Origin of the sequence: Erwinia sp. MMLR14_017 (assembly GCF_033657285.1) — a bacterium.
Lineage (GTDB): Bacteria > Pseudomonadota > Gammaproteobacteria > Enterobacterales > Enterobacteriaceae > Erwinia.
The window spans coordinates 345,557-458,632 of the sequence record NZ_JAWVWP010000003.1 but is presented as its reverse complement, the minus strand read 5'-3'; the positions used below and the strand labels follow the sequence as shown (position 1 = coordinate 458,632).

The 113,076-nt window shown below is 54.4% G+C and carries 93 protein-coding genes, 5 tRNA genes, 1 rRNA gene, 1 pseudogene and 1 other annotated feature (1 of these 101 running past the window's edge); of the genes and pseudogenes, 32 read left to right on the top strand and 68 right to left on the bottom strand.

The window, feature by feature from the left end:
• The 4 genes from SD961_RS07570 to rluD form a co-directional block, all read right to left on the bottom strand.
• Positions 1–95 (bottom strand): 16S ribosomal RNA (locus SD961_RS07570); the annotation flags it as partial.
• Between the two features lie 475 nt (positions 96–570).
• Positions 571–3,144 carry an ATP-dependent chaperone ClpB gene (gene clpB, locus SD961_RS07565; protein WP_318789760.1) on the bottom strand — a complete coding sequence of 858 codons (2,574 nt, stop codon included), beginning with the start codon at positions 3,142–3,144 and terminating at the stop codon, positions 571–573.
• 125 nt (positions 3,145–3,269) lie between these two features.
• Positions 3,270–3,998 carry a purine nucleoside phosphorylase YfiH gene (yfiH, locus tag SD961_RS07560; RefSeq protein ID WP_318789759.1) on the bottom strand — a complete coding sequence of 243 codons (729 nt, stop codon included), beginning with the start codon at positions 3,996–3,998 and terminating at the stop codon, positions 3,270–3,272.
• A complete protein-coding gene (rluD, locus tag SD961_RS07555; protein ID WP_318789758.1) occupies positions 3,998–4,975 on the bottom strand; it encodes a 23S rRNA pseudouridine(1911/1915/1917) synthase RluD in 978 nt (325 codons plus the stop codon). The genes yfiH and rluD overlap by 1 nt, the downstream gene beginning before the upstream one ends.
• Positions 4,976–5,105: 130 nt before the next feature.
• Between rluD and bamD the strand changes: the two genes are divergently transcribed.
• The 5 genes from bamD (at position 5,106) to SD961_RS07530 (ending at position 9,754) form a co-directional block, all read left to right on the top strand.
• Positions 5,106–5,837 carry an outer membrane protein assembly factor BamD gene (bamD, locus tag SD961_RS07550; protein ID WP_306211151.1) on the top strand — a complete coding sequence of 244 codons (732 nt, stop codon included), beginning with the start codon at positions 5,106–5,108 and terminating at the stop codon, positions 5,835–5,837.
• Between the two features lie 268 nt (positions 5,838–6,105).
• Positions 6,106–6,450, top strand: a complete 345-nt coding sequence (gene raiA, locus SD961_RS07545; RefSeq protein ID WP_318789757.1) for a ribosome-associated translation inhibitor RaiA — start codon at positions 6,106–6,108, stop codon at positions 6,448–6,450.
• 98 nt (positions 6,451–6,548) lie between these two features.
• Positions 6,549–6,673, top strand: a sequence feature (Phe leader region).
• Between the two features lie 24 nt (positions 6,674–6,697).
• Positions 6,698–7,858, top strand: coding sequence for a bifunctional chorismate mutase/prephenate dehydratase (gene pheA / locus SD961_RS07540; protein ID WP_318789756.1), 1,161 nt, complete (start codon positions 6,698–6,700; stop codon positions 7,856–7,858).
• Between the two features lie 127 nt (positions 7,859–7,985).
• A complete protein-coding gene (locus tag SD961_RS07535; RefSeq protein WP_318789755.1) occupies positions 7,986–9,038 on the top strand; it encodes an ABC transporter substrate-binding protein in 1,053 nt (350 codons plus the stop codon).
• Positions 9,038–9,754 carry a substrate-binding domain-containing protein gene (locus tag SD961_RS07530; protein ID WP_318789754.1) on the top strand — a complete coding sequence of 239 codons (717 nt, stop codon included), beginning with the start codon at positions 9,038–9,040 and terminating at the stop codon, positions 9,752–9,754. The genes SD961_RS07535 and SD961_RS07530 overlap by 1 nt, the downstream gene beginning before the upstream one ends.
• A gap of 30 nt (positions 9,755–9,784) precedes the next feature.
• Here SD961_RS07530 and tyrA read toward each other — a convergent pair whose 3' ends face one another.
• Both tyrA and SD961_RS07520 read right to left on the bottom strand, forming a co-directional pair.
• A complete protein-coding gene (tyrA, locus tag SD961_RS07525) occupies positions 9,785–10,906 on the bottom strand; it encodes a bifunctional chorismate mutase/prephenate dehydrogenase (RefSeq protein ID WP_318789753.1) in 1,122 nt (373 codons plus the stop codon).
• Between the two features lie 11 nt (positions 10,907–10,917).
• Positions 10,918–11,988: a 3-deoxy-7-phosphoheptulonate synthase gene (locus tag SD961_RS07520; RefSeq protein ID WP_318789752.1), complete on the bottom strand. Its 1,071-nt coding sequence runs from the start codon at positions 11,986–11,988 to the stop codon at positions 10,918–10,920.
• Positions 11,989–12,367: 379 nt separating this feature from the next.
• Between SD961_RS07520 and SD961_RS07515 the strand changes: the two genes are divergently transcribed.
• Entirely contained in the window at positions 12,368–12,913 is a 546-nt protein-coding gene (locus tag SD961_RS07515) for a GNAT family N-acetyltransferase (RefSeq protein WP_318789751.1), read from the top strand.
• A gap of 18 nt (positions 12,914–12,931) precedes the next feature.
• The gene (locus SD961_RS07510; RefSeq protein WP_318789750.1) at positions 12,932–13,624 is read left to right on the top strand and encodes a CTP synthase; all 693 of its coding nucleotides are present in this window, start codon (positions 12,932–12,934) and stop codon (positions 13,622–13,624) included.
• 75 nt (positions 13,625–13,699) lie between these two features.
• Here the strand turns inward: SD961_RS07510 and rplS are convergent, their stop codons facing one another.
• From rplS to ffh, 5 genes are all read right to left on the bottom strand, one after another.
• Positions 13,700–14,062 carry a 50S ribosomal protein L19 gene (gene rplS / locus SD961_RS07505; RefSeq protein ID WP_024965502.1) on the bottom strand — a complete coding sequence of 121 codons (363 nt, stop codon included), beginning with the start codon at positions 14,060–14,062 and terminating at the stop codon, positions 13,700–13,702.
• A gap of 32 nt (positions 14,063–14,094) precedes the next feature.
• On the bottom strand, positions 14,095–14,877 hold the full coding sequence (trmD, locus tag SD961_RS07500) for a tRNA (guanosine(37)-N1)-methyltransferase TrmD (protein WP_318789782.1): 783 nt from the start codon (positions 14,875–14,877) through the stop codon (positions 14,095–14,097).
• Positions 14,878–14,906: 29 nt separating this feature from the next.
• Positions 14,907–15,455: a ribosome maturation factor RimM gene (gene rimM, locus SD961_RS07495; protein ID WP_318789749.1), complete on the bottom strand. Its 549-nt coding sequence runs from the start codon at positions 15,453–15,455 to the stop codon at positions 14,907–14,909.
• Positions 15,456–15,473: 18 nt separating this feature from the next.
• Entirely contained in the window at positions 15,474–15,722 is a 249-nt protein-coding gene (gene rpsP, locus SD961_RS07490; RefSeq protein WP_124234201.1) for a 30S ribosomal protein S16, read from the bottom strand.
• A 136-nt stretch (positions 15,723–15,858) separates the two neighbouring features.
• Positions 15,859–17,220 (bottom strand): signal recognition particle protein, encoded by a 1,362-nt coding sequence (ffh, locus tag SD961_RS07485; RefSeq protein ID WP_318789748.1) that lies wholly within the window; start codon positions 17,218–17,220, stop codon positions 15,859–15,861.
• Between the two features lie 164 nt (positions 17,221–17,384).
• On the opposite strand from ffh, the gene SD961_RS07480 reads away from it, so the two are divergent.
• Together SD961_RS07480 and SD961_RS07475 are read left to right on the top strand one after the other, a co-directional pair.
• Positions 17,385–18,176, top strand: coding sequence for an inner membrane protein YpjD (locus tag SD961_RS07480; RefSeq protein ID WP_306211124.1), 792 nt, complete (start codon positions 17,385–17,387; stop codon positions 18,174–18,176).
• A gap of 25 nt (positions 18,177–18,201) precedes the next feature.
• A complete protein-coding gene (locus SD961_RS07475) occupies positions 18,202–19,488 on the top strand; it encodes an HlyC/CorC family transporter (RefSeq protein WP_318789747.1) in 1,287 nt (428 codons plus the stop codon).
• An 88-nt stretch (positions 19,489–19,576) separates the two neighbouring features.
• Here the strand turns inward: SD961_RS07475 and luxS are convergent, their stop codons facing one another.
• From luxS to mltB, 16 genes are all read right to left on the bottom strand, one after another.
• On the bottom strand, positions 19,577–20,092 hold the full coding sequence (luxS, locus tag SD961_RS07470) for an S-ribosylhomocysteine lyase (RefSeq protein WP_318789746.1): 516 nt from the start codon (positions 20,090–20,092) through the stop codon (positions 19,577–19,579).
• A 152-nt stretch (positions 20,093–20,244) separates the two neighbouring features.
• Positions 20,245–21,846 carry a glutamate--cysteine ligase gene (gshA, locus tag SD961_RS07465; RefSeq protein WP_318789745.1) on the bottom strand — a complete coding sequence of 534 codons (1,602 nt, stop codon included), beginning with the start codon at positions 21,844–21,846 and terminating at the stop codon, positions 20,245–20,247.
• A gap of 31 nt (positions 21,847–21,877) precedes the next feature.
• Entirely contained in the window at positions 21,878–22,306 is a 429-nt protein-coding gene (locus tag SD961_RS07460; protein WP_318789744.1) for a YqaA family protein, read from the bottom strand.
• The gene (gene yqaB / locus SD961_RS07455) at positions 22,303–22,869 is read right to left on the bottom strand and encodes a fructose-1-phosphate/6-phosphogluconate phosphatase (protein WP_318789743.1); all 567 of its coding nucleotides are present in this window, start codon (positions 22,867–22,869) and stop codon (positions 22,303–22,305) included. Before yqaB ends, SD961_RS07460 begins: the two co-directional genes overlap by 4 nt.
• A 546-nt stretch (positions 22,870–23,415) precedes the next feature.
• Positions 23,416–23,492: transfer RNA gene (locus SD961_RS07450), tRNA-Arg, on the bottom strand.
• A gap of 355 nt (positions 23,493–23,847) precedes the next feature.
• Positions 23,848–23,924, bottom strand: a tRNA-Arg gene (locus SD961_RS07445).
• A gap of 227 nt (positions 23,925–24,151) precedes the next feature.
• Positions 24,152–24,228 (bottom strand) — tRNA-Arg (locus SD961_RS07440).
• Positions 24,229–24,578: 350 nt separating this feature from the next.
• Positions 24,579–24,655: transfer RNA gene (locus tag SD961_RS07435), tRNA-Arg, on the bottom strand.
• 3 nt (positions 24,656–24,658) lie between these two features.
• Positions 24,659–24,751 (bottom strand) — tRNA-Ser (locus tag SD961_RS07430).
• Positions 24,752–25,066: 315 nt separating this feature from the next.
• Positions 25,067–25,252 (bottom strand): carbon storage regulator CsrA, encoded by a 186-nt coding sequence (gene csrA / locus SD961_RS07425; RefSeq protein ID WP_004155916.1) that lies wholly within the window; start codon positions 25,250–25,252, stop codon positions 25,067–25,069.
• Between the two features lie 246 nt (positions 25,253–25,498).
• On the bottom strand, positions 25,499–28,126 hold the full coding sequence (gene alaS, locus SD961_RS07420) for an alanine--tRNA ligase (protein WP_318789742.1): 2,628 nt from the start codon (positions 28,124–28,126) through the stop codon (positions 25,499–25,501).
• A gap of 138 nt (positions 28,127–28,264) precedes the next feature.
• Complete coding sequence (locus SD961_RS07415; protein ID WP_318789741.1) at positions 28,265–28,780, bottom strand: regulatory protein RecX; 516 nt, start codon at positions 28,778–28,780, stop codon at positions 28,265–28,267.
• Positions 28,781–28,921: 141 nt separating this feature from the next.
• Positions 28,922–29,989, bottom strand: coding sequence for a recombinase RecA (recA, locus tag SD961_RS07410; protein WP_318789740.1), 1,068 nt, complete (start codon positions 29,987–29,989; stop codon positions 28,922–28,924).
• 97 nt (positions 29,990–30,086) lie between these two features.
• Entirely contained in the window at positions 30,087–30,581 is a 495-nt protein-coding gene (gene pncC, locus SD961_RS07405; protein WP_318789739.1) for a nicotinamide-nucleotide amidase, read from the bottom strand.
• Between the two features lie 101 nt (positions 30,582–30,682).
• Complete coding sequence (gene tam / locus SD961_RS07400; protein ID WP_318789738.1) at positions 30,683–31,456, bottom strand: trans-aconitate 2-methyltransferase; 774 nt, start codon at positions 31,454–31,456, stop codon at positions 30,683–30,685.
• A gap of 111 nt (positions 31,457–31,567) precedes the next feature.
• The gene (gene mltB, locus SD961_RS07395; RefSeq protein ID WP_318789737.1) at positions 31,568–32,638 is read right to left on the bottom strand and encodes a lytic murein transglycosylase B; all 1,071 of its coding nucleotides are present in this window, start codon (positions 32,636–32,638) and stop codon (positions 31,568–31,570) included.
• 208 nt (positions 32,639–32,846) lie between these two features.
• On the opposite strand from mltB, the gene SD961_RS07390 reads away from it, so the two are divergent.
• Positions 32,847–33,437 carry a DJ-1/PfpI family protein gene (locus tag SD961_RS07390; protein WP_318789781.1) on the top strand — a complete coding sequence of 197 codons (591 nt, stop codon included), beginning with the start codon at positions 32,847–32,849 and terminating at the stop codon, positions 33,435–33,437.
• A 55-nt stretch (positions 33,438–33,492) separates the two neighbouring features.
• On the opposite strand, the gene narI is transcribed toward SD961_RS07390, so the two are convergent.
• The 5 genes from narI to SD961_RS07365 form a co-directional block, all read right to left on the bottom strand.
• Complete coding sequence (gene narI / locus SD961_RS07385; RefSeq protein ID WP_318789736.1) at positions 33,493–34,173, bottom strand: respiratory nitrate reductase subunit gamma; 681 nt, start codon at positions 34,171–34,173, stop codon at positions 33,493–33,495.
• Positions 34,174–34,175: 2 nt separating this feature from the next.
• Positions 34,176–34,898 carry a nitrate reductase molybdenum cofactor assembly chaperone gene (gene narJ / locus SD961_RS07380; protein ID WP_318789735.1) on the bottom strand — a complete coding sequence of 241 codons (723 nt, stop codon included), beginning with the start codon at positions 34,896–34,898 and terminating at the stop codon, positions 34,176–34,178.
• Entirely contained in the window at positions 34,895–36,439 is a 1,545-nt protein-coding gene (gene narH / locus SD961_RS07375) for a nitrate reductase subunit beta (RefSeq protein WP_318789733.1), read from the bottom strand. The genes narJ and narH overlap by 4 nt, the downstream gene beginning before the upstream one ends.
• Positions 36,436–40,197: a nitrate reductase subunit alpha gene (locus tag SD961_RS07370; RefSeq protein WP_318789732.1), complete on the bottom strand. Its 3,762-nt coding sequence runs from the start codon at positions 40,195–40,197 to the stop codon at positions 36,436–36,438. The genes narH and SD961_RS07370 overlap by 4 nt, the downstream gene beginning before the upstream one ends.
• A gap of 285 nt (positions 40,198–40,482) precedes the next feature.
• Positions 40,483–41,874 carry a NarK family nitrate/nitrite MFS transporter gene (locus SD961_RS07365; RefSeq protein ID WP_318789731.1) on the bottom strand — a complete coding sequence of 464 codons (1,392 nt, stop codon included), beginning with the start codon at positions 41,872–41,874 and terminating at the stop codon, positions 40,483–40,485.
• A 327-nt stretch (positions 41,875–42,201) separates the two neighbouring features.
• Between SD961_RS07365 and narL the strand changes: the two genes are divergently transcribed.
• The 7 genes from narL (at position 42,202) to SD961_RS07330 (ending at position 51,947) form a co-directional block, all read left to right on the top strand.
• Positions 42,202–42,849: a two-component system response regulator NarL gene (gene narL, locus SD961_RS07360; protein WP_318789730.1), complete on the top strand. Its 648-nt coding sequence runs from the start codon at positions 42,202–42,204 to the stop codon at positions 42,847–42,849.
• A gap of 477 nt (positions 42,850–43,326) precedes the next feature.
• On the top strand, positions 43,327–45,978 hold the full coding sequence (locus SD961_RS07355) for a cation-transporting P-type ATPase (RefSeq protein ID WP_412916663.1): 2,652 nt from the start codon (positions 43,327–43,329) through the stop codon (positions 45,976–45,978).
• Between the two features lie 54 nt (positions 45,979–46,032).
• Entirely contained in the window at positions 46,033–47,109 is a 1,077-nt protein-coding gene (locus SD961_RS07350) for an efflux RND transporter periplasmic adaptor subunit (protein ID WP_318789729.1), read from the top strand.
• A gap of 13 nt (positions 47,110–47,122) precedes the next feature.
• Positions 47,123–50,218, top strand: a complete 3,096-nt coding sequence (locus tag SD961_RS07345; protein WP_318789728.1) for an efflux RND transporter permease subunit — start codon at positions 47,123–47,125, stop codon at positions 50,216–50,218.
• A 453-nt stretch (positions 50,219–50,671) separates the two neighbouring features.
• Positions 50,672–51,154 (top strand): Hcp family type VI secretion system effector, encoded by a 483-nt coding sequence (locus SD961_RS07340; RefSeq protein WP_318789727.1) that lies wholly within the window; start codon positions 50,672–50,674, stop codon positions 51,152–51,154.
• Between the two features lie 11 nt (positions 51,155–51,165).
• Positions 51,166–51,615 (top strand): STM2901 family protein, encoded by a 450-nt coding sequence (locus SD961_RS07335; RefSeq protein ID WP_318789726.1) that lies wholly within the window; start codon positions 51,166–51,168, stop codon positions 51,613–51,615.
• Positions 51,600–51,947, top strand: coding sequence for a DUF1493 family protein (locus SD961_RS07330; protein WP_318789725.1), 348 nt, complete (start codon positions 51,600–51,602; stop codon positions 51,945–51,947). Before SD961_RS07335 ends, SD961_RS07330 begins: the two co-directional genes overlap by 16 nt.
• Before the next feature lie 28 nt (positions 51,948–51,975).
• Here the strand turns inward: SD961_RS07330 and SD961_RS07325 are convergent.
• Positions 51,976–52,778 (bottom strand): annotated as a pseudogene (locus SD961_RS07325) (tyrosine-type recombinase/integrase); the annotation flags it as partial.
• A 233-nt stretch (positions 52,779–53,011) separates the two neighbouring features.
• Between SD961_RS07325 and mutS the strand changes: the two are divergent.
• The 5 genes from mutS to SD961_RS07300 all read left to right on the top strand — a co-directional run bounded on the left by mutS (position 53,012) and on the right by SD961_RS07300 (position 60,964).
• Positions 53,012–55,573, top strand: coding sequence for a DNA mismatch repair protein MutS (gene mutS / locus SD961_RS07320; protein ID WP_318789724.1), 2,562 nt, complete (start codon positions 53,012–53,014; stop codon positions 55,571–55,573).
• Positions 55,574–56,012: 439 nt separating this feature from the next.
• Positions 56,013–57,455, top strand: coding sequence for an amidase (locus SD961_RS07315; RefSeq protein WP_318789723.1), 1,443 nt, complete (start codon positions 56,013–56,015; stop codon positions 57,453–57,455).
• 48 nt (positions 57,456–57,503) lie between these two features.
• A complete protein-coding gene (locus tag SD961_RS07310; protein ID WP_412916662.1) occupies positions 57,504–58,787 on the top strand; it encodes a purine-cytosine permease family protein in 1,284 nt (427 codons plus the stop codon).
• Complete coding sequence (locus SD961_RS07305; RefSeq protein WP_412916658.1) at positions 58,784–59,479, top strand: cysteine hydrolase family protein; 696 nt, start codon at positions 58,784–58,786, stop codon at positions 59,477–59,479. The genes SD961_RS07310 and SD961_RS07305 overlap by 4 nt, the downstream gene beginning before the upstream one ends.
• 168 nt (positions 59,480–59,647) lie before the next feature.
• Positions 59,648–60,964 (top strand): hypothetical protein, encoded by a 1,317-nt coding sequence (locus tag SD961_RS07300; RefSeq protein WP_318789721.1) that lies wholly within the window; start codon positions 59,648–59,650, stop codon positions 60,962–60,964.
• Positions 60,965–61,039: 75 nt separating this feature from the next.
• Here the strand turns inward: SD961_RS07300 and rpoS are convergent, their stop codons facing one another.
• The 13 genes from rpoS to cysG all read right to left on the bottom strand — a co-directional run bounded on the left by rpoS (position 61,040) and on the right by cysG (position 72,428).
• Positions 61,040–62,032 carry an RNA polymerase sigma factor RpoS gene (rpoS, locus tag SD961_RS07295; protein WP_306210976.1) on the bottom strand — a complete coding sequence of 331 codons (993 nt, stop codon included), beginning with the start codon at positions 62,030–62,032 and terminating at the stop codon, positions 61,040–61,042.
• A 50-nt stretch (positions 62,033–62,082) separates the two neighbouring features.
• A complete protein-coding gene (gene nlpD / locus SD961_RS07290; protein WP_318789720.1) occupies positions 62,083–63,231 on the bottom strand; it encodes a murein hydrolase activator NlpD in 1,149 nt (382 codons plus the stop codon).
• A 142-nt stretch (positions 63,232–63,373) separates the two neighbouring features.
• The gene (locus SD961_RS07285) at positions 63,374–64,000 is read right to left on the bottom strand and encodes a protein-L-isoaspartate(D-aspartate) O-methyltransferase (protein ID WP_306210972.1); all 627 of its coding nucleotides are present in this window, start codon (positions 63,998–64,000) and stop codon (positions 63,374–63,376) included.
• Positions 63,994–64,755 (bottom strand): 5'/3'-nucleotidase SurE, encoded by a 762-nt coding sequence (surE, locus tag SD961_RS07280; RefSeq protein WP_318789719.1) that lies wholly within the window; start codon positions 64,753–64,755, stop codon positions 63,994–63,996. The genes SD961_RS07285 and surE overlap by 7 nt, the downstream gene beginning before the upstream one ends.
• The gene (gene truD / locus SD961_RS07275) at positions 64,736–65,782 is read right to left on the bottom strand and encodes a tRNA pseudouridine(13) synthase TruD (protein ID WP_318789718.1); all 1,047 of its coding nucleotides are present in this window, start codon (positions 65,780–65,782) and stop codon (positions 64,736–64,738) included. The genes surE and truD overlap by 20 nt, the downstream gene beginning before the upstream one ends.
• Positions 65,782–66,261 (bottom strand): 2-C-methyl-D-erythritol 2,4-cyclodiphosphate synthase, encoded by a 480-nt coding sequence (gene ispF / locus SD961_RS07270; RefSeq protein WP_318789778.1) that lies wholly within the window; start codon positions 66,259–66,261, stop codon positions 65,782–65,784. Before ispF ends, truD begins: the two co-directional genes overlap by 1 nt.
• On the bottom strand, positions 66,261–66,977 hold the full coding sequence (ispD, locus tag SD961_RS07265) for a 2-C-methyl-D-erythritol 4-phosphate cytidylyltransferase (protein ID WP_318789717.1): 717 nt from the start codon (positions 66,975–66,977) through the stop codon (positions 66,261–66,263). Before ispD ends, ispF begins: the two co-directional genes overlap by 1 nt.
• Before the next feature lie 3 nt (positions 66,978–66,980).
• Positions 66,981–67,301, bottom strand: a complete 321-nt coding sequence (gene ftsB / locus SD961_RS07260) for a cell division protein FtsB (RefSeq protein WP_318789716.1) — start codon at positions 67,299–67,301, stop codon at positions 66,981–66,983.
• Positions 67,302–67,504: 203 nt separating this feature from the next.
• Positions 67,505–67,825 carry a DUF3561 family protein gene (locus SD961_RS07255; RefSeq protein ID WP_318789715.1) on the bottom strand — a complete coding sequence of 107 codons (321 nt, stop codon included), beginning with the start codon at positions 67,823–67,825 and terminating at the stop codon, positions 67,505–67,507.
• Between the two features lie 224 nt (positions 67,826–68,049).
• Entirely contained in the window at positions 68,050–68,658 is a 609-nt protein-coding gene (gene cysC / locus SD961_RS07250) for an adenylyl-sulfate kinase (protein WP_318789714.1), read from the bottom strand.
• The gene (cysN, locus tag SD961_RS07245; RefSeq protein WP_318789713.1) at positions 68,658–70,085 is read right to left on the bottom strand and encodes a sulfate adenylyltransferase subunit CysN; all 1,428 of its coding nucleotides are present in this window, start codon (positions 70,083–70,085) and stop codon (positions 68,658–68,660) included. The genes cysC and cysN overlap by 1 nt, the downstream gene beginning before the upstream one ends.
• 9 nt (positions 70,086–70,094) lie before the next feature.
• Positions 70,095–71,003, bottom strand: coding sequence for a sulfate adenylyltransferase subunit CysD (gene cysD / locus SD961_RS07240; protein ID WP_306210956.1), 909 nt, complete (start codon positions 71,001–71,003; stop codon positions 70,095–70,097).
• Positions 71,004–71,012: 9 nt separating this feature from the next.
• Positions 71,013–72,428, bottom strand: coding sequence for a siroheme synthase CysG (gene cysG, locus SD961_RS07235; RefSeq protein ID WP_318789777.1), 1,416 nt, complete (start codon positions 72,426–72,428; stop codon positions 71,013–71,015).
• Positions 72,429–72,683: 255 nt separating this feature from the next.
• Between cysG and SD961_RS07230 the strand changes: the two genes are divergently transcribed.
• Positions 72,684–73,700 carry an aminopeptidase gene (locus SD961_RS07230; protein ID WP_318789712.1) on the top strand — a complete coding sequence of 339 codons (1,017 nt, stop codon included), beginning with the start codon at positions 72,684–72,686 and terminating at the stop codon, positions 73,698–73,700.
• A gap of 13 nt (positions 73,701–73,713) precedes the next feature.
• Positions 73,714–73,998, top strand: a complete 285-nt coding sequence (locus SD961_RS07225; RefSeq protein ID WP_318789711.1) for a YciI family protein — start codon at positions 73,714–73,716, stop codon at positions 73,996–73,998.
• Positions 73,999–75,035: 1,037 nt separating this feature from the next.
• Here the strand turns inward: SD961_RS07225 and SD961_RS07220 are convergent.
• Genes SD961_RS07220 through cysJ form a run of 3 tightly spaced genes read right to left on the bottom strand, consistent with a single transcriptional unit; the run spans position 75,036 to position 79,300 of the window.
• Complete coding sequence (locus tag SD961_RS07220; protein WP_318789710.1) at positions 75,036–75,767, bottom strand: phosphoadenylyl-sulfate reductase; 732 nt, start codon at positions 75,765–75,767, stop codon at positions 75,036–75,038.
• A 12-nt stretch (positions 75,768–75,779) separates the two neighbouring features.
• Positions 75,780–77,495, bottom strand: a complete 1,716-nt coding sequence (cysI, locus tag SD961_RS07215; RefSeq protein ID WP_318789709.1) for an assimilatory sulfite reductase (NADPH) hemoprotein subunit — start codon at positions 77,493–77,495, stop codon at positions 75,780–75,782.
• Entirely contained in the window at positions 77,495–79,300 is a 1,806-nt protein-coding gene (gene cysJ, locus SD961_RS07210; protein ID WP_318789708.1) for an NADPH-dependent assimilatory sulfite reductase flavoprotein subunit, read from the bottom strand. Before cysJ ends, cysI begins: the two co-directional genes overlap by 1 nt.
• 302 nt (positions 79,301–79,602) lie before the next feature.
• On the opposite strand from cysJ, the gene queD reads away from it, so the two are divergent.
• Positions 79,603–79,962 carry a 6-carboxytetrahydropterin synthase QueD gene (queD, locus tag SD961_RS07205; RefSeq protein WP_318789707.1) on the top strand — a complete coding sequence of 120 codons (360 nt, stop codon included), beginning with the start codon at positions 79,603–79,605 and terminating at the stop codon, positions 79,960–79,962.
• A 137-nt stretch (positions 79,963–80,099) separates the two neighbouring features.
• Here the strand turns inward: queD and queE are convergent, their stop codons facing one another.
• Positions 80,100–80,771, bottom strand: a complete 672-nt coding sequence (queE, locus tag SD961_RS07200) for a 7-carboxy-7-deazaguanine synthase QueE (protein WP_318789706.1) — start codon at positions 80,769–80,771, stop codon at positions 80,100–80,102.
• 136 nt (positions 80,772–80,907) lie between these two features.
• Between queE and SD961_RS07195 the strand changes: the two genes are divergently transcribed.
• Complete coding sequence (locus SD961_RS07195; protein ID WP_318789705.1) at positions 80,908–82,005, top strand: thaumatin family protein; 1,098 nt, start codon at positions 80,908–80,910, stop codon at positions 82,003–82,005.
• 104 nt (positions 82,006–82,109) lie between these two features.
• Here SD961_RS07195 and SD961_RS07190 read toward each other — a convergent pair whose 3' ends face one another.
• The gene (locus SD961_RS07190; RefSeq protein WP_318789704.1) at positions 82,110–83,996 is read right to left on the bottom strand and encodes an acyltransferase family protein; all 1,887 of its coding nucleotides are present in this window, start codon (positions 83,994–83,996) and stop codon (positions 82,110–82,112) included.
• A gap of 351 nt (positions 83,997–84,347) precedes the next feature.
• On the opposite strand from SD961_RS07190, the gene SD961_RS07185 reads away from it, so the two are divergent.
• Positions 84,348–85,688, top strand: a complete 1,341-nt coding sequence (locus SD961_RS07185) for an amidohydrolase family protein (RefSeq protein ID WP_318789776.1) — start codon at positions 84,348–84,350, stop codon at positions 85,686–85,688.
• 82 nt (positions 85,689–85,770) lie between these two features.
• Here SD961_RS07185 and eno read toward each other — a convergent pair whose 3' ends face one another.
• The 5 genes from eno to rlmD form a co-directional block, all read right to left on the bottom strand.
• On the bottom strand, positions 85,771–87,066 hold the full coding sequence (gene eno, locus SD961_RS07180; RefSeq protein WP_306210934.1) for a phosphopyruvate hydratase: 1,296 nt from the start codon (positions 87,064–87,066) through the stop codon (positions 85,771–85,773).
• Between the two features lie 78 nt (positions 87,067–87,144).
• The gene (pyrG, locus tag SD961_RS07175) at positions 87,145–88,782 is read right to left on the bottom strand and encodes a glutamine hydrolyzing CTP synthase (RefSeq protein ID WP_318789703.1); all 1,638 of its coding nucleotides are present in this window, start codon (positions 88,780–88,782) and stop codon (positions 87,145–87,147) included.
• Positions 88,783–88,973: 191 nt separating this feature from the next.
• On the bottom strand, positions 88,974–89,756 hold the full coding sequence (mazG, locus tag SD961_RS07170; protein WP_318789702.1) for a nucleoside triphosphate pyrophosphohydrolase: 783 nt from the start codon (positions 89,754–89,756) through the stop codon (positions 88,974–88,976).
• Positions 89,757–90,044: 288 nt separating this feature from the next.
• Complete coding sequence (gene relA / locus SD961_RS07165; protein ID WP_318789701.1) at positions 90,045–92,270, bottom strand: GTP diphosphokinase; 2,226 nt, start codon at positions 92,268–92,270, stop codon at positions 90,045–90,047.
• A gap of 13 nt (positions 92,271–92,283) precedes the next feature.
• Positions 92,284–93,618: a 23S rRNA (uracil(1939)-C(5))-methyltransferase RlmD gene (rlmD, locus tag SD961_RS07160; RefSeq protein ID WP_318789700.1), complete on the bottom strand. Its 1,335-nt coding sequence runs from the start codon at positions 93,616–93,618 to the stop codon at positions 92,284–92,286.
• Between the two features lie 126 nt (positions 93,619–93,744).
• On the opposite strand from rlmD, the gene barA reads away from it, so the two are divergent.
• Positions 93,745–96,471: a two-component sensor histidine kinase BarA gene (barA, locus tag SD961_RS07155; RefSeq protein ID WP_318789699.1), complete on the top strand. Its 2,727-nt coding sequence runs from the start codon at positions 93,745–93,747 to the stop codon at positions 96,469–96,471.
• A 195-nt stretch (positions 96,472–96,666) separates the two neighbouring features.
• Here the strand turns inward: barA and SD961_RS07150 are convergent, their stop codons facing one another.
• From SD961_RS07150 to SD961_RS07125, 6 genes are all read right to left on the bottom strand, one after another.
• On the bottom strand, positions 96,667–97,812 hold the full coding sequence (locus tag SD961_RS07150; RefSeq protein ID WP_318789698.1) for a glycerate kinase: 1,146 nt from the start codon (positions 97,810–97,812) through the stop codon (positions 96,667–96,669).
• A gap of 76 nt (positions 97,813–97,888) precedes the next feature.
• Positions 97,889–98,773 carry a 2-hydroxy-3-oxopropionate reductase gene (gene garR, locus SD961_RS07145; RefSeq protein WP_318789697.1) on the bottom strand — a complete coding sequence of 295 codons (885 nt, stop codon included), beginning with the start codon at positions 98,771–98,773 and terminating at the stop codon, positions 97,889–97,891.
• A gap of 22 nt (positions 98,774–98,795) precedes the next feature.
• Entirely contained in the window at positions 98,796–99,566 is a 771-nt protein-coding gene (garL, locus tag SD961_RS07140) for a 2-dehydro-3-deoxyglucarate aldolase (protein ID WP_318789696.1), read from the bottom strand.
• A gap of 21 nt (positions 99,567–99,587) precedes the next feature.
• The gene (gene gudD, locus SD961_RS07135) at positions 99,588–100,928 is read right to left on the bottom strand and encodes a glucarate dehydratase (protein WP_318789695.1); all 1,341 of its coding nucleotides are present in this window, start codon (positions 100,926–100,928) and stop codon (positions 99,588–99,590) included.
• Between the two features lie 25 nt (positions 100,929–100,953).
• Positions 100,954–102,291 carry an enolase C-terminal domain-like protein gene (locus SD961_RS07130; RefSeq protein ID WP_318789694.1) on the bottom strand — a complete coding sequence of 446 codons (1,338 nt, stop codon included), beginning with the start codon at positions 102,289–102,291 and terminating at the stop codon, positions 100,954–100,956.
• Between the two features lie 9 nt (positions 102,292–102,300).
• Positions 102,301–103,644: an MFS transporter gene (locus tag SD961_RS07125; RefSeq protein ID WP_318789693.1), complete on the bottom strand. Its 1,344-nt coding sequence runs from the start codon at positions 103,642–103,644 to the stop codon at positions 102,301–102,303.
• Between the two features lie 523 nt (positions 103,645–104,167).
• Between SD961_RS07125 and garD the strand changes: the two genes are divergently transcribed.
• A complete protein-coding gene (gene garD / locus SD961_RS07120; protein WP_318789692.1) occupies positions 104,168–105,727 on the top strand; it encodes a galactarate dehydratase in 1,560 nt (519 codons plus the stop codon).
• A gap of 63 nt (positions 105,728–105,790) precedes the next feature.
• Here the strand turns inward: garD and SD961_RS07115 are convergent, their stop codons facing one another.
• From SD961_RS07115 to syd, 4 genes are all read right to left on the bottom strand, one after another.
• Positions 105,791–106,240: a flavodoxin gene (locus SD961_RS07115; RefSeq protein WP_318789691.1), complete on the bottom strand. Its 450-nt coding sequence runs from the start codon at positions 106,238–106,240 to the stop codon at positions 105,791–105,793.
• A gap of 24 nt (positions 106,241–106,264) precedes the next feature.
• The gene (gene truC / locus SD961_RS07110) at positions 106,265–107,041 is read right to left on the bottom strand and encodes a tRNA pseudouridine(65) synthase TruC (protein WP_318789690.1); all 777 of its coding nucleotides are present in this window, start codon (positions 107,039–107,041) and stop codon (positions 106,265–106,267) included.
• Positions 107,041–107,367: a YqcC family protein gene (locus tag SD961_RS07105; protein WP_318789689.1), complete on the bottom strand. Its 327-nt coding sequence runs from the start codon at positions 107,365–107,367 to the stop codon at positions 107,041–107,043. Before SD961_RS07105 ends, truC begins: the two co-directional genes overlap by 1 nt.
• Before the next feature lie 573 nt (positions 107,368–107,940).
• The gene (syd, locus tag SD961_RS07100) at positions 107,941–108,489 is read right to left on the bottom strand and encodes a SecY-interacting protein (RefSeq protein WP_318789688.1); all 549 of its coding nucleotides are present in this window, start codon (positions 108,487–108,489) and stop codon (positions 107,941–107,943) included.
• An 85-nt stretch (positions 108,490–108,574) separates the two neighbouring features.
• Between syd and queF the strand changes: the two genes are divergently transcribed.
• The 3 genes from queF (at position 108,575) to xni (ending at position 111,783) form a co-directional block, all read left to right on the top strand.
• Positions 108,575–109,420 (top strand): NADPH-dependent 7-cyano-7-deazaguanine reductase QueF, encoded by an 846-nt coding sequence (gene queF / locus SD961_RS07095; protein WP_318789687.1) that lies wholly within the window; start codon positions 108,575–108,577, stop codon positions 109,418–109,420.
• A 186-nt stretch (positions 109,421–109,606) separates the two neighbouring features.
• A complete protein-coding gene (gene ppnN, locus SD961_RS07090) occupies positions 109,607–110,971 on the top strand; it encodes a nucleotide 5'-monophosphate nucleosidase PpnN (RefSeq protein ID WP_318789686.1) in 1,365 nt (454 codons plus the stop codon).
• Between the two features lie 47 nt (positions 110,972–111,018).
• Positions 111,019–111,783: a flap endonuclease Xni gene (gene xni / locus SD961_RS07085; RefSeq protein ID WP_318789685.1), complete on the top strand. Its 765-nt coding sequence runs from the start codon at positions 111,019–111,021 to the stop codon at positions 111,781–111,783.
• Positions 111,784–111,904: 121 nt separating this feature from the next.
• Here the strand turns inward: xni and rlmM are convergent, their stop codons facing one another.
• Both rlmM and SD961_RS07075 read right to left on the bottom strand, forming a co-directional pair.
• The gene (gene rlmM, locus SD961_RS07080; RefSeq protein ID WP_318789684.1) at positions 111,905–113,005 is read right to left on the bottom strand and encodes a 23S rRNA (cytidine(2498)-2'-O)-methyltransferase RlmM; all 1,101 of its coding nucleotides are present in this window, start codon (positions 113,003–113,005) and stop codon (positions 111,905–111,907) included.
• Positions 112,998–113,076, bottom strand: the final stretch of a protein-coding gene (locus SD961_RS07075) for a DUF423 domain-containing protein (protein ID WP_306210890.1). It continues 317 nt past the right edge of the window; the window shows 79 of its 396 coding nt (coding positions 318–396); its start codon lies off the right edge, out of view — the gene reads right to left on this strand; it ends in the stop codon at positions 112,998–113,000. The genes rlmM and SD961_RS07075 overlap by 8 nt, the downstream gene beginning before the upstream one ends.

Genomic DNA, 113,076 nt, shown 5'->3' with positions numbered 1-113,076 from the left:
CCCGAAGAGCAAGCTCTTCTGTGCTACCGTCCGACTTGCATGTGTTAGGCCTGCCGCCAGCGTTCAATCTGAGCCATGATCAAACTCTTCAATTAAAAGTTCGATTTGCTGAAACAGGTTCAGCGGTGCTCAAGTGTAAAACACTCATAATGAATTTCATTATGTGTTCACTCTTAAGGCTTGATATTTTTTTGCGCCTTGCGGCGCTGATATCAATCCTGCGAGTGCCCACACAGATTGTCTGATAAATTGTTAAAGAGCGTTGCGGTAAGCGCCCTGAGGCGTTACTGCGAGGTGGCGTATATTACGCTTTCCTCCTTCAGAGTCAACCTCTGTTTCAGAAGTTTTTCTCCGGCGATTCAGCGAGCTGAACCTCTCAACCCGGCGGCCGGTAAGCCGTTGTTCCGTGTCAGTGGAGGCGCATTATAGGGAGTTTCTGGCAGACCGCAAGCCCTGAATGCAAAAAAATATTCAAGCGCTCATCTTTTAATCAAAAACGGTTAAAACAGCCATTTTCAGCCTGGTTAATAAACAAAAATGGGCCCGAAGGCCCATTTTTTAATGGCATAATTATTGTGTTGCCACAATAACGCCATCCTTAACATCCATTTCAACTGGTTTTCCGGGAACCAGAGCACCAGAAAGTATCTGCTGCGCCAGCGGGTTTTCAATCTGCTGCTGAATAGCACGCTTCAGCGGCCGTGCACCGTAAACCGGGTCATAACCGTTTTCACCCAGCAATTGCAGCGCACTCTCAGAGATAGTCAGTTCAAATCCACGGTCAGCCAGTCGATCATAAAGACGTTGCAGCTGAATCTTCGCTATAGAAGCGATATGTTTCTCACCTAATGGATGGAAGACCACCAGCTCATCAATACGGTTGATGAACTCCGGACGGAAGTGCTGGCCTACTACGGTCATCACTACCTCTTTCATTTCCGGATAGCTGAGTGCACCGAAACGCTCCTGAATCAAATCGGACCCCAGGTTAGAGGTCATGATCACCACGCTGTTACGGAAGTCGACCGTTCTGCCCTGCCCATCGGTCAGGCGGCCATCGTCCAGCACCTGCAACAGAATGTTGAACACATCCGGATGCGCTTTTTCAACTTCATCCAGCAGGATGACGGAATAAGGACGACGACGAACCGCCTCAGTCAGGTAACCGCCCTCTTCATATCCGACGTAACCAGGAGGTGCCCCAACCAGACGGGAGACAGAGTGCTTCTCCATAAATTCTGACATATCGAGGCGCACCATCGCATCATCACTGTCGAACATAAAGTTAGCCAGCGCCTTACAAAGTTCAGTCTTACCTACCCCTGTTGGACCAAGGAACAGGAACGAACCAATCGGCCGGTTTGGATCGGCCAGCCCTGCCCGACTGCGGCGGATCGCATTTGAGACAGCTTCAACGGCTTCGTTCTGTCCAATAACGCGCTGATGCAGATCCTGCTCCATGCGCAGCAGTTTCTCCCGCTCCCCTTCCATCATCCGGTCTACCGGAATACCGGTCCAGCGCGCCAGCACGTCAGCGATTTCAACTTCGGTAACGCGATTGCGCAGCAGACGCATCGTTTTGCCTTCAGATTGGGTGGCCAGTGCCAGCTGTTTTTCCAGCTCAGGGATTTTCCCGTACTGCAGCTCAGACATCTGCGCAAGGTCACCCATACGGCGAGCCTGCTCCATAGAAAGCTTCGCCTGCTCCAGTTCAGCTTTAATTGTCTGCGTACCAGAAAGGGAAGCTTTTTCTGCTTTCCACTCTTCTTCCAGCTCAGAGTAGTCACGCTCTTTCTGATTCAGCTCAGTTTCCAGCATTTCCAGACGCTTGATGCTGGCGTCGTCTGACTCTTTCTTCAACGCCTGCTGCTCCAGTTTCAACTGGATAATGCGGCGCTCCAGCCTGTCCAGCGCTTCAGGTTTGGAATCGATCTGCATACGAATGCTGGAAGCGGCTTCATCAATAAGGTCAATCGCCTTATCCGGAAGCTGACGGTCAGCAATGTAGCGATGCGATAAGGTCGCCGCTGCCACGATAGCCGGGTCAGTAATCTGTACATGGTGATGCAGTTCATAGCGCTCTTTCAGCCCGCGCAGAATAGCAATGGTATCTTCCACACTTGGCTCAGCCACAAACACCTTCTGGAAGCGACGTTCCAGCGCGGCATCTTTTTCAATGTACTGACGATATTCGTCGAGCGTAGTGGCGCCAACACAGTGCAGCTCCCCGCGAGCCAGCGCAGGCTTCAGCATGTTACCGGCATCCATTGCGCCATCGGCTTTACCGGCGCCAACCATGGTGTGCAGCTCATCGATAAACAGGATGACGTTGCCTTCCTGCTTGGAAAGATCGCTAAGCACGCCTTTCAGACGTTCTTCAAACTCACCCCGATATTTAGCGCCAGCCACCAGCGCCCCCATATCCAGCGCAAGCACACGGCGGCCTTTCAGCCCTTCCGGCACCTCACCATTAATGATGCGTTGAGCAAGGCCTTCCACAATTGCTGTTTTACCGACGCCGGGTTCACCAATCAGCACCGGGTTATTTTTGGTGCGGCGTTGCAGAACCTGGATGGTCCGGCGGATTTCTTCGTCACGACCAATTACTGGATCTAACTTGCCTGACTCCGCCCGTTCGGTCAGATCAATGGTGTATTTTTTTAAAGCCTGGCGCTGATCTTCAGCTCCCTGGTCGTTCACGTTTTCACCTCCACGCAGTTGGTCGATTGCTTTGCCTAGTTTGTCGCTGGTTGCACCGGCAGATTTTAAGAGGTCGGCCAGTGAGCCACGCGATTCCAGAGCGGCCAGCACGAACAGTTCGGATGAGATAAAATTGTCAGCGCGCTTTTGGGCCAGCTTATCGCAAAGGTTAAGGACGCGAACCAGGTCAGCAGAAGGCTGAACGTCGCCATCCGTACCTTCAACCTGCGGCAGGCGGCCAATAGCCTGATCGACGCCGTTTCGTAAGGCAGCCACATCAACGCCAGCTGTAGTGAGTAAAGGACGAACGGATCCCCCTTCCTGAGTCAGTAAAGCACTCATCAGGTGGAGAGGTTCGATAAATTGATTGTCGCGCCCCAGGGCTAAAGACTGGGCATCGGCGAGAGCGAGCTGAAATTTATTAGTAAGACGATCCAGACGCATAATTCCCCCATTCAGGTCAAATTGCTACTGGAGATTAAATGAGGTCAACCCTCAAATTTTCAAGTTTAATGACCCAAATATATTGGTGAAAAATACATCAATCTGGACCGTCTTATGGCGCTAGGTTATATCAGCCAGATCAAACTTGCCATACGGCCCGTGACGCCATTGCGTCGGAAAGAGAAGAACTTAGCGGGATCAGAAACGGTACAAAGGCCGCCACCCGTGATGTGGCGTACTCCGCTGCGGTTCAGACGCGCCCTGGCGAGCTGCCAAATATCAGCATAATATTTTTCACCTGCCACACGAAAAGCTGCCGCATCGTGCAAATTTTGTGCTAAAAAAGCCTCCCTTACCTCGGGTCCTACCTCAAAAGCATCCGGGCCGATAGCGGGACCAAGCCAGACCGTTACCTCTTCGGGCGGAGCCTGAAATGCCGCCAGCGTCGCTTCCAGTACGCCGGCACAAAGTCCACGCCAACCAGCATGAGCCGCCGCAACTTCTTTACCGTCCATCGAGCAAAAAAGCACCGGCAGGCAGTCTGCCGTCATCACCGCGCAGGGTAAACCCTGTTCACGTGTGTAAACGGCATCAGCGCAGAGAGTTTGAGGTGTGTTTCTGGTGAGATGTAAAACATCGGTGCCGTGAACCTGCTCCAGCCAGAGTGGCTGAGTGGGTATTGCACCCAACTCAACCAGACGCTGACGATTTGCTGCCACATGGAGAGGATTATCCCCTACATGGGCACCAAGATTCAGCGAATCCCAGGGAGCGCCGCTTACGCCGCCCACCCGGGTTGAGCTTATGGCTCGCACCATTGGGGGCAGCGCCCACTCAGGTTTAATCAGGCTCATTACCAATCCAGCTGATGCTTAAACTCTTCGGTATCCGCTTTCAGGGCAGCGATCAGATCGACCATATCCTGCGGTAACGGCGCATGCCATTCCATTTCGATACCGCTGATTGGATGGTAAAGACGCAGCATGGTGGCATGCAGCGCCTGACGGTCGAACGAACGCAGCGTGCCGATAAAGGCTTCGGATGCACCTTTAGGCGGGCGGGGACGGCCGCCGTATAGCGGATCGCCCACCAGCGGATGACTGATATGGGACATATGGACACGGATCTGGTGAGTACGACCAGTCTCAAGACGCAAACGCAAACGGGTATGCGCACGGAAGTGCTCCATAATGCGGTAATGCGTAGTGGCCGGTTTACCCATTGGGTGTACCGCCATGTGCGTGCGTTTGGTGGAGTGACGGCTGATAGGCTCATCAACTGTGCCCCCAGCAGTCATTCGGCCAATTGCTACTGCTTCATATTCACGGGTGATCTCTCTTAATTGCAGAGATTCCACCAGGTGCGTCTGCGCAGGCACCGTTTTCGCCACAACCATCAGGCCAGTTGTGTCTTTGTCCAGGCGGTGAACGATACCCGCGCGTGGAACATCAGAGATGGCGGGGAAATGGTGTAACAGTGCATTCAGTACCGTGCCATCAGGATTTCCCGCACCAGGATGCACCACCAGGCCGCGAGGCTTGTTGATCACCAGAATGTCTTCATCTTCGTAAACAATGTCTAAAGGGATATCCTGCGCTTCCCAGCGAGCTTCCTCTTCAATTTCTGCATCAATAGCGATTTGTTCGCTGCCAAGCACTTTTTCTTTTGGTTTGTCGATGATTACGCCATTGACGGTGACGCGACGGTCGAGAATCCACTCTTTTATGCGTGATCGGGAATAATCAGGGAACAATTCGGCCAAAGCCTGATCTAAGCGTTGTCCGAGTTGCGATTCGGATACCGTTGCGTTGAGTTTTACTTGTTGTGCCATAAACAGCTTCTTCGTTAACGTTGGGTTTTCACGGCGATGCCGTTTAATATAATGTGCTATTGTACCTGGTCACTATCGGGAGCTACATGGACAGCTTCCTGAATAACACTCTGAGGATAATCAAATCGTCATGACGCGTATGAAATATCTGGTGGCTGCAGCCACGTTGAGCCTGGCATTGGCGGGTTGTTCCGGCTCGAAGGAAACGGTGCCCGACAATCCGCCTTCTGAGATCTATGCCACAGCCCAGCAAAAACTGCAGGACGGTAACTTTAAAGGAGCAATAACGCAACTGGAAGCGCTTGATAACCGCTATCCGTTCGGGCCTTACTCCCAGCAAGTTCAGCTAGACTTGATCTACGCTTACTACAAAAATGCCGATTTGCCGCTGGCGCAGGCCGCAATTGACCGCTTTATGCGTCTTAATCCAACCCACCCGAATATTGATTACGTGATTTATATGCGTGGTCTGACGGATATGGCACTGGATGACAGCGCACTGCAGGGCTTTTTCGGCATCGACCGCTCTGACCGCGATCCTACGCATGCGCGTGACGCCTTCCATGACTTCTCTCAGCTGCTGCGCGGTTACCCGAACAGTCAGTACGCGACCGACGCCAGAAAGCGTCTGGTCTATCTGAAAGATCGTCTGGCGAAATATGAATTATCCGTTGCTCAATTCTACACTAAGCGCGAGGCTTATGTTGCAGTAGTTAACCGCGTTGAGCAAATGATGAAAGATTATCCGGACACCCAGGCTACCCGCACGGCGCTGCCGCTGATGGAGAATGCTTACCGTCATCTGCAATTGACGGCTGAGGCAGATAAAGTCGCGAAGCTGATTGCGGCGAATCAGGCTTAAGCGTTGTAAACGAAAAATGGCAGCCTGAGGCTGCCATTTTTTATGCTCAAAACAGAATGCGTTACGCCTTGCGTCCTGAGTCATCCCATCAATCATGCCCGCTTAAGCCCCCGCAGACAACCCCCTTTTGGCCAATTACCACCCCACCTCACAGATTTTCCAGACTTGACAAAAAGTGACAAAAAAACGTGATGAAAATCACGCATTAACCCCTTTTTCAGGGTATGCTGATCCTACATTCGACGGAAATGACAGAGAGGTAAGCACTATGGTTCTGAACATTACCAGCAAGCACATGGAAATCACTCCGGCTATCCGCCAACATGTCGAAGACCGTCTCGCCAAGCTCGAAAAATGGCAAACTGACCTGATAAAACCCCATATCGTTCTTTCAAAGGAGCCGAAGGAATTTGTCGCTGATGCCACCATCAATACGCCCAATGGCCCGCTGGTAGCCAGCGCGAAACATATTGATATGTACACCGCCATCAATGACCTTATCGCCAAACTTGAGCGCCAGCTGAACAAGGTTCAGCACAAAGGTGAAGCGCGCCGTGCTAACGCCAGCGTCAAAGACCTGAGCGTTGACTTAAGCGCTGTCGATCAGGAATAAAGAGCAGCATAAAGATAACGCGCCTCAGGGCGCGTTTTTTTATTGACAGCAATAATTTGCAGCGGTTACTTTAAACACTTGCTGATTCCGGACACACTAATGAAAAAACTGTCGTTCTTCTTCGCCTTCTTTTTTACCTTCCGCTGACCGGGAGGCGATTCGTCGTGTAAGAAACAATGCGAAGACGAACAACAAAGCCTCCCAAGCGGGAGGCTTTTTTTTTATGAACTTCTGACAGGTAGCACTTATGACACCCGAAAATCCCCTGCTGGGCCTGCGCGATAAAATCAGCGCGCTGGATGAACAACTGCTGAACTTGCTGGCTCAACGCCGGGCGCTGGCGGTTGAGGTTGCGACGGCAAAGATGGCTACCCATCGCCCCATCCGCGACATCGACCGCGAGCGGGACTTGCTTGAGCATCTCATTACTCTGGGCAAAGAGCATAAGCTGGATGCACATTACATCACGCGTCTTTTCCAGTTGATTATTGAAGACTCGGTGCTGACTCAGCAGGCGCTGCTGCAGAAGCACCTGAATAAAACCGCTTCACACTCGGCGAGGATCGCCTTTTTGGGCCCGAAAGGCTCCTATTCCCATCTTGCCGCACGCAACTACGCTGCCCGCCATTTTGATAACTTCATTGAAAGCGGCTGCCTGAAGTTTCAGGATATTTTCAGTCAGGTCGAAACCGGTCAGGCTGACTATGCCGTCCTTCCGGTTGAAAATACCAGTTCTGGTTCAATTAACGATGTTTACGATCTGTTGCAGCAGACCAGCCTCTCTATTGTTGGCGAGATGACTCTGCCGATCGATCACTGTGTGCTGGTCAATGGCAGCACCGATCTGCAGCAAATTAAAACGGTATATAGTCATCCTCAACCTTTCCAGCAGTGTAGCCAGTTTATTAACCGCTACCCGCACTGGAAAATTGAGTACACCGAAAGCACCGCCGCAGCGATGGAAAAAGTCGCGGCGATGAACTCGCCTGAAGTTGCCGCCATTGGCAGCGAGGCTGGCGGTGAACTCTATGGCCTGCAGGTGCTGGAGCGTAATCTTGCTAACCAAAAGCAAAATATTACCCGCTTTATTATCCTTGCCAGAAAACCAGTTGAAGTGACACTGCAGGTTCCGGCCAAAACTACACTGATTATGGCCACAGGCCAACAGGCAGGCGCGCTGGTAGAAGCCTTACTGGTGCTGCGTCAGCACAACCTGGTCATGAGTAAACTTGAGTCGCGTCCCATCAACGGCAATCCGTGGGAAGAGATGTTCTATATCGATTTCCAGGGTAATTTGCGCTCCGATGCGGTTCAGCAGGCGCTGAAAGAGTTAACACCCATCACCCGCTCCCTGAAAGTGTTGGGCTGCTATCCAGGCGAAAACGTTATTCCGGTAGAGCCGGTATAGCCTTCCTGTTTCTCGTCAGCCGCCGGGTGTACGGCTGACGCGCGTTTCTTTTTATTGTGCAGAATCAATTTCCCCTGCCTGATTAACGTTATATCATGATGTATATAACGTTAATCAGGAATGTCATATGCTTCGTTCGTTCAGGGTAACCGCCCTCACCGCTCTACTCTGCTTTATTCCTTTCTGCTCTCAGGCCGCGCGTCAGGTGGTTGATCAGCTCGGTCGCCAGGTGACGATCCCGGATCGGGTCGATCGTGTGGTGGTATTGCAACATCAGACGCTCAATTTGCTGGTGCAGCTGGATGCCACCAGCACAATGGTTGGCATTCTGGGTAACTGGAAACAACAGCTGGGCGAGGGCTATCAGCGCCTTGTGCCTCAGCTTAATTCCATTCCGACCCTGGGCGATCTCACTCACGTGGATGTCGAAAAGCTGGTTGCCCTTCATCCTCAGGTGGTTTTCGTGACCAACTATGCGCCTGAAGAGATGATCAACCAGATCCAGAATTTGGGCATCGCGGTGATTGCCATCTCGCTACGCAGCGGCGATGCGAAACAGCAGAGCAAGCTTAATCCCGACCTGCAGGATGAGGATCGCGCTTATAATCAGGGGCTGAAAGAGGGGATCAAACTGATCGGCGAAGTCGTTAATCATCAAAAGCAGGCTGAAACTTTAATTAAAGCTACCTTTGATGAGCGTCAGCAAACGGCCGATCGTCTGAAAGCTATCCCGCCCGCTCAACGCATTCGCGCCTATATGGCAAATCCAGATCTGACCACCTACGGTTCCGGGAAATATACCGGCCTGATGATGGCGCATGCTGGTGCTCTCAATGTCGCAGCGGCAACGCTCAAAGGCTATAAGCAGGTCTCTATGGAGCAGATCGTTGCCTGGAACCCACAGGTTATCTTTATACAGGATCGTTATCCTCAGGTGATGGATGAGATTAATCAGCAACCCGCCTGGCAGGCTGTAGATGCGGTAAAAAATCACCGTGTTTACCTGATGCCGGAATATGCCAAAGCCTGGGGATACCCGATGCCGGAAGCGCTGGCGCTGGGTGAGCTCTGGATGGCGAAAAAACTGTATCCGGAAAAATTCAGCGATATCAATATGCAGAACAGAGCTGACAGCTGGTATCAGCGCTTCTACCGCACCCACTATGTCGGCAACAATTGATGAGTGACATCCGCGTTTTCGCTGCCGGTAGTCTGCGTATTGTCTGGCCAGAATTAATGCGCCAGTTTAAGCTGCAGAACCGTCATACCGTTACTACTGATTTTGGCCCTGCCGGTCTGCTTTTGCAGCGCATTGAGCAGGGAGAGCCCTGCCATCTTTTTGCTTCTGCGAATAGCGCTCACCCGCAAAGACTGTTCGATGCGGGGCGTGCCCTGACAACCCGCATTTTTACCCATAACAGCCTTTGCCTGAGTATTAGCCCATCCCTTGCCGCAGAAAAAAGAGAGTGGCTGGATATGCTGCTTGATCCCTCCCTGCGCGTGGCAACCTCTACCCCGCTGAGCGATCCTTCCGGCGATTACGCCTGGGAGCTTTTCGAGCTTATTGAAGCCTCTCACCCCACAAGAGGAGATGAGCTAAAACGACGGGCGATGCCGCTGGTTGGTGGACCGGAAAGTCCGGCCGTTCCTGCGGGAAAAGTGGCGGCAAGCTGGCTTTTGGAAAGCGGCCAGGCAGATTTGTTTATTGGTTATCAGAGCTATAGCCCACTACTGAAGGCGGAAGGCAAAGTGGTCATACTGCCCATTCCTGCACCCTGGCAGATTCAGGCCGACTATACATTTGCCCTCTGCTCAAGGGAGGCTGAAGCGCTGGGGGAATTTTTATTGTCGAAGGAGGCGAAGGCTCTCTTTCACCGGGCCGGTTTCGGCCGCTAAAGAAAAAGGCCGTTTCCGGCCTTTAAAAAGTTACTGACGATTATCGTTCGCCTGCCGCAGCAGCGTACGGCTTTCCAGCATAAATCGCTGGGCATGGTCGCCAAACCAGTGTTCGACTTTGCGGAAGCTGTCGATAAATGCCTGCTTATCGCCCTGCTCCAGCAGCTTGATCGCCTCGCCAAAACGCTGATAGTAACGTTTGATCAGCGCAAGGTTGCTTTCCGAAGACATAATGATGTCTGCGTAGAGCTGAGGGTCCTGAGCAAAGAGCCTGCCTACCATCGCCAGCTCCAGACGGTAGATTGGGGATGAGAGCGCCAGCAGCTGCTCAAGCTGTACATTCTCTTCAGCCAGATGTAACCCGTAAGCAAAGGTCGCAAAGTGGCGCAGCGCCTGAATAAAGGCCATGTTCTGGTCGTGCTCTACCGCACTGATGCGATGTAAACGCGCCCCCCAAACCTGGATCTGCTCCAGCAGCCACTGATACGCCTCTGGCTGACGGCCATCACACCAGACCACCACCTGCTTAGCCAGACTGCCGCTGTCGGGACCAAACATCGGATGCAGCCCCAATACCGGGCCGCTGTGGACAGCCAGCATCGCCTGGAGCGGACCATTTTTCACCGAAGCCAGATCAACCAGAATACAGTCCTCAGGCATTGGTGGCAGACTGCCGATGACTTGTTCGGTGAGATGTATCGGCACGCTGATGATCACCATTCCGGCATCCGCCAGCATATTCTCTGCCTGCGCCCACTCTTCCTTGTCGAGGATCCTGACCTGATAGCCAGAGAGGGTGAGCATCTTTTCAAACAGTCGCCCCATCTGTCCTTTACCGCCAACAATCACCACCGAACGAAGTTCGGGATTCAGCGTTTTAAAGCCTTTGTCATTCTCGCTCGAGTAGGATTCACGCATCACCCTGCGTAAAACATCTTCGATTAAATCAGGCGGTACGCCAAGCAGCTCCGCCTCTTTGCGCCGTGAAGCGAGCATTGAGGCTTCCCGTTCAGGCACATAAATCGGTAATCCATAACGGCTTTTTACTTCGCCCACTTCAGCGACGAGGTTCAGCCGTTTGGCCAGCAGATCGAGCAGCGCTTTATCAACTTCATCAATTTGATCGCGTAGCGCGGTCAGTTCAGCCACCATACATAGTCCTCTTACGACAGACGCGCCGCCAGCACACCGTTCAGGTCCTGATGAATTTCCCGCAGCAGGGTTTCCGTGGTTTCCCAGTTAATACAGGCATCCGTTACGGAAACACCGTAGCGCATCTCTGCTTTAGGCTGCTCGGAAGACTGGTTGCCTTCATGGAGATGGCTTTCCAGCATCAGCCCCATAATTGAACGGTTGCCATCTTTGATCTGCGCTACGGCAGATTCAGCCACACCGGACTGACGACGGAAATCTTTATTAGAATTGCCATGGCTGCAATCTATCATCAAGGAGGGACGGAGTCCCGCCTGGCGCATCTCTTTTTCACACTGCGCCACATCTTCCGGCCCGTAATTAGGGGTTTTGCCGCCGCGCAGAATGACGTGCCCATCCGGATTCCCCTGCGTCTGCAGCAGGCACACCTGACCGCTCTGGTTAATACCTACAAAACGGTGCGGCATTGCAGCGGCGCGCATCGCATTGATTGCGGTACCGAGGCTGCCATCGGTGCCGTTTTTAAAGCCAACCGGCATCGATAAGCCAGAGGCCATTTCGCGGTGGGTTTGCGACTCCGTAGTGCGCGCGCCAATGGCTGACCAGCTGAACAGATCGCCCAGGTACTGAGGGCTGTTGGGGTCAAGCGCTTCTGTCGCTAATGGCAGCCCCATCTCCACCAGATCCAGCAGTAGACGACGGGCAATATGCAGCCCCGCCTCCATATCAAAGGAGTTATCCATGTAGGGATCGTTGATTAATCCTTTCCAGCCAACCGTAGTCCGAGGTTTTTCAAAGTAGACACGCATAACGATATAGAGCTGATCCTTCAGCTGTTCAGAGAGAGTTTTCAGATGACGGGCATAGTCGAGCGCGGCTTCAGTATCGTGAATGGAACAGGGACCACAAACCACCAGCAAACGGTGATCCTTGCCGCTGATAATATCGGCGATGGTCTGACGTGAGGCGGTAATCTGTGCTTCCAGAGTCGGATTCAACGGAAACTGTTTTTTTAACTCTTCTGGCGTAATTAAAATCTGCTCGCCAGCGATATGGACATTGTTCAGCGCGTCTTTTTGCATGATTGTCATCCTGTTTCTCTCAATATGCGTAGGTCAGCCCTCTGTAGGGTGAGAGATACTGTACCAGAAAAGGTACATAACTCAATGCCAGTATGTACAGTTTTCTTACCATCAATTTAACGCTCTATAGAATTTCCATATAACCACCTTATAAACAATTAGTTATATATAAAAGCACGCGCAAAACACCCTTAGCACCTGTATAGTATTATTTACAACAAATACTAAAGCCTTATCGCCCTTGCTTAAAACCTGGCTGCGGTTTTTCGTGATTCAAAAATTTCCTGATACGGAGTTAAGCGGGAAATTGCTTCCTCATTGCTGTGAAATAATCCTATGATGAAGTTCAATAAGGGCTGTTTACGAGGGAGTGTAAGCGATGCAGATTATTTTACGGCCTTATCAGGATAAGGATGCAGAAGCGTTCGCCGCCGCCGTTAATGCCTCGCTGGATACGCTTCTTCCCTGGCTTCTGTGGGCACATGCCGGGTTCACGCCCGCAGAAGCGCGTCAGTGGTTCAGCATTACGCACCTGCTGAGAAACAAAGGTGAAGCTAATGAGCTGGGACTGTTTGCCCCGGATGGTCGTCTGCTGGGTGGAGCAGGTTTGCGCTACTCCAGAGAGCAGCGCGATCACTGTTCTATTGGTTACTGGGTGCGTAGCAGTGAACAGCGTCAGGGGATAGCCAGCTATGCCGTGCGCCATCTGGTGGAACTGGCGTGGCAAAGCCCGGAAAGAAAGGTGGTGGAAATTTTGGCCGTAGAGGAGAATGTGGCCAGCCGTGGCGTCGCAGTTCGTTGTGGTGCTGAGTTCAAAGGTATCAAATATGGCCTGATTGTGCTGGACAGCGGACCGGTCAATACCGCGATTTACCATTTTCATCGCCAGGCTCAGAGCCACACCAGGTCAAACTCTTTTGCTTAACCTGAACAGGAAATAAGAATGAACCACCCCCTTCGTATTGCTCTTGTAGGTGATTACCGCGCTACGGCGATTGCTCATCAGGCGATCCCTCCCGCAATCCAGATTGCTGCACAGGCTACAGGCCTGACAGTTTCTGCGGACTGGCTGCCAACAAAATCAATAAACGACATTGGCGCACTGAAGAATTTTGCTGCGATTTGGGTCGTACCCGGTAGCCCGTATGAAAATGATGCCGGCGCTTTCCTGGCAATTACTTATGCGCGGGAAAACAACATTCCTTTTCTGGGATCGTGCGGAGGATTTCAGTACGCGCTGGTCGAATATGCCCGTAACGTAATGGGCTGGGCCGATGCAGCACATGCAGAGAGCCAAAGTGAAGGGCGCATCGTTATCTCCCCTCTTAGCTGCTCACTGATCGAGAAATCCGGGGATATACGTATCAGGCCCGAATCGCTGATCGCTCGTGCCTACAACAAGCTCACCACGCAGGAAGGCTATCACTGTAATTTTGGCGTAAATCCGGAGTTTGTTAGCCATCTGGCAGAGTATCCGTTACGTATTACCGCCTGGGATACTGAAAGTGACGTGCGTGGAATTGAACTGCCGGACCATAAATTTTTTGTCGCTACGCTGTTCCAGTCTGAACGTGCAGCGTTAAGGAATGAACTTTCCCCGCTGGTCGTCGCTCTGTTGAAAGCCGCTGCCGACTGATTTTTTGAGCTTTGGCTGATGACAGGAATAAAAAAAGGGGCCAACCTTTCGGTTGACCCCTTGTTCGCTATTAACTTAAGAAGCTGCTTTAGCGCCCAGACGTTCTTTGATACGGGCAGACTTACCAGTACGCTCACGCAGGTAGTACAATTTGGCCTTACGTACGGCACCACGGCGTTTCACAGCAATGCTGTCGATAACCGGTGAGTGAGTCTGGAATACACGCTCAACACCTTCGCCGTTAGAAATCTTACGAACAGTGAATGCAGAGTGCAGACCGCGGTTACGAATAGCGATAACCACGCCCTCGAATGCCTGCAGACGTTTCTTAGAACCTTCAACGACCCATACTTTCACTTCCACGGAATCACCCGGACGGAATGAAGGTACGTCCTGTTTCATCTGCTCTTGTTCAATTTGCTTAATAATGTTGCTCATAATTAAATCTCTTATCCTGGGTAAACTGATATTCAGGCGCCCGACTGTTGTCGCGCATGCCCATCATCGTTATGTTGCCTGCTGAATTCCCGCTGGAACTCTTTCAGCAACCTTGCTTGCTCTTCAGTCAGAGCCAGGTTTTCCAGAAGTTCAGGTCTTCTTAGCCAGGTACGGCCCAGCGACTGTTTCAGGCGCCACCGGCGAATTTCAGCATGATTTCCCGACAGCAGAACTGGCGGTACCTCCATACCTTCTAACACTTCAGGTCGGGTGTAGTGTGGGCAATCCAGCAAACCATCAGAAAATGAATCTTCTTCGGCTGATGCCTGCTTGCCCAATACGCCGGGTATAAACCGGGCGACCGAGTCAATCAGCGTCATCGCTGGCAGCTCTCCACCACTGAGTACATAATCCCCAATCGACCACTCTTCATCGATTTCGGTTTTGATTACGCGCTCATCAATCCCTTCATAGCGACCACACACCAGAATAATTTTCTGGTTAGTCGCCAGTTCGCAAACGCCATGCTGATCGAGTTTGCGCCCCTGAGGTGAAAGATAAATCACCTTTACGCCTTCTCCTGCCGCCGCTTTTGCTGCGTGGATGGCATCCCGTAAGGGTTGAACCATCATAAGCATTCCCGGTCCGCCGCCGTATGGACGTTCATCCACGGTACGGTGCCGGTCATGAGCGAAATCACGAGGACTCCAGCTCTGAATGCTGAGCAGGCCATTTTTTACTGCCCGGCCGGTTACTCCGTAATCGGTAATCGCACTGAACATCTCAGGGAACAGGCTGATAATGCCAATCCACATTGATGGCGCCATACCGTTTTTACCGGAGCTCAAAAACCAGGATCCCAATCTACTTCAATGGTGCCGGTAGTGAGATCGACATTCTTGATAACCTGTCCATCAAGGAACGGAATAAGCCGCTCCTTCGCACCGAATGCATCCTTCAGATTAGCCTGCACGACGAGAACGTCGTTTGAACCGGTTTCCATCAACTCTGTGACTTTACCCAGTTCATAGCCTTGAGTGGTGACAACCTGGCAACCGATAAGGTCTTTCCAGTAATAGTCTCCGCTCTCCAGCGCTGGCAACTGCTCAGAATCCACGACTATTTCGCAATTAGTCAGCAGACCGGCAGTATCACGATCGTCAATGCCTTTGACTTTGATGATCATGTCCTGATTGTGGCGCTTCCAGCCTTCCAGCTCGACAAGCTGCCATTGACCCGCTCGTTGGATAAACCACGGCTGATAGTCAAAAATGCTTTCGGCATCTTCGGTGGAGGAAAACACTTTGAGCCAACCACGGATACCGTAGGCAGATCCCATCTTCCCTAAAATTAAAGGGCTGGCAGGAGACTGCGCGGTGAGTTGCTTGCTCATGTTGACCACCGTGACAGATTAAGCTGCTTTCTTAGCTTCTTTGATCAGCGCACCAACGCGATCAGAGAGAGTAGCGCCCTGGCCAACCCAGTGCTCAATGCGATCCAGATCCAGACGCAGTGCTTCAGCCTGACCAGATGCGATCGGGTTGAAGAAACCAACGCGCTCGATGAAGCGACCGTTGCGAGCATTACGGCTGTCAGTGACGACTACCTGGTAGAATGGACGCTTTTTAGCGCCGTGACGTGCCAAACGAATTGTTACCATAACATCCTCTTGAGTTAATAAAACATCCGGGCCCCATTGAGGGAACGGGGCCCGGATGCAATATAAAAAGCCCGAAAATTTTACTCATTTTGGCGCAAAAAGCAATCTAATTCGCCAAAGTGCTTTTCCGGCTCACTTAACGGCCCGGGAAGCCTGGCGGCATCATACCTTTCATGCCGCGCATCATCTTCGCCATACCGCCCTTCTTCATCTTCTTCATCATGCGCTGCATATCGTCAAACTGCTTGAGTAAGCGGTTAACGTCCTGCACCTGCATACCTGAACCTGTTGCAATGCGGCGCTTGCGGGAGCCTTTGATAATCTCCGGCTTTTCACGCTCTTTGCGCGTCATGGAGTTAATCATCGCTTCCATCCGCACCAGCACTTTGTCATCCATCTGTGACTTCACGTTGTCCGGCAGCTGCCCCATGCCCGGCAGTTTGCCCATCAGGCTGGCCATGCCGCCCATGTTGCGCATCTGCTTGAGCTGGTCAAGGAAGTCATTGAGGTCGAAGCCGTCGCCCTTTTTAAGCTTGCTGGCGAGTTTTTCCGCCTGCGCACGGTCAACTTTGCTCTCGATATCTTCGATCAGCGACAGGACGTCGCCCATGCCGAGGATGCGCGAGGCAATACGCTCCGGATAGAACGGCTCCAGGGCATCGGTTTTTTCACCCACGCCCATAAATTTAATTGGCTTGCCGGTTATCTGACGAATCGACAGCGCAGCGCCGCCACGGGCGTCACCATCCACTTTCGTCAGGATGACCCCGGTCAATGGCAGCGCTTCGTTAAACGCTTTAGCGGTGTTTGCCGCATCCTGACCGGTCATGGCATCGACCACAAACAGCGTTTCTACCGGATTGATCGCGGCGTGAACCTGTTTGATTTCATCCATCATCGCTTCGTCTACGTGCAGACGACCGGCGGTATCCACCAGCAGCACGTCGTAGAACTTAAGCTTCGCCTGCTGCAGAGCGCTCTTGACGATATCAACTGGCTTCTGGCTGAGATCGGATGGACAGAAATCGACGCCAACCTGTTCGGCCAGCGTTTCCAGCTGTTTAATCGCCGCCGGGCGATAAACGTCAGCAGAGACCACCAGCACTTTCTTTTTGTGCTTTTCGCGCAGGAATTTACCCAGTTTACCGACGCTGGTGGTTTTACCCGCACCCTGCAAACCGGCCATCAGTACCACGGCTGGCGGCTGAGCGGCCAGGTTGAGCGTATTGTTCTCTGCGCCCATCGCCACGACCAGTTCGTTTTGAACAATCTTGACGAACTCCTGACCCGGCGTCAGGCTTTTATTTACGTCCTGACCTACCGCCCGCTCTTTTACGCGGTTGATAAAGTCACGCACTACCGGCAGCGCAACGTCTGCCTCAAGTAACGCCATGCGCACTTCACGCAGCGTATCCTTAATGTTGTCTTCGGTCAGCCGTCCACGGCCACTGATATTGCGCAGGGATTGCGACAATCTGTCGGTTAAATTATCAAACATCGTCTCTCGCTCAACGTAATGAGAGGTCGCCAGGCGACACAATGGGACGGATTATAACATGAAGCTGCTGCGATCTCAGCCATCTGCGATGAGATCGTTTGGAGCCTGCAGCCGCTGGCGCTATACTGCTTTTTTTCTTCTCTGGCTGGTACCTGACAACATTTATGTCCGTTTTCGCGATTCTGGCGCTACTCGCCTACTCCTTCAGCCTCGCTTTGATCATCCCCAGCCTGCTGCGTAAGCAGAGTGCATGGCGTCGTCTGGCGGTGATCTCCGCGATTATTGCGCTGATTTGCCACGCTGTGGCGCTGCAACAGCGTATTTTTGCCTTCGACAGTGGTCAGAACCTGAGCCTGCTGAACATTGGTTCGCTGGTCAGCCTGCTGATTTGCGCCATTATGACGATTGTTGCCTCGCGCAACCGGGGATGGATGCTGCTGCCGATTGTTTACAGCTTTGCGCTGATCAATCTGGCGTTTGCCACTTTTGTGCCTAATGCTTTTATCACCCATCTGGAAACGACCCCGGGCATGATGGTGCATATTGGCCTGGCGCTGTTTGCTTATGCGACGCTGATTATCGCGGCGCTTTATGCCCTGCAGCTGGCGTGGATTGACTATCTGCTGAAGAATAAACGGCTGGCGTTTAATAACGACATTCCTCCGTTGATGACCATTGAGCGCAAGATGTTCCACATCACCCAGGTAGGTGTGGTGCTGCTGACGCTGGTGTTATGCACCGGCCTGTTCTATATGCACGATCTTTTCAGCCGCGAGAATGTGGATAAAGCGGTATTGTCGATACTTGCCTGGTTTGTTTATATCGTTTTACTTTGGGGTCACTATCATGAAGGCTGGCGCGGCCGTCGCGTTGCCTGGTTCAACTGCGGCGGAGCTTTTCTGCTGACGATGGCCTATTTTGGTAGCCGGATGCTGCAGCACTTCCTGACCTCCTGACCCTTCACTACAAGGAATTCCCTCGTTGGAACATGTTTCAACCACCACACTGATCATCACGCTGGTCATTATGATTCTGGTTTCGGCCTACTTCTCAGGTTCCGAAACCGGCATGATGACCCTTAACCGCTATAAGCTTCGTCATCAGGCTAAAAACGGGGATCGCGCCGCTCGCCGGGTTGAGAAACTGCTGCGCCGGCCAGACCGTTTAATCAGCCTGGTGCTGATCGGCAACAACCTGGTCAACATTTTGGCTTCCGCGCTGGCGACCATTGTCGGAATGCGCCTGTATGGCGATGCGGGCGTGGCCATAGCGACCGGTATCCTGACCTTTGCCGTGTTGGTATTCGCCGAGGTGCTTCCAAAAACCATCGCCGCACTCTACCCGGAGAAAGTGGCTTTCCCAAGCAGCGTGCTGCTGGGGCCGTTACAGATTGTGATGATGCCGCTGGTCTGGCTGCTGAACACCATTACCCGCCTGCTGATGAAGATGATAGGAATAAGAAGTGATGGTGCCATCAGCGGCGCGTTGAACAAAGATGAGCTGCGCACGCTGGTTTATGAGTCACGTTCGCTAATGTCTCGTCGCAATCAGGATATGCTTCTCTCGGTGCTGGACCTCGAAAAGGTCAACGTCGATGACATCATGGTGCCGCGCAATGAGATTGTGGGTATCAACATCAATGATGACTGGAAATCGATCGTTCGTCAGCTTACTCACTCCCCTCACGGGCGTATCGTGCTCTATCGCGACTCGCTGGACGATACCATCAGCATGCTGCGCGTGCGGGAAGCCTACCGGTTGATGACCGAGAAAAAAGAGTTTACCAAAGAGGTCATGCTGCGGGCAGCGGATGAGATTTACTACGTGCCGCAAGGCACGCCGCTTAACGTGCAGCTGGTTAAATTCCAGCGGAATAAGAAAAAAGTTGGGCTGGTTGTTGATGAGTATGGCGATATTAAGGGGCTGGTGACTATCGAAGATATCCTTGAGGAGATCGTGGGTGACTTCACGACCTCCATGTCCCCAACGCTTGCAGAAGAGGTTGTGCCGCAGAACGATGGCTCTGTACTGATCGAAGGTAGCGCGAATATTCGGGAACTGAATAAGGCCTTTAACTGGCTACTGCCAGAAGATGAAGCGCGAACCGTGAACGGGATGATTCTGGAAGCGATCCAGGATATTCCCTTACCGGACACCACTGTAACGATTGGCAACTATGCGATTGATATCCTGGACGTGCAGGAGAATATGATTAAGCAGGTGCGGATTACGCCAAAGCAGTCGCTGAAGGAGTCGGTAGGTTCTTAAACGTTAAGGGCGGGAAACCCCGCCCTTAACAGAGCATCAGCCAGTTTCCCCGCTTCTGCCAGAGGCAAAGTGTTCCGCCCCATCAAAACTAGATGTGCAGTTCCTGCAACTTATCTTTCGGCAGCGCCAGTTCATCGTTGTGGTTAACGCGAATGTCGTTGTCGATGATATGACGCGCAATATCCTGCGCCTCATCTAAAGAGTGCATTTCAAACGTGCCGCACTGATATTCATTCAGTTCAGGGATTTTGCGCTGATCGGTTACTTTCAGCACGTCCTGCATCGCCTCTTTCCAGGCTTTGGCAACACGCTGCTCATCTGGCGTACCGATCAGGCTCATATAGAAGCCGGTACGGCAACCCATTGGAGAGATGTCGATGATCTCCACGCCATCACCATTCAGGTGGTTACGCATAAAGCCAGCAAACAGGTGTTCCAGCGTATGGATACCACGCTCTGGCATCACTTCTTTGTTTGGCTTGCAGAAACGCAGATCAAAAACGGTAAGGGTATCGCCATGAGGAGTGTTCATGGTCTTAGCAACACGAACCGCAGGCGCCGCCATGATAGTGTGATCGACGGTAAAGCTATCCAGCAATGGCATGTGGTTACCTCAACTAATAAATTTATTTTAAAAAAAGTGAAACTTTCTCTGTAGTGCCCGGTCTGAATCTATGAAAGACGCGCATTTTGTTATCATCATCCCTGACAACAGAGATGTTATTTTGGCCACAACTTTGTGGCCATTTTCTTTTCTTAACTGCGACTCTTTAAAAAGTCTTCAAAGCTAAGCGTATCACTTTCTTCAATTTCCTGCTGATTAACCTTTGAACGCACAGCTTCCTGTTCGAAGTCTGCCTCAGTCAAAATTTCAAGCTGCTCTTCCGCTAACTGATGGCGGTACTGCTCTGACAGCGCCAGCCCCGTGCCACCAATGCCATTCTCTTTTAACGCTGTCAGGAAACGCGCTGAATAGGTCAACTCCGGATCGTCAAAAGAGGCAACCAGGCGGTCACAAACTTCCTGATAGTGGTGAGCACCCTGCTGACCATCCAGCGTCTCCGCTACCCGTCGCAGATCTGCAAACAGCTTCTTACCTACTTCAGCAAGCGGATGTTGCGCTTCGTCGCAGCCAATGCCCAGCAGCAGCCCAGGTTTACGCCCCTCCAGTATCACCCTGTTCCAGTTTGCCCGCGTACAGAGCAGTTCATCACTACTCATCTCTGGCGCATCGGCCAGCGCACACCACACCAGGAAAAGATCAAGGAAGCGCACCTGATTCTCATCCACGCCAATCGGCGAGAAGGGGTTGATGTCCAGCGAACGAACTTCAATATACTCAATGCCACCACGCAGTAAGGCATCCGAGGGATTTTCACCTGAACGGGTTACGCGTTTAGGACGAATAGGTGCGTAAAGCTCATTCTCAATCTGCAGGACGTTGGTATTAAGCTGCAGCCAGTTACCCTGCTCATCCTTCACGCCCATTTCAGCATAGGCTTGCGAAGGTGTTTTGATCGCCGCCTTCAGCGCCTTCACATAATCAGGCAGATTGTTAAAGGTAATGCCCAGCCCGCTCTGAGATTTGTTAGTGTAGCCCAAATCACTCAGGCGCAGAGAGGTGGCGTAAGGCAGATAAAGCATGCCTTTATCCGTTTTCTCAAACGGCAATTTCGTCTCTTTGCCTTGCAGGAAAGAGGAGCAGATGGCAGGAGAAGCACCGAACAGGTAGGGAATGACCCAGCCGAAACGATAGTAGTTACGGATCAGACGCAGATAGCCTTCAGAGATCGCTTCCTGGCCGCTCTTCTCATCTTTTACATCCGCCCAGGCTTGCCAGAAGGAGATGGGCAGGGAGAAGTTGTAATGCACGCCAGAGATGACCTGCATCAGCGCACCGTAACGGTTTTTTAAGCCTTCACGGTAAAGCGTTTTCATTTTGCCAATATTTGAGCTGCCGTACTGCGCCAGCTCAATAGTTTCACTCTCTTCAATCAGGCACGGCATGCTCATTGGCCACATGCGCTCTTCGCCTAAATCGCGGGAAACGTGACGATGGATATCCCGCAGAAAAGCCAGCAGATGGTCGATATCTTTATCAACCGGCGTGATAAATTCGAGCAGCGTTTCCGCAAAGTCCGTGGTTATCCACTTGTGCGTTAAAGCTGAGCCAAGAGATTTCGGGTGCCCGGTGGTCGCCAGATGACCATCTGGTCTGACGCGCAACGTTTCGCGTTCAATACCGCGACCAATACCTTTTAATGCGTCAGGATGAGCTTCCAGCCAGGAAAGCGCCTGTGATACGTCCGGGATCAAATTGACCTCCCGCTCGGAGAAAAATTTATTATTGTTTAGCATAATGTTAACCGTAGCGCCGATTATTCGCGAATCAATGCCACCATTCCATGCCCTGAAGTGTTGCGTACGCCAGCGCTACGTAGCGCAGAGTCTTACCTACAGCAAGAAAAATCACCGTGGGAAGCCAGGCAAAACGAAGCCAGCCAGCGAGAACGCATAGCAGATCGCCAATCACTGGCAACCAGCTAAGTAGCAGCGCAGCAGGCCCCCATCGGTGCAGCCACGCCGTTGCTGTGTCATGCCATCGCCCCTGCTGCTTTATAGGCAAAGAGCGACCAATGATAATGTTTGTCAAACCGCCCAGCGTGTTCCCGAGTGCGGCAAGGGTAATAATTCCACTCATTGAGACTTTTCCTGCCATCAGCAGGCTGACCAGCAGCAGTTCTGAACTGCCAGGCAACAAAGTCGCACTGAGAAAACTGCTGGCGAACATTGCCCCATACGCGAGCCAGTCACTCACAGCAGGCGAACATCCACATAATCCATCCCCGCCGCTTTTGCCGCCTGGATGCCGAAATCAGCATCTTCAAACACCACGCAGCGCGCTGGCGTCACCTTCATCAATTCTGCACAGCGTATAAAGGTTTCAGGTTCAGGTTTATGCTGCGTGACGTCATCTGCGCCAACAATCACATCAAAGTATGATCTCAGTCCCAGATGCTGCAACAACGCTTCTGCCATTGCATGTTCGCTACCGGTACCCACTGCCATAGGCAAACGCCCCGCATAGGCTTTAACCACCTCGATCAACGGGAGCGGACGCACGGTATCAAAAAGCATCTCTTTCAATGCCGCCGTTTTTTCCGCTGCCAGCGTATGGGGATCCAGGCTACTCTGATGACTGGCAATGATGACTTCTGCAATCCGCCAGGTTGGCGAACCATTCAGCCCAATCACCGCTCGTTCATCAAACTGCAAACCATGACGAGCCAGTACCTCATGCCAGGCTTTACGATGGGTAGGCTCCGTGTCCAGAATGGTGCCATCCATATCGAAGATTAAGCCTTCATATCCGTCATACATCCTGATCTTCCTCCCTGCTCCAGCGAACAATTACTTTAGCGTAAAGCCGTTCACTTGTCGCTGTTGGCATGGATCTGCAAATGCCTTGAATTACATAGGGTTTTTCATTATCAGAATTTGGCGTGAGATAAAGCTCAGAGAGAATAAGCGGGGGACGACTCAACAAAAGCACTATATATCATAAGGTTATTATAGCTGACAAAAGCAGGAGAGCTTTTCAGAGGATTTACTGAGAGGGAGCAGAAGAAAGATTTATCAAAAAATATTTATTAAACGGAGCGCATCCGGCAGGATGATTCGGCTTCGCCTCACCCTGGCGGGCTGTTGCATAGGCAACGTTATCATCCTTAGTGCTGGCTTTAGCTGCTTACTGCTCTGCCAGAACTCTGTTGCCACCAGATTTTTTAAATATGGTGCATCCAGGAGGATTATTCGGCGTTGCCTCACCCTTAGGGGCCGTTGCATACGCAACGTTATCATCCTTAGTGCTGGCTTTAAATGCTTACCATTCTGCCAGAACTCTGTTGCGTCCAGATTTTTTAAATATGGTGCATCCAGGAGGATTCGAACCTCCGACCGCTCGGTTCGTAGCCGAGTACTCTATCCAGCTGAGCTATGGATGCAGGGGTAAAACGTGGGGATAACGCAATAGATCTGAGATGTTACAAAAGTGTCGTTCTTCAGAACGCTTTCACTTCTCAAAATATGGTGCATCCAGGAGGATTATTCGGCGTTGCCTCACCCTGGCGGGCCGTTGCATAAGCAACGTTATCATCCTTAGTGCTGGCTTTAAATGCTTACCATTCTGCCAGTACTCTGTTGCGTCCAGATTTTTCTAAATATGGTGCATCCAGGAGGACTATTCGGCGTTGCCTCACCCGAACGGGCCGTTGCATAGGCAACGTTATCATCCTTAGTGCTGGCTTTAACTGCTTACCATTCTGCCAAGACTCTGTTGCGACCAGATTTTTCTAAATATGGTGCATCCAGGAGGATTCGAACCTCCGACCGCTCGGTTCGTAGCCGAGTACTCTATCCAGCTGAGCTATGGATGCAGGGGTAAAACGTGGAGAGATAACGCGACAAACCTGAGGAGATACAGAAGAAACTAATTGTCGTTCTAAGAACGCTTTCACTTCTCAAAATATGGTGCATCCAGGAGGATTATTCGGCGTTGCCTCACCCTTGCGGGCCGTTGCAAAAGCAACGTTATCATCCTTAGTGCTGGCTTTAACTGCTTACTGCTCTGCCAGAACTCTGTTGCGACCACATTCTCAAAATATGGTGCATCCAGGAGGATTCGAACCTCCGACCGCTCGGTTCGTAGCCGAGTACTCTATCCAGCTGAGCTATGGATGCATTTCAAATTTTGGTATAACGCAGGGGTGCTGACGACTCACCTTGATACAGGCTACTAACACTGCATCGGTACTACTTACAAAACAAGAAAAAACGCTACCGGTCGATGTTGCCTGCCAGTAATGTCTGCTTCTCGTCATGCAGAAGAGAGTGCATCCAGGAAGATGATGTTGCTTTGTCCTACCCATTTGGGAAGGTAGCAATGCGCTGTCATTATCCTTTGTACTGACTAAAAGCCGAGAGTGCTTTTGCCAGGACGTTGGAGCTATCCGCTTCTAAAACCTGGTGCAGGCTGGCTTTAACTGCTTACTACTCTGCCAGAACACTGTTGTCACCAAATTCTTTAAATATGGTGCATCCAGGAGGATTCGAACCTCCGACCGCTCGGTTCGTAGCCGAGTACTCTATCCAGCTGAGCTATGGATGCAAATGGCGGTGAGGCGGGGATTCGAACCCCGGATGCAGCTTTTGACCGCATACTCCCTTAGCAGGGGAGCGCCTTCAGCCTCTCGGCCACCTCACCATACGCACTCTTGCGAGTTGTGCTGCTGAACTTGATAACTGCTCATCGGCACTGCGTGGCGCACATATTACTTTCCCGCACTTATAAGTCAAACAATTTTTCCCCTTACGTGTTTGATTGCACAATTCCCACGCAATCCGGGTATTTTGGCGACAAAAAGAGTGATTTATCAACAATGAGGTGTACGCCAGCATGCAATAAATACCACGAAGAAAATCGCGGCAGAGAACATTGCAGGGGGAGAAAAAGAGAAGAGAGGCAGAAAGAAGGGAAAACCGGTAGCGCCTCGCTATGGTTAGCGAGGCGCTGGATCCGTTAGTAACTTGTTTGCTGAGTTTTTTCGGCCTGGATGCGCTGATAGATCTCTTCGCGATGAACCGAAACTTCTTTAGGGGCGTTCACACCAATGCGAACCTGGTTCCCTTTCACTCCCAGCACCGTTACAGTCACCTCATCTCCGATCATGAGGGTTTCACCAACTCGACGAGTTAGAATAAGCATTCTTTGCTCCTTGAAAGATTAAAAGAGTCGGGTTAACGGGCGCCCGGCATTATCCATCATATAACGCTAAATGTAGACTATGACAAATACACTACAAGTGCATCAACACACCAATACATTCTGCTGATACTTAGTTTAGCCGAAATACACACTGCTAACCTGACTTTGTGTTTTTTAAGAGCGCACCTGACTCGAAGGCGCGGTGAGTCACTCTCACAGCGCCTTCAACGTGCATTTTTTATTGTCTTACAGTTTTGCTGCCACCCAGGACTCAACGCCAGCCAGAGCCGCAGGCAGAGCCTGAGCATCAGTACCGCCCGCCTGGGCCATATCAGGACGTCCACCGCCTTTGCCGCCGACCTGCTGAGCCAGTTGGCCCACCAGCTCGCCCGCCTTAACCCGATCGGTTAAATCTTTGGTGACGCCGGCAATCAGCGAAACTTTCCCATCCGCCACCGTAGCCAGCACGATAACGGCAGATTTTAACTGATTCTTCAGTTCGTCGACCATGGTGCGTAACATCTTCGGCTCAACGTTGCTCAGTTCGCTGACCAGCAACCTCGTTCCTTTGACCTCAATAGCTTTGCTGCTAAGAGAGGCGCTCTCCTGTGCAGCCTGCTGATCTTTGAGCTGTTGCAGTTCCCTCTCAAGTCCGCGTACGTGGTCAATCATTCCACGCACCTTTTCGCTGAGGTTACTGTTATTGGCTTTGATCAGATGAGCAATTTCCTGCAATTGTTCATTTTGCGCATACATCTGTCCCAGCGCGCGCTCGCCAGTCACCGCTTCAATACGACGCACACCAGCCGCCGTACCTGACTCAGAAAGGATGCGGAACAAACCAATGTCACCCGTGCGGCTGGCATGGGTGCCGCCACAAAGTTCGGTAGAGAAATCCCCCATGCTCAATACGCGCACGTGGTCATCATACTTTTCGCCGAACAGCGCCATAGCACCCTGTGCTTTAGCGGCTTCCAGCTCCATAATTTTGGTTTCAACGGGCAGATTACGACGGATCTGAGCGTTAACGATCTCCTCGACCTGGCGGATCTCCTGTGGCTTCATCGCTTCAAAATGCGAGAAGTCAAAGCGCAGATATTTGTCATTAACCAGAGAGCCTTTCTGTCCTACATGATGCCCCAGAACCTGACGCAGCGCAGCATGTAACAGGTGCGTTGCAGAGTGATTCAGACGAATTCGCGCCCGACGAGCTTCATCAACCTGCGCGGCAACCTTGTCGCCTGTACGAAGCTGGCCTGCTGTCAGCTTACCGGTGTGACCAATGGCCTGACCATATTTCTGGGTGTCTGTGACGCTGAACAAGGCGTTGTTGCCCTTGAGTTCGCCAGTGTCACCCACCTGGCCGCCAGACTCACCGTAGAATGGCGTTTCATCCAGTACGATAACCCCTTCCTGGCCTGCAGAAATCTCTGTAGCGGGTTTACCCTCGACAAAAATAGCGGTCACGGCGGCATTCAGCGCCAGCTGGTCGTAGCCTTTGAAAGCAGAAGCCGCATCAATGCTGATCACTGTGCTGTAGTCGGCACCAAAACCGCTGGCCTCACGCGCACGCTGGCGCTGCTGCTCCATCGCTTTTTCGAAGCCAGCTTCATCAATTTTCAGGTTCCGCTCGCGGCAGACGTCCGCCGTCAGATCAGCCGGGAAACCAAAGGTGTCATACAGGCGGAAAACGGTTTCGCCATCCAGCGTATCGCCCTGCAGTTTCTCCAGCTCTTCATCCAGCAGCGCCAGACCGCGCTCAAGCGTTTTTGCAAACTGCTCTTCTTCCGTTTTCAGGATCTGCTCGACATGGGATTGCTGATTTTTCAGCTCCTCGCCAGCAGCGTCCATCACCGCAATCAGCGGCCCAACCAGTTTCCAGAAGAAGGTACCCTGCGCGCCCAGCATGTTGCCATGACGAATAGCACGACGAATGATACGACGCAGCACGTAGCCACGGTTTTCATTGGAAGGAATCACGCCATCAGCAATCAGGAACGCGCAGGAACGAATATGATCCGCAATAACGCGCAGTGATTTGCTGGTCAAATCTGTTGCACCGGTCACTTCCGCTACCGATTTGATCAGCTTCTCAAACAGGTCGATTTCATAGTTGGAATTAACGTGTTGCAGTACTGCGGAGATACGCTCCAGCCCCATTCCGGTATCGACGGAAGGTTTAGGCAGCGGCAGCATGGTACCGTCTGGCTGACGGTTAAACTGCATAAAGACGATATTCCAGATCTCGATATAGCGATCGCCATCCTCTTCTGCGCTGCCCGGAGGGCCGCCCCAGATATGGTCGCCATGATCGAAGAAAATCTCGGAACAGGGACCACAAGGGCCGGTATCGCCCATCTGCCAGAAGTTATCGGAGGCGTAGGCGCTGCCCTTGTTGTCACCGATGCGAATAATACGTTCACGCGGGACGCCAACCTCTTTTTCCCATATGTCGTAGGCCTCGTCATCCGTCTCGTACACGGTCACCCACAGTTTCTCTTTCGGCAGGTTAAACCACTGCTCACCGGTCAGCAGCTCCCATGCAAAGCCAATCGCCTCACGCTTGAAATAGTCGCCAAAGCTGAAGTTGCCCAGCATCTCAAAAAAGGTATGGTGACGGGCGGTATACCCGACGTTTTCCAGATCGTTATGCTTCCCGCCTGCACGTACGCAGCGCTGGGAAGTGGTGGCGCGGGAATAGCTACGCTTATCCTGGCCCAGGAAAACATCTTTGAACTGGTTCATACCGGCGTTGGTAAACAGCAATGTCGGATCATTAGTTGGGACGAGGGAGCTACTGGCTACAACCTGATGTCCCTTGCTCTGGAAAAAGTCGAGAAACGCCTGGCGAATCTCCGCAGTGCTCTTGCTCATAATTGTCCTGGAATCACGCTAACGAATGTCTCGTGGGTCTTACTACGCCAGAAGGGTCACCCTTTCCTGGCAACTCACGAACAAAAAGTGGTGAATAAGATAAATTTTCTTCGGGGGGAAGTAAAATCCCATCGGCGGTCATTCGTCAAATTTTGAGAAAATGGCGCGAATATCTTCGGAAAAGAAGCCTTTCGTCATCAGATAGCGCTGTACTTTGGATTTTTCCTTCCAGTCGCTGGGCAGAGGCAAGCCAAATTTGCGTTCTGCCACCTCGAAAGCCTGTCGCGTCCAGTCAATTTCGCAACTGCTCAGTACCTCGTCCGTCAGCGCCTTGTCGATGCCCTTTTGTCCCAGCTCCATACGAATACGCTGTGGGCCATAGCCTTTCCGGCTGCGGCTGGCAACAAACCTTTCGGCGAAATGGGCATCATCCAGATAGCGGTTTTCGTAGCACCAGGCGACCACCCTGTCGATCTGCTCGGGGGAAATCTGTTCAGGTTCCTGCGATTTATTTTTAGCGTAGAGCGCCGCCCGCTCGGCCGAAAGGTTCAGCTTGCGGCGGAACTCCATTTCGCTGTGATCGCGCATAGCCAGGATGCGCATTGCCCTGTCCAGCAGGCGTGTAAACTGGCTGCGTTCGGTGGATTCAGACATCTTGCTCCACGAGTTTCAGGTTAACGTAAGGGTGAAGAGATAAAGGTAGCGAGGATTAAGGCAGGAAACAAAAAAAGGAACGGGTTTTCACCCATTCCTTTTTTCCATCTGACCCGTTTTTACCGGTGGTCAGCAACGAAATCAGAAGTTTTCGTTGGTTTCGCTGGTTTCATCCTTTTCTTCAGCCGTGGCAACAAAGTCAGGCTTGGTATCTGGATTACTCATCAACGTGGCACGCAGTTTGGCTTCAATTTCGGCAGCCACAGCACTATTTTCTTTCAGGAAGTTGCCAGCGTTGGCTTTACCCTGACCGATTTTATCGCCGTTGTAGCTGTACCAGGCGCCCGCTTTTTCAATCAGCTTGTGCTTGACGCCCAAATCCACCAGCTCACCGTAGATGTTGATGCCTTCACCGTACATGATCTGGAACTCAGCCTGCTTAAATGGCGCAGCAATTTTGTTCTTGACCACTTTTACGCGGGTTTCGCTGCCCACCACTTCGTCGCCCTCTTTGATAGCGCCAATGCGGCGAATATCAAGACGTACGGAAGCGTAAAACTTCAGCGCGTTACCACCGGTAGTGGTTTCCGGGTTACCGAACATCACCCCGATTTTCATACGGATCTGGTTGATGAAGATCAGCAGAGTATTGGAGTTTTTCAGGTTACCGGCCAGCTTACGCATAGCCTGGCTCATCATACGTGCCGCCAGGCCCATATGTGAGTCACCGATTTCACCCTCGATCTCTGCTTTCGGCGTCAGCGCCGCTACGGAGTCGACGATGATCACGTCTACTGCACCTGAACGCGCCAGCGCATCACAGATTTCCAGCGCCTGCTCACCGGTATCCGGCTGAGAGCAAAGCAGGTTATCGATGTCTACACCCAGCTTCTTGGCATATACCGGGTCAAGCGCATGTTCAGCATCGATGAACGCACAGGTTTTGCCTTTGCGCTGTGCAGAAGCAATAACCTGCAGGGTCAGCGTGGTTTTACCTGAGGATTCCGGACCATAGATTTCAACAATACGGCCCATTGGCAAACCACCGGCACCCAGGGCGATATCCAGCGACAGTGAACCGGTAGAGATCGTCTCTACGTCCATCGTGCGGTCTTCACCCAGGCGCATGATGGAGCCTTTACCAAACTGTTTTTCAATCTGGCCGAGCGCTGCTGCCAGTGCTTTTTGTTTGTTTTCGTCAATAGCCATTTCTACTCCTAATCACGCGGGGTAAAGCACACGTTAACGCGGCTCTGCATAAATCAATCTGGGGCTAATTATACTGTATAGTCATACAGTATCAAGCTTAATTTTCGAGAAAGTGCGCCTGCAGGATAAGTAGCGCGCAGGCCGTGGCCTGGCGGCGTACAGCCTCTCTGTCGCCAGTAAAAACCTGGCGCTGCGCCAGCGTTTTCTTCCCTGCGGCGGCAAAGCCAAACCAGACTGTGCCAACCGGCTTTTCCGGCGAACCGCCATCCGGCCCGGCGATACCGCTGACCGAGAGGGCGTAATCCGCTTTCGCCTGCTGTAAGGCACCTTCAGCCATTTCACATACCACCTGCTCACTCACCGCGCCATAACGTGCCAGCGACTCGTCGTTAACGCCAACCAGTTCCTGCTTGGCCTCATTGCTGTAGGTGACGAAGCCCCGTTCGAACCACTGGGAACTTCCGGCGATATCAGTCAGCACTTTCGCAATCCATCCGCCGGTACAGGACTCAGCGGTGGTCACCGTCGCCTTGCGCTGCAGCAGCGACTGCCCCACCTGTTTGCCAAGCTGCATCAACTCACTGTCCGTCATGGTGGCCTCCTGAATAATGGATGCAAAGTATAGCATTTTTCCCGCACTGCCATGGCGGATGCCCCGGTTTTACAAGACACATTCCAGTAAAAATCTACCGGTCAGCGCTTTTGCGCCACCATAAACAGCCGGGGAAAAGGCATCAGCACGTTGCCATCCTGACGAAAAGAGTAAGCTGCTCTTAACTCATTACGGTACTGCAACAGAAACGCCTCCTGCTCCTGTTCCTCCAGCGGCGTCAGAAAGGGGCGCAGGCCGGTTGCCCTCAGCCACTCCACCATCGCCTGGTGAGAAGGCATAACGTGATAATAGGTTGTCCTCCAGATATCCACCTCGCAGCCCGCCCTGGTCAACAGGTCATAATAGGCTTCAGCAGTGAGCAACTTTTTGCGTTCTGCCGCACTGGCGCTAATCTTTGCCGACCAGGCCGCGTTACCGGCCACTTTGCGCATCAAAGCGTGGGTGGGCTGATCGAGGTTGTCAGGCATCTGGACAGCCAGCGCACCGCCTGAAGCAAGCTGGGTAACCAGGTGAGGGAAAAGCTGCTGGTGATCGTCCAGCCACTGTAAAGAGGCATTGGCATAGATCAGATCCTGCGGCACCGGAGCCTGCCAGTGACGGATATCGGCCTGTGTGAAATGGCAGTCTGGTAGCCGCTTCAGCGCCTGCTCAAGCATCGCCTGAGAGCTGTCCAGCCCGGTGATGTGCGCCTCGGGCCAGGTTTGAAAAAGCAGTTCGGTACTGTTTCCCGGGCCACACCCCAGGTCGGTGGCATAGCTGACATTGCGGCGGGGAACGCGTGAGAGCAGTTCAGCAGCAGGCCGGGTTCGTTCAGCCTCAAACTGACGATAAAGATCGGGATTCCACTCTTTCATGTTTTCCTCTTTATAACGATCGTGCTGCTCTTTTACTGTAGAGGATAATTGAGGCGTTCACTTTTCCGTCAGGGGGAAGTGCAGCGATTTTGCCGCTCCTCCCTGCGCCCCTTAGCGTGCGTCCCGCACTGCCAGCCCCAGCTGCCAGACCGCCATTGCGTAGTGATTGCTGTGGTTGTAGCGGGTAATGGCGTAAAAGTTAGGGAGTCCGAACCAGTACTGATAGCGGGTGCCCATATCAAACCGCAGCAGGCTGACCTGCTGATTGCCGTCGAGCTGCAACTCAGGCTGGAAGCCGCCAGCCGCCAGGGAGGAGACGGTATAGCGCGTCTTGAAGCCGGTTTCCCACGTTGTTGAAGGGCCTGTCGCCGGAACGGCCACCGTGCCGTTCTTAACCCAGCCATGTGCGCTGAAGTAGTGAGCCACGCTGCCGATAGCATCTACCGGGTCCCAAAGATTGATGTGCCCGTCGCCATTAAAATCTACCGCATAGCTTTTAAACGAAGAGGGCATAAACTGCCCATAGCCCATTGCGCCTGCATAGGAGCCGCGCAGGTCGAGCGGGTCATCATCTTCTTCTCTTGCCATCAGCAGGAAAGTTTCCAGCTCTGCGCTGAAGAAATCGGCCCGACGTGGGTAGTTAAAGGCCAGCGTGGAGAGCGCATCGATAATTCGGGTTTTGCCCATGACGCGGCCCCAGCGCGTTTCCACGCCAATAATGCCAACAATGATTTCTGGCGGCACCCCGTAAGTCTGGTAAGCGCGCTGCAGGGCATCCTGATACTGGTTCCAGAAAGCCACGCCGTTTTGCACGTTTGAGGGGGTAATAAATTTATTGCGATAGCGGATCCAGGCGCCGTTTGGCCCGGTTGGCCCCTGCGCTATCGGCGCCTGGCGATCCATCAGCCGGATCACCCATTCCAGGTTTTTAGCCTGCGCCAGTACGTCATGCAACTGCTGGCGATCGAAATTGTGTTCGCGCACCATCTTGTCGATAAAGGCCGCTGTCGCCGGATTATTGGCAAAGTCGCCCCCAAGTGGAGAGATATCGTGAGACGGCGCCAGCAGGAAACCATTGCCGCTGCGAAAAGGATTTCCATGCGCTTTTGCCTGCGGAGGCGCTTCACTGCTGCAGGCCGAAAGAAGCAGCAGTGCGGGTAAAAGTGTAGCCAGATAACGCATTGCATATCCCTGGGCGATAAATGTGGCCTTTATGGTAAAACATTGTCCGGCCAGAAGAAAAGAAGATGTCACAGAAAGCAGCCGCCATTTATCTTCCCTTTAAATTCCCTGCTCCTTATCGCATGCTGGCGACCAACAGATTGACACGATAAAAATAAAACGCTATTTCAATAAAATTAGTTGCTCAATTTTTAATTCAGGAGGAATGATGAGTAAACAGGCTGCCATACTGCTCGCCCCAGGTTTTGAAGAGGCAGAAGCTTTTATTATTATCGATATTCTCAACCGGCTGCATGTCAAGGTCACCACTGTGGCCTGCCATACCTCGCGTGAGGTTGCCAGCTATCATGCTGTACCGGTCATTGCAGACGCGCTTCTGACCGATCTTGCGGACAGGAAGTTCGATGCCGTAGTCATCCCTGGCGGACCAGAAGGCACGGTGAATCTCGCGGCCAACCCACAGGTCATTGAGTTTATCCGCCGACACGACGATGCCGGTAAATGGATAGCTCCCATCTGCTCCGCCGCCGCCCGCGTGCTGGGTGAAAACCATCTGCTAAAAGGCCGCAACTATACCTGCTCCGGCGATCTTTATAAGGCGGTCACCGAGGGGAATTATAGCGGTGATGATATTGTTGAGGATGGCAATCTGATTAGTGGAAAGGGGTTAGGCGTGAGTTTTGAATTTGCGTTTCAGCTGGCGTGGCGTTTAACCCAGGATACCACTACCGCCGATTTTCAGGCCGAGCATATTTATTTCGACCACTGGCGGAGCTACGAAGGGATCAACGCCAGATAATAATCTACCTCCCGCCCAGGCGGGAGGTTTGATTGATCAACGCTATCAGAGTTCTTTAACGAGCGCGGTTACGCACCAACTGATAACGCCGGGTCAGGTACTCCACCGGCGCGCTCCAGATATGCACCAGACGGCAGAACGGGAACAGCAGGAAAAGCGTCATTCCCAGCACCATGTGCAGGCGGAAAATCAGCGCCACGCCTTCCAGATGCTGCGAAGCTCCGCCGTGGAACGTCACCACCGCCTGCGCCCAGGCCACCAGCTTCATCATTTCGCTGCCGTCCAGATGCTGGGCGGAGAACGGGATGGTCAGCAGCCCCAGGCAAACCTGCACCACCAGCAGCGTCAGGATCAAAATATCACCGAAGCTGCTGGTAGCCCGCACGCGAGGATTGGTCAGGCGACGTTTAAGCAGCAGCGCCCCACCCACCAGGGTCAGCAGGCCACAGATCCCACCGGCGATCATCGCCAGCTTCTGCTTAACGTCGATAGGCAGAAAGGCTTCATACATCCAGTGCGGCGTCAGCATGCCGACAATATGGCCAAAAAAGATGCCGATAATGCCGATATGGAAGAGATTGGACGCCAGGCGCATCCCCTTTTTATCCAACATCTGGCTGGAACCCGCCCGCCAGCTGTACTGACCATAGTCGTAACGTAGCCAGCTGCCGATCAGGAAAACCGCGCCCGCCAGATAGGGATAGATATCGAAAAAGAACTGAGATAAATAGTGCATGATTACTCTCCTGTGGTGCGTGCCGCGGCCTGAGCCACATCCAGATACTGCGGAGCCACCGCCCCGGCAAAGCGGCGCTGATGAGCGGCCTGTTGGGCAGAAGCGCAGCCCTGCTCACCCAGGAACTTCACCTGCTCCTCTTCCCACACGGCATCCAGCGCAGCGGGCGTATCGTCACGAGCCTCTTTCTCTATTTGCTGCCTGAGCGATTCCGCCTCCACGCCGCTTGCGGAAAGCGCAATCAGCGCCTCAAACAGCAGCGCATAAGGCGTACCGCGCTGTTGTAAGCGCGCGGCCAGCAGCGCCAGAATCGGGGCAATATCCTGCAAACCGCCACGCGCCCGCTCAGCGGAACCGCTGCCAAGATACTCCAGGTAGAGCGGCAGATAGTCCGGCAGCTCTTTTGAGTCCAGCTCCAGGCCGTCGGCGCGGTACTGATCCAGCAGATCGACCATCGCCTGCCCGCGATCGCGGGATTCACCATGGACATGTTCAAACAGTAGCAGTGAGGTGGCGCGGCCACGGTCAAACAGCTCGCAGTACTCAGCCTGCACGTCCAGCAGAGGACGTGCGCAGAAGGTTTCAATAAATGCTGTCAGACGAGCAACCTGCTCCGGCGCAAGCTCCGGCACGCTTTGTAGCACTTCAACCAGTTCGGCATGGTGGTCAAAAAGATCCTGATCCGGGTAATCCAGCAGGCGGCCAATAACGCGTAAAACGATCATGAGCGATCCTCCTGTGGAGGCGTTTTGCGGCCAATATCAATGGCATCGATCCGGCGGCTGTTGAACAGGTTGAATTTACTGTCGCTGCCGTGGCAGCCATCGCCGAAGCTGAAGCCGCAGCCTTTGCTCTCGGGGAAAGCTTCCCGCGCCAGCTCACGATGGCTGGAGGGCACCACAAAACGATCTTCGTAGTTGGCGATCGCCAGATAGCGATACATCTCCTGCGCCTGCGCCTCCGTTAAGCCCACCTGTTCAAGGGCGCGGATATCGATCTGCCCTTCTACCGTCTCCGCCCGCTTGTAGTGACGCATCGCCAGCATACGTTTCAGCGCCAGTAGCACTGGCGCGGTATCGCCAGCAGTCAGCAGGTTTGCCAGATACTGCACCGGAATGCGCAGGCTTTCGACATCCGGCAGCACGCCGCTGTGGCCAAGTTGACCTGCATCGGCAACGGACTGGATGGGTGATAAAGGTGGCACATACCAGACCATCGGCAGCGTGCGATATTCCGGGTGCAGCGGTAAGGCGAGCTTCCACTCCATCGCCATTTTATAGACCGGCGACTGCTGCGCGGCGTCAATCACGCTTTGCGGGATACCTTCTGCCAGCGCCTGTTCAATTACCGCCGGGTCATGAGGGTCGAGGAAGATCTCCAACTGACGCTGATAGAGATCCTGTTCGTTCTCCGCTGAGGCGGCCTGTTCAATACGATCGGCGTCATATAGCAGCACGCCGAGATAACGGATACGGCCCACGCAGGTTTCCGAACAAACGGTGGGCTGGCCCGCTTCGATACGCGGATAACAGAAGATGCATTTCTCTGACTTGCCGCTCTTCCAGTTAAAGTAGATCTTTTTGTAAGGGCAGCCGGTCAGGCACATACGCCAGCCACGGCATTTATCCTGATCGATCAGCACGATACCATCTTCGCCGCGCTTATAGATGGCACCGCTTGGGCAGGTCGCCACGCAGGCGGGATTCAGGCAGTGTTCACACAGGCGCGGCAGGTACATCATGAAGGTGTTTTCAAACTGCCCGTACATCTCTTTCTGGATGTTGTCGAAGTTCTTGTCCGCCGAGCGTTTAGAGAACTCTCCGCCCAGGATCTCTTCCCAGTTCGGGCCATTCTCAATCTTCTTCATGCGCTGGCCGGTAATCAGCGAGCGAGGACGAGCAATGGGCTGATGCTTACCTGCCGGTGCGGTGTGCAAGTTCTGATAGTCGAAATCAAAGGGTTCGTAATAATCATCCAGCGCTGGCACATCCGGGTTGGCAAAAATCTTCGACAGCAAACCAACGCGGTTACCCATGCGCGGCTCCAGCTTGCCGTTAATTTTGCGGATCCAGCCGCCTTTCCATTTCTGCTGATCCTCCCAGGCATGGGGATATCCCACCCCTGGTTTACTCTCTACGTTGTTGAACCAGGCATACTCCATCCCTTCCCGGCTGGTCCAGACGTTTTTACAGGTCACGGAACAGGTATGGCATCCGATGCATTTGTCCAGGTTCAGCACCATGCCGACTTGCGAACGAATTTTCATGGCTGACTCTCCTGCTGGCTGCCCTGGCAATCGTCGGTGCCTTCACCGTCTAACCAGTTAATGTTGTTCATTTTTCTGACAATCACGAACTCGTCGCGGTTGGAGCCGACGGTGCCGTAGTAGTTGAAGCCATATGACTGCTGCGCATAGCCGCCGATCATATGGGTAGGTTTCGGACAGGTACGGGTGACGGAATTATGAATACCGCCGCGCTGGCTGGTGATTTCTGAGCCAGGTATGTTCACGATGCGCTCCTGCGCGTGATACATCATGGTCATGCCAGCCGGAACACGCTGGCTGACTACCGCGCGGGCGGTCAGCGCACCGTTGGCGTTAAACGCTTCAATCCAGTCGTTATCCGCAATGCCTAACTCTTTCGCATCCTCTTCGCTCATCCAGACAATCGGACCGCCGCGTGACAGCGTCAGCATCAGCAGGTTGTCGCTGTAGGTGGAGTGAATGCCCCATTTCTGGTGCGGCGTCAGGAAATTCAGCGCCTTCTCCGGGTTGCCGTTAGGCTTCTGGTTTAGAAACGGTTTTGCCGCGCGGGTATCGATTGGCGGACGGTAGACCAGCAGGCTCTCGCCGAAGGCACGCATCCACTCATGATCCTGATAGAGCTGCTGGCGACCGCTGAGCGTGCGCCACGGGATCAGCTCATGCACGTTGGTGTAGCAGGCGTTATAAGAGACGTGCTCATCTTCCAGGCCTGACCAGGTCGGGCTGGAGATAATTTTGCGCGGCTGCGCCTGAATATCGCGGAAGCGGATCTTCTCATCCTCTTTATTCAGCGCCAGATGGGTATGGTCCCGTCCGGTGATAGCGCTCAGCGCCTGCCAGGCTTTTACCGCTACCTGACCGTTGGTTTCGGGCGCCAGCGACAGGATCACTTCCGCGGCATCAATTGCCGTAGAGATATTTGGTCGGCCTGCTGCCGGGCCATCCGCCTTAACGTAGTTAAGCTGCTTGAGGAAATCGACCTCAGTCTGGGTATTCCAGCTGATGCCTTTCCCGCCGTTGCCGAGCTTGTCCAGCAGCGGGCCGAGGGAGGTGAATCGCTCGAAGGTGGCCGGGTAATCACGCTCCACCACTATGATGTGCGGCGCCGTTTTTCCTGGGATCAGCTCGCATTCCCCTTTTTTCCACTCTTTTACGCCAAACGGCTGTGCCAGCTCTGCCGGAGAGTCATGCTGTACCGGCAGCGTCACCACGTCCGTCTCCTGGCCCAGGTGGCCCACGCAGAGTTCAGAGAAGGTTTTGGCGATACCTTTATAGATTTCCCAGTCGCTTTTCGACTCCCAGGCAGGATCGACCGCCGCGGAGAGCGGATGAATGAACGGATGCATATCCGAGGTGTTCATATCGTCTTTTTCATACCAGGTAGCGGTCGGCAGTACGATATCGGAATAGAGGCAGGTACTGGACATGCGGAAGTCCAGCGTGACCACCAGGTCCAGCTTGCCTTCGCCGCCCCTCTCCTGCCACTCAACCTCTTCCGGCATCACACCGCCCTGCACGCCCAGGTCTTTGCCCTGAATACCGTTCTCGGTGCCCAGCAGATATTTGAGCATGTACTCATGCCCTTTACCGGAGGAGCCAAGCAGGTTGGAACGCCAGATAAACATGTTTCTCGGGAAGTTCTGCGGATTATCCGGCTGTTCGGCGGCAAACCGCAGCGAGCCGTTTTTCAGGCTTTCAACGGTGAAGTCAACGGGCGAGAGGCCAGCCGCCCGGGCTTTTGCTGCCAGCTGCAGCGGATTAGTATTCAGCTGCGGTGCGGAAGGCAGCCAGCCCATGCGTTCGGAGCGCACGTTAAAATCAATCAGGCTGCCGCTGTAGCGGGTTTTATCCGCCAGCGGCGAGAGCAGCTCTTCGGTAGTGACCGCCTCATAGCGCCACTGGCTGGAGTGGTTATAGAAGAACGAAGTGCTGTTCATATGACGGGGCGGACGCTGCCAGTCGAGGGCGAACGCCAGCGGGGTCCAGCCGGTTTGCGGACGTAGTTTCTCCTGACCAACGTAGTGCGCCCAGCCGCCGCCGCTCTGTCCAACGCAGCCGCAGAACACCAGCATGTTGATCAGGCCACGGTAGTTCATATCCATGTGATACCAGTGGTTCATCCCGGCACCCACGATAATCATTGAACGGCCACGGGTAGTTTCCGCATTTTGCGCAAACTCACGGGCAATACGAACGATGTTCTGCCGCGATACGCCGGTGATCTGCTCTGCCCATGCCGGGCTGTAAGCCTTCACTTCGTCGTAATTTTTCGCGCAGTTATCATCTTCCAGCCCGCGATCCAGCCCGTAGTTTGCCAGCGTCAGGTCATAGACGCTGGTCACCACGCCTTCGCTGCCATCGGCCAGCCTGATGCGTTTCACCGGCAGCTTGTGCAGCAGGATCTCTTCCAGTGCCACACTGTTGAAGTTTTCACTGGTGATGCCGCCAAAATAGGGGAAGCCGACCTCAACCACCTCGTCGTGGTTCCCCAGCAGGCTGAGCTGAAGCTCCACTTCCTGCTGCGTATTGCCTTCACGGGATTCCAGGTTCCATTTACCCTGTTCGCCCCAGCGGAAACCGATCGATCCCTGCGGTGCCACCAGTTCACCATCGGCCTGGTTAATCGCCACAGTTTTCCATTCAGGATTATTTTCCTGGCCCAGCCCGTCCACCAGATCGCTGGCGCGGAGCTGGCGACCGGCGGCGTAAAAACCGCCCTCACGCGGCTCCAGCAGCACCAGCATCGGCATATCGGTGTAGCGGCGTACGTAGTCGCGGAAATAAGGCACTTCGCGATCGAGGTGGAACTCTTTCAGCATTACGTGGCCCATCGCCAGCGCCATCGCGCTGTCGGTGCCCTGCTTCGGATTGAGCCACTGGTCGCAGAGCTTGGCCACTTCGGCATAATCTGGGGTGATCGCTACCGTTTTGGTGCCTTTGTACCGGACTTCGGTAAAGAAGTGCGCATCTGGCGTACGGGTCTGCGGCACATTCGAGCCCCAGGCGATGATGTAGGAAGAGTTATACCAGTCGGCCGATTCCGGCACATCGGTCTGCTCGCCCCAGGTCATTGGCGAGGCGGGCGGCAGGTCACAATACCAGTCGTAAAAACTCAGGCAGGCACCGCCAATCAGTGACAGGTAGCGGGCGCCTGCGGCATAGGAAACCATCGACATTGCCGGGATCGGTGAGAAGCCCACAATGCGATCCGGGCCGAAGGTTTTGGCCGTGTAGATATTGGAGGCGGCAATCAGTTCGTTGACTTCCTGCCAGCTTGAACGAACAAAGCCACCGCGCCCACGGGCCACCTTGTAGCTTTTCGCCTTCTCCGGATCGCTGACGATAGATCCCCAGGCCACCACCGGATCGCTGTGTTCCGCCTTCGCTTCACGCCAGAGCTTAATCAGTTTTTTGCGCATCAGCGGATATTTCAGACGGTTGGCGCTGTAGAGATACCAGGAGTAGCTGGCACCGCGTGGGCAGCCGCGTGGCTCATGGTTTGGCAAATCGGGGCGGGTGCGGGGATAGTCGGTCTGCTGAGTTTCCCAGGTGACCAGACCATTTTTTACGTAAATTTTCCAGCTACAGGAACCGGTGCAGTTCACCCCATGGGTGGAGCGCACAATTTTGTCGTGCTGCCAGCGGCTGCGGTAGCCATCTTCCCAGTCACGATTGGTGTTGAGAGTCTGGCCATGATTGCCAGAAAAAGGTTCCGCCAGCTGTTTGAAGTAGCGAAACCTGTCGAGAAACTTGCTCATCCGGAATTCTCCTGAAGGCTTGATTATGTTTATAGGGACGACATTGCTTAATCTGCAAGCAGGGTACTGATGCGTCGGAGATTGCAGATTGATAACGATCAACAGTCAGCGGTGGAGAAGCTGAGGGTTTTTATCGGGTTACCCCTTAAGGAGTAGCGGGAGTTTTATGAATAACTTTATGAATAAAAAAGGGAATCCCGCTTTACCGCTCTTTTTCCAGCCGCTTTTTTCACACGCTGGCTCTTAAGAGGTAGAAGGGTTCAGCCCGCCGTGGCGGGCTGAACATCAGGCTGCTTTCTTACGTCCATACACCAGCCAGGTGATCGCTACGCAGAGCAGGTAAAACGCCAGGAACACTTTCATTGCGCCTGCTGGTGAGCCGGTCATCGCCAGCGACATACCGAACATTTGCGGAATAAAAAAGCCGCCAGCGGCACCAATGGCAGAAATAAAGCCCAGCGCAGCAGAGGTTTCGGTTACGGCTTCGTGCTGCGCGGCGGCATCGCTTCCACCCTCTGCCTTTACGCGCTCCAGCGTATTTTTGCGGAAAATTACCGCAATCATCTGAAAGGTCGATCCGCTGCCTAACCCGGCATTGATAAACAGCACCATAAAGACGCTGTAGAACGCGATAAACGAGCCAGCCTGTCCCTCTCCCGGCAGCGTCATAAACAGCAGGCCGCTGAAGAAGGTCATCACAATAAAGTTGAGCAGGGTGACGCGTACGCCGCCAAACTTGTCGGAGAGCATGCCGCCTGCAGAACGCGCCAGCGCCCCCAAAAATGGTCCAAAGAAGGCATATTTCAGGATTACGATGTCAGGAAACTGGGTTTTGGAGAGCATGGCAAATCCGGCAGAGAAGCCGATGAAAGAGCCAAACGTCGCCAGATAGAGCACCGCCATAATCCACAGATGAGGCCGCTTCAGTACCGGTAGCTGCTCACGCAGGGAGGATTTTGACGAGGCGAGATCGTTCATGCCAAACCAGGCCAGCAGCGTCCCCACAATCAGGAAAGGCACCCAGAGCCAGGCCGCATTTTCCAGCCAGATGACCTCGCCATTGGCTGCGGTTTGCGCGCCGCCGCCGAAGGCGCTGAAGATGCCGAAGGAGATAGCCAGCGGCGCAAAGAACTGCATCACGCTGACGCCAAGATTCCCCAGGCCACCGTTGATTCCCAGCGCGCCGCCCTGCCTGGCCCGGGGGAAAAAGAAGCTGATATTGCCCATGCTGGAGGCAAAATTCGCTCCGGCACAGCCGCACATCAGGGCAATAATCACAAAGATGGAGAACGGCGTGCGGGTATCCTGCACGGCGAAGCCCAGCCACAGGCAGGGGATCAGCAGAATAGCGGTGCTGAAAGCGGTCCAGCGCCGTCCGCCGAAGATAGGAATAACAAAAGAGTAGGGCACGCGAAGCAGCGCGCAGGCCACCGAAGGCAACGCGGTCAACAGGAAGAGTTGTTCCGTGGTAAAGTTAAAACCCACTTTATTGAGGTTAACGGCAACCGCACTGAACAGCATCCAGACGCAGAAAGCCAGCAGCAGACAGAAAACGGAAATCCACAAATTACGGCTGGCAATTCGTTTGCCGCGCTGCTGCCAGAATTCGGCGTTTTCAGGCTGCCACTCCTGGATAACCGTCCCGCCTTTCAGGGGTATAGAAGAAGTTTGTGACATTTTGGGGTTCTCATCGACATAAGGATATTGCCGACATCCTGCTTATCCCCGGTTCGTCTGAGGTTGATGCAAATCAACGAGAGGCCAGGTAATTTCTCTGTCTGGCACCACCGGGTGCCTTAAGAGGTAGAGGAAAGAGATAAAGCAACTCATTGTTTATTAGTAAATTTTTTATCTCTTCGCTGAACTATACTTAGCCATTAGTGCAGTGCAGAAATAAATGATTACCCCTTAAGTAGTATAGGGATCGTCCTGGCAATCCGTAGAATAGCGCCGGTACCCTTTTCCACCCGCAAGCCATTCACTACAGTCAGAAGGATCAACGCCGTGAAAGAAGAAGCCGCCACTATATTACTGATTGACGATCACCCGATGCTGCGCAACGGGGTAAAACAGCTGATAGAGCTGGATGACCGTTTACAGGTGGTGGCGGAAGCGGGCAACGGCACGCAGGGGGTTGCGCTGGCGGGCGAGCACGATCCGGATCTGATCTTGCTGGACTTAAACATGCCCGGCATGAACGGGCTGGATACGCTGGTGCAGCTGCGGACGATCGAGCTTTCCGGCCGTATCGTGGTGTTCAGCGTCTCCAATCACGAGGATGATGTGGTGAATGCCCTGAAGCGCGGCGCCGATGGCTATCTGCTGAAGGATATGGAACCAGAAGAGCTGTTGAAATCACTGCATCAGGCCGCTGCGGGACAGATGGTGCTGAGCGAAACATTAACCAACGTGCTGGTGGCCAGCCTGCGGGAAAACCGTCCCACGGAGGAGCGTGATATTGAGCAGCTCACCCGCCGCGAACGCGATATTCTGAAACTCATTACTCAGGGGATGACCAATAAAGCGATCGCCCGTAAGCTCTCAATTACCGAAAGCACTGTTAAGGTACACGTTAAGCATCTGCTGAAAAAAATGAAGCTTAAATCCCGTGTGGAAGCTGCCGTCTGGGCTTTACAGAGCGGGCATGAATAACAGTTTGTGAAATAATCCCTGCCAGAATTAATTTCTGCTCTGGAAATGAATATTGCTATTTAGTTCATTGATTCTAATTTAAAAATGCTACCGGCCTGATTTATCCCATTGCGCTTACCATCATATAAGTCCCCCACCCTGCCAACACCACTAAAGCCAGCGCGCACAAGACATAAGCCGCTATTCGTCTCAAACTGTATACACCCACGTTAAACCCCTTTCAATTATTCATCTGAAGTTAAACATACCCGGTTTTTCTAAATGTAACTTAAACAGAGTTAATTCTGTTTACCCCGCAAGGCGTAAATTTATACAGCGTTGTTTCCGATCAATCCCCTCAGGCAACAGGTCTATTACTCTGCGCACAATTTCATCAATACCCTTAATTTATCCTTGTGGAGAAACACCTTGCCGAATATTACCTGTCACACCAATAAATATACTTCCCCTTCCGGATCGGAGAAAAAACCCTGGCAGCTGTCGACAGAAGAAATAGTAGAAATAACAGAGAGCCGGAAGGCCGGGCTTAGCCAGGCAGAGGCGGACGCTCGCCTTGCTGAATACGGCCCCAACACGCTGCCACAGCACAAGGGTAAGCCAGCCTGGCTGCGCTTTCTGGCCCATTTTCACGACGTGCTGATTTATGTCCTGCTGGCCGCTGCGTTGCTGACAGCAGTGATGGGCCACTGGATTGATACGCTGGTGATCCTTGGTGTGGCGGTGATTAACGCGCTGATTGGTCACATTCAGGAAAGTAACGCAGAAAAATCACTGAAAAGCATCGCTACCATGCTCTCCAGCGAAACGGTGGCGATCCGGGAGGGCAGCCATCAGACACTCTCTGCCGCCACCCTTGTGCCTGGCGATATTGTAGTCTTGCGTGCGGGCGATCGCGTGCCGGCCGATTTACGTCTTATTGAAGCCCATAATCTGCGGGCTGAGGAGGCTATCCTCACCGGCGAATCCACAGTTGTCGAGAAAACTACGGCGGCGCTGAGCGGCGACCTTCCCCTTGCCGATCGTAAGAATATGCTGTTTTCCGGCACTATGCTCAGCGCGGGCAGCGGCACTGGCGTAGTGACGGCGACAGGCGGCAACACTGAGCTGGGGCACATCAATCAGATGATTGCTTCCGTCACCAAAAACCGCACGCCGCTGTTACAGCAGATGGACAAACTGGGTAAAGGGATTTCGGCGATCATTTTTGTGATGATGATAGCCCTGTTTATCTTCAGCCTGATGATGCGCGATATGCCGCTGGGCGAATTGCTGCTTTCGCTGATAAGCCTGGCCGTAGCGGCGGTACCGGAAGGGTTGCCTGCCATTATCTCTATCATTCTTTCGCTGGGCGTGCAGACGCTGGCGCGCAAAGGGGCCATTATCCGCAAGCTGCCCACAGTAGAAACGTTGGGTGCAATGACCGTTGTCTGTTCCGATAAAACCGGCACGCTGACGCTGAACGAGATGACGGTGAAGGCGGTGATCACTGCCGAAGCCTGCTACCGCGTGGAAGGAAACAGCTATGAGCCGGTTGGCAACATTTATCTTCAGGGCAGTGACAGCCCGGTCACGCTGCAACCCGGCAGCGTGCTTGAGCGCTATCTGCGCACGCTGGATTTATGCAATGAGAGCCAGCTGACGCGTAACGATGAGAACCAGTGGGTGCTGACCGGGGGCCCGACCGAAGGGGCGCTGAAGGTACTGGCAGCAAAAGCAAACTTGTCACCGGTGGCCGTACGCCCGATCGACAAAATCCCTTTCGATTCACAATACAAATATATGGCAACCCGCCATGAAATTGGGCATGAGCAGCAAATCCTGATTACGGGTGCGCCAGATGTCCTGTTTACATTGTGTCAGCAGCAGCAGACCGAAGCGGGTCAGCAACCTTTTGACCGCCACTACTGGGAAGATCACATTGTTTCTCATGCCCGTGAAGGCTTACGGATGGTAGCGGCCGCCTGGAAGCCAGCACCGTCAGATAGCGCGCCTCTCACGCACGGACATTTGCAGGAGGGGTTAATCTTTCTGGGTATTGCCGGAATGATGGACCCTCCCCGTCCGGAGGCGATTGACGCTATCAAAATCTGCCAGCAGGCCGGTATCCGGGTGAAGATGATCACTGGCGACCACCAGCAAACGGCGATGAGCATTGGGCAGATGCTTGGCATAGGCAACAGCCACCAGGCGATTACGGGTACCGAACTGGAAAAAATGGACGACGGGCAGCTGACGGAAGCGGCGGTGAAATTTGATATTTTCGCCCGCACCAGCCCGGAACATAAGCTGCGTCTGGTGAAAGCCCTGCAACAGCAAGGGGAAATCGTGGGCATGACCGGCGATGGCGTTAACGATGCGCCAGCCCTTAAGCAGGCCGACGTCGGCATCGCGATGGGCATCAAAGGCACCGAGGTGACCAAAGAGGCGGCGGATATGGTGCTGACCGATGATAATTTCGCCACGCTGGCCAGCGCGGTAAAAGAGGGGCGCCGCGTCTATGACAATCTGAAGAAAACCATTCTGTTTATAATGCCTACCAATCTGGCACAGGGTCTGCTGATTATTATTGCGCTGCTGGCGGGTAATCTTATCCCGCTGACGCCGGTGCTGATCCTGTGGATGAACATGGCCACTTCCGCCACCCTCTCCTTTGGCCTGGCGTTTGAGCCTGCAGAAAACAACATTATGAAGCGGCCTCCCCGTAACGTCGCTCAGTCGGTAATGGATGGCTTCGCCCTCTGGCGTGTGGGCTTTGTCGGCCTGTTAATAGCGATCAGCGCTTTTGTGCTGGAAGCCTGGCTGCAACCACGCGGCCACAGCCCGGAGTTTATCCGCACCGTTCTGCTGCAGATGCTGGTAACGGCGCAGTGGGTCTACATGCTGAACTGCCGTCGTACCGATGGCTTCTCTCTGGACAAAAGCTTGCTGCGTAATAAAGGGGTCTGGCTGGTCAGCGGCCTGCTGCTGCTGCTCCAGTTGGCAATCATTTACCTGCCCTTTATGCAGATGCTGTTCGGCACCGAAGGACTCCCGCTGCGTTACTGGGGTGTCACCTTCGCCGTCGGGGCGCTGCTGTTCCTGATTGTTGAACTGGAAAAGCCCCTTACCCGCCGTTTCCGTCGGCAGTAAGGCCCGCAGACGCCCGAAAGGGCGTCCCTTTACCCAACTATCCGGAACACCTCCATGAACGCAATCTTCAGAATCTCCGCACTGACGCTGGTCATCGCATTCGGCTGGCCCGCGCTCGGGCTGGCCGCACAACCTGTGCAGGTGGAACGCATCACAGAGAGCATGCAGGCCAGCGAACGTCGCCTGCCCGGCCGCACAGAAGCCGTACACCATGTGGCGCTGCAAAGCCGCATCGAAGGCGTAATTACTCAGGTTCATTTTCGTGACGGGCAACAGGTGCAAAAAGGGCAACTGCTCTACGAGCTGGACCCGGCCGAATACCGTGCCAGTCTTGCGCTGGCTCAGGCTGAACTACGCAGTAGCGAAGCCACACTGCGGCAAGCTCAACAACTGCTGGACCGCTATCAGCGCCTGAAAAATTCTCAGGCCCTCAGCCAGCATGATCTCGATAATGCCCGCATGCAGCGGGATATTGCCCGCGCGGCAGTTGACCAGGCGAAGGCGCGGATCAAGACCAGAGAGATCCAGCTGAGTTACACCCGCATCCTCTCCCCAATCACTGGACGCGTGGGCCAGAGCCAGTTTCATGTTGGCAGTCCGATCGCGCCCGCCAGCGGCACGCTGGTAGAGATCGTCCAGCTTGATCCAATACGTATCGCCTTTGCCATTGAGGAACATAGGTTCTTCCAGAAAGCAGGGCAGCACCCGGATATCAGTGAACTGAAAAAGGCCTGGACGCCGGAGGTGGATCTGGCAGGACAGCGTGAACCTGGTGTTCTGGTGTCGGTAGATAACAAAATCGATCCGCGCACGGGCAGCGTTACGCTGCGTGGCGAGTTCGCTAACCCTCAGCAACGCCTGCTGCCCGGCGGCAGTATCGATGTTTATCTGCGGTCAACCAGGCCGAAGCCGATGCTTCTTATCCCCGCCAGCGCACTGATGCAGGACGCGCAGGGTTATTTCTGCTGGCGAGTCAATGACAACCAGCTTGTCGAACAGCGCCGCATCACCACAGGCAGCCAGCTGGGGCAATATTATCAGGTTCTGTCGGGCGTAGAAGCGAACGATCGGGTGGTGGTCAAAGGGGTGCAGCGACTGCGTTCCGGGGCCAGCGTGACGGTGACAGAGTAATGAGGAACCAACCATGCTGACATTTTTCCTCACCCGCCCGCGCTTCGCGATGGTGCTGGCGCTGCTGCTGACCCTGACCGGTGCGCTGGCGTTAAAGGTGATCCCGGTCGAACAATATCCGCAGATCACGCCGCCCGTTATCTCTGTTACCGCCACCTGGCCCGGAGCCAGCGCCAGCGATGTGGCAGAAGCAATAGCCGCGCCGCTGGAAACGCAGATCAACGGCGTGGACCATATGCTCTATATGGCCTCCACCAGCTCAGATGAAGGCACTTACAATCTGACGCTGACCTTTGCTGCCGGAACCGATGCGGATCTGGCAGCGGTCGATGTGCAAAACCGCGTGGCACAGGCGGTTGCGCAGCTTCCGGCTGATGTGCAGGCGCTGGGTGTGCAGGTACGCAAACGCGCCACTAACCTGATGCTGGGCGTGACTCTTTTCTCGCCCGGACAGACGCACGATCAGCTGTTTATCAGCAACTACGCCAGTACGCTGGTGCGTGATACGCTGGCTCGTCTCCCCGGTGTGGGGCAAGTGCAGATGTTTGGCGCACGGGACTACAGTATGCGCATCTGGCTGCGGCCGGAGAGGATGAACGCGCTGGATATCACTTCTGAAGAGATCAACCAGGCGCTGCGCCAGCAAAACGTACAGGGCGCAGCAGGGCAAATCGGCACACCGCCACAGTTCAGCGGCCAGCAACAGACGCTGACCCTGAACGGCATGGGTCGCCTGAACAGCGCAGAAGCGTTCAGGCAGATCGTCGTTCGCAGCTCGCCAACCGGACAACTGGTTCGTCTGGGCGACATCGCGACAATTGAACTGGGCGCGCGCAGCTATCACTCCAGCGCAAAACTTAACGGCACAGAATCGGCCTATCTCGCCATCTACCCGACGCCGGATGCCAACGCGCTGACCGTAGCGAAAGAGGTACGCGCCGAGCTAAAACAGCTGGCTCTCCGTTTCCCGCAGGATCTGAAGTGGGAGATCAAATTCGATACCACACAATTTGTCTCTGCCACGCTGAAAGAGATTGGCTGGTCGCTGGCGATTACGCTGCTGATTGTGGTGGCCGTGGTTTCGCTGTTTTTACAGAGCTGGCGGGCGACGTTTATCGTCTCCATGGCTATCCCCGCCTCACTGATTGGCACTTTCGCCCTGCTCTACGCATTTGGTTACAGCGCCAATACCCTCAGCCTGTTCGCCATCATTCTTGCGTTAACCATGGTGGTGGATGACGCCATTGTGGTGGTGGAAAATGTGGAAGATCTGATGGCCAGCGGCCACGACAGATTCAGCGCCACGGCAGAAGCTCTGCGCCAGATTGCCGGACCCATTATAGCCACTACGCTGGTGCTGCTGGCCGTGTTTATCCCGATTGCGCTGTTGCCTGGCATCGTAGGTGAACTGTACCGGCAGTTTGCCGTCACTCTTTCCTGTGCAGTCACGCTGTCGAGCCTTATCGCATTAACGCTGACGCCCGCATTGTGCGCAGTGATGCTGCGTCCCCGCCCGCGCCAGCCCGCCGCGCTGTTCCGCCTGTTTAATCAGGGATTAGAGGCAGTCAGGCTGGGTTACGGCCGGGCGATTTCACGGATCAATCAACGTCCGTTGATAGCCGTTATCGCCACCTCTCTTGCCGCTTGCGTGGTGGCTTACAGCTTTATATCGATGCCGAAGGGCTTTCTGCCGGAAGAAGACCAGGGCTACTTTTTTGCCAACGTTCAGTTGCCGGATGCGGCATCTCTTGAACGCACCGAAACCGCGATGGAACAAGCACGGCAGGTGCTGGCGAGCGACCCTGCGGTGGAGGATGTCATTATGGTGTCGGGCTTTGACATCCTCAGCGGCACTTCCTCCTCAAACGTGGGCTTTATGTCGGTGATGCTCAAACCTTGGGAAAGCAGAGCGCCGGTGGATCAGGTGATGGCCAGGCTGAACCTGAAATTGTTACAGGTCAACAGTGCAACCATCATGACCTTTGCCCCGCCGACGCTGCCGGGCCTGGGCAGTGCCGCCGGTTTTGATCTCCGCTTGCAGTCCTACCAGGGAGACTCTTCTGCAGAGCTGGAACAGGTGGCCCGAACCGTGCTGCTAAAAGCTAATCAGCATCCTCAGCTTCAGGCGGTGTTTACGCCCTGGAGCAGCCAGGTTCCGCAACTTCGCCTCACCGTAGATCGTGACCGTGCTGCCCAGCTTGACGTGCCCGTCGCGCGTATTTTCAGTAACCTGCAGACGGCCTTCGGCGGCACCCAGGCTGGCGACTTTACGCTGAATAATCGCCTCTACCATGTAGTGATGCAGAACGAAATGAGCTGGCGCGAACGTGCCGATCAGGTCAGCGACCTCTACGTCCGCAGCAACAGTGGCGAGCGCGTCAGGCTGAGCAGTCTGGTCACGCTGACACCCACCGTCGGCGCACCCTATCTGAACCAGTATAATCAGTTCCCGTCAGTAGCCATCAGCGGCTCCGCTGCTAACGGCGCCAGCAGCAGCACAGCAATGAATGTGATGGAAGATATCCTGAACGAATCATTGCCCGAGGGGTATGGCTACGCCTGGTCCGGCTTGTCGCTTCAGGAGCAGCAGTCGGGTAATCAGGCTTTGTGGATTATCGTGGCGGCTATAACCATTGCCTGGCTGTTCCTGGTTGCGCAGTACGAGAGCTGGACGCTGCCTGCCAGCGTGATGCTTTCCGTGCTCTTCGCGCTGGGAGGCGCCCTGCTGTGGCTGTGGCTGGCCGGTTTTGCCAATGACATCTATGTGCAGATAGGCCTGGTGCTGCTGATTGCGCTGGCAGCTAAAAACGCCATTCTGATCGTGGAATTTGCCAGGACGCTGCGCGGGCAAGGGCTGAGCATTGCCGATGCCGCGCGACAGGCCGCCACTCAGCGCTTCCGGGCCGTGATGATGACAGCCGTGTCGTTTATTATCGGCGTCATTCCCATTATGTTTGCCACGGGAGCAGGTGCACAAAGCCGGATCATTATTGGCACCACGGTGTTCAGCGGCATGCTGGTTGCCACGATAGTCGGCATGCTGTTTATTCCGGGGCTATTTGTATGCTGCCAGCGCCTCAGGGAGTGGGCGCATGGGCTGATGAAATAAAAGCTGGTGTCGGCAATCAGCCGGAAGCCTTTCGTTTTTTTGGTCAGTTTGCGAAGCGCTTCCGGCTTTTGCTGGGACAGCCTTTTACTCGCTGCGTTAATATAGAGGCCGCTGAACGACCTTAATGCAAGTTGCGCCATTATCTTATATTCAATGGACTGGAAAAGAAGACCTGCTAATGGCCACAGATAACCCGTCTACCATCCCCCTGTGATGCAGCAGTACTTTTATCTAACCATTAACGAATTGATATAAAATCATAAATTCAGTTTTTATTGGGTTCTGCTTTAGTGATGGGAAAGATTTTTGGGGAAAATAGAACTTCGAGGTCTGTACAGAAGACGTAGAAAGCCTAATCTGAAAAGACACCCAAAAATTACATTGGTTATTTACTCGCCGCCACTCGATAGGTACACTATTTACAGGGATTTACAACAATATAAGGAAAAGAACATGGCAATTCCGGGAAATATGTGGATTTACGATGATGGCGGCGCACTCATTAAAGGTGGCTGTGACGTAGCAGGAAGGGAATTCAGCATTGAGTTCAAAGGATTTCACCATAACCTTTCAATTCCCACTGATAACGCCACAGGCAAACCCACCGGATCCCGCCAACACTCGCCTATGCTCATTATCAAAGAGTTCGACTATTCCAGTCCCTACCTCTACAAAGCTGTTGCCACGGGTCAGAACCTGAAATCCGCTGAGATAAAATGGTATAAAATTAACGATGCTGGTCAGGAAGTCGAATATTTCAACATGCTGCTTGAAGGTGTTCGGATTGTCTCAATATCTCCAACAATGGCATCGCCAGAAGACAAAAATAACAACCACCTTGAATCCGTTGAGTTGCGTTATGAAAAGATCACCTGGAAGCACTGTGACGGAAACATAATCTACGCTGATGCATGGAATGACCGACAGACCGCGTAATAGGTGATGAAATGGATACGACCGAAGAGTTAAATGGAACGTACTTCTACCATGGAGCAAGCAATCTATCTCCGGGTGAACTTTTCGATGTTATTTTCCTTGAACAATTTTGTGATGAACTTGGTATTGGTATTGAATCAGGTGCTGCAATCCTTGCCGGACAACCATGGCTAAAAACCAGAACGAAGCCGGGAGAGGCAATAAAAGGCACAAGTGTTATATCTAAATATGGAAGAATGCTTCTGAGAGAGGCACGAACTCCATTTGGCATCAGAGTTCCTACCCCCGTAGGCTTTAAGATGCAAAAGACCAACAAACTTGCCGCAGTTATCGCTCGTTATGTTCCCTGGTTAGGCTGGATTGGACTTGTGAACTCAATTTACCAAGTATCAAGAAGAACTCAGGCAAAATACAACCTGATAGCCCGTCCCAAAGATCGCATACAATGGACATCCTTTTAATGAAAAGTATTCAAGACCAAGTTTTAGACTTATTTAAAGAAGAGATATCAACCTGTTTAGATAGAAACTGGAAAGAAATTCCTCTGGAACTTGACTATGATTTATTTGATGCTCCCGGCGATGACTTACATGAGGTATTGGATAAATTTGAGAAACAATTCAACGTGGATTTATCTGGTGTAAATTGGTCGTGCTATTTCCCCTGGGAAAACACACCGTTAATACAACGGTGGTTCAAATTAAAACGTGAGGATGTAGAGAGAACCCGCAAGCCATTAACCGTGAAAATGTTTGCCGAATCAGCGAAAGCTGGAAAATGGCTGTATGACTGAATATATTCAGTAACGAGATAACAAAAGGTGAAAGACTCAGAATTTTAAGTAAGTCGATAGCCTGACCAGATAACTGGACATAACGCTCTATCCCAGTCTTGGTTTCTCGCAGATGAATAGTGCCATTATCAAGATCCACATCATCCCAGACCATGTTGCAGACCTCACCTGTTCGGCACCCAGTCCAGAGCGTCAGCCTTAGCACGTTTTTGATCGTTGGCGTATAAACGGAGGAGAGTTCACGAAATAGATTACCTGCCTGAACTTTGGCACCGCGTTCAATCACTCCATTAACCAGTTCGACGATATCTTTACGAGTGATTTCTACTGCAACGCGCGCGCCTGGTTTGCAACCGCATCATTCTCCAAAGTACGTCGCACTTCCTTTTACCCTTTCTTTTTACGCGCTCCTGGAATGATTTTCCCATCAGCACTTTTTCGATCTTCTATCCGTTCAGTCAGGTACAGCTCAACCAACCCTTCAACCGTCAGCGCTGCCGCTTTCGGTTTTTGACTCTCTTCGAATAACCGTTGCTTCTCTTCTTTCAGCTCAGTTGCCGGACCTCGCTCCTCACTTCTGATTAGTATGAGTTCTTGCAACTTCATACCTGCCATTGCAAGTAAAGTTTGCGGGAAGCTTCCAATTTTTACCTGTGACAGCTTATTGGTCGCTGGGCTAGTATAGCGGTAGAAAAAGGTCTTGATACCCGAAGCGCCGCAGGTCACACGCAAGCCCCGGTTTTCAACCGTGTCGGCCTTGTTTTTGTCCATGGGCTTCATCATTTCGGTAGCTTTGGATGACAAAGGTTTGCCTGCTGGTTTATCTGTCATATAAGATCCATTTTATGCCTAACCACTTGATTTAATAAGGTAGAAATCCAGCTTTTCTTTCCGGGTGTAGGTTGTGCATTTATTTAGTGAAGTTATACCCTAACCTCCATAACAACCTACGCTTCGACATACATTTACAAGCATGTTTTGGTGATTTTTTATGAGACAGCGTGATACTTAATGATAATAACTAAAATCACAATTTACTTTAAATTCAATGGAATAATAAAATTATGTCTATGACTGACAAAGAGAATCTGGTTCCGCACACCCCTATGATGCAGCAGTACCTTCGTCTGAAGGCGGAACATCCGGAAATCCTGCTGTTTTACCGGATGGGGGATTTCTACGAGCTGTTCTATGACGACGCCAAACGAGCCTCGCAACTGCTGGATATCTCTCTAACCAAACGTGGCGCATCGGCCGGGGAACCGATTCCGATGGCTGGGGTGCCCTATCATGCCGTAGAAAATTACCTGGCGAAGCTGGTTCAGCTGGGTGAGTCCGTGGCTATCTGTGAGCAGATTGGCGATCCGGCGCTGAGCAAAGGGCCGGTAGAGCGCAAAGTGGTGCGCATTGTCACGCCTGGCACCATCAGCGATGAAGCGCTGTTGCAGGAGCGTCAGGATAACCTGCTGGCGGCTATCTGGCAGGGACCGCGCGGCTTTGGTTTCGCCACGCTGGATATCAGTTCCGGTCGTTTCCGCCTGGCAGAACCGACCGATCTGGAGACGATGGCGGCCGAGCTGACCCGCTCCAACCCGGCGGAACTGCTCTATTCTGAAGATTTCGCCGCCATGTCGCTGATTGAAAACCGGCGTGGGCTGCGGCGGCGTCCGCTGTGGGAATTTGAGGTTGAAACCGCGCGCCAGCAGCTGAATATGCAGTTTGGCACCCGCGATCTCTCAGGTTTTGGCGTTGAGCAGGCGCATCATGCACTGCGGGCGGCGGGCTGCCTGCTGCAATATGTGAAGGACACACAGCGCACTTCCCTGCCGCATATCCGCTCGCTGACCATGGAGCGCCAGCAGGATGGCATCATTATGGACGCGGCGACCCGCCGTAACCTGGAGATTACCCAGAACCTGGCCGGCGGGATTGAAAACACGCTGGCTTCCGTGCTGGATAAAACCGTCACGCCAATGGGCAGCCGGATGCTGAAGCGCTGGCTGCATATGCCGGTGCGTGATATCAAAACGCTGGAAAACCGACAGCAGAGTATTGGCGCCCTGCAGGATTTCACTGCGGAAATTTCGCCGCTGCTGCGTCAGGTTGGCGATCTGGAACGTATTCTGGCCCGTCTGGCGCTGAGAACCGCACGTCCGCGCGATTTGGCCCGTATGCGCCATGCGTTCCAGCAGCTGCCGCCGCTGGATGCGCTGCTGACTGACGTCGCCACGCCGCATCTGCAAACGCTGCGTAAGCAGATGGGGCAGTTTGACGAACTGCGAGAGCTGCTTGAAAAAGCGATCATCGATTCCCCGCCAGTGCTGGTTCGTGACGGTGGCGTCATCGCCCCTGGCTATCACCAGGAGCTGGACGAATGGCGGGCATTAGCGGACGGCGCTACCGACTATCTCGACCAGCTTGAGATCCGCGAGCGTGAAAAACTGGGGCTGGATACCTTAAAAGTCGGCTTCAACGCGGTGCATGGTTACTATATTCAGGTGAGTCGCGGGCAGAGCCACCGCGTGCCCATCAACTACGTCCGCAGGCAGACGCTGAAAAACGTCGAGCGCTATATTATTCCCGAACTGAAAGAGTATGAAGACAAAGTTCTCACTTCTAAGGGAAAAGCGCTGGCGCTGGAAAAAATGCTCTATGAGCAGCTGTTTGACCTGCTGCTGCCGCATCTGGAGGCGTTGCAGCTCAGCGCGGCCGCGCTGGCTGAGCTTGATGTGCTGGTCAATCTGGCCGAGCGCGCCTGGACGCTGAACTACACCTGCCCAACGCTAACCGATAAGCCAGGCATCAAACTGGTCGGCGGCCGTCACCCGGTTGTTGAGCAGGTGTTAAAAGAGCCCTTTATCGCCAACCCGCTGTCGCTTTCACCACAGCGTCGGATGCTGGTGATCACCGGTCCCAATATGGGCGGTAAAAGCACCTATATGCGTCAGGCGGCGCTGATTACGCTGCTGGCCTACATCGGCAGCTATGTGCCAGCTGAACAGGCAACGCTGGGGCCGATTGACCGCATTTTCACCCGCGTGGGTGCGGCAGACGATCTGGCGTCGGGCCGCTCAACCTTTATGGTAGAGATGACCGAAACGGCCAATATTCTGCACAACGCCACTGAACAGAGCCTGGTGCTGATGGATGAAATCGGGCGGGGTACCTCAACCTATGACGGCCTGTCGCTGGCCTGGGCCTGTGCCGAGAGCCTGGCAAACCGCATTAAAGCGATGACGCTGTTTGCCACCCACTACTTTGAGCTGACCACGCTGCCAGAGAAGATGGAGGGCGTGGTTAACGTTCACCTGGATGCCATTGAGCACGGCGACACTATCGCCTTTATGCACAGCGTGCAGGATGGCGCGGCAAGCAAAAGTTACGGCCTGGCCGTGGCGGCGCTGGCAGGGGTACCCAAAGAGGTGATCAAACGTGCACGGCAGAAGCTCAAAGAGCTGGAGACGCTGTCAGGCAGCGCGGCCAGCACCTCTGCGGATGGCCCGCAGCTGCCGCTGCTGGTAGAAGAGACCTCTCCTGCCGTAGAGGCGCTTGAGGCGCTGGATGCCGATTCGCTCTCTCCACGGCAGGCGCTTGAGTGGATCTATCGCCTGAAAACGATGCTGTAGCCTGAGATGCGCTTGCCGCGTGCCCCTCATCCGGCAAGCTTGCTCCAGCCACAACCCGCTGTTCACAAGCAGTAAGTAAGGCTACAGCCTGAAAATCCCCCTCTTTTAACCGAAAGGCCAGGGAGGGAAGGCAGTTATTAAAAAAACGGCGGCCCTCAGGTCCGCCGTTTTTTTGCACCACTATCCCGGCAGCTGCACTTTTCCGGTGAGTCTCACGCATTACAACGGCTCACTTCCTTTGATCGTCCCTGAGCTTATCTCTCTCCTCCCTCTTCTTCTTTTTACTCTGATGCGACGAATACCAGCCTGTATACAAGCTGTCACAGGCCGATCGTTTTTTTAAGCCTGTCGTCTCAATTCTGGCCTGCAATATGCATTGCTATCTGAACGCTAGCACTAGTCAGCCCGCATCACGCACGCTTACAGAGAGGAATATGGCTTGAATAATGATGAGATCCTGAATCTTGACGCCGTTTCACTGGCGGCGCTGATCCGCGATAAATCCCTTTCGCCGGTAGAGGTGACGCGGGCTTCTTTGCAGCGCATGGCGCTACTGGAACCAGAGCTTCATGCTTTTTGCACGCCTGTGCCCGATCGGGCGATGCAGCAGGCACGGGAGATTGAACGAAAGATCATGCTGGGAGACGATCCCGGCCCGCTGGCTGGTGTGCCGGTCGCCATTAAAGATCTGATTGCAACGGCCGGGATTAAAACCGTCTCGGGTTCCTGGATATATGAAAACTTTATTCCTGAGGAAGATGACATCACCGTTGAGCGGCTTAAGGCGGCGGGGGCGATCATTCTGGGGAAAACCAACGCGCCGGAGTTTGGCTACAGCGGCACGGGACACAACCCGATTTTCCCTACGACCCGCAATCCGTGGAACTTGGCCCTGACGCCCGGCGGCTCCAGTGCCGGTTCAGCGGCTGCGCTGGCTGCCAGGATCTGCCCGCTGGCGCTGGGGAGCGACGGCGGCGGCTCTGTCCGCATCCCCGCCGCACACTGCGGACTGTTTGGCATGAAAGCCTCAATGGGGCGCGTGCCGCTCTATCCCGGCTGCCGCGATGAACGGTATCCCGGTATCTCAAGCTGGGAATCCCTTGAACATATCGGCCCGATGACGCGCACGGTTGCGGATGCGGCAATGATGCTGTCAGTGATTGCAGGCCCCGATCCGCGCGATCGCCATTCGATTCCCACCAGTGATATTGACTGGCTTCTTGCCGCAAAAGGCAGCCTGAAGGGGCTGCGTATTGCCTACAGCGCAGACTGGGGATATGCAGCAGTCGATCCTGAAGTGCGTGAAATCGTGGGCAAGGCGGTACGCGTATTTGAACAGGAGTTGGGCTGTGTGGTGGAAGAAGCGCATCCCGGCTTCGGCGATCCTCAGGAGACCTTTGCGGCTCTGGTGGCGCAGGAAACCGATCTCTCCGGCATGCGTAAGTTGATGGAAAGCTATGGCGAGCGCATGTCGCCCCATCTGGTCACCATGCTGAAAAAAGAGTGGACCGCAGAGATCTTCACTGACGCCAATATGCAGCGCAAAGCGGTCACCAATAAGATGTGGCGCTTTATGCAGCGCTACGATCTGCTGCTGACCCCGACGCTTGCTACGCCGCCCTTCCCCGTTGATATCGAAGGCCCTGAGATTATTGAAGGACGCAAAGTCACCCCTGCCGAATGGCTCGCTTTTGTGTTCCCGATCAATCTGACCGGCCAGCCTGCGGCTTCCATTCCTGCCGGATTTACCGCAGAAGGGCTGCCGGTAGGCCTGCAAATTGTTGGCCGCCATCTGGATGATGCTTTGGTACTGCGCGCCAGTGCTGCGTTCGAAAAAGCGTGCGGCTGGCAGCATCGGTTGCCGCCGATCCTCTCCCGCTAACCCTTTACTGACCTCTACCGGAAAAACATTATGAGCCAGAAAACATCGCTGCTTTCACCAACCCCGCCGGGGTTAGAGCAAGAGTTTGAAAATGAAGCTGTGCCGCTTTCGCATCGTCATTCAACCCGCTCGGTCTCCGCCGTCTGGTTTGGTTTCCCGATGATCCTGACCAATGCCGTTTTCGGTGGGATCATCGCCTATAACCTGGGATTCTGGCGTTCAATCCTCGCCATTCTGGCAGGCAACCTGGTACTGTTTGCTTACGTCGGCGCACTAAGCTATCTGGCCGGAAATACCGGGCTGAACTTTGCTATGCAGGCGCGGAAAACGTTCGGTAACCGGGGCTATATCATTGCCTCTGCGTTTCTCTCTACCGTGGTCATCGGCTGGTATGCCTTTCAGACTGGCCTCACCGGCACCATTGTTAACGCCACTTTCGGCTGGAATACCACCTGGGTGATTGTCCTGGCGACGGTGCTTTATACCGGCGTTACGTTCCTCGGCGTCCGTGCGCTCTCTGTGATTGGCATGATTGCTGCCCCGATGTTTGTGATCCTGGGCCTGGTGGCTCTCTATTTTGTCGCACAGCAGAGCGATCTCAGTGAGATTTCAGCTTATCAGGGCATGCACGGCGGCATCAGCATGGGCATCGCCATGACAATGGTGATTGCTGGTTTTGCTGACTCGGGCACCATGACAGCGGATTTCACGCGCTGGTCCCGACAGGGAAAATCTGCGGTGATAGCCACCTTTTCAGCCTTTCCGCTGGCGAACGTTGTTTCACTGCTTTCTGGCGTGGTAATCGTCTCTGCAGGCGCTGGCATCAACCCGGCGCAAAACGGCGGCGATTTCCTGCATCTGCTGACCGGGCACAGCGCCCTGCTTAATCTGCTGGCGCTGCTGTTTGTCTTTATCAATCTGGGATCCGTTTGTACGCATTGTCTCTATAACGGCGCGGTTGGCTACAGTCATCTCTTTAAAAGCAAAATGCGTTTATGGACGGTGATCCTTGGCCTGACGGGCGGACTGTTAGCCGTGGCTGGCGTATGGAGCTATTTCCTCAACTGGCTCAGCCTGCTGGGCGTCGCCGTGCCGCCGATTGGGGCAGTGATGATTGTCGACCTGCTGATAATGGGCCATATCGTCAGCTCACGACCAGAACGCGCCTGGCGCGCAAGCGCTTTTATCGGCTGGGCCTTCGGCACCCTGTGTGCCGGCATCGCGCATATCTGGTTCCCGGATGCCGGAGAAGCGCTGATTGGCATGCTGGCAGGCGGCGCTGCCTATGGCGTTATTCAGTCACAGATAGCAAAAAAATGGGTGGCGGCATGAAGAGCCTGGAAGAACGTTTTGTCCCGGCTGCTCCGTATCACTGGCCCTGGAATGGCCGACTCTCCACAGATAATAGCTCGCTTATTGTCATTGATATGCAGACGGATTTTTGCGGCAAAGGGGGATATGTGGACACGATGGGCTATGACATCAGCTTAACGCGTGCCCCCATCGCCCCGATCCGCGAACTCCTTTACGCCATGCGTTCAAAGGGGTATACCATTATTCACACCCGGGAAGGCCACCGGCCTGACCTGGCCGACCTGCCAGCCAATAAGCGCTGGCGTTCGCGACAAAAAGGGGCGGGAATTGGCGACCCCGGACCGTGCGGGAAGATCCTGATCCGTGGCGAACCTGGCTGGGAGATCATTCCTGAGCTACAGCCGACAGAAGGCGAAATAGTGATCGACAAGCCGGGTAAAGGATCGTTTTATGCCACCGATCTTGAACTGATCCTGCGCACGCGGGGGATCCAAAACCTGCTGCTTACCGGCATCACCACCGATGTCTGTGTTCACACTACCCTGCGGGAAGCCAACGACCGCGGATTTGAATGCTTACTGGTCGCCGACTGCTGCGCCGCCACCGATCCCGCTAACCACACCGCGGCACTGGAGATGGTCAAAATGCAGGGCGGCGTGTTTGGCGCAGTAGCCAGTTCTGCTGATGTGATGGCGGTAATAACGGCTTAGTTTCTCCTGGCTGGTGCGGCGCGCCCGCCAGGATCGTTTCTCCCTGGTGCTGGTTGATGGAACTATCCTCTCCTCTTCTCCACGTAACGACTGAGATGAAACGTTTAGTAGCATTTTGCAACCTGACGTTTCGTTGATGTTCTTTAACCTGGTCCAGTGGAGATTGTCATGAATATGAGAGTAAATCCCGGTGGGATGATGAATCAAGCGCCAGACGGTATGCTGGCATCACGCTTCGGCCTGAAGCTGGAGGGCAAAAACGGTGAAGCTGGTTTTGGCCCCGCTTCCGGCAAATCTAACCTTTTGCAATATGGCGGCAACTCCGGCGCCACCAGTGAGAAATCGTCTGTTTCTTCGCTGATAGCCGATTATAAAACGCTGCTCGATTCGCTGATCAAGCAGGGCCAGGACGAGCTTAAAAAGCTCAAGGATGAACTGGCGCAGCAGCAATCTCAGACTGGTACAGAAAACTCGCCCGCTGCGACGGATAACAGCAGTAATCAGATGTCGCAGTTGCAGATGCTGCTCGACAGCCTGATGAAGTTCCTCAAAGAGAGTCAGCAGAGTCAACAGGGCCAGCAGCCTGCAGCTAACAGCACCTCTACCGATGCTCAGTTAGCTACGATGATGACGCAACTCAAAGATCTCCTCTCCACTATTGGCGAAACCTCTGCCAGTGCTCCCGTTTCGACCGGCAGCGAAAATACCGGCCCGGCGATGCCAAAGGATGAGAAAGATACCAGTGTCCCGCCCTCCACCGACACCCTGTTTAAAAACATGGATGGCGACAACCGTTCCGCCGATCAGATCATCAATGACAATCCGGTGCTGAAGAATCTGGGCAATCAGAAAGATATCAAGCAGGAAGATCTCAAGAAGCAATTTGGCGACTGGACCGCCAACAACCCGGATGAGAAAAGCCGGGCGCTGGCGGCCAAAAACATGTCTTACTTCCTGAATAACGTCAAAGCGCTGAATAACCGCGAAGGTGGCGATCGTGGTGATGTTCATACTAACGGGAAAATAGAGGGGCTGACTAAAAGTGGCGACGCCCGCCACGGTACCGAAGCCGCTATCGTTAAGGATGTGGCGGAACAGGGACTGGACAAAATGTTTCCCAAGGATGGGAAACTGACGCAAACCAACGATGAAATGGTAAACCTGAACGGCACTACCAAGAGTGGCTTTCAGGGCCTCTGTCTGAAGCTGGGACGCGCATTCGCCTTTATTCCGGGCCTGAGCAATTTCCTGACCGGTATGGGCAGGTCAGAAAGCACCAATCCGTGGGAAGTACTCAAAGGAGGTGTTGTCGGTGCGGCGAAAACGGCCTTTGATGCGCTGAAAGGCGTGGTGGAAGGATTAGGTAAAGGCAGATTTAACCCGATACAGATGCTGATAAGCGCTTACAAGGGGGCTGTAAGCAACACCTACGTTATGCAGGATGCCAAGTCAGATGTGAAGGATAAGGTAAAAGAAAGCGTCTGAGCAGCCGGTTCAGGCAATAAAAAAGCGGTGGTTTTCACCACCGCTTTTCGCATTTACATCCTGAAGTGCCTGCGCTTATTCGCGGAACAAGGCTTCAATATTCAGTCCCTGCGCCTGCAAAATTTCACGCAGACGACGCAGACCTTCAACCTGAATCTGACGAACACGTTCGCGGGTCAGACCAATTTCGCGACCCACATCTTCCAACGTTGCCGCTTCATAGCCTAACAGGCCGAAACGACGTGCCAGCACTTCACGCTGTTTGGCGTTCAGTTCGAACAACCATTTAACGATGCTCTGCTTCATGTCATCGTCCTGGGTGGTATCTTCCGGGCCGTTCTCTTTCTCATCGGCCAGGATGTCCAGCAGCGCTTTTTCAGAATCACCGCCTAGTGGCGTGTCGACTGATGTAATGCGTTCGTTGAGGCGCAGCATGCGGCTGACATCATCAACAGGTTTATCAAGCTGTTCGGCGATTTCTTCTGCGCTTGGTTCGTGATCTAATTTGTGGGTCAGTTCACGAGCAGTACGCAGATAGACGTTCAGCTCTTTAACGATATGGATTGGCAAACGAATAGTACGGGTTTGGTTCATGATAGCCCGTTCAATTGTCTGACGAATCCACCAGGTAGCGTAAGTAGAGAAGCGGAATCCTCTTTCAGGATCGAACTTCTCTACCGCGCGGATTAACCCCAGGTTACCTTCCTCAATCAGATCCAGCAAAGCAAGACCACGATTGCTGTAACGGCGGGCAATCTTCACTACCAGACGTAAGTTACTTTCAATCATACGGCGACGAGAGGGAACATCACCACGCAGAGCACGACGCGCGAAGAAAACTTCTTCTTCAGCCGTCAACAGCGGAGAATAACCGATCTCCCCCAGATAGAGCTGCGTCGCGTCCAATACTCGTTGCGTAGCGCCTTGTGACAACAGCTCATCTTCAGCTATTTCGTTATCAGCAGGTTCATTTCCGACAAGAGCCTTCTCATCAAAAACTTCAGCTCCGTTTTCGTCGAATTCCGCATCTTCATGTAACTCATTAACTTTCAGCGTATTCTGGCTCATAAGCGGCTCCTACCCGTGATCCAAGGGCAGAACACCAAGGTTCTGCCGGACTATCGCTGCGGTAAATAACGCAGCGGGTTTACGGATTTCCCCTTGTAACGAATTTCAAAATGCAATCTAACCGAACTTGTGCCGGTACTACCCATGGTGGCAATCTTCTGACCCGCTTTCACTTCTTGTTGCTCGCGGACCAGCATCGTATCGTTATGGGCGTATGCACTCAGGTAGTCATCATTATGTTTGATGATAATCAAGTTACCGTAACCGCGAAGCGCATTCCCTGCATATACCACTCGCCCTGAGGCGGTTGAGATGACAGGCTGTCCTCGCGATCCCGCGATATCGATGCCTTTGTTGCCCCCTTCGGAAGCAGAGAAGTTATCGATAATCTTACCGTCTGTCGGCCAACGCCAGTTACCCACGGGGGTAGTGCTGTTAGTTGTGCTGCTGACGGTCGGAGCAGTAACCGGTGCTGTTGTCGTTGCAACAGTATTTTTACCGGATGAAGGTAACATTTTGCCTTCACTTGGTTTACCTGAATCCTCAGAATACGTAATAACAGGCTGCTGTGCAACCGCTCCGCCTTTGATTTGTGGCGCAGAGGGTTGAACTGCTACACCTCCAGCATTGGCATCGGCAGCGGTAATTGCATTGCCGCCGGTCAGGGTACCACCGGAGCTGTTACTAACCTGCAACTGCTGGCCCACATTGAGACTGTAAGGCGCGGAGACGTTATTTCGCTGGGCTAAATCACGGAAATCGTTGCCGGTAATCCAGGCAATATAGAACAGCGTATCGCCTCGTTTAACGGTATATGTCTCTCCGCTATAGCTACCTTTAGGAATATTCCCATACGAGCGGTTATAGACAATATGACCATCCTGGGTCACCACGTTCTCATTTGCGGGAGCTGAAGCTGCGTTTGAGGAGGTAGAGATGTTCTGCGGAGCGCTTACCACGCCGCTGGAGTTTGCCGAGATAGAAGCAGGAGGGGCGATATAACCACCGTTGCCGCCAGCGTCGCTGTTGCCGCTGTTAGCGTTACCGGAAGCGCCGCTGAGCATACCGCCGCTATTGCCTCCGCCAACGGAGCTGATAGGAGCCTGTGTGTTATCGCTGGAACACCCAGCCATCCAAAAACCAACAAGTGAAACGGCCGCAATTCGGCATAACTTAAATACTGGGCTTCCTGTGCTCATTTAACTCCCCCATAACGGCAAAACTGTGACCACTGCGGCAGCCTGTAAGCGCACAACCGCAGTAATAAATCGTGAAATGAATAAGATACTAACAATATCGCTGAGCAGGCGCCATTTACAGATGTGTGTAATTGCTAACGTCTCAGGCGAGATCGCCCCTCACCAGCGGAACAAAACGCACCGGCTCTACGGTATCAACAATAAACTCACCGCCCTTGCGCCGGATACGTTTTAATTCCTGATGCTCTTCGCCCACGGGCAGCACTAAAATCCCCCCTTCATCAAGCTGAGACATCAGCTCAACCGGGATCTCAGGCGGTGCCGCGGTAACGATGATCGCATCAAAAGGTCCACGGGAGGGCCAGCCCTGCCAGCCGTCGCCGTGGCGCGTGGAGACGTTATGCAAATCAAGCTGTTTTAAACGACGCTTGGCCTGCCACTGTAACCCTTTGATCCGTTCAACGGAGTAAACATGTTCAACAAGATGCGCCAGAATCGCGGTCTGATAACCGGAGCCGGTGCCAATTTCAAGGACGCGTGAACCCGGACTCAGCTCCAGCAGCGAGGTCATTTTCGCAACCATATAGGGCTGAGATATGGTCTGCCCGGAACCAATAGGCAGCGCCATATTTTCCCAGGCCTTGTGTTCGAACGCTTCATCGACAAAACGTTCGCGCGGAACATCCTCAATCGCTTTCAGCAACCGTTCATCGTCAATGCCCTGCTGGCGCAGCTGCGCCAGTAGCGTATCAATTCGGCGGATCACCATTCGTTGCTGACCTCGACACTTTCAAGCCAGGACGCCACTTTCTCCTGCGCGGCATGGGCAGTGAGATCGACGTGTAGCGCAGTAACGGAAACATACCCCTGATCCACGGCCGCAAAGTCCGTATCCGGGCCGGCATCCAGCTTCTGGCCCGGCGGACCGATCCAGTACATCATGTTGCCACGCGGGTCCTGCTGCGGGATCACCTGGTCGCTGGGGTGACGGCTACCACAGCGAGTCACGCGGATCCCCTTTATCTCTGCAAGCGGTAAATCCGGAACGTTAATATTCAGGATGCGACCGGTTCGCAGCGGCGTGCGCATCAGCGCACGCAAGATTGAACAGGTCACTGCGGCTGCCGTATCGTAATGCTTATAGCCGTCAAGTGAGACCGCCAGCGCAGGTAATCCCAGGTGACGTCCTTCCATCGCGGCGGCTACGGTGCCTGAATAGATGACGTCATCGCCCAGATTCGGCCCCGCATTAATGCCGGAAACCACAATGTCAGGTTTGGGCTGCATCAGCGAATTAACGCCGAGATAAACGCAGTCCGTTGGCGTGCCCATCTGCACGGCAATATCACCGTTAGCATGGGTGAAGGTGCGTAACGGTGTTTCCAGTGACAGAGAATTAGAGGCACCACTGCGGTTGCGATCGGGCGCGACTACCTGCACCTCGGCAAACTCACGCAGCGCGGCAGCCAGCGTCTGAATGCCTGGCGCATGGATGCCGTCATCGTTACTCAGCAATATTCGCATCTTCACCTTCTTGTTCGATAATTTCACGCGCCAGTGCGGTGGCAAAACTGCCTGCCGGTAGCCAGAAATTCAGTTCGACGGTGACGTCATCCCACCAGCTCCAGCGCAGGTCACGCGGTTTTACCAACAGGGCGCGACGAGCAGCCTCAACGCGCTCACGCTCAAGCAGTGTAATCAATTCTGTCTCCGCTGCCAGGCTTTGTTGCTCAAAAGCGAGCGCGCTGTGCAGGGTGCCCCAGGCGCCACTGCCGGGGAGCGGCGCGGTAACACGCAGTTCATCGCTCTCTACCCGCGCCTGCAACGTTGCCAGCTCAGCTTCCTCTGCAACAAACCAGCTTCCACGTCCGGTAAGCTGTAACGCATCGCCTGCCATCACGCTGGCGAAGGTTCCCTGCGCCAGCCTTTCGCTAGCCACCTGATTGAACATTGCGCTGCGGGCAGCTGAAAGCAGGAAGCTGCGTTTATTGCGTTCTTTAACGCGGATCTCGTTTGCCGCCCAGCGGCGAGCCATCAGCAAATTGTTGCCGTTGTGGCCAAACCGCTGTTCGCCGAAGTAATTTGGCACGCCAGCTTGAGCGATCAGCCCCAGACGTTGCTCAACCGCATCACGATCTGAGATTTGCCGTAATACCAGGGTAAAGGCATTTCCCTGCAGGGCACCCGTACGCAGTTTACGACGATGGCGGGCACTTTCCAGTACCTCGCACCCTTCCAGCTGAAATGCAGATAAATCTGGCGTCTCTTTGCCGGGAATACGCAGGCAAAACCACTGTTCGGTTACCGCATGTCGGTCTTTCATCCCGGCAAAACTGACGTCCCGGGGATGGATACCGGCAAATTTTGCCAGCGCTTCCGCCACGAAGCGGGTATTGCAGCCGTTTTTACGCATGCGTACCAGTACCTGCTCGCCCTCTCCATCCGGGCGGTAGCCCAGATCTTCAATCACGACAAAATCTTCCGGGTTGGCTTTCAGCACCCCTGTAGCGGTGGGTTTTCCGTGCAGCCAGCTCAGCTCGTCAACGGCCATTACGCTTCCGCCTTGAGGATCAGCGCCACGGCTTCACAGGCGATACCTTCACCCCGGCCGGTAAAACCCAGTTTCTCGGTAGTGGTCGCCTTGACGTTGACATCATCCATATGGATACCGAGGTCCTCAGCAATATTGATACGCATCTGAGGAATATGCGGCAGCATTTTTGGGGCCTGCGCGATAATGGTGACGTCAATGTTTCCCAGGCGATAGCCCTTTTTCTGCACCTGGCGCCAGGCTTCACGCAGCAGTTCACGGCTGTCCGCGCCTTTATAGGCGGCATCGGTATCCGGGAACAGCTTCCCAATATCTCCGAGCGCGGCCGCACCAAGCAGCGCATCCGTCAGCGCATGCAGCGCCACGTCACCATCGGAGTGGGCAAGCAACCCTTTTTCATAAGGAATACGCACGCCGCCAATAATAAGCGGGCCTTCGCCGCCAAACGCGTGAACATCAAAACCGTGGCCGATACGCATCATGCGCTCTCCTTATTAATTGATTGGGTCAGGTAAAACGCGGCCAGCGCCAAATCTTCCGGCCTGGTGACTTTGATATTGTCGCTGCGGCCGATAACCAGCTCCGGGTGATAACCACAATACTCCAGCGCCGACGCCTCGTCAGTGATCGTCGCCCCTTCCTGCAATGCGCGGGTCAGGCACTCGCGCAACAGCGCCAGTGGAAAAAGCTGTGGCGTCAGGGCGTGCCATAGCGCTTCGCGATCGACAGTATGGGCAATCGCCTCTTTGCCTGGCTCTGCCCGCTTCATGGTATCGCGAACCGGTGCGGCCAGGATCCCCCCGACTTTACTGGTCGCCATAATGGCGAGCAGACGGCTGAGATCGTCAGGATGCAGGCAAGGCCGTGCAGCGTCATGCACCAGCACCCAGTGCGCAGAAGAGACTACGTTCAGACCGGCAAGCACGGAGTCCGCACGCTCTTTCCCGCCCAGTACCACCGAGATACGTGCGTCGCTGGCAATGGGCAGGGCGGAAAACCAGAGATCGTCCGGGCTGATGACGACAATAATGCGGCTGACCGCCGGATGAATCAGCAGACTCTCCAGCGCATGCTCAAGCAGCGTTTTACCGCCGAGCTTCAGGTATTGTTTGGGACATTCTGATTGCATCCGGCTGCCGATACCGGCAGCCGGGACCACAGCGACAAGCGCCGGAAAGGAGTCTGCGATATTCATGAGTTATCGTTGCTGACTGGAAGATGCACCCTGCTGCGCGTTTCGTTTATTTTGATCCGGCACAAGGCGATAGAAAGTCTCACCGGGTTTGATCATCCCCAGCTCGTTACGTGCGCGTTCCTCAATTGCTTCAGAACCGCCGTTAAGGTCGTCGATTTCTGCAAACAGCTGATCGTTTCGCGCTTTTAGCTTCGCGTTGCCGCCTTGTTGCACCGCAACATCGTCTTTAACGCGCGTATAGTCATGTATGCCGTTCTTGCCCAGCCAGAGCGAATATTGCAGCCAGCCCAGTAAAACAAGTAACAGCAGCGTAAGTTTTCCCATCCCCGCCCCCTGAAAAACGGCTCAATCATCCCATAACTTTTCATCCGACTCCACTCTACCGGTGATTTAACCCTGTATTGGTGAAATGGTGAGCGTTCTTCACCCGAATCACGGGTTTGCAGGCAACATTTTCTCCCGGAAGCAGGGATTCAGAGAGTAAATCTGCCAGACCAGCAGCCAACAGAGTGGAGAGAGCGGTCAGGTTACCATCCGCTCAGTAGCGTAAACAGCAACCAGAAAAGAAAGATAACCAGTAGCGTGGTCAGCAATATGGTCCAGAGCAGCTGGCCGCGCAGGATCACGCTGCTGGCGATGCCAACCAGCACGGAAACGGGCAGCATTGCCAGAAAGAAGGGCCACGTATAGAGAAAGAAAAACAGTGTAGAGGAGCCGTACAGCATGAAAGGGATCGCCAGAGCGAGCCAGTAGGCGGCAAAGCCGACTACTCCACCAGGAAAAGACCAGGAGGGCTCTTCCCTGTCGCGATCTTCTTTACGGGCAAGCAAGGGCGTAACATTATGCATAAGTATCCTGTGGACGCAAAAATCGGCGCGCTCTGAGGCGTTTTTGCCGAGGCTATCTCAGGAGGGGATCATAGCGTGACATCGCTGCAGATCTACACTTGAACCCGCAATATTGTTACCAATTGTTGGTACAACGCTGCCGTTAACAGCCTTCAGGCGTGCCGGCCACCCTCTGGCTTAACGATTACTTCAGCTGCCGGAAATAGCGCTTTCTGCTCTGGCGATTATGCTGGCAGGTGTTGCTGCTGGCGAAGCAGCGCCACAATCTGAGAAACCAGCACCGGCACCGGCTGCGCACCATCAAGATGCAGTTCCGCCTGTTCAGGCGCTTCATAGACGGCATCAATACCGGTGAAATTACGCAACTCACCGGCACGCGCCTTCTTGTATAACCCTTTCGGGTCACGGGCTTCACAGATCGCCAGCGGCGTATCCACAAATACTTCGATAAAACGCCCTTCACCCAGCATATCCCGCACCATCTGGCGTTCAGCACGATGCGGAGAGATAAAGGCGGTGAGCACCACCAGTCCGGCATCAACCATCAGTTTGGCGACTTCGCCCACCCGACGGATATTCTCTTTGCGATCCTCATCGCTGAACCCCAGATCGCGGCAGAGTCCATGGCGGACATTATCGCCATCAAGGAGATAGGTACTGGCCCCAAGCTGATGCAGCGCCTGTTCCAGCGCGCCAGCCACGGTAGATTTCCCCGATCCCGAAAGGCCGGTAAACCACAGCACCGCGCCCTGATGGCCGTGCTGCCGCTCACGCTCCGCACGCGTTACCGCGTGCGAATGCCAGATAACATTTTCGTCGTGTTCAGCGGCCATTACTGGCCGCCCAGCAGATCGCGTGCGTTCCAGTGCGGGAAGTGACGGCGAACCAGCGCGTTCAGCTCCAGCTCAAACGCGCTGAAGTTGCCCTGCTCCTGCACCACATCCTGCAACGGTTCGCGGATCATCCCTGCGCCCACCGTGACGTTGCTCAGGCGATCGATAAAGATCATGCCGCCCGTCACCGGGTTAGCCTGATAATTGTCGAGCACCAGCGGTTCATCAAAGGTCATTTCGACCAGGCCGATGCCATTCAGCGGCAGGCTTTCGACGTCATGCTGCGCCAGGCTGTTGATCTCAACCTGATATTTAATCTTCTCAATGCGGGCGCGGGTTTTCTTACCGGCAATTTTGATATCAAAGCTCTGTCCCGGCACCAGCGGCTGCTCGGCCATCCATACCACATCGACAGAGGCGGCCTGCACCGGTTTCAGCGTCTCTTCTGCGGCCACCAGCAGGTCGCCACGGCTGATATCAATCTCATCCTTCAGCACCAGAGTAATCGCTTCGCCCGCCTGCGCTTCCTGCAAATCGCCATCAAAGGTCACAATGCGGGCGATGGAAGATTCCACGCCAGAAGGCAGCGCCTTAACGCGCTGGCCCACTTTCACACTACCGGATGCCAGCGTACCGGCGTAGCCACGGAAATCCAGGTTTGGACGGTTAACGTACTGCACCGGGAAACGCATCGGCTGCTGTTCCACCACGCGCTTCACTTCCACGGTTTCCAGCACGTCCAGCAGCGTCGGGCCGCTGTACCAGCTCATCGCTTCGCTTGGTGAGGCAACGTTTTCCCCTTCCAGCGCAGACATCGGCACAAAGCGAATATCCAGGTCGGCAGGCAGCTGACCGGCAAAGTCCAGGTAATCCTGTTTGATCTGTTCAAAGGTGGCTTCACGGTACTCCACCAGATCCATTTTGTTGATCGCCACAATCAGGTGCTTGATACCCAGCAGCGTGGAGATAAAGCTGTGACGACGGGTCTGATCCAGTACCCCTTTACGTGCATCAATCAGCAGGATCGCCAGGTCGCAGGTTGAAGCACCGGTCGCCATGTTACGGGTGTACTGCTCATGTCCCGGCGTATCGGCAATAATAAACTTACGCTTTTCAGTGGAGAAATAGCGGTAAGCCACATCAATGGTGATGCCCTGCTCACGTTCCGCCTGCAGGCCATCCACCAGCAGCGCCAGGTCGAGCTTTTCGCCCTGCGTACCGTGACGTTTGCTGTCGTTATGCAGTGAAGAGAGTTGGTCTTCATAAATCTGGCGCGTGTCGTGAAGCAGGCGACCAATCAGCGTACTTTTGCCATCATCGACGCTGCCGCAGGTCAGAAAGCGCAGCAGGCTTTTATGTTGCTGAGTGTGCAGCCAGGCTTCCACGCCGCCCTGGTCAGCAATTTGTTGTGCAATGACGTTGTTCATCTCGGCTCCTCAGAAATAACCCTGGCGTTTCTTCAGCTCCATGGAGCCGGACTGGTCGCGGTCAATAACGCGGCCCTGACGTTCGCTGGTGGTGGAGACCAGCATCTCTTCAATGATCCCCGGCAGCGTCTGCGCTTCAGACTCTACCGCGCCGGTCAGCGGCCAGCAGCCGAGGGTGCGAAAACGCACCATACGCTGCTCAATCACTTCGCCAGGTTGCAGGTCGATGCGATCGTCATCAATCATCATCAGCATGCCATCGCGCTCCAGAACCGGACGCGGGGCCGCCAGGTACAACGGAACGATCTCAATATTTTCCAGGAAGATGTACTGCCAGATATCCAGCTCGGTCCAGTTGGAGAGCGGGAACACGCGAATGCTTTCGCCTTTGTTGATCTGGCCATTATAGTTATGCCACAGTTCAGGGCGCTGATTTTTCGGGTCCCAGCGGTGGAAACGGTCGCGGAAGGAGTAAATACGCTCTTTCGCGCGCGACTTCTCTTCATCACGGCGGGCGCCGCCAAAGGCAGCATCAAAACCATATTTGTTCAGCGCCTGCTTCAGGCCTTCGGTTTTCATGATGTCGGTGTGCTTGGCGCTGCCGTGGACGAACGGGTTAATGCCCATCGCCACGCCTTCCGGATTTTTATGCACCAGCAGCTCGGCACCGATGTTTTTCACCGTGCGATCGCGGAACTCGTACATTTCGCGAAATTTCCAGCCGGTATCCACGTGCAGTAACGGGAACGGCAGCGTGCCGGGATAGAACGCCTTGCGCGCCAGGTGCAGCATCACAGAGGAATCCTTGCCAATAGAGTACATCATCACCGGGTTGCCAAACTCTGCCGCCACTTCACGGATGATATGGATACTTTCCGCTTCCAGTTGACGCAGGTGGGTGAGTCGTTTTTGATCCATAACTTTTCCTCAAGCCAAATTCACAACGGGGGACTCGCGTCCGTCCTGCTGCGCTGAATGTTGAAACCATGCCAGCTGTTGGTGCAGGTTAACCACTTCCCCTATCACCAACAGCGCCGGCGTCGGTGCGCGTTGCGCTAATGCGTCTAATTCTTCCAGCGTGCCGATCAGAACCTGTTGATCCTGTCGCGTGCCGCGGCCAATCACTGCCACCGGCGTTTGAGCGTCGCGCCCATGAGCAATAAGTTGTGCGGAGATCTCTGCCGCTTTCAGGGTGCCCATATAGATAGCCAGCGTCTGTCGGGCGCGAGCCAGTGAAGCCCAATCCATGCCCTCGCCGTCGGCACGGCAATGACCGGTAATAAACGTTGCGCTCTGCGCATGGTCGCGGTGGGTCAGCGGGATGCCGGCATAGGCGGTTGCGCCTGCGGCAGCCGTCACGCCCGGCACTACCTGGAAAGGAATGCCCGCTTCCACAGCAGCCTGTAACTCTTCACCGCCCCGGCCAAAGATAAAGGGATCGCCCCCTTTCAGCCGCACCACTCGTTTGCCTTTCTTCGCCAGCTCAACCAGCAGACGGTTAGTCTCTTCCTGCGGCACGCTGTGCGCATTTGCCCGCTTGCCTACGCAGATGCGATCGGCATCGCGGCGCACCAGGTCCAGAATTTCATCACTGACCAGATGGTCATACAGCACCACGTCAGCCTGCTGCATGACCTGAAGACCACGCAGCGTCAACAAGCCCGCATCGCCTGGCCCGGCTCCCACCAGGATGATTTCACCTTCGCTGGCTTCCGGCTCGTCGAGCTGCCGATCCAGCGTGCGCTTCGCCCCTTCGATGTTGCCGGAAGCGACCTGGCTGGCAAACAGCCCGTTAAAGGCGCTCTCCCAGAAACGGCGGCGTTCCGACATCTTGCTGAAGCGCTGCTTTACTTTGTTGCGCCACTCTCCGGCGATTTCCGCCATCTGTCCCAGATTGGCAGGCAGTAAAGCTTCCAGCTTTTCACGCAGCAGCCGGGCCAGCACTGGCGCGGTGCCGCTGGAAGAGATCGCGACCACCAGCGGAGAGCGGTCCACAATTGACGGGAAGATAAAGGAGCATTTGGGCTGATCGTCAACCACATTAGCCAACAGGCGGCGCTCGCTGGCATCGGTGAATACGCGGGCATTCAGCTCGCCATCATCGGTTGCCGCAATCACCAGCCAGGCGTTATCCAGTTGAGAAGGCTGATAGTCTTTGGCTATCCAGCTGACGGCGCCGCTCTTTTCCAGCGCAGTCAGCTCTTCGCACAGCTCACGTGCCGCAATAGTGACGTGAGCGCCCGCGCGACGCAGAAGCTCAATTTTGCGCGCAGCCACGTCACCGCCGCCTACAATCAGCACCGGTTTATTACGGATGTCTGCAAAAATCGGAAGATAGTCCACGTCAGCCTTTTTCATTAATGACATAAAGTTCATGCGACTATACGACCCAGGCTTCAGGCTTATGAAATTACTAATTGGAATGAGTAGTTACTGAATGGAATAACGTTCTGGCAAAGCTCCGCACAAAATGTGCTTAACGGATGATATTTAGGGCATTTAAGAGAGAATGAAATTGTGCAAAGCGCATCACACTTTCATACTACCCTGGTAAAAAAACTCGCAGGATCGTCACCGGATGACGACTAAGGATCTGACATGTTTTCCCGACTCTGCCTGGGTGCGCTGACCGCGCTGCTCAGTTGCGGTGCTGTTTTCCCCTTATCGGCTGCGCAGCCGGATGGCCAGTTCGCTGAGCAACAGTTGCGCCATATCGCCACCTACTTCCCTGGCCGGATGGCGGGCAGCCCGGCAGAGATGCTGACGGCAGACTACCTTCAGCGCCAGTTCACGGAAATGGGCTATGAAAGTAACAAGCGTACCTTCACCGCTCGCTATCAATACCGTACGCAGGATGGACACATCACGCCGCATAACGTAACCGCCACCTCCGTGATTGCCGCTAAAGCGGGCGATGTTCCCCAGCAGATTATGATTGTGACTCACGCGGATACTTATCTGCCATCCAGCGACAGCGACCGGCAACATAATCTGGGTGGGTTAACCCTTCAGGGCGCGGACGATAATGCCTCCGGACTTGGCGTGATGCTGGAACTGGCGCAAAAGCTCAGTAAAGTGCCGCTACATTACAGCCTGCGCTTTGTCGCCCTCAGCGCTGAAGAGCTGGGACAGCGCGGTGAAGAGGATTACCTCGCCCGGATGAAACCAGAAGAGAAGAAGAACACGTTGCTGGTGATAAGCCTGGACAGCCTGATTGTTGGCGATAAACTCTACTTTGACAGCGGCAGCAACACGCCGGAAGCGGTCGCCCGGCAAACGCGGGACAGGGCGCTGGCAATTGCCCGCCTGCATGGGCTGGCTGCGGCAACAAACGGCAAGGCGGTGAAGGATCTTCCCGCAGAAGATCTGTTTGATAAAGCCGGTTTCCCTCTGCTCAGCCTCCGCGCCACCAACTGGGATTTGGGCAAACATGACGGCAAGCAACAGCGAACCGCCAGCCGCCATTTCCCACAAGGCACCACCATGCATCAGGCATCTCTCGATAACCTGGCCTTTCTTGATCGCTGGTTGCCAGGCCGGATGACGCAACGTACACGCACCGCTGTTAAGATCCTCCTGCCGCTGATTACCGAGCTGGCAAATCCTAAAACCTGATCCAGGAGTTGCAATGTATATCGTTAGCCTGAGTTATACCCGTCCGATGGACGAAGTGGATGCCGTGCTGGATGCGCATATGGCATGGCTGGATAAGTATTTTGCCGCTGGGGTTTTTATCACCGCAGGCCGGAAAGAGCCTCGTACGGGCGGCGTGATTCTCGCCAGGAATATCGATCGTGAACGGTTGAACACCATCCTGCAGGAAGACGCCTTCCAGGCCGTGGCGGAATATGAGGTAACAGAGATTAACATCACCCGCGCAGCCGATGAGTTTAAGGCGCTTATTGGTAGCTGACCCTGCTGACGCAGCTCCTCCGCCAGGCAACGCTAAAATTTGAAAACAGATAAATGCCGGAACAGCCGTTTCCTTCTGCATAAGTAAACGGCGAAGGCACTGAAACCTCTGTCAGACAAAGTAACAAACGCCGAAGCCGCTGGGACCTCTGTCAGACAAAGTAACGAACGCCGAAGCCGCTGGAACCTCTGACAGACAAAGTAACAAACGCCGAAGCCGCTGGAATCTCTGACAGACAAGGTAACAAACGCCGAAGCCGCTGGGGCTTCTGTCAGACAATGTAACGAACGCCGAAGCCGCTGGAACCTCTGACAGACAAAGTAACGAACGGCGAAGCCGCTGGAACCTCTGACAGACAAAGTAACGAACGGCGAAGCCGCTGGAACCTCTGACAGACAAAGTAATAAACGCCGAAGCTGCTGGAATCTCTGACAGACAAGGTAACAAACGCCGAAGCCGCTGGAACTTCTGTCAGTCAATGTAACAAAAGCCGAAGCCGCTGGAACCTCTGACAGACAAAGTAACGAACGCCGAAGCCGCTGGAACCTCTGACAGACAAAGTAACGAACGCCGAAGCCGCTGGCACCTCTGACAGACAACGCCAAAGGTTAAAGCGAGGGGAACGCTGGCCGTGAATAAAGCGTCTCGCGCCATGGACGGCGCGAGCCGAGCTGTCAGGGATGACGTTTTTTGCGTCTTTATGAACGGCCAGCGTTCCCCTCGCAGAGATCCAGCCTCACAAGCAACACTTCCACGATACTGATGCTAATGGCCAGCGTTCCCCTCGCAGAGATCCAGCCTCACAGGCAACACCTCCACGACACTGATGCTAACGGCCAGCGTTCCCCTCGCAGAGATCCGGACTCACAGGCAACACTTCCTCGATACTGATACTAATGGCCAGCGTTCCTCTAGCAGAAATCCAGCCTCACAAGCATCACCTTCCCGATACTGATGCTGAACTTATTCCCCCAGCACTACCTGCAAAAAAAAGCCCACAGGCAACCCTGTGAGCTTCTTTCAAATCAGGAAAATGGCTACTCGTGCAGCCCGCACTCGCGCTTCAGGCCGAAGAAACGGGTTTCCTCTTCTGCCATCCCCGGCTCCCATTTACGGGTGGTGTGCGTATCGCCCACGGAAAGATAGCCCTGATCCCACAGCGGGTGATATCCCAAATCATTCTCTTGCAGATACTGATGCACCTGACGGTTATCCCAGTCGATGATCGGCAGCACCTTAAAAACACCACGCTGGATAGCCAGCACCGGCAGATGTGCACGACTGCTGGACTGATCGCGGCGCAGACCGGCAAACCAGGTCTGGCCGTTTAACGCTGCCAGCGCCCGGTTCATCGGCTCAACTTTATTGATCTCGTTGTAGCGTTCAATCCCTTCAACGCCCTGCTCCCACAGCTTACCGTACCGCGCTTCCTGCCAGGCCGGGCTTTGCTCCGCACGGAACACCTTCAGGTTAAGGTCCAACTTCTCTGTCAGCTGATCGATAAACTGATAGGTTTCCGGGAACAGATAACCGGTATCGGTCAGGATCACCGGAATGCCCGGCTTTACCTGATTAACCAGATGCAGGCTGACCGCCGCCTGAATGCCGAAGCTCGAAGAGAGCACCGCTTCACCGGGCAAATTCTCCAGCGCCCAGAGCACGCGCTCCTGAGCGGAAAGCTTGTCCAATTTGGTATTCACTTCCGCCAGCGCCATCACGCGCTCAACTTTAGGTAATTCGTTCAGTGTCGAGAGATCGAGTACAGACATATCATGCCTCCGTTATGCCCAAAAATCGCGGGCCGGATCGACAACCGGTTTCACCACGCCTGCGCGAACGGTGAAATCGCCAAAGCCTTCATCAGCTTCGCGCTCTTTTGACCAGCGGCCCAATAATGCATCAAGGGTAGACAAAATTTCATCTTCGGTGATGTTTTCACGGTACATGCGCGGGATCCGTGTCCCGATGCGGTTCCCACCCAGATGCAGGTTGTAGCGCCCCGGCGCCTTGCCTACCAGGCCTATCTCAGCCAGCAACGCCCGGCCACAGCCATTCGGACAGCCGGTCACGCGCAGCACAATGTGCTCATGGCCCACGCCATGCGAACTCATCAGCCCTTCCACGCGGGTGACAAAATCTGGCAGGAAGCGTTCGGCTTCCGCCATCGCCAGCGGGCAGGTTGGGAACGACACGCAGGCCATCGAATTTTCACGCTGCGCGGTGACGCTTTCCATCAAACCGTGGCTGCGGGCCAACGCCTCAATTTTCGGTTTCTCCGCTTCCGGCACGCCCGCCACAATCAGATTCTGGTTGGCGGTCAGGCGGAAGTCGCCCTGGTGAATTTTAGCAATCTCTGCGATGCCGGTTTTCAGCGGACGGCCCGGATAATCCAGCAGACGACCATTTTCGATAAACAGCGTCAGGTGCCACTTATCATCAATACCTTTCACCCAGCCGATACGATCGCCACGGGTGGTAAACTCATAAGGGCGGATCGGCTCAAACTTTATCTCTGCACGACGCTCAACTTCCGCCTTGAACGTCTCTACGCCTACACGCTCAAGCGTGTATTTGGTTTTGGCATTTTTACGGTCGGTACGGTTGCCCCAGTCGCGCTGGGTGGTCACCACCGCTTCCGCCACGGCCAGCGTTTTCTCCAGCGGCAGGAAGCCAAACTCGCTGGCGGTACGCGCATAGGTCGCTTTGTTACCGTGGTCGATAGACAAGCCACCGCCCACCAGCAGGTTAAAGCCAATCAGCTTGCCGTTTTCAGCAATGGCGACAAAGTTAAGATCGTTCGCGTGCAGATCCACGTCGTTATGCGGCGGCACAACCACGGTAGTTTTAAATTTACGCGGCAGGTAGGTTTCGCCCAGGATCGGTTCTTTATCCGTGGTGGCGACTTTCTCCTGATCCAGCCAGATCTCAGCGTAAGCACGCGTCTGCGGCAGCAGGTGCTCAGAGAGCTTTTTCGCCCACTCGTAAGCTTCCTGATGCAGCTCAGACTCCACCGGGTTGGAGCTGCACAGCACGTTACGGTTTACATCGTTGGCGGTTGCCAGCGCATCCAGCCCTACTTCGCTCAGCATCTGGTGCGCAGGCTTCACGTTGCCTTTCAGAATGCCGTGAAACTGGAAAGTCTGGCGGTTGGTCAGACGAATGCTGCCGTAAATGGTGTTGTTCTCAGCAAACTTATCGATACCCAGCCACTGCTTCGGCGTGATAATACCGCCCGGCAGACGGCAGCGCAGCATCATGGCATGACGCGGCTCCAGCTTCTGTTCTGCACGCTCGGCACGAATATCACGGTCATCCTGCTGATACATACCGTGAAAGCGGATAAGCAAAAAGTTGTCGCCGGTAAACCCGCCAGTCAGACCGTTTTGTAAATCTTCGGCGATAGTACCGCGCAGATAATTACTCTCTTTCTTCAGGCGCTCTGCGTCGGTCAGTTTGCCTTCAACCACCAGCGGGCCAGGATGTTTTTCATTAGTCATTAGTAAACGTCTCGCTGATAACGGCGCTCAATGCGCAGCTCACTTAAAAATTCATCGGCGGTTTCAAGATCCATGCCGCCGTGCTCAGCTACCACTTCCAGCAGCACCTGCTCCACATCCTTCGCCATCCGGTTTGCGTCACCGCAGACGTAGATATGCGCACCCTGCTCGATCCAGCGCCACACTTCGGCGCCCTTAGCGCGGATTTTATCCTGTACATAGACTTTCTGCTGCTGGTCGCGGGACCAGGCCAGATCGATATTTGTCAGCAGCCCATCCTTCACGTAGCGCTGCCACTCAACCTGATAGAGGAAATCTTCCGTAAAGTGCGGGTTGCCAAAGAACAGCCAGTTCTTGCCTCCGGCACCTTCATTATCACGCTGCTGCATAAAGGCGCGGAAAGGAGCAATACCGGTGCCTGGCCCGATCATAATGACGGGCGTTTCCGGGTTAGCCGGCAGGCGGAAGTTGTCGTTATGTTCAATAAAGATGCGCAGATCGCCATCCTCTTCCAGACGATCGGCCAGGAAGCTGGAAGCGCCGCCTGCACGTTCACGCCCGTCAATTTCATAGCGTACAGCACCCACGGTAATATGCACTTCGCTCTCGCTCTCCGCCTGCGACGAAGCAATAGAGTAAAGGCGTGGCGTCAACGGACGCAGCAGGCCAGTCAGCTGTTCTGCCGTCAACTCGACGGGCGCCAGACGGACCATATCCACAATTGGCGTGTTCTGCGCGTAGTGCTGAAGCCGTGGTTTTTCACTAATCAGCCCCAGCAGCGTCTCATCCCGGCATAGCTTGCCGTACTGCTCGACGATCTGCGGAGTATTTACCGTCAGCTCAAAATGCTTTTGCAGCGCCTCTGCCAGCGGCAGCGTCTGGCCGTTCACCGTCACGCTCTCATCGCCTTTCAGCCACAGCAGCTCAACCAGCTCCTGCACCAGAGCGGGATCGTTCTCAAACCAGACGCCCAGCGCATCACCCGGCTGGTAGCGCAGACCGGAATCGCCCAGATCGATTTCAATATGGCGAACATCTTTATCGGAGTTACGTCCGGTGATTTTCTGATTCACGGCCAGGCTTGCGGTCAGCGGCTCCTCTTTGGTGTAGGGGCTGGTAGAGAGCTCATTCACGCTGCCCGTTGCGCTAACCGCAGCGGCCGCAGATGACTGGTCTGGCGCTCGTGCCTTGAGGATTTCTACAATCTGCTTACGCCATTTCTCCGCATCAGCCGCGTAGTCGACATCCGCATCCACACGATCCAACAGACGCTCACCGCCCATCTCCGCCAGCTTGCCGTCGAAATCTTTCCCCGCCTGGCTGAAGAATTCATAGGAGGTATCGCCCAGGCCGAACACGGCAAATGCGGTACCCTCCAGCTTCGGAGCCTTCTTCGACATCAGGAACTTGTGCAGCGCAACGGCCTCTTCCGGCGGTTCGCCTTCACCCTGGGTGGAGGTGACCACCACCAGCAGTTTTTCCTGCGCTATCTGCTTGAATTTGTAATCGCCCGCGTTAACCAGGTTAACGCTCAGCTTCGCTGCCAGCAGATCGTCGCGCAGCTGCTCTGCCAGGCGACGAGCGTTTCCGGTCTGAGAAGCAGAAAGCAGAGTAATGGTAGTGGCCTCCGCCGGAGCGGGCGCAGAGACGGCTGCGGCGCCAGGCATCTGGTTGACCATGCCCCAGAAATAGCCAGAGAGCCACGCCATCTGCGTGGTAGAGAAATCCCCGGTGGCCGCCTGCAAACGGGCGAGTTGTTCCGGATTCAGCGGAAGCAGAGAGCTTGGAGGTGCCTGAGTCGTCATTGCGTTGAAGGTTCCAGTATCGGGTGGTCCGGGCCGTAAAGACAGCAAGATAGGAGTAGGGTAACGACAAGCATAATAACCCTTAAATAAGGGTTGGTAATAATAAATAACCAAAACGACTAAACGGTTTTACGGGTAAGGCATAGCGGCAAAATAGATTAGCTAACAGATTGATAAATAAATAATTAATAAGCGGAGGCTTTGAAAGACTGCTTAAAATCAACAACGGGCCGGGAAACGGGTGCGAAAAAAGGTGTTTTCAGGTAGAATTCGCCGGTTTTTCCCAGCAACAGAGAACGTTTATGGCTACCACGCTGTTTAAAGATTTCCAATTCGAGGCTGCTCACCATCTGCCTAACGTGCCGGAAGGGCACAAATGTGGCCGCCTGCATGGGCACTCCTTTCTGGTGCGGCTCGAAATTACCGGCGAAGTGGATGCGCATACCGGCTGGATCATGGACTTTGCCGAACTGAAAGCGGCTTTTATGCCGATTTACGATCGTCTGGATCACTACTATCTGAACGATATCCCCGGCCTTGAGAATCCTACCAGCGAAGTGCTGGCGAAGTGGATTTGGGATCAGATGAAGCCAAAGCTCGCTGACCTCAGCGCCGTAATGATCAAAGAGACCTGTACCGCTGGCTGCGTGTATAAAGGTTAGTGCCTCTGCGGATCGGCTCAGACCGGTCCGCCCTTCCCTCTGTCATCTCTCTTTATTACGTTGTTGGCGCCTTTATTTAAATCAGCGGCGAGCCTGAAGTTTTCTGCCGTTGCCCTGTATGTCGTCGCCGCTGCGCGTCAGGCAATATTCAGATATTTATGGGTCTGCATCGAGAGACGCCAGTTGTGCCGGATACAGGTTTCAATGCACAACTTAGTGGCATCCTCTTTCTGGCTGATCGGTTGCAGGGCGATAATCCGCTGCTTGTCATCGTTCAGCGTAGCCAGCAACCCTTCCAGCGCCTCCACATCACGCTCGCGCGCCACCGGGTGCTTGACCTCATCGGCACGTACCAGTGCCTGATGCAGTACATCATAGCCTCCGCGCATATTCACTTTTGGCGAGACGGTCACCCAGGTTTCCGCACTGCATAGCACTTCATGCGTGCCGCTGGTTTCAATCTGGCAACTGAAGCCATGCTGCTGCAGGGTATGGGTCAGTGGCGTTAAATCATGAATGCAGGGTTCTCCCCCGGTGATCACTACGTGACGAGCCGTCCAGCCGTGGTCAGCAATCACCGCCAACAGGGCAGCCGCATTTGCCGCACCCCAGGCGTCGGTTTCTACCGTTTTCAGCAGGATATCGCCCAGCGAGGTTTCCCGATCGGCCAGCTTATCCCAGGTGTGTTTGGTATCACACCAGCTGCAGCCTACCGGGCATCCCTGCAGGCGGATAAAAATTGCCGGAACGCCGGTATAAAACCCTTCGCCCTGCAACGTCTGGAACATTTCATTAATCGGGTACTGCATTGCTATCTCGACTGGTAGTGAATTTCAGGGCGCAAAGTATGGCAGATCGGCGCGGGTTAGCCAAATCGCTTTGTGCCGGGAACCGGGCAGCTTTTCAGGCCACTCAACGGTCATCGCCTTTTCCCAGGGAAATCCCATGAACATGCAGGTCGGCAGTGGAGTAAATCGCGTCTTACAGGATTTAAGCGACAGCGGATTGAATTCTTTACTGAAAACTCAGCCAGAGAGCCTCTCCAGCCAGCAAACCGGCAGCGGCCACAGCATCAGTTTTGGCTCCCCTGCGACCAGTAATCTGCCGGAGCTTTCCGGTTCAAAACAGGCCGACAGCAGCACAGATAGCTCCTCATTCAGTCAGTTTTTACAGACGCTGGGCAAGCTGTTGCAAAACGCGTTCTCTGCTATTGATACGCTGGCCCAGCAAATCAACAAAGCCCACGGCGGTGGGAGCGGTAACGCCGCCTCCGGTTCCGCAACCTCAGGCCAGGGCGCGGGCCTCTTTGCAGAGCACGCTTTAGCCGAACAACAACCGCCTTTAGCCTCTGTAATACCTCAGGCGACAACGCCAGCGGCTACTTCATCACCTGCCACGCAAATGGCAACGCCGGAGAGCACAGCACCGCAGTCGCCCACTACAGTGGATTCGGCCGCTGCCAGCACCAGTGCCAGTGCGGTCAGTAGCGACGCCGATATCGACCCAAGCCAGAACAGTTTGACCTTTGAGAACAAGGGCGATAAGGCGATGACGATTTCGTTTACGCCGAATGCCGACGGCAGCGCCAAACCAGACGATCTCACCCTGCAACCAGGCGAAACAAAAACGCAGAAATTTGACCCCAACTGGTCAGGTAACTTCCGTAGCACCCAGGGAGATGGTGCCAACGCAACGCTGGGTGAAGTGAAGTTTGACGGCAGCAGCGGCCAGACTTTCTATGATGTCAGCTACATTGAGGGAAATAATGCCGCGATGACCATCGGCCCGGCGAAGGGGGATGGGCGTGTTTCCGGCACGCTGGACGATCTGGTGAGCAACGCGCCGGACAGCATTAAGGCAAAAGATGCAGAGGGTAACGTCTACGGTTTGAAGAAAAGCACCACTGCTAATCAGCAGGATGCCGCCGTGGTCGATTACTATCGCCAACATGTAGCAGCGGATAAGGGGTATGTGATCCCCTCTGACAATGCCAGTACGTTAGGCAGCAGTTCGAAAAACCTCAAGGTTGAGCTTAAGGGCTGAGCGCTTATTCAAAAATAATCTGCTGCCTGTGTCGGCAGCATAACCTGCGCTGAACAGCATAAGCATACCGCTGCCGGGCACCCCAGCCCGCAGCGATACCGGCCTTACATAAACGCGTCCCGATGCATTTCGACCATAGCCTGATTCGCCACGTCCTTCGCGCCGCTTAAGGTAAAGTGCCCGTAGTCATTTGAGATGGGATGCCCGTCGGACGCCAGCCCGCGACAAATATCGCCCGGACAGATAATCGCGTAGACCGAGATATAACGGGTGGCGACATCCTGCATCGCCTGTTTCATGGCGCTGTCCGTGGCTTTGATGCTGTGATCGATGGAAGCGGCGACCAGATCTTTGCGGCCATCGGTCTGATAAGCCAGCAGATCCGGCAGCGATTCTGAATACTCAATGGTCGGCCCCATCACAATCACGTTATCCGACACGCTTTTAAGGTGCTTTAACGTCTCCTTGAGGGGAGCGATATCTTCCGGCGCCCAGCGGGCAGAGATGATGATGCCGTCAATTTTATGCTGCGGGACCCATGAGCTGTAGAGGTAATCGACCAGGTCGGTGCAGGGATTACGCAGCGCCTGTTGATACAAAGGTTTACACCCGGCGGAGGTTGCCTGAATCACGTTTACGCCCTGCCCTGCGGCCAGGCTCAGCGCGCGCCAGAGATGCGCAGCATGGCTGTCGCCTATCAAAAGATAATTTTTGGCGGAAGCGGAGGTCTTCAGGCAGTAATCGCGATCGTAAGGCTTATCTTCCTGACTCTTGCCGTCAACAAAGCAGCGCCCCAACCGGTACTGATAGTTAAATTCCGGCATCTCTTTGTACTGAGAATATTTGGCCAGAGCCAGCGCTTGTGCAGAAAATTGCCCGGCGTTGTTATCAATATGTCCCTTATAGAGCGTACCGGATGCCAACACCACCAGCCCCATCACTGAGGCGGTGACAATCCTTCCTGAGCGGATAACAGCCAGCTTATAGCGGAACGGGAGCTCAATCAGGTAGCGGGAAGCTATCGCCAGGCCAAAGGTCAGTCCGATGATCACCGCTTCACGCAGGCCGGGCGCGAAATTAAAGAACATCCGGCTGTAAACGATAATCGGCCAGTGCCACAAGTAAAGGCAGTAGGAGATCATACCGATATAAACGATCGGCTTTAACGCCAGCACGCGCGATACCGCCGCCTGCTGGCCCGCCAGGACAATCAGAAAGCTGCCCAGGCAGGGCCAGAGAGCATTCCATGCCGGGAACGGCTTACTGGTGTCCAGCCACAGGAAGCCAAAGAGGATCAGCGCCAGACCCGCCAGGCTCATCAGATGTTTGATCCCCTGTGAGATGTTGCTCATCTTCGCTTCCAGGCCCGCTACGGCGATGATCCCGCCCAGTGCCAACTCCCAGGCTCGGGTTGGCAACATATAGAAGGTGAAGGTGGGTTTGCGCGTGACGGCGTAAATGCTTAACAGCAGGGAAACGGTGATAATCAGCAGCATCACCTGGGTGGCACGCTGGCGGAAAAAGCGCACCACGAAAAGCAGTATTACCGGGAAGATGATATAGAACTGCTCCTCAACGGCCAGCGACCAGGTGTGCAGCAGGGGCTTTAGCTCCGCCGGTCCGGCAAAATAACCCGTGGTTTTCCAGAAGAAGATATTGGATGAGAAGAGCAGAGTTGCCAGCGTACTGTCGCTGAGGTCGCTGAACTGCGCCGGAAGAAGATGATAGTAGCCAAAGGCCAACGTGCTCAGCAGCACCACAAACAGCGGTGGCAAAATACGTAAACAGCGGCGTTTGTAAAATTCCAGATAAGAGAAAGTGTTACTGGTAGCACCATTGTAAATAATGCCGCAAATAAGGTATCCCGAGATCACAAAGAAGATATCCACGCCGGTAAACCCGCCCGGAATGCCGCCTGCACCCATGTGATAGGCGATTACCGGCAGTACTGCCAACGCACGCAATCCATCCACATCTGCCCTGTATTTCATTTTAATCTGGCCTTGATGACAATTAGTTACGGCGAATTTACATATATTTACCCGACATTTCGCCCTTCTTAACGCAAATCAGACCAATCTGTATCCTGGCAACCTTTTTACAACCAGCTGAATATAAAGGGTAATACTGGAATCATGACCAGAGATCGAGGTATTTTTTCAGATAAACCCTGGCGGCACTCTGATGATGCCGGTTAAAGAGAGGCAACCAGTGCTTTTGCTACTATAAAATTGCTAGCAATCCTGAGGTGCGTATATTGGCTACTGACTCGCCAATAAAAGGAGACTTACGTGCAAACTCTTTATCAAAGCCGCCGGCATTTTCTGTCACAAACTGCCCGTATGACCGCGGGCAGCGCCCTGCTTGCCTCAGGGATGGCCGCTGCTGCAACGGCCAGCCCGGTCACCACCGCTTGTGAGGATAAAAGCAGGGTCAACGCCATCAGTTCGCCACATTATCTGCTGCAAAACGTCCGCCTTGAGGAGGGATTCGACTATGAGGGTGATAGCGTTATTGCCACGCGGACCGGACTCTATGATCTGGAGGTTAATAATGGCGCTCTGGTTACTATTCAACCGGTAAAAATCCGCACCGCAAGCGAGCTGCCAGCGTTTGACGCGGGCGGCCTGCTGCTGCTGCCTGCTACCCGCGATATGCACATTCATCTGGATAAAACCTTTTACGGCGGCCCGTGGCAAGCGCCGCGCCCGAGAAAAGGCAAAACCATTATGGATATGATTGCCCGTGAGCAAACCATTATTCCCAGGCTGCTGCCGCACTCGGTTGAACATGCTGAGGCTATTATCAGGCTGCTCCAGGCAAAAGGCACCACGGTGGCGCGCAGCCACTGCAATATCGACCCGGTAAGCGGCCTGAAAAGCCTTGAGCATTTACAGATTGCGCTGCAAAAACATCAACAGGATTTCCGCTGTGAAATTGTCGCCTTTCCTCAGCATGGTCTGCTGCACTCAAAGGTTGATAGTCTGATGCGGGAAGCGATGCAGATGGGCGTGCAGTTTGTGGGCGGCCTCGACCCGAGCAATGTGGATGGCGCAATGGAGAAGTCGCTGGATGCGATGTTCAGCATTGCGCTGGATACGCAAAAAGGTGTGGATATTCACCTGCACGAAACCACCCCGGCGGGCATTGCCGCTATCAAATATATGATTCGCACCGTAGAGCAGAACCCGCCGCTCAGGGGCAAAGTGACGCTGAGCCACGCTTTTGCGCTGTCGGTAATGGCAGATCAAGAGCTGGACGAGGTGATTGAAGGGCTGGCAAAGCAGCAGTTTTCGGTGGCCTCTACCGTGCCGATTGGTAAAGGTGTTATGCCACTGCCGCAGCTGACGGAGAAAGGCGTAATGGTTATAGCAGGCACCGACAGCGTGATCGATCACTGGTCGCCCTTCGGCACGGGCAGCATGCTGGAGAAAGCCAACCTTTACGCGCAGCTCTACGGTAACAGTGATGAATTCGGCCTCAGCCGTTCGCTGGCAATTGCTACCGGCAATATTCTGCCGCTGGATGCGTCAGGAAAGCGGCAGTGGCCGAAGGTCAATGACCCGGCGGAGATGATACTGGTAGCGGCAAGCTGCTCTGCGGAAGCTGTCGCCCGTATTCCTGAGGTACAGGCTGGCTTCCATCAGGGCCGGCTGGTGGCAGGTACATTAAAAAAGGCATAAAAAAAGTCAGGCCCGGATAACCGGGCCTGACTCGCTTTTAGCTGACATTCCTCAGCCCTTATCGGGCCGGGAAATCAGGTCATTACTGACCTTTAACTTCTTTCAGACCGTTGAATGGCGCACGGCTTCCCAGCGCTTCTTCAATACGGATCAGCTGGTTATACTTGGCAACACGGTCAGAACGGCTCATAGAACCGGTTTTGATCTGGCCCGCTGCAGTACCTACCGCCAGGTCAGCGATAGTAGCATCTTCAGTTTCACCTGAACGGTGAGAGATCACTGCGGTGTAGCCTGCATCTTTTGCCATTTTGATCGCAGCCAGAGTTTCGGTCAGAGAACCGATCTGGTTGAATTTGATCAGGATGGAGTTAGCGATGCCTTTATCGATACCTTCTTTCAGGATTTTGGTGTTGGTCACGAACAGGTCGTCGCCCACCAGCTGGATTTTGTCGCCCAGCACTTTGGTCTGGTATGCGAAGCCAGCCCAGTCAGATTCGTCCAGACCATCTTCGATAGAGACGATTGGATACTCTTTGGTCAGATCTTCCAGGAAGTGCGTGAACTCTTCTGAAGTGAAGGCTTTGTTACCTTCGCCCGCCAGCACATATTTGCCGTCTTTGTAGAATTCAGAAGCTGCACAGTCCATCGCCAGAGTGATGTCTTTGCCCAGCTCGTAGCCTGCTGCTTTTACCGCTTCAGCGATAACAGCCAGCGCTTCAGCGTTGGAACCCAGGTTAGGCGCGTAGCCGCCTTCGTCGCCCACTGCGGTGCCCATGCCTTTAGACTTCAGCACTTTCGCCAGGGTGTGGAATACTTCAGAACCCATACGGATGGCTTCTTTCAGGGTTTTCGCGCCCACAGGCTGGATCATAAACTCCTGAATGTCGACGTTGTTGTCGGCATGCTCGCCACCGTTGATGATGTTCATCATTGGCAGTGGCATAGAGAATTTGCCCGGGGTACCGTTCAGCTCAGCGATGTGCTCATACAGCGGCATGCCTTTTGCTGCAGCGGCAGCTTTAGCCGCAGCCAGAGAAACGGCCAGAATGGCGTTAGCGCCAAACTTGGATTTGTTCTCGGTACCGTCCAGATCGATCATCACTTTATCGATGTTTGCCTGATCTTTCGCGTCCTTACCGGTCACCGCATCAGCGATTGGACCATTGACCGCAGCAACTGCTTTAGTCACGCCTTTACCCAGGAAACGAGATTTGTCACCGTCACGCAGCTCCAGCGCTTCGCGAGAACCGGTAGAAGCGCCTGATGGTGCAGCCGCCATACCAACGAAACCGCCTTCCAGGTGCACTTCAGCTTCAACGGTCGGGTTTCCGCGAGAGTCGATGATTTCGCGACCAATGACTTTAACGATTTTGGACATTAGTTTTTCCTCAGTACAAGTTATCTAGAAACTCAGACAAACAACGCCCGGAAAGTTCGGGCGTGGTTATGAAAATACTTATTTTGCCAAACGCTTCTGGTAGTCGCTGGCGGCTTTCACAAAGCCCGCGAACAAAGGGTGACCGTCGCGCGGCGTTGAGGTGAATTCCGGATGGAACTGACACGCAACAAACCACGGGTGGTTCGGGATCTCAACGATCTCTACCAGCTGGTCATCCCCGGAGCGTCCTGCCACACGTAAACCAGCCGCTTCAATCTGCTTCAGCAGCATATTGTTCACTTCATAGCGATGGCGATGGCGTTCAACGATAGTGTCGGAACCATAGAGCTGATGCACAAGACTGTCGGTGGTCAGCTGGCACTGCTGGCTACCCAGACGCATGGTGCCGCCCAGATCGCTCTGCTCGGTACGCTGCTCAACGTTGCCTTCTTCGTCACGCCATTCGGTGATCAGCGCCACCACAGGATACTTACAGTCTGGCACAAATTCCGTAGAGTTAGCGCCTTCCATGCCCGCAACGTTACGGGCGAACTCCATCAGCGCAACCTGCATACCCAGGCAGATGCCCAGATAAGGAACGTTGTTCTCACGCGCATAACGGGCTGTCAGCAGCTTGCCTTCCACACCGCGGTAGCCGAAGCCGCCTGGAATGAGGATAGCATCCAAATCTTTCAGTAATTCGACGCCGCGTGACTCCACATCCTGCGAATCGATCAGCTTGATATTGACCGTCACGCGGTTTTTCAGGCCACCGTGCTTCAGCGCTTCAATCACTGACTTATAGGCATCCGGCAGCTCAACATATTTGCCGACCATACCGATAGTGACTTCACCGCCCGGATTGGCTTCTTCGTAAATCACCTGTTCCCATTCGGCCAGGTTCGCTTCCGGGGCGTTCAGATTAAAGCGCTTGCAGATATAATCATCCAGTCCCTGGGATTTTAACATACCAGGAATCTTATAAATGGAATCAACATCTTTCAGTGAGATAACCGCTTTTTCCGGTACGTTACAGAACAGGGCGATTTTTGCGCGTTCGTTGGCCGGTACGGCACGGTCGGAACGGCAAATCAGCACATCTGGCTGGATGCCGATAGAGAGCAGTTCTTTTACGGAGTGCTGAGTAGGTTTGGTTTTCACTTCACCCGCAGCCGCCATATAAGGCACCAGCGTCAGGTGCATATACATCGTGTGTTCACGGCCAACGTCGACCGCCATCTGACGGATCGCTTCCAGGAACGGCAGGGATTCGATATCGCCTACGGTTCCGCCGATCTCCACCAGCACCACATCGTGGCCTTCACCGCCTTCGATGATGCGCTCTTTGATGGCATTGGTGATGTGCGGAATAACCTGAATGGTCGCGCCCAGATAGTCGCCACGGCGCTCTTTGCGCAGGACTTCTGAATAGATACGGCCAGTGGTGAAGTTGTTACGACGGCTCATCTTAGTGCGGATGAAACGCTCGTAGTGACCCAAATCGAGATCGGTTTCAGCGCCGTCGTCGGTGACGAACACTTCGCCGTGCTGAGTGGGGCTCATGGTACCCGGATCGACGTTGATGTACGGGTCCAGCTTCATGATGGTCACATTAAGACCACGTGCTTCGAGAATGGCGGCCAGGGAGGCTGCGGCAATGCCTTTACCCAGAGAGGATACGACCCCGCCGGTCACAAAAATATAGTTCGTTGTCATGCTGAACCTGAGAAAGTAGGTTTAAAGACGATGGAATAACCAGGACGGGAAAACAGTCTACCCGAATCCCCGCAGTGCCACAATTAATCGTTTCTGGATAGCTGGCATCCATCGCATTGACCGCCAAAATCTTACCCGATTTGAGCGTAAGGGAGGTTGACTTGCATCACACTTTTGTTGAATCGAGTCAGCTACTCATTTGCCTTGATTTGTTGCCACGCAGCTTCCATCTGCTCCAGAGTCGCATCCTGCATCTTTAGCCCCTGCGAAGTAATAATCTGCTCCACCTGACGGAAGCGGCGTTCAAACTTATCGTTGGCTTTTTGCAGGGCAGTTTCCGCCTTGCTGCCAAGATGGCGGGAGAGGTTAACGGTGGCAAACAGCAGATCGCCAATCTCCTCTTCCAGCTTCTGCTGGTCGATAACCGCCTGATTCGCTTCATGCATCACTTCGTCAATCTCTTCATACACCTTGTCCAGCACCGGCCCCAGGGTTTTCCAGTCAAAGCCGACGTTGCTGCAGCGTTTCTGTATTTTGTGCGAACGCATCAGGGCAGGCAAGGCGCGCGGAATATCGTCCAGCGCGGAGTGCTGCTCTTTGGCTGCCCGCTCGCTGGTTTTAATCTGCTCCCAGTTGGTCAGCACTTCCTCGCTGCCGCTGACCTTCTCATCACCGAAGATATGCGGGTGACGCCGCTCCAGCTTGTCGCAGATGGTCTGGCAGATATCCTCAAAGTTGAACCGCCCTTCTTCATCAGCGATCTGCGCATAGAACACAATCTGGAACAGCAGATCGCCCAGTTCGCCCCTGAGATCGGCAAAATCTTCCCGGCTGATGGCATCCAGTACTTCATAAGTTTCTTCAAGGGTATAGGGCGCAATGGTGGCGTAGCTCTGCTCGCGATCCCACGGGCAGCCGTTTTCGGTATCGCGCAGGGTTTTCATGATGCCCAGCAGGCGATCGAGTGCGTTCATGGTCACTTCCTGAAAAGTTTATCTTGTTGCAGGCAGCATAACCTTTGGGAAGTGAAAGCCAAAATAGTTCGGGGCGCAGTCGCCGCGACTTTTTCCTGAAAAATGGTGGAGAGGCAACCGCATGGGGAGTACTGCGGCGATGTGAGGTTTATCTCTCTGCGTCGTGGCGTTACTGTCGCAGGCAGGTGCCGCCCGCCAGCGCGCGAACCTGGCAGCATACACAACGTATGTGACCAGCACGAGCACTGCCGGGACAGAAAATGGCGAGTAAATCAGCCACCTGAAAAATTAATGGAGTCTTCTGGCATCAATGATGTCTGGCACCTGATTTAACCGTGCTATTACTCTGCCCAGCACCTGCTGATTGTAGATTTCAATATCCATATCGATGGTAGCCAACTGCTTTTTGGTATCGCTCCTGCTGGAAACGCCAAGCACGTTAACCTTTTCATTGGCCAGAATGGTGGTGATATCGCGCAGCAGGCCGCTGCGATCGTTGGCGGTAACCCTGACCACCAGCGAATAGCCGCTGGAATAGCTTTCGCCCCAGACCGCATCCACGATCCGCTCCGGCGCATGCGACATCAGGTCGGTGAGCTGATCGCAATCAGCGCGGTGAATCGAAATTCCCCGCCCCTGGGTAATAAAGCCAACAATATCATCGCCAGGGATCGGCTGGCAGCAGCGGGCAATATGGTGCATCAGATTGCCCACGCCCTCCACCACTACCCGGCCGCTCTCTTTGCTGCGCGGCGCGGCGGATTTCTGCGTCAGCTGGCGCAGCGCCTCGCGATCTTCTTCCTCGGCGCTGGGCTTATGCAGCTTCGACTGCAGGTAGTTGCTCATCTGATTGAGGCGAATATCCCCGCCGCCAATCGCTGCCAGCAGCTCCTCCAGCGAATTAACGTTGTAGCGCGGCAGCAGCAGCTTTTCCGCCTCTTTCAGGCTGATATCGAGGTGGTCCAGCTCGCTGTCGAGGATCTGCCGGCCCGCTGCGATATTCTTGTCGCGGTCCTGCTTGCGGAACCAGGCGTGAATTTTTGACCGGCCACGGCTGGTGGTGACATAGCCCAGATTTGGGTTGAGCCAGTCCCGGCTTGGGTTCGGCTGCTTCTGGGTGATGATATCGATCTGGTCGCCCATCTGCAGCTGATAGGTAAAGGGTACGATGCGGCCGCCAATTTTGGCGCCTATGCAGCGGTGACCAATATCGCTGTGAATATGGTAGGCAAAGTCGAGCGGCGTGGAGCCCGCAGGGAGATCCACCACGTCCCCTTTCGGAGTAAAGACATACACCCGGTCATCAAAGACCTGGCTACGCACCTCATCCAGCATTTCGCCAGAGTCCGCCATCTCTTCCTGCCAGGCGATCAGCTTACGCAGCCACGCAATCCGTTCTTCATGGCCTGAAGCCCCGCGCGCGCTGCCGCCGCCGCCCTCTTTATATTTCCAGTGCGCGGCCACGCCCAGCTCGGCATCTTCATGCATCTGGCGGGTACGGATCTGGATTTCAACGGTTTTGCCCTTCGGCCCCAGTACCACGGTATGGATAGACTGATAGCCATTGGGTTTCGGATTGGCAACGTAGTCATCGAACTCGCTGGGCAGGTGGCGATAGAGGGTATGCACTATCCCTAACGCGCCGTAGCAGTCCTGCAGACGTTCGGCGACGATGCGCACGGCGCGTACATCAAACAGCTCGTCAAAGGTCAGCGACTTCTTCTGCATCTTACGCCAGATGCTGTAGATGTGCTTGGGACGGCCATACACTTCAGCCTTTACCCCCTCTTTAACGATTTCGGTGCGCAGAGACTGCACAAAGGTATCGATATATTGTTCGCGATCGATACGACGCTCGTGCAGCAGCTTAGCGATGCGTTTGTATTCATCGGGATGCAGATAGCGGAAGCAGAAATCTTCCAGCTCCCATTTCAGCTGTCCAATCCCCAACCGGTTCGCCAGCGGGGCGTAGATATTGGTACACTCTTTGGCAGCCAGCACGCGCTCATCTTCCGGCGCGTCTTTCACTTCCCGCAGGTGGGCAATACGTTCGGCCAGTTTGATAACAACGCAGCGGAAATCTTCGACCATCGCCAGCAGCATGCGACGGACGTTATCCACCTGCTCAGAGGCCATGGAGTCATTATGGGTCGCTTTCAGCTGACGAATCGCATCCATATCACGCACGCCGTGAACCAGCGAGACGATCGCTTTACCAAACTGCTCTTCCAGCACCTCTTCAGAGACCACATTGCTGTTGGCCAGAGGGAAGATCAGCGCGGCGCGGAGGCTCTCGCTGTCCATGCTGAGCATAGAGAGGATCTCCACCATCTCCACGCCCCGCCAGAGCAGCAGGGCAGCGTCAGGATGGTTACGGGTGGCCTCTTCGCAGTAACACCAGGTCTCGGCCAGGCGTTCACATGACAGCTCATTAGCGATCCCAAGACTTGCGATCCATTGGTCAATCGCAAATTCGCCAGCCGTGTTCATATGCGCACTTCTTACCGCAACCATAACCTCTCCTGACTTAGCCCCCTCCGGGGGCCTGTTTACGGCTAAATAACACCATCGATTCCACGTGCCCGGTATGCGGAAACATATCAAGCAGGGTAATCCTTTCCAATTGGTAGCCGGATGTCAGAAGTGTCTGACTATCCCTGGCAAGTGTAGTCGGATTACACGAAACATAGACCACACGTTCCGGCGCAAGTTTAATGATGTGAGACATCACTCCTGCCGCTCCGGCGCGGGCTGGATCGAGTAAAACCTTGTTAAACCCCTGTGCGGCCCACGGCTGCCGGGTAACCTCTTCCTCAAGATTGTGCTGAAAAAAGGTCACATTATTAAGATTATTCAGAAGCGCATTATACGCACCCTTTGCCGTTAATGCTGCAACGCCCTCCACACCCGTGACATTTTCTACGCGCTTTCCTAAAGGAAGCGTGAAGTTTCCCATCCCGCAGAACAGGTCCAGTACCCGATCCTCCGGCTGCAAATCCAGCCAGCTTAGCGCCTCGCTGACCATTTTTTCATTCAGCTCCGCGTTCACCTGAATGAAGTCGCGTGGGCTGAATGTTAGCTTTAAATCGTGGATACGGTAGAACGGCATCTCGCCATTAACCTGTTCAAGCAGATCGCTCTCCGGGGCAAGGTATAATGCCACCTGATGCTTATGCGAAAACTGTTCCAGTTTTTGTCGGTCACCAGTAATTAATGGCTCAAGATGACGCAGAACCAGCAGCGGGCCGTTATCCGCCAGCACCAGCTCCACATGCCCCAGCTTGTTCACCGCCTGCAGAGTGCTCAATACCTGATGCAGCGGCTGGATCAGCGCATTAAGTTCGGGCTTCAAAATAGGGCATTGCGTCAGAGAAACCAGATTATTCGACCCCGCCTGACGGAATCCCATCTGTAACGTTTTGCTGCGCGGATGATAGCTCAGCCCCAGGCGGGCGCGACGTCGGTAGCCATAAGGTTCACCGAAAAGAATATTGCCGACCTCAACCTGCTCGCCGGTCCCCTGGCTCATCAGACGGGAGAGCGCCTTCGCTTTACTGCTCTGCTGCAGGGCTGGCGCGACATGCTGCTGCTGGCAGCCGCCGCACTGGCTGAAATGCGGGCATTGGGGAGTAACGCGATCCGGGCTGGCGTTGAGGATTTTGCTTGCCTTGCCGCGCGCCCACGAGCGTTTGTCCTCAACGATCTCCACTTCTACCTGCTCGCCAGGCAGAGCGCCGCTGATAAACAGCGCTTTACCGTTATGCCTGGCAACGCCCTGGCCTGTCCCGTCGAGGTCGCTGACGGTCACGGTGATGATTTGGCGGGTCGTCACGCGCCGTTTTGCAGAGTAGAATTGCGCCATTATTCGTTTATCCCGAAAGTCGTAAGCGGTGTCAGCCATCAAAAAGCGTGCGTAGCCTACACCAGCCTCCGGATTTATTCGACCCGCAGAGCAGCCCAACGGGCGCGATTTCGTAACAGGAAGATTATGACCAAATACAGCCTGCGGGCACGGATGATGATTTTAATCCTGGCACCCACCCTGATGATTGGCCTGCTGTTGAGTACCTTTTTCATTGTGCATCGCTATAACGAGCTGCAGCGGCAGCTGGTCGATGCGGGCGCTAACATCATTGAACCGCTGGCGGTCTCCAGCGAATATGGCATGACGTTTCACAGTAAAGAGTCGGTGCGCCAGTTGGTCAGCCTGCTGCATCGCCGTCATTCTGATATCGTCCGGGCCATCTCTATTTTTGATGCGCAAAATCAGCTTTTCGTCACCTCAAATTATCACCTCAATGCGGAAAAACTGAGGATGCCTCCGCAGGAAAAATTACCCCACGCCTTCAGCTACGAGCGTCAGGGCAATTCGGTCATTCTGCGAACGCCAATCGTCTCTGAGAGTTATTATCCCGACGAGTCGCCCGGTGAAGATGCCAAACCCAACGGCAATCCGCTGGGCTACGTCGCTATAGAGCTGGATCTGCAATCTGTCCGCCTGCAACAGTACAAAGAGGTGTTTGTCTCTACATTGCTGCTGCTGTTCTGCCTCTGCCTGGCGATGCTGTTTGCCTACCGACTGATGCGTGATGTGACCGGACCAATCCGGGATATGGTCAGCACCGTTGATCGTATTCGTCGTGGTCAGCTCGACAGCCGCGTCAGCGGCTATATGCTTGGCGAACTCGATATGCTGAAGAACGGCATCAACTCAATGGCGATGTCGCTGACCGCTTATCACGAAGAGATGCAGCAGAATATCGACCAAGCGACCTCCGATCTGCGCGAAACGCTGGAGCAGATGGAGATCCAGAACGTCGAGCTGGACCTGGCTAAAAAGCGCGCTCAGGAGGCCGCCAGGATTAAGTCAGAGTTTCTGGCGAACATGTCCCATGAACTGCGTACCCCGCTGAACGGTGTGATCGGTTTTACCCGTCAGACGCTGAAAACGCCGCTGAACATCACCCAGCGCGACTACCTGCATACCATTGAGCGATCGGCCAACAATCTGCTGAGCATCATCAATGACGTGCTCGATTTTTCCAAGCTGGAGGCGGGCAAGCTGGTGCTGGAAACCATTCCCTTCCCGCTGCGTGCCACGCTGGATGAGGTGGTGGTATTACTGGCGCAGTCGGCGCACGAGAAGGGTCTTGAGCTGACGCTGAGTATTCAGCCAGAGGTGCCGGACAACACTATCGGTGACCCGCTGCGCCTGCAGCAGATCATCATCAATCTGCTGGGCAACGCCATTAAGTTTACCGAGCGCGGCAATATTGATATTCGCATTGAGATGCGCTCGCTGAGCACTAACCGCGTCAATCTGGAAGTGCAGATACACGACACGGGCATTGGCATCAGCGAGAAACAGCAGTCGCAGCTTTTCCAGGCTTTCCGCCAGGCGGATGCCAGCATTTCCCGACGGCACGGCGGTACGGGCCTGGGGCTGGTGATCACTCAGAAGCTGGTGAATGAAATGGGCGGCGAAATCTCGCTGCACAGCCGCCTTAACCATGGTTCCACCTTCTGGTTTAACGTCAATCTGGTGCTGAATCCCAACGCGGCCAGCGATCCCAGCGCTACTGCGTGTCTGACGGGCAAGCGGCTGGCCTATGTTGAGGCCAACAGCGCGGCGGCGAAAGCGACGCTGGAGATGCTGGGCGCCACGCAGATGGATGTGAGCTACAGCACCACGCTGGATGGCCTGCCGGACAGCCACTTTGATGCGCTGCTGATGGGGCTGCCCGTCACCAAAGAGGCCGATCGCGAACTCTCGCCAGAGCTGTTGCTACCCGCGCTTAAACGCGCCGACAGCCTGATTATGGCGCTTCCCTGTCAGATGCAGATTTACGCAGAGGAGCTTAAAGCCCGCGGCGTCAGCGCCTGCCTGATTAAACCAGTGAGCCTGACCAGACTGCTGCCGGTACTGATTGAAAACCATACGCGGGAGAGTGACTACCGCCCTGCCCGTCACCGTCTGCCCCTGACGGTGATGGCCGTTGACGATAACCCCGCCAACCTCAAGCTGATTGGTGCGCTGCTGGAGGAGCAGGTGGAGAACATTGTGCTGTGCGACAGTGGTGAAGCGGCCATTCAGCAGGCCAGCAGACAGCCTCTGGATATTATTTTGATGGATATTCAGATGCCAAATATCGATGGCATTCGCGCCGGCGAGATGATCCGCAGCTTCCCGCAGCACGCTACCACGCCCATTGTGGCAGTGACTGCCCATGCGCTGGATGGTGAACGCGAACACCTGATAAAAGCTGGCATGACGGATTACCTTGCCAAGCCTATTGATGAGGCGAAACTCAGCAATCTGCTGGCCCGCTATACGCCAGGTTTACAAGCGGTGGCGGCGAAACTTCAGGATGTTCCCGTCTCGCTGGACTGGCAGCTGGCGCTGCGCCAGGCCGCAAATAAGCCTGATCTGGCACGCGATCTGTTGCGGATGCTGGTCGATTTTCTGCCTGAGGTTCATATGCTGGTGGAGAGCCACATGGCGGCGGGCGACACGCTGGCGTTAAGGGATATCATCCATAAACTGCACGGCAGCGCCAGCTACAGCGGCGTACCGAGACTCAAGCAGCTTTGCCTGCAGCTTGAGCAGGGGCTGCGCGCGCATAACAGTATTGATGAAGTCGAGCCGGAGCTGTTTGAGCTGCTGGATGAGATGGAGAATGTGGCGAAGCTGGCGAAAAAACGGCTTAATTTGTAGCCACCAGAGCGAGAGTCCAGCCGCCAAAGTCGCAACAAAGCGAAGAGGCTGCCAGCCCAACAGGCTTCACCATCATGGTGCAAGAAACGGAAATTCTGCTCTGACAGCTATTGCGGAAGTATTGTTCACCGGACGCGCGAACGAAGTGGGACGATAAGCGTCGTCCCCCTGTTTCACCGTGAAGAGTGACGGAAACTACTGCGCCAGCTGCTGCCCAATAGCTAACGTGGCAGCGATGTTTCTTGCGCTAAGGCGCACATTTTCCGCAGCGTTATCCAGCGCCTCTTCAAGCGTGCAGATGGTATAGATCACGCTGAACACCGCATCCAGTCCATGCTGATGCACCACGCCCACATCCGGGGTCAGGCTGCCTGCAATTCCTATCACCGGCTTGTTATAACGTTTAGCGACCTTTGCCACCCCTATCGGCACCTTGCCATGAATGGTCTGGCTGTCGATCCGACCTTCGCCAGTAATGACCAGCGAGGCGTCACGCACCAGCTCATCCAACCCCAATGCTTCGGTGACAATTTCAATGCCCCGCCGCAGCTCGGCCTGACAGAACGCATGCAGCGCCACGCCCATCCCGCCAGCCGCACCGCCGCCAGCAATGGTTAACACATCAATATCCAGCTCACGGTGGATCACTTCAGCGTAGTGGGCCAGCGCCCGATCCAGCTGTTCAACCCGCTCTGCGCTCGCCCCTTTCTGTGGCCCAAATATGGCTGACGCGCCCTCTTTGCCCAACAGCGGGTTAGTCACATCGCAGGCCACTTCAAAACGACATTGCGCTATACGGGGATCAAACTGGCTCATATCGATGCTGACTAATTCAGGCAGTTGCCCGCCACCGTAGCCAATCTGCCTGCCCTGCTTATCAAGCAGCTGTGCGCCTAATGCCTGCACCATGCCCGACCCGCCATCGTTGGTGGCGCTCCCGCCGATGCCGATAATAAAATGCTTAACGCCTTTATCGAGCGCGCTGCGGATCAGCTCTCCCGTGCCCCAGGAGGTGGTAACCAGCGGATCGCGCTTTGCGGCAGGAACCAGCTCAAGCCCGCTGGCGGCCGCCATTTCAATGTAGGCACAGCTTTCATCACCGGAGAGGCCATAAAAGGCGTTCACGGGTTCGCCCAGCGGGCCAGTGACCTCAAGCCGGATAATTTTGCCGCTGGTCGCCGCTACCATCGCCTCGACAGTTCCCTCTCCGCCATCTGCCACCGGCAGTTTGACGTAGTGCGCGTCGGGGAAAATTTCGCGAAACCCCAGCTCGATCTGTGTGGCGACCTGCTGAGCCGACAGGCTCTCTTTATATGAATCCGGTGCGATTACTATTTTCATACGGTATCCGGGCGCGTTGACCTGGCGTTCACCAGGCAGTGCCGTTACCGGCCTGCATAAAGGCCGGACCACGGGACTATTTGCTGATTTCTACCTTCGCTAACTTCTCATAATAGCAAGCCAGCGCGCTATGGTCGGCAGTGCCCAGCCCATCGGCTCGCAGCGCCTGCATCATTTCCATTACTGCTGCCGTTAGAGGCAGCTGAGCGCCGACGCCGTGTGAGGTATCCAGCGCATTGGCTAAATCTTTGATATGCAGATCAATACGGAAGCCGGGTTTAAAATTACGCTCCATTACCATCGGCGCTTTGGCATCCAGTACCGTGCTGCCTGCCAGCCCACCGCGGATCGCCTGATATACCAGGTCAGGATTAACGCCTGCTTTGGTTGCCAGCGTCAGCGCTTCAGCCATCGCTGCGATGTTTAGCGCGACAATCACCTGGTTAGCCAGCTTGGTTACGTTGCCTGCGCCAATATCACCGGTATGCACCACCGATCCCGCCATCGCTTTCATGATGTCGTAACACTTATCAAACAGCTCTTTGTCGCCACCCACCATTACCGACAGGGTGCCTTCAATCGCTTTAGGCTCGCCACCGCTAACCGGTGCATCCAGCAGCGCGATATTTTTCTTTGCCAGCTCATCATGAATTTCACGGCTCGCCAGCGGCGCAATAGAACTCATATCAATAATAATGGTTCCTGGTTTTGCACCCTGAATAACGCTCTCTTCACCGAGTAACACTTCTTTCACCTGCGGGGAATTTGGCAGCATGGTGATAATGACATCGCTCTGCTCAGCAACCTCTCTGGCGCTGCCTGCCGTGGTTGCACCAGCGCTGACCAGCTCCGCTTCGTTTTCCGGATTATGGTCGCGAACAACCAGTGAATAGCCTGCTTTTACCAGGTTTTTGCTCATGGGTTTGCCCATGATGCCGAGACCAATAAAGCCAATTTTCATCTTGTTTCCTCCAGAAACGGGGTTATTTTTTAAAGCGATCGCACAGTGCCTGCGTGGCACCACGGAAGACGCCTACATCACTGCCTACGGCAACGAATCCGGCGCCCCACTCCAGATAACGGCGGGCATCGACCTCAACCGGCGCCAGAATACCGCTGGGTTTGCCTGCGGCTTTTGCCCGCTCAAACAGATATTTGATCACCTTCAGCACTTCCGGATGGGCTGGCTGCCCGAGGTAACCTAAGGCGGCCGACAGGTCGCCAGGCCCGACAAAAATCCCGTCCACGCCCTCTACAGCGGCAATGGCATCAATATTGTCGACGCCCTGCTGCGTTTCGATCTGCACCAGCACCGTCACGTTGTCATTGATCGTGCTGTTGTAGTCCGGCACCGTGCCGTACATGTTGCTGCGGTGTGAAACCGACACGCCACGGATGCCGGCTGGCGGATAGCGGGTTGAAGCCACGGCACGCACGGCTTCCTCTTCGGTTTCAACAAACGGGATCAGGAAATTCGAGAAGCCGATATCGAGCAGACGCTTGATAATCACTGGCTCATTGGTAGGCGGACGCACCACCGGAGCACTTACGCTGCCCTTCAGGGCCATCAGCTGAGGCACAAAGGTGGTGATGTCATTCGGCGCGTGCTCACCGTCGAGCACCAGCCAGTCAAATCCGGCCAGGCCCAACACTTCCGTGGTCAGCGGGTTGGCCAGCGCGCACCAGCTGCCAATCAACGTTTCGCCAGCCAGCAGGCGCTGACGGAAACTGTTGGGATTGCTTACATAGCTCATCAGTAACTCCTGTGAAAAGAATTAGCGCACCAGACAAGGGCGTTTGTTATCAAAGGTCCAGTTCGGCACCAGGAACTGCATAGCCTGCGCATCATCGCGTGCGCCCAGCCCATGCTGAAGGTAGAGCTGATGGGCCTGCATGACTTTATCCATATCCAGCTCCACGCCCAGTCCGGGAACTGTTGGCACCTGCACCTTGCCGCCTTTAATTTGCAGCGGTTCACGGGTCAGACCCTGATTGCCTTCCTGCCAGATCCAGTGGGTATCAATAGCGGTGATCTTGCCAGGCGCAGCAGCGGCCACGTGGGTGAACATTGCCAGCGAAATATCGAAATGATTATTGGAGTGGGAACCCCAGGTGAGGCCAAAATCGTGGCACATTTGCGCCACGCGCACCGAGCCTTGCATGGTCCAGAAGTGTGGATCAGCCAGTGGAATATCTACTGACTGCAAAGAGAGAGTATGACCCATCTGACGCCAGTCGGTGGCAATCATGTTAGTGGCGGTAGGCAGGCCGGTGGCACGGCGGAATTCCGCCATCACCTCGCGGCCTGAATAGCCCTGTTCCGCGCCACAGGGATCTTCAGCATAGGCGAGCACGCCTTTGAGCTGTTTGCCCAACGCAATCGCTTCGTTCAGCGACCAGGCCCCGTTGGGATCCAGGGTAATACGGGCATCCGGGAAGCGTTTCGCCAGAGCAGTGACGGCTTCCGCCTCTTCGCTGCCAGCCAGCACGCCGCCCTTCAGTTTAAAGTCGTTGAAGCCATATTTTTCATAAGCCGCTTCCGCCAGCCGGACCACCGTTTCCGGAGTCAGAGCCTCTTCATGACGAAGGCGATACCAGTCACAGCTGTCATCAGGCTGGCTTTGATAAGGCAGGCTGGTTTTGCTTCTGTCGCCTACGTAAAACAGATACCCCAGCATTTCGACTTCATCACGCTGTTGCCCGTCACCCAGCAGGGAGGCCACGTTCACGCCAAGATGCTGACCAAGCAGGTCAAGCAGTGCGGCTTCAATCCCGGTTACTACGTGAATAGTGGTACGCAGATCGAAAGTCTGGTTTCCTCTGCCTGCCGCATCCCGGTCAGCAAAGGTCTGCCGGACCTGGCTTAACAGGTTTTTATACTCACCCAGCCCGTGTCCGGTAATCAGCGCGGCAGCCTCTTCCAGCGTTTTGCGGATTTTTTCTCCGCCGGGGATCTCACCCACGCCGGTGTGGCCGGAGTTGTCTTTAATGATGACAATATTTCGCGTGAAAAACGGTGCGTGTGCTCCGCTCAGGTTCAGCAGCATGCTGTCGTGACCAGCCACAGGAATAACCTGCATTTCCGTGATTAACGGGGTGCCTGTAATCGGGATCATACCCTCTTCCTTCTACAAGTTAGGTTCAGCGTCCAAAGGCGGGACGTTTACGATCGAACGTCCAGCCAGGGACCAGATACTGCATTGAGGCCGCGTCGTTGCGGGAGCCGCCAGGCAGCGTTTTGTAGAGCGCATGCGCTTTTTCAATCTGCGCCCAGTCCAGCTCAATGCCCAAACCTGGCGCGTCCGGCACGGCGATTTTTCCGTTGGTAATTTGCAGCGGATTTTTGGTCAAGCGCTGATCGCCCTCCTGCCAAATCCAGTGGGTGTCGATGGCGGTGGGTTTTCCCGGCGCAGCTGCAGCCACGTGGGTAAACATCGCCAGCGAAATATCGAAATGGTTATTGGAGTGACAGCCCCAGGTCAGCCCCCACTCATCACAGAGCTGGGCTACGCGCACTGCACCGCTCAGCGTCCAGAAATGGGGGTCAGCCAGCGGAATATCCACCGCATTCAGCATGACTGCGTGGTTCATCTCGCGCCAGTTAGTGGCAATCATATTGGTTGCCACAGGCAGACCGGTAGCGCGCCGGAATTCAGCCATTATTTCCCGGCCTGAGTAGCCCTGCTCGGCACCACAAGGGTCTTCGGCATAGGTCAGAACGTCCTGCATGCCTTTGCACAGGGCGACAGCTTCGTCCAGCAGCCAGGCACCGTTAGGATCGACGGTTATCCGGGCATCGGGAAAACGCTTTTTCAGCTCTTTAGCCGCTTCAATCTCCTGCTCGCCGGGCAGCACACCGCCCTTCAGCTTAAAATCTTTAAAACCATATTTGTCCTGCGCCGCTTCGGCAAGACGCACTATAGCGGCGCTGTCCATCGCCTGTTGATGACGAAGGTGATACCACTCATGCCCCGCCTGCTCACCGGCAAGGTAAGGCAGATCGGTTTTTTCACGGTCGCCGATATAAAACAGATAACCCAGCACGGTGACTTCATCACGCTGCTTGCCGGGGCCAAGCAGCTCCGCCACCGGCACGTTCAGGCACTGGCCTAATAAATCCAGCAGCGCAGCTTCCAGTGCCGCCACCGCATTGACCCGCAGTTCAAACGTCCAGGCACCCTGACCAAAAGTATCAAAGTCAGCAGACTGATTGCCCTTATGCACCTCCTGCACCACACGATTCATGCGGGCAACTTCCTTACCTGTTACCTGAGGTATGGCTTCCATCAGCGTCTGGTAGATGGTTTCGCCGCCCGGCGCCTCGCCCACCCCGGTATGCCCTGCGCTGTCCGTCAGCACCACAATATTGCGGGTGAAGTAAGCGCCATGCGCGCCGCCAATATTCAGCAGCATGCTGTCATGTCCAGCAACGGGGATAACTTTCATCCCGGTAATAACAGGAGTGCTTTGCGTGGTCATAACTTGTCCTTACAGATGTTTCAGTTCGATGCGCTTGATGTCCTGCACCAGCACCAGGTAACTCAGTACGGCGACAAAAGCGTGAATGCCGACGTAAATCAGCGCACCGTTGTACGAGCCGGTAGTAGCAATGATGTAACCGATAGCAATCGGGGTGACGATGCCGGAGATATTGCCGAACATATTGAACAACCCACCGCTCAGCCCGCTGATCTCTTTAGGCGCAGTATCTGCCATCACCGCCCAGCCCAGTGCGCCAATCCCTTTACCAAAGAACGCCAGCGCCATAAAGAACACCACTACCCATTCGGTATCGACGTAGTTACACACCACCATCGAAATAGAGAGCAGCATGCCAAGCACGATAGGGGTTTTACGGGCAATATTTAGCGAGCCGGTTTTACGCATCAGCCAGTCGGAGATAATCCCACCCAACACGCCGCCAAGGAAGCCGCAGATAGCGGGTATAGAGGCGATCATCCCCGCTTTCAGAATCGACATGCCGCGTGCCTGAACCAGATAGACCGGGAACCAGGTGATAAAGAAGTAGGTCAGCGCGTTGATGCAATACTGCCCAAGATAAACACCGATCATCATGCGTGAGGTTACCAGCTGCTTGATCTGATATTTCTTCTCCGCCCAGCTCACCTTCCGCTCTACTTTTTTCTGATCCATGTTGATCAGCGCACCGCCCTGCTCCATGTACTCCAGCTCAGCTTTGTTCACGCCTGGGTGGTCATTAGGATCGTGGATCACTTTCAGCCAGATAAAGCTGATCACGATGCCGAGTCCACCCATGAACCAGAAGACATGTGCCCAGCCTACTGACGAGACCAGCCAGCCCATAATAGGTGCAAAGATAACCGTGGCGAAGTACTGTGCTGAGTTGAAAATCGCCACGGCGGTACCGCGCTCTTGCGCCGGGAACCAGGCCGCGACTATGCGACTGTTACCGGGAAAGGAGGGCGCTTCTGCCAGCCCGACCATGAAGCGCAGCATAAAGAGCGCGGCAATGACCGTGAAGCCGCTGAACAGGTCAACAAACCCCTGTAGCAGGGTGAAGAGTGACCAGAGAAAGATGCTCCAGAAATAGACTTTTTTCGAGCCGAAGCGGTCAAGCAGCCAGCCGCCGGGGATTTGGCCTATGACATAAGCCCAGGAGAATGCGGAGAAGATATAGCCCAGGCCAACCGGGTCCAGCCCGATATCTTTGGACATAGCGGAACCGGCAATCGCAATGGTCGCACGGTCCCCGTAGTTGAAAGAGGTAACGATAAATAACATCACCACTATCCAGTAGCGAGCATTAGTTTTTTTTTGCACGGCGCTCGCAGCACTGCTGATTGAATTCATGAGACACTCCTGAAATAGTGCGGTCAGGCAAACTCACTCTGGACAGCATACACATCGCGTTGGGTATCAGAATGATGTTGGGTTGAACACGGCGATTATTTTGCAGAATCGTTAACGCCCAGCAGAAAAAATATCTTTTCGTTCCAGTGGCTAAAAAGTATATGAACTGCGCTCAGGTAACACATCGGCATTAAGCCCTATAAACTGGCTTAAAAAACGTAATTCTTATGGCAAATGCCCAATGCGCTGCGCGATGGCTCACGGTTCGGATCCGTTCTGCGGCGGGGGTCACACTCCCGCCGCTTTCCCCTTGTCTTTGTGAGCATTCTCACTGATATCTGTACGTCTGCCATAAAAAGAAGGCGACAGAAAGGTATTAAGTCGGACATATGCATAATGTATTTGGCTGGTTGCGCTTTTATACTGGTCGCCAGCAGAATCATGATTACCCGTAACAGAAGAGATCGTTCCTCAGGAAGAGAAAATAAACGCTTACCTCACTTATTTCAGGACTTGTCGAGCAATGAATATTCCCAGAAACGATCCGCCTCTCTATATCAAAGTGCATGAAAACGATAACGTTGCCATCGTGGTCAATAATAATGGCCTGACCGCAGGCACTGAATTTCCCTGCGGACTGATATTAAAAGAGCATATTCCTCAGGGACATAAAGTTGCCCTGAGCGATATTGCTGAAGGCAGCAATATTATTCGCTATGGCGAAGTTATCGGCTACGCGGTGCGTAATATTTCACGCGGAGGCTGGATTGATGAATCGCTGGTGGTGCTTCCTGACGCGCCTGAGCTGACAACTCTGCCGCTGGCCACCAATATCCCCCCAGCCCTGCCAAAGCTTGAAGGTTATACCTTCCAGGGCTATCGCAATGCTGACGGCAGCGTAGGCACCCGTAATCTGCTGGCGATCACTACCAGCGTGCACTGCGTGGCTGGCGTGGTGGACCATGTGGTGAAAATCATTGAACGCGATCTGCTGCCGAAATATCCCAACGTCGACGGCGTGGTAGCGCTGAATCACCTTTATGGCTGCGGCGTGGCGATCAACGCGCCTGCCGCCGTGGTGCCTATCCGCACCATCCATAACCTGGCGCTGAACGCCAACTTTGGCGGAGAGGTGATGGTTGTGGGGCTGGGCTGCGAAAAACTTCAGCCAGAACGCCTGCTGGAAGGCACGCCCGATGTTCAGACCATTTCGCTGGGCGAAGAGGATGTGATCCGGTTGCAGGATGAAAAGCATATTGGCTTTGAATCGATGGTCACCGATATTTTGCAGGTAGCAGAGCGTCATTTACAGCGGTTGAACCAGCGCCAGCGGGAAACCGTTCCGGCGGCTGAGCTGGTTGTTGGAATGCAATGTGGTGGCAGCGATGCTTTCTCGGGCGTAACCGCTAATCCTGCCGTGGGGTTTGCTTCGGATCTGCTGGTTCGCTGTGGTGCAACGGTGATGTTTTCTGAGGTTACCGAAGTCCGTGATGCCGTGCATCTGCTTACGCCGCGCGTTGCCAGCGTTGAAGTAGGCAAACGGCTGCTTGAGGAGATGGCCTGGTACGATAATTATCTGGATATGGGTAAAACCGATCGCAGCGCTAACCCTTCTCCGGGCAATAAAAAAGGAGGTCTGGCTAACGTAGTGGAAAAGGCGCTGGGATCTATCGCGAAGTCGGGACGGAGCGCTATTGTCGAAGTTCTTTCCCCCGGTCAGCGTCCGACTCAGCGCGGGCTGATTTATGCCGCCACGCCAGCCAGTGATTTCGTCTGCGGTACGCAGCAGATGGCTTCAGGCATCACGCTTCAGGTCTTTACTACCGGGCGAGGCACACCCTATGGCCTGGCAGCCATTCCGGTTATCAAAATGGCGACCCGCACGGCGCTGGCCGATCGCTGGCATGACCTGATGGATATCAACGCGGGCACTATCGCCACCGGTGAAGAGACTATTGAGCAGGTAGGCTGGAGATTGTTTGAACTGATTCTGGAGATTGCCAGCGGCAGCAAACAAACCTGGTCCGATCGCTGGGGAATTCATAATGCGCTGGCCGTTTTCAATCCGGCACCGGTGACGTGAGCCAGTGTCTGCGGCAGGCGTTTTTCTTACCGCGCCTGAGAGCAGGCGCGGTAAGGGCTGACTTCAGCTAATCAGCTTTGCCCAGGCTTCTACCCAGGGAGAAGTAATCTCTTCCGGCTCCGGATATTCCGTCGCATCAACTAACAGCACTTCTCCCAGTCGCGTTGCGCTGTGCTCCTGCAGCAGCGCATCAAACGACTTTCCACCTCCGCAGAAATCGTCATAGCTACTGTCGCCCAGAGCGATCACACCGTAACGCAGGGCTGGCTGGTGGCCCATCTTATCCTTGATGGCCTGGAACAGCGGCGCGATACTGTCTGGTAAATTGCCCTGCCCAGTAGTCGAAGTGATCACCAGCACCACCTGATCGGCGTAGCGCTGCCAGTCATCCAGCGTGGGATCTTCGAAAATTTTCACCTGGTGGCCCAGATCGGCCAGCAAAGGCTCAGCCTCTTCAGCCACCATCAGCGCGTTACCGTATACGGTGCCAACAAAAATACCTATCTGAGCCATGCAATTCTCCGTTTCTGGCGCTTATTAAGTGAGACTATCCTGAAGGTTAGTCGTCATAAACTCAACCCTCGGAAGCTCGGGAAGGCACGCTTCCCAACCAAAAGCGGACATGCAGCCCTGCCAGACGGGGTCCAGACCGGCCCGCAACAGCAGCGGTTCGCCCGTCACCGGATGCGTCAGGCTCAGTTCGCTGGCGTGCAGCATCAGCCTCTTCATGCCGAAATGCTGCGCGGCGCTGCGGTTCTGTTTGAGGTCACCGTGGGCGCTGTCCCCAATAATGGGGTGACGAAGGTGGCGCAAATGACGGCGTAACTGATGCTTACGCCCGGTTTCGGGCTTTAGCTCCACCAGACTGAAGCGCGACGTCTCATAGCAGCTCACCGCTACCGGCAACTCCGCTTTTGCTAACGCTTTCCAGTGCGTAACGGCAGACTGGGGCGCTTTATCCGCCACGCTGAATTTGTCGGCAATTTTGTCCCGCTCTTCGGTCAGCGCATAATCCAGGGTCTCTTCCCCTTCCAGCCAGCCTCTGACCACCGCGTGATAGGTTTTTTGTAACGCGTGCTGTTCAAATTGTTGCGACAGAAGCCGGGCTACCTCGGCCGACAGCGCCAGCAGCAGCACGCCGGAAGTAGGACGATCGAGGCGATGCACGGTAAAAACATGCTGACCAATCTGGTCACGCAGGGTTTGCATAACAAAAACCGTTTCGTGGCGATCCAGCCAGCTACGGTGGACCAGCCAACCGGAGGGTTTGTTCACCGCCACCAGCCAGCGATCCTGATAGATAATTTCCAGCATTAAGCATCCTGCCCAAACAGCTGATCCAGCTGATTCAGGGCGTGCAGAAGCGGGGCACGTGCGGGAATTTCGCCCTCAAGCGCCACTTCGTAATAGGGAGCGATCGCCAGTTTTTCCGGCAGCGGAGCGCCTGCATCCAGTATTGCACGCATGCGCGGCAGAAATATCCACTGCAGCCACTGCAACGGCATCATGGTGTCCACGCAGAAAGGCTCCACGCTGTTAAACGCTTCGCTGGTAGGTGCACAAACTTGCCACAGACCCGCCTCATGTAATAGTTGCTCAATCGCATCAAGGCGATGCAAAACCTGGGTTTCACGGCTCATTGGCAGTTCTCCTTGGTCAGATGATCGGAAGGCAGCAAGCATACCACTCAGCGCTGTGCTCTGGAAAAGTATGGACAAAAAAAGGGAGCACTGTGTAAACAGTGCTCCCGGTTCGTTTGCAGCTATCCCGCCACGCTTATGCTCCCTGCTCGTCCGTGATAACTTTGTCCCTGAGTGTTCCCTACTTTTCACCTTGCTGGTGTGTCCCTTGCATCCCGGCACGCCATCTTCATGACAGCTCACAATCTCCATCCTGGAGGTGTCCCTGATCTCATCCTGAGATATCCTTTCTTCATCCTGAAGACTTTCCCTGCTTCCTCTTCCCGAGGTGTCCTGACTTATTGCTAAGCCACACTTCCTTTTGGTGGCGTTATTCTGCCCTAACTGTATAAGCAGACAATATGGCTGACAGCGAAATGTCGTGCTTACCGCTTGGCTAGCGCCAGCTATAAGAGCAACTTTATGATTTTTAATCAATTGCAATAAAAACCACATTTTATACACGGCTATTTTCAAGCGATCTCTTACAGCTTACGTGAGAGATCTCTTACAAAACCTGGCGCTTTTTAATATTCAGGGTAAGACCACCGCCAGCTCGGTGGTGAACTGCTCCAGGTCTGGCGCCAGAACGGTGCGTTTTTTGGTGCCCAACTGCTCCAGCACCACTTCCCCACTGAGATTGCACACGGAAATCACCTCAAGTTCAGAGGAGGTGGTGGCGATAAACAGAGTTGGCGACTGCTTTAAACGACGCTTCATAACCAGATGTCCAATGAGATTTTCTTGTACGCGCAGAAAATCTTCCTCGCTCCATGTTTGCAGCAGCGTACAGCTCAGGCCGCCAAACGTGGCGGACATATCTCCGGCAAACTGCGAACTATACCAGGCCACTACAGAGGGCTGGATACGTAACTCCACTGCCCGCTCAACCGCTTCCAGGTTTTGCGCCAGGGTGAAGGGCTGCGGCAGCCAGAAGAGATCTTCTTCATTGGTTTGCTGGATGCAGGGCGAAGGCACGCCAAGGAGTTCGGCACTTGCCGGAGGATGGCCGCATTCGCGGATCCAGTCATCACAATATTTACGGGTAAAATCCGTTAAGGCCAGGGCCGTTTGTTCAATCATTCTTTTTTCACTCTCTGTTGCCTGAGTTACACTAAGGCTAACTGTGCACTACCGCCTGCAAGCCGCAGGCCATAAGGTAATTAAGATGTCTTCTAAGGCTCCACATCAGGCATTAACCAACCTGACACTGGGAAAACCCACAGAGTATCACGATAAGTATCAACCCTCTTTACTGCAAGCCGTACCGCGCAGCATGAACCGTGAACCGCTGGGGCTCTATCCGGACTCCCTGCCTTTTCATGGTGATGATATCTGGACGCTGTACGAGCTCTCCTGGCTGAATGAGAAAGGCCTGCCGCAGGTTGCTATAGGCGAAGTGACGCTGAAAGCGGACAGCCAGAACCTGATTGAGTCCAAGAGTTTCAAACTCTATCTTAACAGCTTCAACCAGACAAAATTTGCCAACTGGGGCGATGTTCGTACCACGCTGGAGCGCGATCTCAGCGCCTGTGCGCAGGGGGAAGTCAGCGTTGCACTGTTCCGGCTACAGGAAGTGGAAGGTCAGCCCATTGGGCACCTTGCCGGCTACTGCATTGATGAACAGGATATTGAAATTGATAACTATCAGTTCACCACCGATTATTTGCAGCAGGCGACACAACCTGAAATTGTGGAAGAGCAGCTGGTCAGCCATCTGTTGAAATCCAACTGCCTGATTACCAACCAGCCAGACTGGGGTTCGGTGCAGATCAGCTATCGTGGGCCGCGTATTCAGCGTGAAGCGCTGCTGCGTTATCTGATCTCTTTCCGTCATCACAACGAATTCCACGAGCAGTGTGTCGAACGCATTTTCAACGATATTCTGCGCTTTTGTCAGCCAGAGCAGCTAAGCGTTTATGCCCGCTACACCCGTCGGGGCGGGCTGGATATCAATCCGTGGCGTAGCAACGGCGCGTTCCGGCCAGGCCATTCCCGTCTTGTAAGGCAGTAATCAGCACGGTTTTGCGCACCATCCCGCATTAGCAGGACGCGATCCCTTGTTAAATCAGGACGGACAAGGCTACTCTGGAGTGGGCACAGGTAACCACCTGGCCCAGGGACTTTACTCTCCATGTTGTTCCGGCTGAACGGCCACAAATGGAGTGACTACCACCCGTACGGGTGTAAAGGAGTTAATTTGATTACACATGTCAGCCCCTTAGGCTCAATGGATCTGCTCTCTCAACTGGAAGTCGATATGCTGAAGCAGACGGCCAGCAGCGACCTCTACCAGCTGTTCCGTAACTGTTCTCTTGCCGTCCTTAACTCCGGAAGTCAGACCGACAGCAGCCATGAGCTGCTCTCCCGCTTTGAAAATTTTGATATCAACGTGCTGCGACGCGAGCGCGGCGTAAAACTTGAGCTGATTAATCCGCCTGAAGAGGCGTTCGTGGATGGCAGGATCATCCGCTCGCTGCAGGCGAACCTGTTTGCCGTGCTGCGCGATATTCTGTTTGTGAATGGACAGATCGACAGCGCTGGTCGCTTCCAGCACCTTAATATTGAAGACTCGGTGCAGATCACCAACATGGTGTTTTCAATACTCAGAAACGCCCGTGCGCTGCACGTTGGGGAAGAACCCAATACCGTGGTCTGCTGGGGCGGCCACTCGATCAACGCGGTGGAATATCAATATTGCCGTAACGTCGGGTCGCAGCTGGGCCTGCGCGAGCTGAACATCTGTACAGGCTGCGGGCCGGGGGTGATGGAAGCCCCGATGAAAGGCGCCGCCGTCGGTCACGCGCAGCAGCGCTATAAAGAGGGCCGCTTTATCGGCTTAACAGAGCCTTCGATCATCGCCGCAGAGCCGCCTAACCCGCTGGTGAATGAGCTGATCATTATGCCGGATATCGAGAAACGCCTTGAAGCGTTTGTCCGTATTGCGCATGGCATCATCATTTTCCCCGGCGGCGTAGGGACCGCAGAAGAGCTGCTCTACCTGCTGGGTATTCTGATGAGCCCGCACAACCAGGAGCAGGTTCTGCCGCTGATTCTGACCGGGCCGAAAGAGAGTGCGGACTATTTCAACGTGCTGGATGAGTTTATTGTCAGCACGCTGGGCGAGGCCGCCCGTCAGCACTACACCATCATTATTGATGATGCCGCTGAAGTGGCTCGCCTGATGAAAAAAGCGATGCCGAAGGTAAAAGAGCACCGACGGGAAACGGGCGATGCTTACAGCTTTAACTGGTCGATTCGCATTGCGCCCGATCTGCAGGTGCCGTTTATACCTACCCATGAAAACATGGCGAATCTGAATCTCTATCCCGATCAGCCTGCCGAGCAGCTTGCCGCTGCGCTGCGGCGCGCGTTTTCCGGGATCGTGGCTGGAAACGTCAAGGATATGGGGATCAAAGCGATCAAAGAGAAAGGCCCTTATAAGCTGCACGGCGATCGGGAAATGATGCGCCGCATGGATGATTTATTACAGGGATTTGTGGCTCAGCACCGCATGAAGCTGCCGGGTACCGCCTACATCCCCTGCTACGAAATCATTAAATAAACTGCTCACAGGAGCGGCGACACAGCCGCTCCGCTTTCGTGGAACCTATGACTGTTCATTTACTGATTGTTGATGCCCTGAATCTTATCCGACGTATCCATGCGGTTCAGGGATCGCCTTGCCAGGAAACCTGCGTTAACGCGCTGCATCAGCTGATCCGGCACAGTAACCCCACGCATGCCGTGGCGGTATTTGACGATGAAGAGCGGCATGAAGGCTGGCGTCATCAGCTACTGCCAGGGTATAAGGCTGGCCGCTCGCCGATGCCGGAGACGTTACGGCAAGAGATGCCGTTGCTGCGCAGCGCTTTTCAGGCCGCAGGCGTAGCGTGCTGGCAGGCGCACGGCGAAGAAGCCGATGATCTGGCGGCTACGCTGGCGGTAAAGGTAGCGGCAGCTGGCCATCAGGCAACTATCGTTTCCACCGATAAAGGCTATTGCCAGTTGCTGGCACCCGCCATTCAGATCCGGGATTATTTCCAGAAACGCTGGCTGGATCTGCCTTTTATTACGGCGGAATTTGGCATCACGACCCCTGCCCAGCTTCCCGACTACTGGGGACTGGCCGGCATCAGCAGCAGCAAAATTCCGGGTGTTGCCGGGATTGGCGCGAAAAGCGCAGCGGAACTGCTTACAACATTTGGCTCGCTGGAAGCGATTTATCAACAACTCGCTGCGGTGCCGCCCAAATGGCAGAAGAAGTTACAGGAGCAGCAGGAGATGGCGAAGATTTGCAGGAGGGTTGCCACATTGCGCACCGACCTGCATCTTGAGGGGAATCTGAAAGAGTTGCGGCTGCCGGAACGTTTATAAACGTACTGATGCCCGCAACGGTTCCGGCGCCAGGGCTGGCAGAACGCTTTTAAACGCCTCTGGCTGGCTATGCGTTGTTTCAGGGCGCGCTGTTACCCGGCGCACCGCCGTGCATCACACCTTAACGCTCGTCACGGCGACCGGGTGCCGCGCTCCAGATGCGGCGAATATGCACCGTCACCTCTTCGCGATCGTGATAGAGCTGCCGTGCCTGGATCTGCGCATTGATGCCGTTAGCCTTCAGCTTTTCATCGATCATCGCCAGGTTTTGTGACACCTCTTCAAAGCGTTTTTTCATCGGCAGCTTCAGGTTAAAAATAGCTTCACGGCACCAGCCGTTCACAAGCCAGTCTGCCATCAGATTCGCTACGCGAACCGGTTTTTCCACCATATCGCACACCACCCAGTAAATATTGCTGCGCGTAGGGCGATACTTGAAGCCATCTTCACGATGATGAAAAACCTGCCCCGTATCCATCAGGCTCGGAGCCATCGGACCATTATCCACTGCGTGAACCATCATGCTGCGCTGCACTAACTGATAGGTCCAGCCGCCCGGACAGGCGCCCAGATCGACGGCATACATACCGCTGCCCAGACGTTCGTCCCACTCATCAGCAGGAATAAAGACGTGGAAGGCCTCTTCCAGCTTCAGCGTGGAGCGGCTTGGCGCATCAGAAGGGAATTTCAGACGCGGAATGCCCATAAAGAAGCGGGAGTTATTCTGCGGCAGTGAATAACCTACATAGCAATGGCCCGGCGCGATAAAGAACACATGCACAACCGGACGTTTGTCAGTTTCATACTTCAGCAAAATACCGGCGGAACGCAGGCTTGATCGCAGCGGCACGGTGAATTTTCGACAAAACTTGAGCAGTTCTTTGCTCTCATTGGTGTCTGGCACCTCGACGCGCAGTTCGCCCCCCTTCTCAACAAATCCGGTCAGCATACCCGTGACCGGCGTGACGCGATCTTCCTGCGGAAGATCGCGCAGCAGCTCGCCTACTACGATCATCTGACGGGAGAAGATCAGTTCGCTGAACGGCAGTTCGGCAATCAGTTTCTCAGCTTCTTCGGCCTGGTAGCATTCAAACAGCACATAGCCCGAATCTTCCTTCACCCGCGCAAAACCAAACACATTGCGGGCCGCCGCTTTCGCGGTGATCTCTGCCGCACACTCTTTCTCAAATCCCTGACGGCAATAGAGTAATACTTTATTCATGGCGTTCTGCCCTTTTCTTCAGACGCAGCGCGCCAACCAACATCAAAACCCAACCAATCAGGAAGCAGGTG

Coding starts and splice junctions, on each gene's coding strand:
- clpB (WP_318789760.1), bottom strand. CDS start 3,144: ATGCGTCTGGATCGTCTTACTAATAAATTTCAGCTCGCTCTCGCCGAT.
- yfiH (WP_318789759.1), bottom strand. CDS start 3,998: ATGAGCCTGATTAAACCTGAGTGGGCGCTGCCCCCAATGGTGCGAGCC.
- rluD (WP_318789758.1), bottom strand. CDS start 4,975: ATGGCACAACAAGTAAAACTCAACGCAACGGTATCCGAATCGCAACTC.
- bamD (WP_306211151.1), top strand. CDS start 5,106: ATGACGCGTATGAAATATCTGGTGGCTGCAGCCACGTTGAGCCTGGCA.
- raiA (WP_318789757.1), top strand. CDS start 6,106: ATGGTTCTGAACATTACCAGCAAGCACATGGAAATCACTCCGGCTATC.
- pheA (WP_318789756.1), top strand. CDS start 6,698: ATGACACCCGAAAATCCCCTGCTGGGCCTGCGCGATAAAATCAGCGCG.
- SD961_RS07535 (WP_318789755.1), top strand. CDS start 7,986: ATGCTTCGTTCGTTCAGGGTAACCGCCCTCACCGCTCTACTCTGCTTT.
- SD961_RS07530 (WP_318789754.1), top strand. CDS start 9,038: ATGAGTGACATCCGCGTTTTCGCTGCCGGTAGTCTGCGTATTGTCTGG.
- tyrA (WP_318789753.1), bottom strand. CDS start 10,906: ATGGTGGCTGAACTGACCGCGCTACGCGATCAAATTGATGAAGTTGAT.
- SD961_RS07520 (WP_318789752.1), bottom strand. CDS start 11,988: ATGCAAAAAGACGCGCTGAACAATGTCCATATCGCTGGCGAGCAGATT.
- SD961_RS07515 (WP_318789751.1), top strand. CDS start 12,368: ATGCAGATTATTTTACGGCCTTATCAGGATAAGGATGCAGAAGCGTTC.
- SD961_RS07510 (WP_318789750.1), top strand. CDS start 12,932: ATGAACCACCCCCTTCGTATTGCTCTTGTAGGTGATTACCGCGCTACG.
- rplS (WP_024965502.1), bottom strand. CDS start 14,062: ATGAGCAACATTATTAAGCAAATTGAACAAGAGCAGATGAAACAGGAC.
- trmD (WP_318789782.1), bottom strand. CDS start 14,877: ATGTGGATTGGCATTATCAGCCTGTTCCCTGAGATGTTCAGTGCGATT.
- rimM (WP_318789749.1), bottom strand. CDS start 15,455: ATGAGCAAGCAACTCACCGCGCAGTCTCCTGCCAGCCCTTTAATTTTA.
- rpsP (WP_124234201.1), bottom strand. CDS start 15,722: ATGGTAACAATTCGTTTGGCACGTCACGGCGCTAAAAAGCGTCCATTC.
- ffh (WP_318789748.1), bottom strand. CDS start 17,220: ATGTTTGATAATTTAACCGACAGATTGTCGCAATCCCTGCGCAATATC.
- SD961_RS07480 (WP_306211124.1), top strand. CDS start 17,385: ATGTCCGTTTTCGCGATTCTGGCGCTACTCGCCTACTCCTTCAGCCTC.
- luxS (WP_318789746.1), bottom strand. CDS start 20,092: ATGCCATTGCTGGATAGCTTTACCGTCGATCACACTATCATGGCGGCG.
- gshA (WP_318789745.1), bottom strand. CDS start 21,846: ATGCTAAACAATAATAAATTTTTCTCCGAGCGGGAGGTCAATTTGATC.
- yqaB (WP_318789743.1), bottom strand. CDS start 22,869: ATGTATGACGGATATGAAGGCTTAATCTTCGATATGGATGGCACCATT.
- csrA (WP_004155916.1), bottom strand. CDS start 25,252: ATGCTTATTCTAACTCGTCGAGTTGGTGAAACCCTCATGATCGGAGAT.
- alaS (WP_318789742.1), bottom strand. CDS start 28,126: ATGAGCAAGAGCACTGCGGAGATTCGCCAGGCGTTTCTCGACTTTTTC.
- SD961_RS07415 (WP_318789741.1), bottom strand. CDS start 28,780: ATGTCTGAATCCACCGAACGCAGCCAGTTTACACGCCTGCTGGACAGG.
- recA (WP_318789740.1), bottom strand. CDS start 29,989: ATGGCTATTGACGAAAACAAACAAAAAGCACTGGCAGCAGCGCTCGGC.
- pncC (WP_318789739.1), bottom strand. CDS start 30,581: ATGACGGACAGTGAGTTGATGCAGCTTGGCAAACAGGTGGGGCAGTCG.
- tam (WP_318789738.1), bottom strand. CDS start 31,456: ATGAAAGAGTGGAATCCCGATCTTTATCGTCAGTTTGAGGCTGAACGA.
- mltB (WP_318789737.1), bottom strand. CDS start 32,638: ATGCGTTATCTGGCTACACTTTTACCCGCACTGCTGCTTCTTTCGGCC.
- SD961_RS07390 (WP_318789781.1), top strand. CDS start 32,847: ATGAGTAAACAGGCTGCCATACTGCTCGCCCCAGGTTTTGAAGAGGCA.
- narI (WP_318789736.1), bottom strand. CDS start 34,173: ATGCACTATTTATCTCAGTTCTTTTTCGATATCTATCCCTATCTGGCG.
- narJ (WP_318789735.1), bottom strand. CDS start 34,898: ATGATCGTTTTACGCGTTATTGGCCGCCTGCTGGATTACCCGGATCAG.
- narH (WP_318789733.1), bottom strand. CDS start 36,439: ATGAAAATTCGTTCGCAAGTCGGCATGGTGCTGAACCTGGACAAATGC.
- SD961_RS07370 (WP_318789732.1), bottom strand. CDS start 40,197: ATGAGCAAGTTTCTCGACAGGTTTCGCTACTTCAAACAGCTGGCGGAA.
- SD961_RS07365 (WP_318789731.1), bottom strand. CDS start 41,874: ATGTCACAAACTTCTTCTATACCCCTGAAAGGCGGGACGGTTATCCAG.
- SD961_RS07350 (WP_318789729.1), top strand. CDS start 46,033: ATGAACGCAATCTTCAGAATCTCCGCACTGACGCTGGTCATCGCATTC.
- SD961_RS07345 (WP_318789728.1), top strand. CDS start 47,123: ATGCTGACATTTTTCCTCACCCGCCCGCGCTTCGCGATGGTGCTGGCG.
- SD961_RS07340 (WP_318789727.1), top strand. CDS start 50,672: ATGGCAATTCCGGGAAATATGTGGATTTACGATGATGGCGGCGCACTC.
- SD961_RS07335 (WP_318789726.1), top strand. CDS start 51,166: ATGGATACGACCGAAGAGTTAAATGGAACGTACTTCTACCATGGAGCA.
- SD961_RS07330 (WP_318789725.1), top strand. CDS start 51,600: ATGGACATCCTTTTAATGAAAAGTATTCAAGACCAAGTTTTAGACTTA.
- mutS (WP_318789724.1), top strand. CDS start 53,012: ATGTCTATGACTGACAAAGAGAATCTGGTTCCGCACACCCCTATGATG.
- SD961_RS07305 (WP_412916658.1), top strand. CDS start 58,784: ATGAAGAGCCTGGAAGAACGTTTTGTCCCGGCTGCTCCGTATCACTGG.
- SD961_RS07300 (WP_318789721.1), top strand. CDS start 59,648: ATGAATATGAGAGTAAATCCCGGTGGGATGATGAATCAAGCGCCAGAC.
- rpoS (WP_306210976.1), bottom strand. CDS start 62,032: ATGAGCCAGAATACGCTGAAAGTTAATGAGTTACATGAAGATGCGGAA.
- nlpD (WP_318789720.1), bottom strand. CDS start 63,231: ATGAGCACAGGAAGCCCAGTATTTAAGTTATGCCGAATTGCGGCCGTT.
- SD961_RS07285 (WP_306210972.1), bottom strand. CDS start 64,000: ATGGTGATCCGCCGAATTGATACGCTACTGGCGCAGCTGCGCCAGCAG.
- surE (WP_318789719.1), bottom strand. CDS start 64,755: ATGCGAATATTGCTGAGTAACGATGACGGCATCCATGCGCCAGGCATT.
- truD (WP_318789718.1), bottom strand. CDS start 65,782: ATGGCCGTTGACGAGCTGAGCTGGCTGCACGGAAAACCCACCGCTACA.
- ispF (WP_318789778.1), bottom strand. CDS start 66,261: ATGCGTATCGGCCACGGTTTTGATGTTCACGCGTTTGGCGGCGAAGGC.
- ispD (WP_318789717.1), bottom strand. CDS start 66,977: ATGAATATCGCAGACTCCTTTCCGGCGCTTGTCGCTGTGGTCCCGGCT.
- ftsB (WP_318789716.1), bottom strand. CDS start 67,301: ATGGGAAAACTTACGCTGCTGTTACTTGTTTTACTGGGCTGGCTGCAA.
- SD961_RS07255 (WP_318789715.1), bottom strand. CDS start 67,825: ATGCATAATGTTACGCCCTTGCTTGCCCGTAAAGAAGATCGCGACAGG.
- cysC (WP_318789714.1), bottom strand. CDS start 68,658: ATGGCCGCTGAACACGACGAAAATGTTATCTGGCATTCGCACGCGGTA.
- cysN (WP_318789713.1), bottom strand. CDS start 70,085: ATGAACAACGTCATTGCACAACAAATTGCTGACCAGGGCGGCGTGGAA.
- cysD (WP_306210956.1), bottom strand. CDS start 71,003: ATGGATCAAAAACGACTCACCCACCTGCGTCAACTGGAAGCGGAAAGT.
- SD961_RS07230 (WP_318789712.1), top strand. CDS start 72,684: ATGTTTTCCCGACTCTGCCTGGGTGCGCTGACCGCGCTGCTCAGTTGC.
- SD961_RS07225 (WP_318789711.1), top strand. CDS start 73,714: ATGTATATCGTTAGCCTGAGTTATACCCGTCCGATGGACGAAGTGGAT.
- SD961_RS07220 (WP_318789710.1), bottom strand. CDS start 75,767: ATGTCTGTACTCGATCTCTCGACACTGAACGAATTACCTAAAGTTGAG.
- cysI (WP_318789709.1), bottom strand. CDS start 77,495: ATGACTAATGAAAAACATCCTGGCCCGCTGGTGGTTGAAGGCAAACTG.
- cysJ (WP_318789708.1), bottom strand. CDS start 79,300: ATGACGACTCAGGCACCTCCAAGCTCTCTGCTTCCGCTGAATCCGGAA.
- queD (WP_318789707.1), top strand. CDS start 79,603: ATGGCTACCACGCTGTTTAAAGATTTCCAATTCGAGGCTGCTCACCAT.
- queE (WP_318789706.1), bottom strand. CDS start 80,771: ATGCAGTACCCGATTAATGAAATGTTCCAGACGTTGCAGGGCGAAGGG.
- SD961_RS07195 (WP_318789705.1), top strand. CDS start 80,908: ATGAACATGCAGGTCGGCAGTGGAGTAAATCGCGTCTTACAGGATTTA.
- SD961_RS07190 (WP_318789704.1), bottom strand. CDS start 83,996: ATGAAATACAGGGCAGATGTGGATGGATTGCGTGCGTTGGCAGTACTG.
- SD961_RS07185 (WP_318789776.1), top strand. CDS start 84,348: ATGACCGCGGGCAGCGCCCTGCTTGCCTCAGGGATGGCCGCTGCTGCA.
- eno (WP_306210934.1), bottom strand. CDS start 87,066: ATGTCCAAAATCGTTAAAGTCATTGGTCGCGAAATCATCGACTCTCGC.
- pyrG (WP_318789703.1), bottom strand. CDS start 88,782: ATGACAACGAACTATATTTTTGTGACCGGCGGGGTCGTATCCTCTCTG.
- mazG (WP_318789702.1), bottom strand. CDS start 89,756: ATGAACGCACTCGATCGCCTGCTGGGCATCATGAAAACCCTGCGCGAT.
- relA (WP_318789701.1), bottom strand. CDS start 92,270: ATGGTTGCGGTAAGAAGTGCGCATATGAACACGGCTGGCGAATTTGCG.
- rlmD (WP_318789700.1), bottom strand. CDS start 93,618: ATGGCGCAATTCTACTCTGCAAAACGGCGCGTGACGACCCGCCAAATC.
- barA (WP_318789699.1), top strand. CDS start 93,745: ATGACCAAATACAGCCTGCGGGCACGGATGATGATTTTAATCCTGGCA.
- SD961_RS07150 (WP_318789698.1), bottom strand. CDS start 97,812: ATGAAAATAGTAATCGCACCGGATTCATATAAAGAGAGCCTGTCGGCT.
- garR (WP_318789697.1), bottom strand. CDS start 98,773: ATGAAAATTGGCTTTATTGGTCTCGGCATCATGGGCAAACCCATGAGC.
- garL (WP_318789696.1), bottom strand. CDS start 99,566: ATGAGCTATGTAAGCAATCCCAACAGTTTCCGTCAGCGCCTGCTGGCT.
- gudD (WP_318789695.1), bottom strand. CDS start 100,928: ATGATCCCGATTACAGGCACCCCGTTAATCACGGAAATGCAGGTTATT.
- SD961_RS07130 (WP_318789694.1), bottom strand. CDS start 102,291: ATGACCACGCAAAGCACTCCTGTTATTACCGGGATGAAAGTTATCCCC.
- SD961_RS07125 (WP_318789693.1), bottom strand. CDS start 103,644: ATGAATTCAATCAGCAGTGCTGCGAGCGCCGTGCAAAAAAAAACTAAT.
- garD (WP_318789692.1), top strand. CDS start 104,168: ATGAATATTCCCAGAAACGATCCGCCTCTCTATATCAAAGTGCATGAA.
- SD961_RS07115 (WP_318789691.1), bottom strand. CDS start 106,240: ATGGCTCAGATAGGTATTTTTGTTGGCACCGTATACGGTAACGCGCTG.
- truC (WP_318789690.1), bottom strand. CDS start 107,041: ATGCTGGAAATTATCTATCAGGATCGCTGGCTGGTGGCGGTGAACAAA.
- SD961_RS07105 (WP_318789689.1), bottom strand. CDS start 107,367: ATGAGCCGTGAAACCCAGGTTTTGCATCGCCTTGATGCGATTGAGCAA.
- syd (WP_318789688.1), bottom strand. CDS start 108,489: ATGATTGAACAAACGGCCCTGGCCTTAACGGATTTTACCCGTAAATAT.
- queF (WP_318789687.1), top strand. CDS start 108,575: ATGTCTTCTAAGGCTCCACATCAGGCATTAACCAACCTGACACTGGGA.
- xni (WP_318789685.1), top strand. CDS start 111,019: ATGACTGTTCATTTACTGATTGTTGATGCCCTGAATCTTATCCGACGT.
- rlmM (WP_318789684.1), bottom strand. CDS start 113,005: ATGAATAAAGTATTACTCTATTGCCGTCAGGGATTTGAGAAAGAGTGT.